Genomic DNA, 115,343 nt, shown 5'->3' with positions numbered 1-115,343 from the left:
CCGAAGGCGTCTGCACGATCACGAACATCGTGCCCTGGTCTTCATCGGGCAGGAACGACTTCGGCAGGCGCGCGAACAGCAGGCCAACCGCGACGATCAGCGCGAGATAGATGATGAGCCAGCGGCCCGAGCGCTTGATCACGTGGTGCACGCCGCTGTGATACTTGTCGCGGCTCGTCTCGAAGGTGCGGTTGAACCAGCCGAAGAAGCCCTTCTTCTCTTCGTGGTGGCCCTTCGGGATCGGCTTGAGGATGGTCGCGCACAGCGCCGGCGTGAGAATCAGCGCGACCATCACGGACAGCACCATCGCCGCCACGATCGTGAGCGAGAACTGCCGGTAGATGGCGCCGACCGAGCCGCCCGAGAACGCCACCGGCACGAACACCGCCGAGAGCACGAGCGCCACGCCCACGAGTGCGCCGGTGATCTGGCCCATCGCCTTGCGCGTGGCTTCCTTCGGCCCCAGCCCCTCTTCCACCATCACCCGCTCGACGTTTTCCACCACCACGATGGCGTCGTCCACGAGCAGGCCGATGGCGAGCACGAGACCGAACATCGAGAGCGTATTGATGGAGAAGCCCACCGCCGCCATGATCGCGAACGTACCGAGCAGCACCACCGGCACCGCGATAGTCGGAATCAACGTCGCGCGCAGGTTCTGCAGGAACAGGTACATCACGAGGAACACCAGCACGATGCCTTCGAGCAGCGTCTTGATCACTTCCTCGATCGACAGGCGCACGAACGGCGTGGTGTCGTATGGGTACTTCACGACGAGGCCGTGCGGGAAGTACTTCGAGAGGTCGTCGATCTTCTGGCGCACGAGCTTCGCGGTCTGCAGCGCGTTGGCACCCGTCGCGAGCTGGATGCCGAGGCCGGCCGTCGGCGCGCCGTTGTACTTCGTGTCGAAGTTGTAGTTCTCGCCGCCGAGGCTGATGCGCGCCACGTCCTTCAGGCGCACCTGCGAGCCGTCCTGGTTCACCTTCAGCAGAATGTTGCCGAACTCTTCAGGCGTGTGCAGCAGCGTCGATTCGGTGATGGTCGCCTGGAACGACTGCCCCGCCACCGATGGCGTGCCGCCTAGCTGACCGCCCGCGATCTGCACGTTCTGCGCGGAGATTGCGGTTGAGACGTCCGAAGGCGTGAGACTGTAGTTCGTGAGCTTGTTCGGATCGAGCCAGACGCGCATCGCATACTGCGAGCCGAACAGCGTGACCGTGCCCACGCCGTTGATACGGCTGATCGGGTCTTCCACGTTCGACGCCACGTAGTTCGCGAGGTCGTACTTGGTCATGCTGCCGTTTTCGGACACGAACGCGAGCACGAGCAGGAAGCTGCTGCTCGACTTCGTGACCTTGATGCCGAGCTGCTGCACCACCTGCGGCAGAACCGGCGTGGCGAGCTGCAGCTTGTTTTGCACCTGCACCTGAGCGATGTCAGGGTTGGTGCCCGCGGCGAAGGTCAGCGTGATGGTGGCCGTGCCCGAGTCATCGGAAGTCGACGAAAGATACAGCAGGTGGTCGAGACCGCTCATCTGCTGCTCGATCACCTGGGTGACCGTGTCTTCCACCGTCTTCGCCGATGCGCCCGGATAGTTCGCGCTGATCTGGATGGACGGCGGCGCGATGGTCGGATACTGCGCGACCGGCAGCGTGAACACCGACGCCACGCCCGCCAGCATCAGAATGATGGCGATCACCCATGCAAAGATCGGGCGATCGATAAAGAACTTTGCCATGAAGCAGGCTCCCTGTTATTGCGCAGCGGAGGCGGCGGGTGCGGAAGCGGCGTGGGCCGCGGATGCGCCTGGTGCGCCAGGTGCGCCGGATGCGCCAGACGCACCCGATGCACCGCTGGCGCCAGCGCTCCCATAGCCCGAAGCCGTCGCTTCGTCCGCCGAAGGCGCGCCCGGCGGGGGCGGCGGCGGCAGGTTGGCGCTCACCGCCTTCACGGTCGCGCCCGGGCGCACCTTCTCTGTGCCCTGCACGATCACGCGGTCGCCCGGTTGCAGGCCGCTTTCGACGACCCAGGCCTGGCCCTGCGTGCCCGACGTGGTGATCGGATGCGGCACGACCTTGTTGTCCTTGTCGACGAGGAGCACCGCGGCCTGACCCTTCTGGTCGTGCTGCACGCCCACCTGCGGCACGAGGTACGCGTTCTCGTTGGTGCCTTCGTCGATGCGTGCGCGCACGAACATGCCCGGCAGCAGCACGCGGTCGGGATTCGGGAACAGCGCGCGGATCGTGACCGAGCCGGTGGTCTGGTCGACCGTGACGTCGGTGAACTGGAGCTTGCCCTGCTGCGCGTAGGTGCGGCCGTCTTCGAGCACGAGCGTGACCTTGGCCGCGTCCGGGCCGTTGGTCTTCAGGCGCCCCGACTCGACGTCGCGGCGCAGCTTCAGGCCGTCGAGGCTCGACTGCGTGAGGTCCACGTACATCGGGTCCATCTGCTGCACGGTGGACATCAGCGTGGCCTGGCTCGCCTGCACGTAGGCGCCCGGCGTGACCTGCGAGATGCCGACCTTGCCGGTGATGGGCGAGACCACGTCGGTGTAGCCCAGGTTGATCTGCGCGGTGTCGACCGCGGCCTTGCCGGCATCGACGTCGGCCTGCGCCTGGCCTTGCGCGGCCACGGCGTTGTCGTAGTCCTGCTTGCTGACTGCGTTGGCCGCAACGAGCACCTTGTAGCGCGCGACGAGCGCGTTCTGCGTGACGAGATTCGCCTTCGCCTTCGCAAGCGTTGCCCTGGCGTTATTGAGCGTGGCGATGTACGGCGCCGGATCGATCTTGTACAGGCGCTGGCCCGCCTTCACGACCGCGCCTTCGGTGAATTCGCGGCGCAGCACGATGCCGTCGACCCGGGCGCGCACTTGCGCGACGAGGAAGGCATTGGTGCGGCCCGGCAGCTCGGTCGTGACCGGCACGGACGTGGGCTGGACGGCAACAACACCGACTTCGGGGGTTTGCGGCGGCGGCGCGGAGTGCTTTTGCCCGCACGCTGCGAGCACTACGGCAGCCGTCGCGAAGGTGATTAGGCGGAATGGAACCCGTTCGACGCGCATGGAGCGACCTCTGTCTATAACTGACAATAAAAGCGTGCGGCGTCCTTCCCTCCTGGGGAAGCACGGCGACGCACGCCAGCATCTGGCGATACCTGACGGATAACCCGGTACTTCAGGAATAGCGCGATACCGGTCAGCAACATCCGTCCGGGCGATTTCTCGGCGCGCGCCGTTAGCAGATGGCGCGCATTGGGGTTTCTACGACCACATGACCAGTGACGGATATTAACCGGACATCAACTCTTGAGGTATCCAGGTGGTGGGGTGGTATTATAGATACATTCGCGAATGAATGTATAAGAACGAATCATTCCGGCCGAAGGTTTGCATAAGAGCTTTCGACGCACGGCGTCCATATTACGAATTAATACATTACTGATTTGGCTCTTATATGCTTCCCTGTCATCCCAACCCACATATTGAGCAGTAACGCCCATGGCCCGACGCACGAAAGAGGAAGCGCAGGAGACGCGCAACCGCATTCTCGACGCCGCCGAACACGTCTTTTTCGAAAAAGGCGTGTCGCGCAGCTCGCTTGCCGATATTGCTCAGGCAGCCGGCGTCACGCGCGGGGCGATTTACTGGCATTTCGAGAACAAGGGCGATGTCTTTACGGCCATGTTCGACCGCGTGATCCTGCCGCTCGACGAAATGAAGGCGGCCACGGTCGACCCGGACGAGTCCGACCCGCTCGGGCGCATCAAGGATCTGTGCACGCTGTGCCTGCGCGACACCGCCACCGACGCACGGCGCCGGCGCGTGTTCGAGATCCTGTTTCTGAAGTGCGAGTTCGTGGAGGAAATGGGCCCGGTGATGGCGCGCCATCAGGGCAATATGCGCGAGGGCCTCATGCGCATCGAGGAAGGCTTGCGCAACGCGATGTCCAAGGGGCAACTGCCGGCCGATCTCGACGCCCCGCGCGCGGCGCGCGTGCTGCACTCGTTCATCACCGGCGCACTGCGCGACATGGCGATCCTGCCGGACATGTTCGACGTGGCGCACAACGCGGAGCAGCACGTCGAAGCCATGCTCGACGCGCTGCGCCACAGCCCGGCGCTGCGCGTCGTTCCGGCGGCGAAGGGATAAGCGGGCCGCCGCAAATGCCTGCGGCCCGCGCGGGCGGTCTGCCCCGCCCTGCCGGTATCAGCCGGTATCAAATGGGCATCAAGCCGTCACTTGACTGGCCCGCGCACGCTGATTCGACGCGTAGATGTTGTCGCGCTCCAGCGGCACGCCCGCTTCTAGCGCGGCAATCCACGCACTGGTGCTCGCGACCGCCGCGAAGCGCGAGTGCATCACCACGCTGAACACGCGATGGATCTCGGCGGCGCTCGCCGCGCCCGCCGCATTCTCATACGGGACCGAGCCGGTTGCGTCTTCGAGGAACTCGACGGCGAGGCCAGCGTGCGTTGCATCGAACACCGTCGACGCATCGCAGTTGTGCGTCATGTAGCCGGCGACGGCAAGCGTGTCGATGCCGCGCGCGGTGAGCCATGCGGCGAGATCGGTGCCCGCGAAGGCGCTCGGCAACGCCTTTTCCACGTAATGATCGTGTTCGCGCGAAGCCACCACGGGGTGCAGCTCGGCGCCAACGCTGCCGCGCGCAAACAGCGGCGACCCGGCGGGCGCGAAGTTCTGCACCACCACGACCGGCACGCCAGCGGCGCGCGCGGCATCCATCGCGCGGCCGATGTTGGCGAGCGAGGTCTGAACGTCCGGGTATTCGATTGGCAGATCGCCGGTGACGTATTCGTTCTGCACGTCGATGACGACCAGCGCACGGTGGGGGGTTGCGGACATGGCGGTACCTCCTTCTTCGATATGAGCCTGGCGGGAATCCGGGGGAAACCGGGGGGAATCCGGCTGGAGTCTGCGGCCGACCAGGCGATTCGGCTGCGATGGAGGCATTGTCGATCGACGCCCCGCACGCGCACAGTGGCCCAAATGACAACTTTCGATAGAATTGGGCCAAATGCGGGCAGCCGATGCGCGCCCACGCCCCTGTGTGCTCACGCCCCTTTTCGACTCGCGAGGCTATTGATGCCCACCGCTTCCCGTACCCCGACGCCGGTTTCCGCGCCCCGTGCCGCCGCGCTGCCCATCTCTGCCGCACCGACAGCACAGCCCGCACCAACGCCCCCGGCCGCGCGCCGCATCGCTGTGGTCGCGTTCGATCGGGTCATCCCGTTTCATCTCTCGGTGCCTTGCATCGTGTTCGGCGAGCCGCGCCCCGAGGGTGGCGTGCCGCCGTTCGAACTGCTCGTCTGCGCGGCCGAATCCGGGCCGCTCGCCACGACGGCAGGCTTTACGATTGGCGCGCCCTACGGCCTCGAAGCGCTCAAAGACGCCGATGTGGTCGTCGTGCCGAGCTGGCGCGACGCCGAAGAAGCGCCGCCCGAGGCGCTCTGCGATGCGCTGCGTGCGGCGCACGCGCGCGGCGCGGTGCTCGTGGGCCTGTGTTTCGGCGCGTTCGTGCTAGCGCACGCGGGCCTGCTCGACGGCCGCCCGGCCACCACGCACTGGGCCGCCGCCGACGCCTTTGCGCGCCAGTTCCCTAAAGTGCGATTCGATCCGGACGTCCTCTATGTCGACGACGGCGACATCCTCACTTCGGCAGGCACGGCGGCGGGCCTCGACTGCTGCCTGCATCTGCTGCGCCGTCTCGCCGGCACGCAGGCCGCGAACTACGTGGCGCGGCGGCTCGTGGTGCCGCCGCATCGTCAGGGCAGCCAGGCGCAATACGTGCAGCAGCCCGTGGCGGTGCGCGGGCGCGGCGACCGGCTCTCGAGCCTGCTCGACTGGATCCGCGCCCATCTCGACACGCCGCATACGCTCGACTCGCTGGCGCAGCGCGCGCTCATGAGCCGCCGCACCTTCACCCGCCAGTTCCGCCTGACGACGGGCGCCACGGTGAGCGCATGGCTTCTCGGCGAGCGGCTCGCCCGCGCGCAGCAGTTGCTCGAAACCACCGACCAGCCGATCGACGCCATCGCGCAGCACGCGGGATTCGGCTCGGCCGCGTCGTTGCGTCAGCATTTCGTGGAAGCGTTCAGGACCTCGCCGTCGGCGTGGCGACGGGAGTTTCGGGGGACGTGAGGCACCCGGCTCGCGGAATCAGCCTTCGGCAAAGCGCCGCGCCACGTAGAACAGCAGCGCGACGAAGAAGATCATCGCGGCCCAGGCCCAGCTCGGCATCGCGTGTGGCGTGGGCTCGTGATGCAGCGTGCTCGCGGCGCGGCCCGAAAGCGTGCCGCCCGATTGCGGAAGCAGATGTGCGCGCCGCGCGACCGCCGCCAGATTAATCGGCCGCAAAAACACGTGCTGCCGCCGCGGCGCCGCTCCGCGCACGCGGTTTGGCGCCTGCCCGTGCTTGGCCGCAACCACGGCGCAGAATTCGGTGAAAAATTCGTCCGCGAGCTCGTGCAGCGCATTTTCGATCTGGCGCGGCGGCAACTCGCCCAGCGGCCCGGTCAGCGTGGCCCACACCGAATAGTCGATGCGCGTACTCGCCCCCCCGCCCATCCCCGCGGGCTCCTCCTCGCGCAGCGCCACGTCGATCTGGCCGCGCAGCGAGCCAATGCCATCGGCGCGCGCGCGAAAGCTCAGCATCCGGCGCGGCGTGAGCGGCACCGTCGCCACATCGCTGGCAATGTGAGCACGCACTTCGTAGCGCGCGCGCAGCGGCCCGAGCGGCACGGTGAGCGTCAGCGCGTATTCGCCGGAGCCGAGCCGCCTGAACGACTCGCAGTGCTCCAGACTCGCCCGCACGAGCGTGGCCTCCTGCAGCGCCTCCCAGACGGCAGACGGCTCAATCGGAATCCTCAACGCGTCGTTCAGTTCCATGGCGGCTCCCCGGTGGCAGTTCGAGAAGTTCCTTCAGGTGGTTCGGGTCGCTTGGGTCGTTCGGGTCGTTCAGGAGGTCTGATCGATACGGTCCACACGCCCGGCGTGAAACGCCAGATACGCCTTGATGCTGCGCACGGCTTCGAGCGGCGCCTCGTAACTCCAGGCGGCGTCCTCGACGCGGCCATCCTCGGTGCGCAGGTGGTAGTACGACGCCTCGCCCTTGTACGGACACGGCGCGGTGCGCGTGGAGCGTTCGAGCCGCGCCATGTTCACGTCGGCGCGCGGGAAGTAGAAGACATCGGGATTGCCGGTTTCGACGAGCGTGAGCGCCGCGAGCGTGTCGGCAATCGTGATGCCGCCGTGGATCACGCGTACGCGGTGACGGTTCACGATGATGTCGATGCGATGGCCGGCATCCGGTTCGACCGTCATGGTCTGCTCCCTGATTGATGGGCGCCACTGAATTCTCGCGCAGCGCCTCGCCCGGCACGGCGTGCCGGTTCTCTTTGTGACGTGCCGCGCGCGGCGCGAGGCGTCGCGCGCGCTTTACGGTGCCTCGCCGGCACAGCCACGTCGGAGTACGAAGGTCTGGTCGCACTGCGGCGGTGCCCAAGAAGCCACGGCAAGCCCGTGGCTTCATTATCGGCGAAACTCCGGCGGCTTGCGCGAATTCGAGATGCCGCGCGCGCAGCCCCGGCTCACCAGACGAAGGAAGCGCGGGCGCTGCCGTTCGAGCCTACCGTCACGGCGCTGGTCTTGTTGACGCCGTCGTGGCTCACGTGCACGGTATAGCGCCCCGGGCGCACACGCACGAGCATGTACGGTCCGCGCGAAGTCGCATCGAGCACGCTCGCGCCGTGGGCGTCGACGACCTGCACGTGCACGTCGGCGACGAATTCGGCGTTGCGGTCGGTGAAGCGCAGAGAAAGCGGCCACTGCGAGCGTGCGGCTTGCAGCGCCTTCGACTCGTCAAGGCCGACACCGCCCGACACGTATTCGACGCCGCCTTGTTGCTGCACTTGCGGCATGCCGCCGCCGTTGGTATTGCCGGCGCTCGACGTATCGGTGCTCGAACCGCCCACCGTGCCGTTCCTGGGATTCATACCGTCCGTTGAGCCGTTGGTGCCGCCTTGCTGCATCGGCATGTGCTGCATCGTTGCGCCACCTTGTTGCGTCGGCGCTTGCTGCATCGGTGCGCCGCCTTGCGGCATCGGCACTTGTTGCACTGGCGCGCCACTTTGCGGCATCGGCGCTTGCTGCATCGGCTCGCCGCCTTGCGGCATCGGTACTTGCTGCACCGGCGCGCTTTGCTGCGCTGCCGCACCATCTGCGAAACCCAATGTCAGGGTCGCCGCGAGCGCGACGCTCGAAAGGACAGGACGCGTTTTACGGAACCTCTTCATCGTGACTGCTCCTTACAAGTTGCTTCGAAACAAAATCGCCGCAAAATGCATGCCCATTTAGGGGACAGGAGTCACACCCGAAGACCGGCGCACGCAACGCCCGATGGCGCGCGCCGCAGAAAAGAAAACTGCCGCCGGGGCACAAAGCCCACGGCGGCAGTGAAAAAGCGGCCCGGAAATCCCGGTATGCGTTATACGCCAGGCCGCTGGAGCGAATCGATACGTCGATCAGCCGAGATCGACCGGCACGAAGATCTGCGCGTCGTCGCGCTGGATCAGGAGTGCGATGCTGTTGCCCGCGTGCGCGATCATCTGCTTGAGCTGATCGGCGCTCGTCACCGCGCGGCCGTTCACGGCGAGGATCACGTCGCCGGGCTGGATACCCGCGTTTTCCGCCGCACCGGCCGACTGCTCGACGAGCAAGCCATGATCGATCGAGCCGTTGCCCCGCTCTTCGGGCGTGAGCGGACGCACCGCGACGCCCAGGCGTCCCTGCATCTGCGACTGCGGCGTGTCGTTCGACGCGACCTTGCTGTCGGAGAGCGCGCCGATCGTCGCCGAGACGTCCTTGGTCGACTTGTCGCGCCACACCTGAATGTCGGCCTTCGTGCCCGGCTTCATGCCCGCGATCAGCGCAGGCAGGTCGGACGAGTCGCCCACCGGCTCGCCGTTCACGGCGAGAATCACGTCGCCGGGCTTCAGGCCCGCCTTGGCGGCCGGACCGTTCGCATCCACCGAGCTCACCAGCGCGCCGCGCGGCTTGTCCATGCCGAACGAGTTGGCGAGCGTCTGGTTCATCGACTGCACCGCGACGCCGAGGCGCCCGCGATTCACATGACCGGTCTTGACGAGATCGTCCTTGACCTTGATCGCCTCGGTGATCGGGATAGCGAACGAAAGGCCCTGGAAGCCGCCCGTCTGCGAGTAGATCATCGAGTTGATGCCGATTACCTCGCCCTGCAGATTAAACAGCGGGCCACCCGAGTTGCCGGGGTTCACCGGCACGTCGGTCTGAATGAACGGCGTGTAGTTCTCGTCGGGCAGCGAGCGCGACTTCGCGCTGATGATGCCCGAGGTCACCGTGTTGTCGAAGCCATAGGGCGAGCCGATCGCCACCACCCACTGGCCGACCTTGCTCTGGCGCGGGTCGCCGATCTTCACGGTCGGCAGTTCCTTCGCGTCGATCTTGAGCACGGCGACGTCGGACTGCTTGTCGGCGCCCACGACTTTGGCCTTGAATTCGCGCTTGTCGGTGAGCTTCACGGTCACGACGTTCGCGCCGTCCACGACGTGCGCGTTGGTGAGGATGTAGCCGTCCGGGCTGATGATGAAGCCCGAGCCGAGACTCGTGCTCGGCGCGTCGGGCTGCATGCCGCCACCGCCGCCACCTTCGCCGCCCATGCCGGGCACGCCGCCGTAGAAGTGCTTGAAGAACTGGTAGAACGGATCGCTCGGATCGATCGGCAGTTGCTGCGATCCGCCGCCGCGCATGGACGTCTGCTTCACCACGTGCTTCGCACTGATGTTGACGACCGCCGGGCCGTAGGTTTCCACGAGGCCCGAGAAGTCAGGAATGCCGGTCTTGGCCGCGGCTTCGGCCGGCATCATCGCGGCCTGCGCCGGCGTGATGACCTGCGGCGGCGGCACGTCGCGGCGCCCGGCCACGTAGCCCGCCGACAACGCGACGGCAACGGCGATAGCCACGGCACTGCGGGTAATGACTTTGGTATTCATAGCGGACTCCTTGCGCGGGATACTGACACGACGTAACGAAGATTAAGCGGTATCGCTTAAAGGAGTCTTAAGCGGGGAACTTCAGCGCAAAAGCCCGTGCAGCGGGCGTTTGCGGGGCCTTCGAGACCAGCCGCGACCAGGGCGGCTCATTCTGCAAGCGCGAAAAAGCACACACGGCGCGCCTCGCTCAAAACCGCACGTCCACCTGCAACCCGCCCGCCGGCGAGTCGCCGAGCGTGATCGTGGCGTCGTGCTGGTCGGCAATGCGGCGCACGATCGCGAGACCGAGCCCCGTGCCCGATACATCCGTGCGCGCGCGGTTCGCACTCGCGCCCACGCGATAGAAGCGGTCGAACACGCGCTCGCGTTCGTCGACGGGAATGCCGGGCCCGCTATCCTCGATCCGCACGAGCGGATGCCCGTCGTTCACGATGAGGCTCACGTCCACGCAGCCGCCCGCAGGCGTGTATTTCGTTGCGTTGTCGAGCAGGTTGTTGAACATCACGCGCAAGGCGTCGGCGTCGCCGTGCACGTGCGCATCGCCGCTCTCCTCGATGCCGAGGTCCACGCCGCGCTGCTGCGCGAGCGGCGCATAGTTGAGCACACAATCGTCGAGCAGCGCATGCAGGTCGACGCTTTGCTCGCGTGCGTGGCCATCGGGTTCCGAGCGCGCGAGCGCGAGCAGTTGCTCCGCGAGGCGCGTGGCGCGCGTCACGCCCGCCTGCAGATCGCCGAGCGCTTCGCGGCGCGTTTCGTCATCCCTTGCGCGCGCAACGAGTTGCGCCTGAATCTGCACGGCCGCGAGCGGCGTGCGCAATTCGTGCGCGGCATCGGCCACGAAGGCCTTTTGCGTATCGAGCGCCTGAGCGAGACGCTCGAGCAGCGCGTTGAGCGCATGCACGAGCGGCGTCACCTCGCGCGGCAGGCGCTCTTCGGGCAGCGGCTCCAGCGCCTCGGGATGGCGCGTGTCGAGCGCGCGCGCCACGCGCGAGAGCGGCTTGAGGCCACGCCCCACCACCATCCACACGGCAAGCCCGAGGAACGGCAGCAGCACGATCAGCGGCCAGAGCGTGCGCAGCGCGACGTTCGCGGCGAGCCGGTTGCGCACGGTCATCGGCTGGGCGAGCTGCACGACGTTGTCGCCGACGATCGCGCCATAGACGCGCCAGTCGCCGCGGTCGGTGCGCTCGGTCGAAAAGCCGAGTTCCGCGCGCGGCGCGAGCGGCGCACGCGGATGCGAGTAGTACATCAGCTCGCCGTTGCGGTTCCAGATCTGCAGGACGATGCCTTCCGTGCCGGTGTCGCGCGAGCTGAGAATCTCGTTGAACGGCTCGGAAGGCAGCGCTGCGGCAATCTCCTGCAACTGGTAATCGAACAGCTCGTTGGCTTCGGCGAGCGCCTGACGATAGATCAGCCAGCCCGCCAGGCTCACGCCCGCGACCACGATCGCGAGGAGCCAGAACAGCAGTTGTCTTCGAATTGAACTCATGCAGAACTCATCGGGCGGCGCGCGTCTTCATGCATCCTCACGCGTCCTCATGCGTCTTTGGCGATCATGTAGCCGAGGCCGCGCACGTTGCGGATCAGATCGGCGCCGAGCTTCTTGCGCAGCGCGTGGATATAGACCTCGACCGTGTTGCTGCCGATCTCCTCGCCCCAGCCGTACATCTTCTCTTCGAGCTGGGTCTTGGAGAGCACCGCGCCGGGGCGCGCGAGCAGCGCCTCGAGCAAGGCGAACTCGCGCGCGGAGAGCGCAACGGGCGCGCCGTCCTGAGTGACCTGGTGGGAGGCGGGATCGAGCGTGATCGAGCCGTGGCGGATCGTGGAGTCGCTGCGGCCCGACTGGCGGCGGATCAGCGCGCGCATGCGCGCGCCCAGTTCGTCGAGATCGAAGGGCTTGATGAGGTAGTCGTCGGCGCCGGCATCGAGGCCCTTCACGCGGTCGGCAATGGCGTCGCGCGCGGTGAGGATCAGCACGGGCAGCGCCACATTGCGCGCGCGCAGCGTGCGCAGCACGTCGAGACCATCGCGCTTGGGCAGCCCGAGGTCGAGCAGCATCAGATCGTAGGCGTCCGCGCTCGCGGCCGAGAGCGCGGCGTCGCCGTCCTCGACCCAGTCGACCGCGAAGCCTTCGCCGCGCAGCGCCTTGCGCACACCCTCGGCGATCATGCGGTCATCTTCGACTAGCAGTATGCGCATCGTAATGAATGAATTGGCAAGGCGGCACGCGCGGCGCCGCGCCTGAAGTAAATGACGATGGGTGCATTCTAGCGCCTCGCCACTCGACTCACGCCACACGCCGCCTGCCTTCAACAGATGCTCCGGCAGCACGCGAAGCGCCGCGCTCCCGCCGGGCATGACGGCGCGCGCGGACGAAAACGCGAACGCATGCGGGCATCTGGTGCTGCCGTGCGGCTGCCCTGCGCTGCCGGACGCTGTGTTCGCGCGACTTTTCTCACATTTCTCGCTGACGATACGCGCACGCCACGCGAGGTCTTTACAATGGGCGCTTTTGCGGCGCGCGGCGCCGCGATGCGAACGCGCCCTTTCAGTTGCCTTCGCGTTGTCTTCGAGTTTTCCTCGGTCGGCACGCAAGGCAACGCAAGTCGACGCACGCATCGCGAAAGCCGCGCGCCTGCCGTTTCCGCGTCCGCGCACGATGTCGCGCAAAGCCCCCCGGGCCCGCCCGGGCCAACCCGGGCATAACGCGCCGCGCGCGGCCCCTGCATTGCCTGCCCTCGTCCAACGTTCTTCATGCCGCCCGTTTCGCTGTCCCGACTACGCACCCTGTTGCGCCTGAACACACCGCGCGCCCTTGTTCGTCCCCGCACTCGTCCCCTCGTTCGTCCCTTTGTTCGTCCCCTCGCGCTCGCCCTTGCCTGCGCAGCGCTCGCCGCGACCTTTGCCGGCACGCCGGCCGAGGCCCAGCCCGCGGGCGCTCGCGTGCCCACGATCAATGTCAGCACCGTCCTGCCGCCCAGCGTGATGGCGGGGCTCGAGCGCGCACACGTGCCGCTGTCGTCGGTGAGCGTCGTGATCGAGAAAGTGGGCGACCGCCAGCCGAGCGTCGCCGTCAACGCGGGCCAGCCGATGATGCCCGCCTCGACGATGAAGCTGGTCACCACGTGGAGCGGCCTCGCGATGCTCGGGCCCGACTACCGCTGGAAGACCAGCGCCTACACCGACGGCGACGTGGACGCGAGCGGTACCCTGCACGGCAACCTCTACATCAAGGGCACGGGCGACCCGAAGCTCGTCCCCGAGGAACTGATCGATCTCGTGCAGAAGATCCGCGCAACCGGCATCGTGCGCATCGAAGGCGCACTCGTGCTCGACAAGAGCGAGTTCGACGTGTCCACGCGCGACCTGCCCTCGTTCGACGGCGACGACAGCGCGCCGTACAACGTCGGCCCCGATCCGTTGATGTACGCGTTCAAGGCGGTCTCGTTCACGTTCTCGCCTTCGCGTGAAGGCGTCTCGATCAACGTGGTGCCGCCCGTTGCGCAATGGCAGATCGACAACCAGATCCGCGAGCGCGGCGGCAAGTGCGGCGGCCTGCTGCCGAGCCCGCAGGTCACGCCGGGCGCGAACGGCATCGTCACGGCAAGCTTCGCGGGCAACTACGCGATGCACTGCGGCGAGCGCACGCTCAACATGGCCGCGCCTGTCGATCACAGCACCTTCTTCGCCGACGGCTTTCTCGCGCTCTGGCAGCAAGCCGGCGGCAGCTTTTCGGGCACCACGCGCGAAGGCGTCGTGCCGCCGCGCGCGCGTCTGCTGGGCGTGCATCAGAGCCCGCCGCTCTCGGACGTCGTGCACGACATCAACAAGTTCAGCAACAACGTGATGGCGCGCAACCTGTTCCTCACGCTCGGCGCCGTCGAAGGCAAGCCGCCCGCGACCACGGCGAAGGCCGCCGCCGCCGTCTCCGCGTTCCTGCGCAAGAGCGGCCTCTCCATGTCGGATCTCGTGCTCGACAACGGCTGCGGCCTGTCGCGCGAGGAGCACATCAGCGCGCTCTCGCTCGCGAATCTGCTGCAAGCCGCCAATGCGAGCCCGGTGGCGCAGCCGTTCATCGACTCGCTGCCAATCGCGGGCGTGGACGGCACGATGCGCCACCGCCTGAACAATGCGGGCGTGGACGGCAATGCGCATATCAAGACCGGCACGCTGCGCGACGTGCGCGCGATCGCGGGCTATGTGGCCGCGCAAAACGGCGAGAGCTGGATCGTCGTGAGCCTTATCAACGATCCGCGTGCCGAAGCCGCGCGCGCTGCGCACGACGCGCTGCTCGAATGGGTCTACCAAGGCATGCCCGAGGAAAAGCCCGTGTATGTCGATCCGCATCCGAAGCGCGCGCCCAAGGCGGCGAGAGCCGGCCACGTGGCGAAAGCGGAAAAGACCAGCAAGGCTGCCGGGCATAAGGCCGTGAATCAGACCGTAAAGCGGACACGCGGCGCGCATTGATGGCATTGGCGCGCCAGCGCAATCCTGGCGCGCTCGAACGAGCGGTGCATCGGCATCGCGCTGCGCCGCTCGTTCGTAACGCACGCTTGCCTTGATGACTTCGTATGCCGACCAGGTCCATCGACTTGACCTGCGCGCGGCCCCTTCCCGCTCCCCACACCCTCTCCTGCCGGGCGCGCCGCTCGAAGATTTCCTCTAGCAAAGCCCCGAGCGCCGCACGCATCGGGCGTGTACTCTGACGGGCAAAGTCCGGTGGCGCCTCAGAATATGGCCAGGCGCGATCGACACAACACAACAACGCCGCGCTGACTCGCCAGCGCCGCACACGGGACAAGGAGGACCGACGTTCGTGCAGTTCGACGCTGAATGGCTGTTGCTCGCCCTCGCGCCCTTCGTGCACACCCAGGCCATCGCAAAACTGGGCTGGCTCGAATACGTGCTCAACACGCCGTCGATGCATCGCGTCTATCACGCACGCAATGCGCAATACATCGATCGCAATTACGCAGGCATGCTTGCGATCTGGGACCGCCTGTTCGGCAGCTATGTCGAGGAAGACGCGCACGAGCCGCCCGTCTACGGCATCGTCAAGCCGCTCGACACCTACAACCCGCTCAAGGCGAGCTTTCACGAGTGGCTTGCCATGGCGCGCGACTCCTCGCGCATGCCCGACTTGCGCTCGCGGCTTGCCGCGCTGTTCGCGCCGCCCGACTGGTGCGCGCGCCGGGACGCGGCGCAGATCGGGCCCGGCATGATCGCGACAGGAACATGCGTGTCGGAAAACAACACCGAGGGTGACTTCGAGTCGCACAAAATCTGACAGATTGCGTAGTCTGACGGCCAGAACATAACCTCGGCGCGAGAAGACAAGCGGCACAGGCAGCATCAGAAGCTGGCATCAGGCAGTGGCAACACAGGCCACACACAGAGGAGATGAAGTGAATATGAAGCAACAAGGACCGGAGCACCGTAAGCTCGTGCGCGCCACGCAGATCGCTCTCGCAAGCGCGGCTTTCGCCCTCCTCGCCGCGTGCGGCGGCGGTGGCGGCAGTAGCAGCAACGCGAGCACGCCGCCGCCGTCCGGCGTGAGCATGCAGGTGGTGGCATTCGGTACGAGCCTCACCGACGCCGGCACGTATTCGGAGCAGATTCTGCCAGGCTTCGGTGGCGGCCGCTTCACGACCAACCCGGGCGAAGTCTGGGCGCAGAAGGTCTCCGAGTATTTCGGCAATCCGCTCACGCCGGCCTTCGAAGGCGGCTTCGGCGTGCCGTTGACGGCAACGGGCGGCCTCGACTACGCACAGGGCGGCGCGATGGTCTCGACCGGCGGCGTGGCCAATATCAGCGCCGCGATTCCGGCCGCGAGCGAGCAGCCGCTGACCTGGCAGGTCAACCAGTATCTGGCGCAGCACGGCGGCTTCAATGCAAATCAGATCGTGCTCGTCGAAGGTGGCGCGAACGAAATCCTGGTGCTGCTCGATAACAAGGGCGCCGGGCTCACGGCGTTCGCCACCGCGCTCGCCAAAGCCAACTTCACGGCGGCCGCGAGCGACCCCGCGACCCAGCAAAAGGCGCTTCAGCAACTGGTGGCCGAGGGCTTTACGACGGCACAGGCCCAGGCGCTCGTGCCCGCTGCCATCGCGCTGAACATCGTCACGTCGGACCCGAACGCCAGCACCGACTTCGCGTCGGTCATGCCGATCCTAACCGCCGCCCAGACGCTGGCCACGCTCGTCAACACGCAGATTGCCGGCACGGCCAAGGTCGCGGTCGCGACGGCGCCCGACATCGGCAAGACGCCGGCAGCGCTGGCCGCCGATTCGAGCGCCGGCGCGACGCCCGGCTCCGCGAACGCGCCCGACCAGGCGCTCTCGCTCGTTTCGGCGATGTACAACCTCGCGTTGCTGCAGGGTCTTCAGCCTTCGCTCGCGGCAAAGAAGGTCATCCCGATCGATACGTTCTCGTGGATCGACCAGTCGGTCCAGAACGCGGCGAGCCTCGGCTTCACCGTGACGAACACGGATACCGCCTGCAACCTCACGCAGATGGTGACCAACGCTACCAACTATGCACTGGCCAATCCGCAAAGCACGCTGGGCCTGAACCCGGCCACGACGCCGCAGGCCACCATCAACGCCTACGCGCAGGCATACGGCCAGAACTTCGGCAGCTCGCTGTTCTGCTCGCCGCAGACGCTGAAGACGCCCAATGCACCCACGACCTACATGTTCGCGGATCTCGTGCACCCGAGCACCGCGTTGCACGCGCAGTTCGCCACCTACGTCGAAAAGCAGCTCGCAGCAGCTGGCATCGGCAAGGCTCCGCAGTAAGTCGCACAGTAAGCCGCGCAGTAAGCCGCGCAGAAAGCCCCACGCAGCCACACGTGCAGGCCCTCCCGGCACGCGAAAAAACACCCCACGGCCCGTCAGGGTCGTGGGGTGTTTTCATTGAGCGAGAGCGATCGCGCTTTAGTCCTGCTGCGCCTCGAACGCCGCGGCCGCGCGGCCGAGGCGGTCGTTCACGGCAATCCACTCGATGGTCTCGGGCAGCTTCTCGATGAGGATGCGCGAGACGTTCGCGCGATCGAGCGCGCGCAGCAGGCCATAGAGTTCGCGCGCGTAGGCCTGCGGCTCTTCCGGCGCGGCCACGAAATGCACGTTCGCGGCGCTCGCCCACGCGCCGGCGCGCGAGCCGCGCGCCACCAGCGCCACCGTTTCGCCCGCGTCGCGCGCGGCGGCTAGCAGCGGCTCCAGCGCCTCGAACGGCAGCAGCGCGAGCGGCGTGCGCGGCGCGTAATGCGCCTTGAGCGTGCCCGAAGCGCGCGGCGCCGTGGCGTCCGAGCCATCGGGCAGGCGCGGCGCCTCGCCCAGCACGCGCGCGATATCGTGCGGGCTCACATGACCCGGGCGCAGCAGCGCCGGGAAGCCGCGCGAGAGGTCGAGAATCGTCGACTCGATGCCGACGTCGCACGGGCCGCCGTCGAGCACGTGCACCGTCGCGCCGAACTCCTCGCGCACGTGCTGCGCCGTGGTCGGGCTCACGTGGCCGAAGCGGTTCGCCGAGGGCGCCGCGACGCCGCCATGGCCGCCGCGCCGCTTCGAGAACGCGGCCAGCAGTTGCTGCGCCACCGGATGCGAGGGGCAGCGCAAGCCCACGGAATCCTGGCCGCCGCTCACCGCATCGGGAATGCGCGCATGGCGTTTGACGATCAAGGTCAGCGGGCCGGGCCAGAAGGCATCGACGAGCTTCTGCGCGGCCTCGGGCCACTCGGCAGCCCAGTACCGAGGGTCGCCGCCCGGCGGCAGATGCACGATCACCGGATGATTCGCGGGCCGGCCCTTTGCGGCGTAGATGCGCGCGACGGCCTCGGGGCTCGCCGCGTCGCCGCCGAGCCCGTAGACCGTCTCGGTCGGAAACGCAACCAGCTCGCCCGCGTCGAGCAATGCGGCGGCCTGCTCGATGTCGGCGGCAGCCGGCTGAGGCCCGCTTAATTCAGGCGTGCCGACGTTCCGGCTTGGCTGCTTATCGGACATGATGCGGCCCGGCTCAGCGCGTGGCAATGTGCAACAGGCGCGCGCAATCGCGTGCGGCCGTGCGCGCTTCGTCGAGCGTCGGTGCGGTGAAGTTCACGTGGCCCATCTTGCGGCCTGGACGCGCCTCTTCCTTGCCGTACAGATGCAGGCGCGCGGAGGGCATCGCCGCGACCTGGTCCCATGGCGGGATAACGGGCGTGGCGCCCGAACGAGGACCTTGCGGCTTCGCATCGGCGGCGCCCGCGGAAAACCACACGTCGCCGAGAATGTTGAGCATCACGGCCGGCGAGTGCTGGCGCGGGTCGCCGAGCGGCATGCCGGTCATCGCGCGCACCTGCTGCTCGAACTGGCTCGTAGCGCACGCATCGACCGTATAGTGGCCGGAATTGTGCGGGCGCGGCGCCATTTCATTGGCAACGAGCGAGCCGTCTTCGAGGATGAAGAATTCCACGCACAGCACGCCCACATAGCCGAGCTTCGCCGCGATCTGGATCGCCGCCTGCTGCGCCTGCTGCACGAGCGCTGGGCTCGCGTCGGGCGCGGGCACGATGGTGTGCGAGAGCACGCCGTTGCGGTGCACGTTCTGCGCGAGCGGATAGACCACGCTCGCGCCGCTCACGCCGCGTGCGATGAGCGCGCTCACCTCGAACTTCAGCGGCAGGCGCTTTTCCAGCACGCAGGCCACGCCGCCGAGCGACGCATGCGCCTCGCGCACTTCCTCGGCGTTGGTCACGCGGATCTGGCCTTTGCCGTCGTAGCCCATGCGCGCGGTCTTGAGAATGCCCGGCAGCACGGCGACAAGCGCCTCGTCGCCGATCGCGGCGAGCGCCTGCGACGACTCGATCACCACATGCGGCGCGACCGGCACGCCCGCAGCCGCAATAAAGCGCTTCTCGGCGATGCGGTCCTGCGCGACGGCCACGCAGCGGCCGGCGGGGCTCACGAAGGTCGACTTCGCGAGCGCGTCGAGGCTCGCCGCGGGCACGTTCTCGAATTCGGTCGAGATGGCCGCGCACAGGCGCGCGAGCTCGGTCAGCGCGGCTTCGTCGTCGTAGGGTGCGCAGATATGGCGGTCGGCGACGGCGCCAGCGGGGCTCGTCGCATCGGGATCGAGCACGGCAACGCGATAGCCCATTGCCTGAGCGGCAAAGCAGAACATGCGGCCGAGCTGGCCGCCACCCACCATGCCCAGCCAGGCGCCGGGCAGGATCGGTGAAACCGGAGAGTTGTCAGAAGTCATCTTCGTGGTCGGTCGCGGCTGGCCGCGCCGCGCCGGGAGACGGCGCGCGGGCCAGACCGAGGTTTAACGTCGCAACGGCAAGAGGCGGGAGCGCACGGCCCCGCCTCTTTGCGTCTCGACGATGTCACTTCACAGCTTCACTGCGCGGTTTCACTGCGAGCGCCTTCGCGCGCCGCAGTCAAAGCGCCGGCAGCACCATCGCGTGTGCCGCTTCGTTCTGGCGCACGCGGAAGGCCGCGAGCTTGTTTGCATATTCGGGATCGGTCACGCTCAGCATCGAGACGGCGAAGAGTGCCGCATTGGCCGCGCCTGCCTCGCCGATGGCGAAGGTCGCGACCGGCACGCCCTTGGGCATCTGCACGATCGAGTGAAGCGAGTCCACGCCCTTCAGGTACTTGCTGACCGCCGGCACGCCGAGCACGGGCACCGTGGTCTTGGCCGCCAGCATGCCCGGCAGGTGCGCCGCGCCGCCCGCGCCCGCGATGATCGCGCGCAGGCCGCGCTCGCGCGCGCGCTCCGCGTACTCGAACATTTCGTCGGGCATGCGGTGCGCCGAGACCACCTTCGCCTCGTACGCGACGCCGAACTCCTGCAGGATCGCGACCGCGTGCTTCATCGTGTCCCAGTCGGAGCTGGAGCCCATCAACACGCCGACGAGCGGCGCCGCATGCTGGTGAGCCGTCTGAACTTCACTCATTGTGCTTCCTTCTTCCCTCTTTGCGCTGATTTATGCCAGCTTCTGACCGGTGAGGCGCTCGAGCGCCTCCTGATATTTCGCCGACGTCTTCGCCAGCACATCGTCGGGCAGCTTCGGCGCCGGCGGCTCCTTCTTCCAGTCCTGGGTTTCGAGCCAGTCGCGCACGAACTGCTTGTCGAACGACGGCGGGTTCGAGCCCACCTGATATTGGTCCGCCGGCCAGAAGCGCGACGAATCGGCGGTGAGCGCCTCGTCCATCAGATAGAGCTGGCCCTGGTTGTCCAGACCGAACTCGAACTTGGTGTCGGCGATGATGATGCCGCGCGTGGCCGCGTAATCGGCGGCTTCCTTGTACAGCTTGATCGAAATCTCTTTGATGGTGCGCGAGAGCTCGGTGCCGATGCGGCGCTCCATCTCTTCGTAGGTGATGTTCTCGTCGTGGTGGCCCATTTCGGCCTTGGCCGCCGGCGTGAAGATCGGCTCGGGCAGCTTCTGCGCGTTTTGCAGGCCCGGCGGCAGCTCGACGCCGCACACGGCGCCCGTCGCCTGATAATCCTTCCAGCCGCTGCCGGCCAGATAGCCGCGCACCACGGCCTCGACGAGGATCGGCTCCAGGCGCTTCACCACCACGGCGCGGCCCTTGACCTGATCGACTTCGTCGGCGGCCACGACGCTTTCCGGCGCGACGCCCGTGAGGTGGTTCGGCACGACATGCTTGAGCTTCTCGAACCAGAAGTCGGCCATCTGGTTGAGCACCTCGCCCTTGCGCGGAATCGGCTCGCCCATGATGACGTCGAACGCCGACAGGCGGTCGGTCGTGACGATCAGCAGCTTGTCGTCGCCCACGGCATAGTTGTCGCGGACCTTGCCGCGGCCGAGGAGCGGCAGCGAGCGGAGCGTGGATTCGTAGAGGGTAGACATCGTCGTGATTCGCTAAAAGGACAATCGAAAACGGGCAGATCCGGACAAAAAATGCGGTCCAGGATCGCGGAATCAGTCCGCGGCGGGGAGCCGGAATCTGAAAGTACTGCGAGGGTAAACCAAAACTAATCAGAAATCCCAGAAAAGCCCATCGCCGTTCCCCCAAAACAGGCGGAAACGGCGATGTTTTTTACCACTTCGGGCGGCCGGCGAGGTACTGCCGGTCAGGTACTGCCGGCAGGCACAGTGCGAACCCAGCCGGGGCAATCACCCGCCAGCCGGCGCAAACACCCGCTTTAGCGGACGATCTGCGCGAGTTCGCCCGACTTGTACTTCTCAGCAATCTTGTCGAGCGCGACCGGCTTGATCTTGCCAGCCTGGCCTTCGCAACCGAACGCGAGGAAGCGGTCCACGCAAACCTTCTTCGCCGCTTCGCGAGCCGGCTTCAGGTAGTCGCGCGGGTCGAACTTCGACGGGTTCTCGAACATATAGCGACGGATCGCGCCCGTGATCGCCAGACGCAGGTCCGTGTCGATGTTGATCTTGCGCACGCCGTGACGGATGCCTTCCTGGATCTCCTCCACCGGCACGCCGTAGGTTTCCTTCATGTCGCCGCCGAATTCGCGGATTTCCGCGAGCAGTTCCTGCGGCACCGAGGACGAGCCGTGCATCACGAGGTGCGTGTTCGGAATGCGTGCGTGGATTTCCTTGATGCGCTGGATCGACAGGATGTCGCCCGTGGGCTTCTTGGAGAACTTGTACGCGCCGTGCGAGGTGCCGATGGCAATGGCCAGCGCGTCGCACTGCGTGAGCTTCACGAAGTCGGCGGCCTGCTCCGGATCGGTCAGGAGCTGCTCGCGCGTCATGGTGCCTTCGGCGCCGTGACCATCTTCCTTGTCGCCCTTCATCGTTTCGAGCGAGCCGAGCACGCCCAGTTCCGCTTCCACGGTGATGCCAATCGAGTGCGCCATTTCGACGACCTTGCGCGAAACATCGACGTTGTACTCGTACGAAGCAACCGTCTTGCCGTCGGCTTCGAGCGAGCCGTCCATCATCACGCTGGTGAAACCGCTGCGGATGGCGGCCATGCAGACTGCCGGCGACTGGCCGTGGTCCTGGTGCATCACGACCGGAATATGCGGATACGACTCGACCGCGGCTTCGATCAGGTGGCGCAGGAACGGCTCGCCCGCATATTTGCGCGCGCCCGCCGAGGCTTGCATGATCACCGGCGAGCCAACCTGGTTCGCCGCTTCCATGATCGCCTGGACCTGCTCCAGGTTGTTCACGTTGAACGCCGGCAGGCCATAGCCGTGCTCAGCCGCGTGATCGAGCAGTTGACGCATTGAAACGAGAGGCATTGTTGCTACTCCTTTGATTTAAAACGAATTGCTTCGTGCCGCCGGCCGTCTTGCGCGACCGGTCGAGAGCAGCCTGGCGGCCACTGCCCGCGCGACCCGCTGCGGGCTCAATTGCGTGATTTTATCGCGAAGCCGCTACGTTCCCGCCACCAAAAAAACGAACTGGCATGAAATTAGCGTATCAGGACGTCAAATTGGCGAGAAGATGCAAAAAGAGTTGACAGCCCGCGCGCTGCGTCCGTCGCGCGCGGGCTGCATATGCAGCGAAAAGACATCTAACAGGCACTTATCCGGCGCCAATCAGATACCAATTTGATACCAGTCTCGGAAAGCAACAGCGACCAGCGAGGGGTGCGAGAGGTGCCGATCGCCTGCTTTCGCGCGCCGCGAAAATAAAGCAAAAAAATTCGCCGCGAATTTAGAGAACGTCACCCACGCGCACGATCTTCAGCGTGTTGGTGCCGCCCGGCTGGCCCATCGGCTCGCCCACGGTCAGCACGACCATGTCGCCGCGCGCCGCGTAGCCCTTGCTAACCACCACCTCGATGGCCTGCTGCAGCGCGGTGTCGCGGTCGCTGCTGGTGTCGAGATGCAGCGGCGTGACATTGCGATACAGCGACATCGCCCGCTCGCTGCCGGTACGCGGCGTGAGCGCGAAGATGGGCACGTGGGTCCAGTGGCGCGACATCCAGAGCGCGGTCGAGCCCGAGTCCGTGAGCGCCACGATGGCCTTCGCGCCCAGGTGGTAGGCCGTGAAGAGCGCGCCCATCGCGATCGACTGGTCGATACGCGTGAAGGTGCGGTCGAGGAAATCCTTGTCGAGCTCGCTCTGCTCCGACTTCTCCGCTTCCACACAGATCGCGGCCATGGCCTCGATGGTCTGCACCGGGTACTTGCCCGCCGCCGATTCGGCCGAGAGCATCACGGCGTCGGTGCCGTCGAGCACCGCGTTCGCGACGTCCGAGACTTCGGCGCGCGTGGGCACGGGCGCGTGGATCATCGACTCCATCATCTGCGTGGCGGTGATCACGAGCTTGTTCGAGTCGCGCGCCATGCGGATCATGCGCTTTTGCAGCGCCGGCACGGCCGCGTTGCCGACTTCCACGGCCAGGTCGCCGCGCGCGACCATGATGCCGTCCGACGAATCGAGAATCTCCTGCAGCGCCGGAATGGCCTCGGCGCGCTCGATCTTCGCGATCATCTTCGGCTTGACGCCGTAGGGCGCGCCCGCGATGTTCGCGAGCTGGCGCGCCATTTCCATGTCAGTGGCGTTCTTCGGGAACGACACGGCGACGAAGTCCACGCTCAGCGACATCGCGGTGCGGATGTCTTCCATGTCCTTCGCGGTGAGCGCGGGCGCCGTGAGGCCGCCGCCCTGGCGGTTGATGCCCTTGTTGTTCGACAGGTCGCCGCCCACACGCACGGTGGTGTGGATCTCGCTGCCGATCACGCGCACCACGTCGAGCACGATCAGGCCGTCGTTGAGCAGCAGCACGTCGGCGGGCTTCAGGTCGCGCGGCAGATCCTTGTAGTCGAGACCGACACGCTCGTCGTTGCCGAGTTCGCACTCGGCGTCGAGGATGAAGGACTGGCCCGGCTCGAGCGTCGTCTTGCCGTGCTCGAACTTGCCCACGCGAATCTTGGGGCCTTGCAGGTCGGCCATGATCGCGACTTCGCGGCCGGACTGGCGGGCGCACTCCCGCACCATTTCGGCGCGCTGACGGTGGTCGTCGGCGGTGCCGTGCGAGAAGTTGAGGCGCACCACGTCCAATCCTGCGCGGATCATTTTCAGCAGGATGTCCGGCGTGCTGGAAGCCGGACCGATGGTGGCGACAATCTTGGTGGCGCGATGCATGTGTCTCCTCGTCTGGAAAGGATCGCTGGAAAAACCGTTACTGCGAGATGTGCTGGCCGGCGCCAACGCCGATATGGCGGGGCCGGAACGCGCACCGGTCATACCCGGCGTCGCTTTCTTCGAGGTCGCCGCCTCGGCCGTGCGGGCCGATGCGGCGTTTTTTATGCTTGTGCCTGAGGTGACGGCGGGCGTCGCGTTCGCCTGCGCCGTACCTGTCCGGGGCGCGGTGCGCCCCTTGTCTTTCGCGGCCCCGGCTGCGCCGCGGGGCTTGGCCGCGCTGGCACGAGGAGACTTGGTGAGTGCCTTCCCGGCCGGGGCGCGCGGCGCCACTTAGCCTGCCGCCCGGGTTTCGAGCACTTCCACGGCCGGCAGCTTCTTGCCCTCGAGGAATTCCAGGAAAGCGCCGCCGCCGGTCGAGATATAGCTGATCTTGTCGGCGATGTCGTACTTCGCGATGGCCGCGAGCGTGTCGCCGCCGCCGGCGATCGAGAACGCACCCGAATTGGCGATGGCGCTCGCGAGCGTCTTCGTGCCGTTGCCGAACTGATCGAACTCGAACACGCCGACCGGGCCGTTCCACACGATCGTGCCGGCCTGCGCGAGTTGCGCGGCGAGCGCGTTGGCCGTGACCGGGCCGATGTCGAGGATCATGTCGTCGTCGGCCACATCGGCCACGTTCTTCGTCTCGGCCTTGGCCGTCGGCGAGAATTCCTTGGCGGTCACGACGTCGGTCGGGATCGGCACCGAGGCGCCGCGCGCACGCGCCGCTTCGATGATCGCCTTGGCGTCGTCGACGAGATCGACCTCGGCGAGCGACTTGCCGATCTTCAGGCCCGCGGCCAGCATGAACGTGTTGGCGATGCCGCCGCCGACGATCAGCTGGTCCACCTTCTCGGCCAGCGACTTGAGGATGGTGAGCTTGGTCGAGACCTTCGAGCCCGCGACGATCGCCACGAGCGGGCGCTTGGGCGCGCCGAGCGCCTTGCCGAGCGCGTCGAGCTCGGCCGCCAGCAGCGGACCCGCGCAGGCGATGCCCGCGTACTTCGCGATGCCGTAGGTGGTGGCTTCGGCGCGGTGCGCGGTGCCGAATGCGTCGTTGACGTAGATGTCGCAGAGCTTCGCCATCTTTTGCGAGAGCTCGTCCGAATTCTTCTTCTCGCCCTTGTTGACGCGGCAGTTTTCGAGCAGGACAACGTTGCCCGGCGCGACGTTCACGCCGTTTTCAACCCAGCTCGCGACCAGCGGCACGTCGCGGCCGAGCAGTTCGGAAAGGCGCTTCGCGACGGGTGCGAGCGAGTCTTCGGGCTTGAATTCGCCTTCGGTCGGGCGGCCCAGGTGCGAGGTGACCATAACGGCCGCGCCGGCGTCGAGCGCCGCCTTGATGGCCGGCACGGAAGCGCGCACGCGGGTGTCTTCGGTGATGTTGCCCTGGTCGTCCTGCGGCACGTTCAGGTCGGCGCGGATGAACACCCGCTTACCCTTGAGCTTGCCTTCGGAGATCAGGTCGGAGAGACGCAGAACCTTGTTCATGGACATGTCATCTTGATGGTGGGAAAGCGGTGGCAAGACGATGCGGGCGCCGAATACTACGCGTGGCAACGCGTGCACAACTCGTGCACAACTCGTGCACAACGCATGCAATCGGGGCGCGGGCGGCAAAGGCGCAAGGGGCGCGGCGCGGGATCCGCGCGGCTGCCCTCTGCTGGCCCTGTGCCGGGTCCTGGCGCCGCTGCGGGTCGCTGCTCGGCGCCGGGCGCGAGGCCAGCATCGAATTGCGAGATCGGTATTTTAGCCGATAGCCAGGACGATCTGAGCCGTGCCTCGGAGAATGTCACGTATTTGCACGAACGCGTGCGCGAACGCTGCGCGGACCTTACAGAGCCTTACAGGCCTGATGACCGCGTCGTGCCTCGGCGACGGGGCGATCCGCCCGGGGCGCTCCGAAAGTGCCCCCGAAACCCCACTGCGCGTGCCCGCGGGCGCGCTTGCAGCGCACAAATGACGTTAAAATGCCCCTCTTTGCCTGAAGCGCGCGCCAAGAGGTTCGCGCGTGGCCTTGGTGCCGCGCGACAGCCCTGACGACCCGCCAGCGCCCCATTGATACAAAGAGAATCATCCTCATGAGCGAACTCAAGGAAATGCCGCTGGTCGAGTTGAAGGCCAAGGACCTGCCTGCGTATTGCCCGAATCCGTCGATGCCGCGCTGGAGCAACCATCCGCGCGTCTTTCTCGACGTGACGCACGGCGAAGCGAAGTGCCCGTATTGCAGCACCCGCTACAAGCTGCGCGACGGCGAGGTCGTGCACGGCCACTGACGGCCGAAGCTGGCTACTGTCGGTCTCGACCGGCCACGGTCGCGCCGGCAACGTTTGGGATTCCTCGCGCTTCGCCGGTGCCCGACGGCACGCGGCGTGCTCCCTGCGCCTGCCGCGTGTCTGTCCAGCGTTTGCGTGCCGTTTGTGCGGGTTTGCGTGCCGTTTGTGTGCCGTTTTGTGTGCATGTGCGCCCGTGCCTGCGCTTGCCTCGCGCCAGCCCAGCCGCTAAAGCCGATAAAGCCACTAAAGCCGCCGAAGCCGAAGCCATGGCGTACGTCCGCTGCACCGGCCGCTTCGGGCGGCCCGCAGCTTGCCGGCGCGCTTGCCGCGCCGATCTCCTAACCGCGTTTCGCGCGCACGCTCTGGCCCGAAGTTGCCAGAGCGCGCACGAAATCCTTGCCCTTTTTCCGGACCCTGACTCCCGATGCGCCGCGCGCTGGTAATTGCACCGAATTGGATCGGTGACGCACTGATGGCGCAGCCGCTTTTTTCGCGGCTCGTGAAACTGCATCCGCGCATCGACATCGATGCGATTGCGCCCACCTGGGTTGCGCCCGTGCTCGAGCGCATGCCCGAGATACGCGACGTCTACGCCACCGACCTCGGCCACGGCAAGCTGCAACTGCTGCGCCGCTGGCAACTGGCCGGCGACCTGCGCGCCGAAGGCTACGACGCGGTCTACGTGCTGCCGAACTCGCTCAAGTCCGCGCTGATCCCGTGGCTCGCGAACATTCCGCTGCGCATCGGCTACACGGGCGAGAGCCGCTACGGCTTTCTGAACGTGCGCCACACGAATCCGCCCAAGGACGAGCGGCCGCCGATGGTCAGGCATTACGCCGCGCTGGCCTATGCGCCCGGCGCCACCGTGCCCGACGATCTGCCGATGCCGCGTCTCGAATCGGATCCGAACGAGGCCTCGCGCGTCTCGGCGCGCTTCAATCTCGACACGCGCGTGCCGCTGCTGGTGTTCTGCCCCGGCGCCGAATACGGCCCCGCCAAGCGCTGGCCGCCCGAGCACTTCGCGGCGCTCGCGCGCATGATCGCGCAGTCGTTCCCGTACACGCAGATCGTCGCGCTCGGTTCGCCCAAGGACGCACCGCTCGCCCAGGCCATCGCCGAAAAAGCCCCGAATGTGCGCAACCTGTGCGGCCAGACCGCGCTAGGCGAAGCCTGCGCGCTCATCTCGCGCGCGAGCGCCGTGGTGACCAACGATTCGGGCCTCATGCATGTGGCCGCGGCGCTGCGCCGGCCGCTGGTGGCGCTCTACGGATCGACGGATCCACGCCACACGCCGCCCTTGTCCGAGCTCGCAAAGGTACAATGGCTTCATCTCGATTGCAGCCCCTGCTTTGCGCGCGAGTGTCCGCTCGGGCATCTGAACTGCCTGCGCGAACTGAGCCCGGAACAGGTCTTCGACGATTTGCGCGGTATGCTGGTCGCCCAGCGCTAGCAGCGCTGAACCCGGCGGCAAGCGCTCCGCGCGTGCCCCGCCCGGTTTCCCTTCGGCCTGCGCGCGGGCTGTCGGCGCCCGGCACGCCTCACGCGCTTCGTGCCGCGGATGTGCGGCACGCCACCGACGCCGGGTCCCGAGCGCGCGCCCAATTCAGGTAACGCGCAACGAAGCGGGGCGTCACAGGCCTGTCTCGCGTCGGTCTCATGATGCGCGGCATACTCGCAGCGGCCAGCCGCTGCGGATGTCGCCGTATCGCGAACGAAGCAAACGCCAACCCGCGCAAGAAGCGCATCAGATCAACGAGCCATGCCACGTTTTGCCCACATCTTCGAAGCCGCCGCGGACACCCTCAACGCGTACTATCAGGCCATCGCGGAGGTCAACATCGACGCGTTGATGGGCCTGTGGATCGACGAGGAATTCGTGAGCTGCATTAGCGCCGAGGGCGCGCATCTGCACGGCCTGTCCGACATTCGCGCGGGCCTCGCCGCGCAGTTCGAAGCGGCGCCGGTGTCGATCGAGCCGCTCGACATCCGCGTCTACGACAGCCTTGGCACGGTGGTCTACGCAATCGTGGAGGCGCATCGCCCCGTGGATCCGAACGCGATTCCGACCATGGTCTTCACAACCTATGTGATGGTGCACGAGCGCGGCGAGTGGCGCATCGCGCACATTCACGCGAGCCGCATGCCCGACGACGCCGCGAGCCAGTTCTCCGCGAAGCTGCGCCACGGCCAGGGCGCGCTGCACTGATAGAAGCGGGCAAGCGCAGCACCAGCGGGACAGCGGCAAAAGAAGGTGCAAGCGCGGTAGAAAGGGGACGGCCATGAGCACGACAGGCGACGAAGCGGCGATCAGCCGCACTAGCGACGAAGCGGCAAGACACACCGCCGCGTCTTTCCTGAACGGCGCGAACGGCTACGCACAAGGCGGCTCGACCTATCGAGCGCCGTTCTGGCTGCCCGGCGCGCACATCCAGACCATCGTTCCCGCCCTGTTCTCCCGCCTGCCCCTGCCCGCCTACCGGCGCGAACGCTGGGACACCCCCGATGGCGACTTCATCGAGCTCGACTGGGTCGACGCCCCGGGTTGGGTTCCGGCTTGTCCACCGCGTCCGTCGTGTCCGCCGTGTCCGCCGGAAGGAGCCCGACGAGGCAGCGCGCCGAATGCCCCGCTCTTCGTGTTGTTCCACGGCCTCGAAGGCAGCTCCGGCTCGCACTACGCCCGCGCGTTCGCCGCGGCGGCGCATGCGCGCGGCTGGCACGCGGTCATCCCGCACTTTCGCAGTTGCAGCGGGCCGATGAACCTCATGCCGCGCTTCTACCATCTCGCCGACGCCGCCGAGGTCGACTGGGTCCTGCGCCGCCTCGCCGCGCGTCACGCGGGCCCGCTCGTGGCGGTGGGCGTTTCGCTCGGCGGCAACGTGCTGCTGCACTGGCTCGCGCAGCAGCGCGAGGACGCGCGGATCGTTTCCGCCGCGGTCGCGGTCTCGGCGCCGCTCGACGTCCACGCGGGCGGCAAGATGCTCGCGAACGGCTTCGGCATGGTCTACACGCGCAGTTTCCTGAAGACGCTCAAAGTGAAGGCACTGCAAAAGCTCGAACAATATCCGGGCTTGTTCGACGCGCAAGCGGTGCTGGCGACCCGCAACATGTACGAATTCGACGATGTCGTGACCGCGCCGCTCCACGGCTTCCAGAGCGCGCACGACTACTACACCCGCGCGACGGTACGCCCGAAGCTCGGCGAGATCGTCGTGCCCACGCTCCTCATCAACGCCCGCAACGACCCGTTCCTGCCCGGCGATGCGCTGCCCGCGCGCCACGAAGTGAGCGCCGCGGTCGAGCTCGAGCAGCCCGAAGACGGCGGCCACGTCGGCTTCATGACGGGGCCGTTCCCGGGCCGCAGCGACTGGCTCGCTCAGCGCGTGACCCGCTATCTCTCGCCTCACGTTTCATAGGTAAGTAGGCCCTGGACTCATGGATGACATCGTCAAACAGGCGCTCGCGCGCTGGCCCAACGTTCCTCATTGCACCGGCTGGCTGCTGCTCGACGCGCGCGGCCACTGGCGCCTGCGCGACGAAGCCGACCAGGCACAGGGCGCACCGGGCACGCCGATCCGGCATGAAGCGCTCATCGGCTTCATCAACCGCAATTACGATCGCGATGCCAATGGACAGTGGTTCTTCCAGAACGGGCCGCAACGCGTCTATGTCGAGCTCGAATACACGCCATGGGTCGTGCGCCTCGCAAGTGCGAACGGCGCTGCGCTGACGCTCGTCGATCAAACGGGCCACCCCTTCGAGCCGGTTGCCGTGTATGTGGACGAACACGGCAGCGTGCTGTTCGAACAAGCCGCGCCGGCGACGGCAGAAGGCAGCGCCGATGCAGCTGCGAACGCACTTGCTCGCGTGGCGCTGCTGCACGATCACGATCTCGACTGCTTCACGGAGCATGCGACGCTCGCCGAGGACGGCGAGAGCGGCACGTTTCACTGGCGCGCCGAAACCGCGCTGCCATTGCAATCCATCGCGCGCGCGGACGTGCCGGCGCGCTTCGCGTTCGTGCAGAGTCCGGAGCAAGCGGAAAAGGCCGCGGGCTAAGCTAAGCTGAGCCGCGAAAGCGCACCGCGCGGCGTCCGCCCTCGCCGTTCACCCCTGGTCTTTTTCCTCCGCGCGCTCTTCTTTGTAGCGCGCCTCGAAATCGTGCAGGCGCGCGTCGATCGTCGACAAATCGTAGAACCCCACCGACTTCATGTCGCGCGCTTCCTTGAGCTGCCGGATCGCCGACGGCCACGCGCCATCTAGCGCGAACTTCTCCGCGAGCGCGCGTCGCTGCGTGAGCAGGTCGCCCAGACCCGCGCTCGACTGCGCGAGATACTGCCACCACGCCCCCTGACGCGGCTCGGATTCGGTCTCGCTGCGTGCGAGCGTCTGCGCCTCCTTGAAGCGGCGCGCACCAATCAACGCCTGGAGCAGACCATCGGTGGCCGCGTGCGATGCAGGCCACGCCGCATGCGCGGCCTGCGCAAGCCGCACGGCTTCGTCAGTGCGGCCCGCGCGGCGGGCGATCTCGGCGGCCAGCACGTCGAGGCTTGGCGAACTATGCGGCCAACTACGCGGCAAACTATTTGGCGAACTACGCGGCGAACTACCCTGCGCACCACCGGGCGCACCACCGGCCGAACTACCGGCCGAACTACCGGGCAAACCACGCACCTTGCCGCCTTCCGCGGACTCGAACCGGGCGAACGCCGCGCGCGCGTTCGCGAGCGACGCCACGGCATCGTCGTAGCGTTCGACCTGCAGTTGCGCGAAGGCGATGCCGTACCAGTTCGCAGCCACGTTGAGCGCGACGCGCTCGTCGATCTCGGAGCGCAGACGCGAGATCTCGTCGATGTAGTCGCCGCGCGAGCGGTCCTGGAGCACGCGCACGCGAGCGCGCACGAAACCGTATTCGGGCGACTGGCGCGGCTGCCGGTAAGGCGCGCGGCGGGCGCGATCCTCCATGTCGGCGATGCGCGAGACGGTGAGCGGGTGCGTGCGCGCATAGGCCGGCACGCCGGCATCGCTCATCGACCCGCGTTCGAGCCGCTCGAAGAATGCCACCATGCCCCAAGGATCGTAGCCGGCACCCGCCAGCAGCTTGAAGCCGACGCGGTCCGCCTCATGCTCGGCGGCGCGCGAGAAGCGCAGTTGGCTGTCCACGGCATACGCCTGACTGCCGACGGCGATCGCGCTGCCGAGGTCGCCGCTCCTCGCCAGCACGCCCGCGAGAATGCCGAACAAAACGCCGGCGAGCGCAGCGTAGCCACTGTGCTCGTTCTGCACCAGCATGCGCGCGATATGCCGCTGGAGCACGTGGCCCATCTCGTGGCCGAGCACGGAGGCCAGCTCCGACTCGGTCTGCGTGGCGACAATCAGCCCCGTGTTCACGCCGATAAAGCCGCCCGGCAGCGAAAACGCGTTGATCTGGCTATCGCGCACGGCGAACAGGTCGAAGTCCGGCCGATACCCGCCGATGAACTGCGCAGCCGCCGAGGCCGAGAGGCGCGCCGCGACCGAATCGAGATAGTCGAGCACGAGCCAGTCGCCGATATAGTCGGGATCGCGCCGGATCTCGCGCATCACGCGCTCGCCGATGCGGCGCTCGGCCTGCGGCGTGAGCGTGCCGCCCGAGCCATCGCCGAGATCGGGCAGTTGCGGGACCCAGGCGGGCGCGCGCACACTGGCATTGCCGCGCATGCCGGAGGCGTTTGCGGATTGTCCCGATCCGGACGCGCCGAAACGGCTCTGCGCGCCGCCATACGTGCCGAACACGCCCTGCGCGATCGAGCCGGGAATGACGGAGCCGGCCTCGTCGTCGAGCGGGCCGCTCACGAGCGCGGGAGCGTCGGGGGCGAGCGTTGCGACGCCCGATGTGGCGACGCCCGGCGTAGTGATACCAGGCGTGACGATGCCCGATACTGCGGCGCCCGGCGTAGTAATACCAGGAGTCGTGATACCTCGCGTAACGGTGCCCGGCTTGCTCGCAGACGGCCCGCTGGCGCCATGCCCGGCGGTACCGGATGCGGGCGCACTCGGTGCACCGCGATCGAGCACGGCCGCACGCGCAACCGACACCCCCGCCCCGCCGCCCGGCGCCTGCGCGAACGCTTGCGGCGGAGCGGCAAGCGAAGCGCACAACCAGGCAGCAAGCAGCCGTTTCAGATGCATGGGTGACAGGATCGGGAAAAGCGGATTGCCGGCCCGGCGGCCAGCTACCGGGTCACATCGGGTCACATCGGGTCATTGTAGCCCGCGCGATTCGCCACTCCGCCCTCGAATGAACGCGGTCGAACAACCAGTGACAACCAGGGACAACCGGGGACATCCGAGGACAAACGAGCCCGAACCTCATGCGCCCGCCGCACTGTTAAGATAGGCGCCCTTCACGGAGAACCCACCATGCCCGAACTCACGCATTTCGACGCCGCAGGCGACGCGCACATGGTCGACGTCGGCGGCAAAGCCGAGACCAAACGCATCGCCGTGGCGAGCGGCACGATCCGCATGCTGCCCGCCACGTTCGCGCTGGTGCGCGACGGCAATGCGAAGAAAGGCGACGTGATCGGCGTCGCGCGCATCGCCGCGATCCAGGGCGCCAAGCGCACTTCCGATTTGATTCCGCTGTGCCACCCGCTCGCAATCACGCGCGTGAAGGTCGACTTCGCGCTCGACGAAGCGCTGCCGGGCGTGCATTGCACGGCGCAGGTGGAGACCCTCGGCCGCACGGGCGTGGAGATGGAAGCGCTGACCGCCGTGCAAGTGGGCCTCTTGACGGTCTACGACATGTGCAAGGCGGTGGACCGCGGCATGACGATCACCGATGTCCGCGTGCTGGAGAAGCACGGCGGCAAGTCGGGCGATTGGGTGGCGGCGGGTTAAATCGCGGGTTAAAAAGCGGGTTAAACAGAATCCAGGCAGCGCAAAGGCCGCGTCGAGCCACTGCGCCGCGCGCTAAGCGCTGTGCGCATTCATCGGCGCGGCGGCAAGCGAGGGCTCAGCCGCCGCCCGATCATCAATCGTCCGAATCGTCCTCTTCTTGCTGGACCTTCACCGCAGACGTACCGTACTTCTTCACCAGCGCGGCCTTGAAGCCCGCGAGCGCCGGCTCGCCGTCGCACAGGCTGTAGAGCGAGGCCAATTGCGTGGGCCAGTCATGCAGTTCCTGCGCGAAGATCTTCAGGCGCTCGACCGTGTCGAACGCACCATCGCTATTCCTGTCGAGCGCCTGCAGCACCGCATAGCGGCGCAGCACGGTCTCGCCCGGCAGCAGCGCAATCGCGCGCTCATGCGCGGCGAGCTTGGTCGCGAGGTCCGAAGCGTCGATCGGCATGAGCGTCGCCATGCCGTAGTCGCCCCACGCTCGAAACAGGAAAGACGGCGCCTGCGCATACTCTTCGGCGGGGTGCGAGCCGTAGTACAGCACCTCTGCGCGGTTGTAGTCGCGCACTACCGGCCACAGCGACGCGATGCCGCCAAACACGACCACTGCATAGACGGCACGCGTGAGGTTCGGCGGCACGAAACGCAATGGTTTCGTCTCGAGCAGACCGAACACGAACATCGCGGGCAGCAGGAAGAACATGTACTGCTGCGGATACTCGACGAGCGCATGCATGACCAGCGCGCCAATCAGCGCGAAGCCGAAAATGCGCTCAGCCGTGTGCGGCGCGCGCAGCGCGCGCACGAACCAGGCGAGAAGCCCGATCACGACGATCGCGCAGCCCAGCGCACCCGTCTTGGCGAGCAAGTCGATAAAGATGTCGTGCGAATTATTGGCAATCTCGACGCCGCCCAGCTTGCGCGCAAGTTCGAACTGATGGATCGGGAAGTCGCCCCAGCCCACACCCAGCAGCGGGTGCGTCTTGAACATCGTCCAGCCATAGCGCCATAGCGCGATACGCGGTGCGATCTGGCCCGCGTCCTTGAAGCGGTCGGCAGCCGACTGATCGAGCTGCAATTGATAGTGGACGTTGGCCCAGCGCACGAGCCCATTCACGGCGAAGAAAATCGCGAACAGCACAACGGGCACCACCCAGGCGCGCGCGTAGCCAGCCCGGGCGCCTGCGATGTTGCCTGCATCATCTTCGGCACGCACGCCGCGCGTCGCGCAAAGCGCCATCCAGAACCCCGCGACGACGATCACGCCCATCTGCAACCACGGGCCGCGCGACACGGTAAGCGCCAGGCCGCCCGAGTAGATGGCCGACAGCACGACCCATAGCAGGACGTTCAGACGACGCGTCTGCACGAGATACAGCGCCGCCGCCGTCGCAAAGGCAATGTAGGTCGCAAGGTGGTTGGCCTGCGCCATATTGCCGAACGGCCGCCGGTCAAACCGAACGTTATAGGCGACGACGAGCGGCGTGACCTTCGTTTCGAGATGCAGGAGCTGGATGACCTGACAGAACACCGCGAACAAACCACCGATCACGAGTGCCCACGCGCCCCACACCATCGCCGTGCGCGTGAGATTCACGCGCGCGATGCCGTAGCCCGCGTGAACGGCCATGAAGGCGGCCAGCAGATAGCCCGCGCCCAGCCAGTTCATTGAAGGTTGCTCGACCGGCAGCGCGAGAGTTTGCACGATGAGCAGCAAACCGAAGGCGAGCGGCACGAGGGCGATCGTGGGCGATCTGAAGTCGCGGGCGGGCTGCGCGGAACGCACCAGCAGCCAGACACCGGCGCCGACCATCAGATATAGCGCGAGCGCAGTGAATTCTGAGTAGAACGTCGGGATTGGGTAGGTATGTGCGACGACCGCATAAGGCAGGATCAACGCAACGGCCAGCAAAACGAACGTAAGGTAACGCGCAAAAGGAGAAGGCATGGGGATCGGGGGCGTCAGCAACCGGCGCACTATACAAAACTTTTCCCTCCCTGTGCGGAAGGCAGCCGGACGAAATCCACCCGAACGTGCCGCGCCCTGGCTCCACGCGCCGTGCATTGGGCCCATTCCCCTCGTTGGTGCAGCGTGCGCGGCGCATGGGGGCGCATGCGCGGTACGTGCGCGGCACATGTACGACACATGCGCGAGACATCGTGCGCCGGACGTCCACACGATGTCCGACGCACGAATTGCAGCCGCTTATGCACGCCTCATGCACGCCTCATGCGCGCCTTATGTGCACCTCACGCGTAGCTGATGCGCACCTTGGGCCCACCTCAGGCGCGGCACTCCGGCGGCGCGAGATTGGCTGGCAGCGTAGCTGCTTCCACAGGCATCGGACCCGCGCCCGGTGCCCCAAGCGACGAAACCGACTTGCCGCCCGCGAAGCATTCCCAGGTGAGCGTGCCGCCCTGCACGCTGCCTTGCGCGAGCGCCACGCGCGCCGTAGGCGAGTCGGCGTTGTCGGGCACCGACGGCACGAGCACGATCGTGTTGCTGCCATCGGGCGCGATGCGGTTGGTGAACGCCACGGTGATCTGCCCGGTGGTGTCGTCCACCTTCACCGAGGCGACGTTGCGCGTGGCCGGCGGCACCGTATAGCCCGCGCCGAACGCATTGCCGCTCGCGGCGTTCTCCGCCACTGCGAGCCGCGCCGCGGAAGCCAGCGAGAGGCCCTCGCCCACCCGGCTGCGAGCGAGGTAGTCCTGATACGCAGGAATGGCATACGCGGCGATCACGCCGACGATGGCGAGCACGATCATCAGTTCGATGAGTGTGAAACCAGGCGCGGCCCAACGCCTCGCGAGACGCACGAACTCCCGGCAGGACTGCACGAGCGAAGCCGTGGCATGCGTGGCAAACGAATGCGGAACGAGGGCGGGCGCGGCACATGGCCCGGCAGCGCGCAGTATGTGCGGTTTGCCCGGGCTGGAAGTGGATGGGAATACGGTCATCATCAGGGCTCCTGAAACGAGAAACGCCTGCTCACGAAAAGGTGAACAGGCGCTTCGATCGTATCGGCGGCCCTGTCTGTGCAGCAGTCGGCCGGATGGCTTAGGCGCGGCGCTGTCGGAGCATCGGGTTGCGCGATGGCCCACGCCACGGTCGGAACGACCGGCAAGCCCCCGTCATTGCGCTCAATGAGAGCCTTGCGCGCGTCGCCTGAGCAGTTGACCGAGCACGACCACGAAAATCGCGCACGCCGCACTCATGCCATATTCGGCCGCGGGCGTATCGAGCAGCGGCCAGCGGTCGCCGGCCGGGTCGTTGATGATCAGCCCACCCGCGATCCAGCCAAGCAGCGCGGCGCCCAGCGTCACCACCACGGGATAGCGGTCGAGCAGCCTGAGCACGAGCTGGCTGCCCCAGACGATCAGCGGGATGCTCACCATCAGGCCGAAGATCACGAGCGCGATGCGGTGGCTCGGATCAGCGGCTTCGGCCGCGCCCGCGATGGCCACGACGTTGTCGAGGCTCATCACCGCATCGGCGACGATGATGGTCTTGATCGCGCCGATCAGCTTGTCGGAGGGCTTCACATCGGCATGCTCGAGATGCGAAGGCGCAAGCAGCCGCACCCCGATCCACAGCAGCAGCAGGCCGCCCGTGAACTTCAGATACGGCACGTTGAGCAGCACGACCGCGAAAGCGATCAGCACGACGCGCAGCGCGATCGCGCCGACGGTGCCCCAGACGATGCCGCGCAAGCGCTGTTGCGCGGGCAGGTCGCGGCAGGCGAGCGCGATTACCACGGCGTTGTCGCCGCCGAGCAGGATGTCGATGACGATGATCTGAATGACAGCGCCCCAGTGGAGCGACGCAAAAAACTCGAGCATGAAGGCGGCGGAAGGACCGTGAGTACGACGACAAAGCGCGGCCGCTCAAAAAGACGGCCGCGCCATTAAAAAAGCGAGGCAGCCATGACTGGCTCCCTCGCTTTTATCCGGAAACCTCGTGAAAGGATCCCGCAAGCATATCAAAAAACGCTGGCCACCCGCGCGCTTTACACAATGCGCGAGCAGCAGCGAATCTTGAAATTACAGAATCGACTTCAGCAGACGACCCATTTCCGACGGGTTGCGCGTCACCTTGATGCCGCAGCCGTCCATGATTTCCAGCTTCGCGTCGGCCGTGTCCGCACCGCCCGAGATCAGCGCGCCGGCGTGGCCCATGCGCTTGCCCGGAGGCGCCGTGACGCCCGCGATGAAGCCAACCACCGGCTTCTTCATGTTGTCCTTGATCCAGTAAGCGGCGTTCGCTTCGTCCGGACCGCCGATCTCGCCGATCATGATCACGGCGTCCGTATCCGGATCGTCGTTGAACATCTTCATGACGTCGATGTGCTTCAGACCATTGATCGGGTCGCCGCCGATACCGACTGCCGACGACTGGCCGAGGCCGAGCGCCGTCAGCTGGCCCACCGCTTCATACGTCAGCGTGCCCGAACGCGACACGACGCCGATGCGGCCCTTCTTGTGGATGTGGCCCGGCATGATGCCGATCTTCAGCTCGTCCGGCGTGATCGTGCCGGGGCAGTTCGGGCCGAGGAGCAGCGTCTTGCGGCCTTCGCGGCGCATACGGTCCTTGACTTCGATCATGTCGCGGACGGGAATGCCTTCCGTGATGCAGATCGCGAGATCGAGATCGGCCTCGACGGCTTCCCAGATCGCAGCAGCTGCGCCTGCGGGCGGCACGTAGATGACCGAAACGGTCGCGCCGGTGGCTTCCTTCGCTTCACGCACGTTCGCGTAGATGGGAATGCCCTCGAAGTCCTCGCCGGCCTTCTTCGGGTTCACGCCCGCGACGAACGCTTCGCGGCCGTTGGCATATTCACGGCAGGCACGGGTGTGGAACTGACCGGTCTTGCCGGTGATGCCCTGCGTGATGACCTTGGTGTCTTTGTTGATCAGAATCGACATGTATTGACCTCTGTTCGCTTGGCGTCGCGCGTCGCGCAGGTTGCGGCAAGTGCCGCAGCCGCGCGCCCTCGCGGCGCCATTCGTATCCGCTGAAAATTACTTGCCTTCGGTAGCCGCGACGACCTTCTGCGCAGCCTCTTCCATGCTGTCCGCCGAGATGATCGGCAGGCCCGAGTCGGCCAGCATCTTCTTGCCGAGGTCTTCGTTCGTGCCCTTCATGCGCACGACGAGCGGCACATTCAGGTTCACGGCCTTCGAACCGGCGATCACGCCTTCCGCGATCACGTCGCAGCGCATGATGCCGCCGAAGATGTTCACGAGGATCGCCTTCAGGCCCGGGTTCTTGAGCATGAGCTTGAACGCTTCGGTGACCTTCTCGGTCGTGGCGCCGCCGCCCACGTCGAGGAAGTTCGCCGGCTCGCCGCCGAACAGCTTGATGGTGTCCATCGTGGCCATCGCGAGGCCCGCGCCGTTCACGAGACAGCCGATGTTGCCGTCGAGCGAGATGTACGCGAGGTCGAACTTCGAGGCTTCGATTTCAGCCGGATCTTCTTCGTCCAGGTCGCGGTAAGCGACGATTTCCGGGTGGCGGAACAGCGCGTTCGAGTCGAAGTTGAACTTCGCGTCGAGTGCGATGACCTTGCCGTCGCCGGTGACGTTCAGCGGGTTGATTTCGGCCAGCGACGCATCGGTTTCCCAGAATGCCTTGTACAGGCCTTGCAGGATTGCGCGCGCTTGCGGAATCGATGCGGCCGGCACGCCGATCTTCGCGGCGAGGTCGTCGGCCTGAGCGTCGAGCAGACCCGTCGACGGCTCGACGATGACCTTGTGGATCAGTTCCGGATGCTTTTCGGCCACTTCTTCGATGTCCATGCCGCCTTCGCTCGAACCCATCAGAACGATCTTTTGCGACACGCGATCAACGACGAGGCTGACATACAGTTCCTGCTTGATGTCAGCGCCTTCTTCGATCAGCAGACGGTTGACCTTCTGGCCTTCCGGACCGGTCTGGTGCGTGACGAGCTGCATGCCGAGAATCTGGCTCGCGTATTCGCGGACTTGATCCAGCGACTTCGCCACCTTCACGCCGCCGCCCTTACCGCGGCCACCCGCGTGAATCTGCGCCTTGACGACCCACACCGGACCGCCCAGCTCTTCAGCGGCCTTGACCGCGTCATCCACCGAAAACACCGGCTTGCCGCGCGGTACCGCGACTCCGAATTTCCGCAGGATTTCCTTACCCTGGTACTCGTGAATCTTCATGCGTGATTCCTTCAGTCTGAGAGTTGGAGTGAACTTCGTTTCCGCTGTTGTTATTCATGCGTGAGAACGTCGGCCTTGCCCTCTTGGCTCGGGCCTGAGTTGTCGCGCACGCTGGGGGCTTCCGCACCGCGCTCTATTGAGCGTGGCGCATGGCCGTACCAGCGCGGATAAAACTGCTTGACCGCCTCGCCGTCGAACCGCAGCGCGTGGCAGCGGCCGAGCTGGAAAGGCGGCTTTTCGCCGACGGCTTTGTCGTCGGCGGTCTTGCTGGGTTCCGATCCGGGCGCTTCGCCCGGCGCTCCACTGGATACGTTCCACACCGCTCCGACAAACGCCTGGACCGCAACAGTCGGCAACACGCCCAGCATTTCGGTGAGGTGCGTGCAGCCAACCGTGCCAGCGAGGAGCTGGCCCGCTTCGCGGCGAAAGTTCTGGAGAAGATTGAGCCCGATAAGGGCCCGATAGGCGGGATTGGCGTTCTGGCACTGACCGTCGTAAGGCACCCAGTCGGACGACGCTTCTGCGTCGACGACGTTGAGCTTGCGATCGATCGTGATGCGGAGCCAGAGTTCATGGATCGGCAAACCGTTGGGCCGGACACCGGCGGCGAGCGGCACGTCGCGTGGCTTGTGGTCGGTCAGACACGCGTCGATGTCCCATAGACCGTCCTCGCGCTCATAGGCGACCGCCCGGATAGCGCGCTGATGACGCAACTGGCGAGGCGCTGGCGGAGAAAGCGGCATGCTATAGGTAAGACCGGACAGGAAAACCTCGCGATTTTAGCATACCGAGTATTTGAGACAGCAGCGAACCCACAGTGCCCGGCGGGGCTTGGCCACAGCCGTTTTTTGAGCCTGCCGGCTCAATTTTCCGGTCAGCTTTCCTTCAGTTTTCCGTCACTCGCCCTCGAAGCAGTCTTCGATGCCCTTCAAGATCTTGCCGATGATTGACATCGAGAAACCACGCGCGGCCAGGAAACGCGCCTGACGCGCGCGCTCGGCGGGAGTCTCGGGCAACTGGCCGTACTTCTTCTGCCAGACGGCGCGAGCGCGGGCGAGCTCGGTTTCGCGCAATTGCGCGTTCACTTCTTCGATGAGCGTTTCGCCCACGGCATGACGCTTGAGTTCGCTGACGATGCGCCCTGCCCCCAGGCGCGCGGCGCGGCGGTACACGACGCTTTCCGCAAAGCGCGCGTCGGAAAGCCAGCCCTCGCGTTCGAGCGCGTCGAGCAGCGCTTCGAGTTCGTCGGCGTTTTCGGTGAAGGGCATAAGCTTGCGCGAGAGTTCCGCGCGGCTGTACTCGCGGCGCGAGAGATAGCCGAGTGCACGCCCCTTGAGCGAACGCTCGGGACGCTGCTTGCTAGACGTTTCGTCCTTGCGCGAGGTGCGCGGCATGCGCGAGGTGGAGGTGCGCTCGAAGCGGTCGGCTTGCGGCGCGGCCGCTACGTGCGCTGCTTCACGTGCTTCTTCGTATACTTCGTGCTGCGTTTCAAACCGCTCGCGTTGCGTAGCACGGCGGATTTCGCGCGGCGCTGCGGACGAAGCCTCGGTGGGTGCATTGGCGGGTGCATTGGAGGGTGCATTGAAGGGCGCATCGAAAAATGCCTCGAACGGCACTTCGAATACCGCCCCGCCCTCGCTATCCAGATCGTGAGAAGCGGCAAAGCCGCGAGCGCCCGAATGGGCGTCGCGGCTTTGTGTGCCGATGCGTTGCGCGGCAGTACGGCGCGTTGCGCGCCGTGCTTCATGCAGGTGTTCCGCCTCGTCCGAAGCCGCGGACCTGGCTTCCGTGGACGTTGCCACGGGAGTTGCCGCGGACGTTTCCGTCTCATGCGGCACCGAAGCGGACCCGTCCTTGCGCATCACGATAGTGCTGACTCTCTGGCGCCGACTTCGGGACTTATTCTTCGCCCGCGACTTCGACTTCGCCGGAACCGTTGGCGTCTGCCGGCATCGTGCTCACGCCCAGCGATTCACGGATGCGGTTTTCGATCTCGCGAGCGATGTCCGGATTCTCGCGCAGGAACTCGCGCGCGTTGTCCTTGCCCTGGCCGATGCGCTCGCCGTTATAGCTGTACCACGCACCCGCTTTATCCACGATCTTGGCCTGCACGCCGAGGTCGATGATTTCGCCCTGACGCGAGATGCCTTCGCCATAAAGAATGTCGAAGATGGCTTCGCGGAACGGCGGCGAGACCTTGTTCTTCACGACCTTCACGCGCGTTTCGCTGCCGATCACTTCGTCGTTCTTCTTGATCGAACCGATACGGCGAATGTCCAGACGCACCGACGCGTAGAACTTGAGCGCGTTGCCGCCCGTGGTGGTTTCCGGGTTGCCGAACATCACGCCGATCTTCATGCGAATCTGGTTAATGAAGATCACCATGCAGTTCGTCTTCTTGATCGTGCCGGTGAGCTTGCGCAGCGCCTGCGACATCAGACGCGCCTGCAGACCCGGCAGCGAGTCGCCCATTTCACCTTCAATTTCGGCCTTCGGCACGAGCGCCGCGACCGAGTCGATCACGATCATGTCGATCGAGCCCGAGCGCACGAGCGCGTCGGTGATTTCGAGCGCCTGCTCGCCCGTGTCCGGCTGCGAGATAAGCAGTTCCGGCACGTTCACGCCGAGCTTGGCGGCGTATTGCACGTCGAGCGCGTGTTCCGCGTCGATAAACGCGGCCGTGCCGCCGAGCTTCTGCAATTCGGCGATCACCTGGAGTGTGAGCGTGGTCTTGCCCGACGATTCCGGACCGTAGATCTCGACCACCCGGCCGCGCGGCAGACCGCCCACGCCGAGCGCGATGTCGAGGCCGAGCGAACCGGTGGAGACTACCTGGATGTCCTCGACCGCCTCGCCGTCGCCGAGCCGCATGATCGACCCTTTGCCGAACTGCTTTTCGATCTGCGCGAGCGCGGCGGCCAGCGCCTTGCTCTTTTCAGCAGTCAGCCCAGCCGAGCCTTTCTTGCTATCTTCCATGAATCGTCCTTTGCTATGATGAACGGCGTCTGGTGACGACGCGCACGTGCCGCTGGTGACAAACTCGGGCACATACGCTTGAACGCAGACACTGTATAAAAAAACAGTAGTTTTGGCAAGCCCGTTTTTAGCGGACGCGCGTGCCGAAACCGCGAATTTTCGGAGACCGCCGCCCGACGCTGCCCGGGCTCGCCCCCAGCCGGGAGCGCTGCGCGCACCGCGACGCACAAAACGGGCTTAAAAGCGCTTCGAGGGCGACGCTGGCGCACATGCGAATTCTCATTGCCGAAGACGACAGCATACTCGCGGACGGTCTCGTCCGATCACTCCGCCAGGCGGGCTATGCCGTTGATCACGTGCGTCATGGCGTGGACGCCGATACGGCCTTATCGATGCAGACGTTCGACCTCCTGATCCTCGATCTGGGCCTGCCGAAAATGCCGGGCCTCGAAGTGCTGCGCCGCTTGCGCGCGCGCAATTCCAATCTCCCCGTCCTGATCCTCACGGCCGCCGACAGCGTGGACGAGCGCGTGAAAGGCCTCGACCTCGGCGCCGACGATTACATGGCCAAGCCCTTCGCGCTCAACGAGCTGGAAGCGCGCGTGCGCGCGCTCACGCGGCGCGGCGCGGGCGGCGGCCCCACGGTCGTGCGCCATGGCGCGCTGGCGTTCGATCAGGTCGGGCGCGTGGCCCGCATCAACGACCAGGCGCTCGATCTGTCGGCGCGCGAGCTCGGCGTGCTCGAAGTGCTGCTGCAGCGGCTCGGGCGGCTCGTCTCGAAGGAGCAGCTCGTCGACCATCTGTGCGAATGGGGCGAGGAAGTAAGCAACAACGCGATCGAGGTCTACGTGCACCGGCTGCGTAAAAAGCTCGAAGCGGGCGGCGTGCGCATCGTGACCGTGCGCGGGCTCGGGTACTGCCTCGAGAAAGAAGCGAATCCGGCGAGTGCACCCGCAAGTGCACCCACAAGTGCACCCACAAGCGCCCCCGCATATCCCCCCTCAAGCGCCCCGGCCGCGGCGAATCCCGCGACCACCGCGCGCACCGAGGCGTCGGGCGTCGATACGCCGGGCGGCGATACGTCGGGCGTCGACACGCCGGGCGCCGCTGCGCCACCCGCCATGCCGGCCAGCCACTACTACAAATAGCCAGGCGCGACGATGGCCGAGCCCGCTCCCGCCGCACACCCCGCGCCGGCCTCGTCCGGCGCCTCGCCGATGCCCCCAGCCGAGGCCGGCGCGCTCGACGACGAAGCGCGCGACGCCCGCTACGCCAACCCCTTCGCCCCGCCCGACGAGGCCGAAGCCGCGGCGGCGCGTCCGCGCTCGCTGTTCGGCGAAATTCTCGACTGGATGCTCGCGCCGCTTTTGCTGCTCTGGCCGATGAGCATCGCGGTCACCTATCTCGTCGCCAAATCGATCGCCAACGGCCCGTTCGACCGCGCGCTCGAAACCGATGCCTACGTGCTCGCGCGCCAGATCCATCCGGTCAACGGCGTGGCTGAACTCTCGCTGCCCAACTCCACGCGCGACTTCCTGCGCGCCGACAACATCGACAATGTGTTCTACCAGGTGCTCGGCAGCCGTGGCGAGCTGGTGAGCGGCGACCGCGAGATGCCGCTGCCGCGCGACGAAGACCGCCCGCCCGCCGGCCTCGTGGAATTCCGCGACGACATGCTGCACGGCATCGACATCCGCGTGGCCTATACGACGGTCGAGCTGCCGAATCTGGCGGGCTCGCAGCCCGTGCTCGTGCAGGTGGCCGAGACGCTCGACAAGCGCCGCCAGCTCGCCAACGACATCATCAAGGGCGTGATCCTGCCGCAGTTCGTGATCTTGCCGCTCGCGATCCTGCTCGTCTGGTTCGGCCTCTCGCGCGGCCTCGCGCCGCTGCACGCGCTGCAGTCGAACATGCGCATGCGCCGCCCCGACGACCTCTCGCCGCTCGAAGCGCGGCGCGCCCCGCCCGAGATCGAGCCGCTCGTCACCTCGTTCAACGATCTGCTCACGCGCCTCGAGCAGAACATGCAGCTGCAAAAGCGCTTTATCGCCGATGCCGCGCACCAGATGAAGACGCCGCTCGCGGGCCTGCGCACCCAGGCCGAACTCGCGCTGCGCCAGGACGCGAGCGCCGAAGTACACCGCTCGCTCGAGCAGATCGCGACGAGCTCCGAGCACGCCGCACGGCTCGTCACGCAATTGCTCGCGCTCGCGCGCGCCGAGAACCGCATGTCGGGGCAAGTCTTCATGCCTGTCGATATCGCCGACGTGGCCCGTCACGCGGTGCGCGACTGGGTGCAGCCCGCGCTCGCCAAGCAGATGGATCTGGGCTACGAAGGCCCGGAACCCAACCTGTCCGACCGGCACGATAGGCACGATAGGCACGATAGACACGAAGGGCACGAGGGGCACGCCAGCCACGACGAAAACGGCGGACGCAGCACGCAAGGCCGCTCTGCGCCGGTGCAGGTCGACGGCAACCCCGTGATGCTGCGAGAGATGCTGTCGAACCTGATCGACAACGCGATCCGCTACACGCCCGCCGGCGGCCGCATCACGGTGCGCGTGCGGCCCGAACCCGCGGCGCACGCCGTGCATCTGGAAGTGGAGGACACCGGCATCGGCATTCCCGCCGCCGAGCGCGAGCGCGTGCTCGAGCGCTTTTATCGCATCCTCGGGCGCGACGGCGAAGGCAGCGGCCTCGGACTCGCGATCGTGCGCGAGATCGCGACGATGCACGGCGGCACGCTCGCCATCGACGACAACGTCTATCAACTCGAACCGCGTCTTGCCGGCACGCTCGTGCGCGTGACGCTGCGCCTGCGTGGCGCAAGCTGACAGCATTCGCTCGAAACTGACGGCAAAACGGCCTGAATCGGGGATGGGACTTACCCTTAGCGGGCACTAACCCAACCCGCACGAATCCGATCAATAGACGAAGTTGACCTGCAGTTACCTACTATTCGCGGCAAATTAACGGTGATTAGCCAATCACGGAAAGCCGGAAACGCCTCACGAAAAAGGCTCCCTGCCGTCAGAACCCCGTAAGTTTCCATTCCAATAATGCATCGCAGGACCGCACGAGCCCCGAGGTTCACCGCCCGGGCGGGCCATACCAACACGCGGCATATCAAAATTGGAGACACATATGGCAACCGTTGGCGGACAAGTCTCACACACGCCGATGACCAGCGATGAAAAACGCGTGATCTTCGCGTCGTCGCTCGGCACGGTGTTCGAGTGGTACGACTTCTACCTGGCCGGCTCGCTCGCGGCCTATATCAGCAAAAGCTTCTTCTCCGGCGTGAACCCCACCGCGGGCTTCATCTTCACGCTGCTCGGCTTTGCGGCGGGCTTCGCGGTGCGGCCGTTCGGCGCGATCGTGTTCGGCCGGCTCGGCGACCTCGTGGGTCGCAAGCACACCTTTCTCGTCACCATCGTCATCATGGGTCTCTCGACCTTCGTGGTGGGCTTCCTGCCGGGCTACGCGTCGATCGGCATTGCCGCGCCCGTGATCTTCATCGCCATGCGCCTCTTGCAGGGCCTCGCGCTCGGCGGCGAGTACGGCGGCGCGGCCACCTACGTGGCTGAACATGCACCGCCCGGACGCCGCGGCTTCTACACCGCGTGGATCCAGACCACGGCGACGCTCGGCCTCTTCCTCTCGCTGCTCGTGATCCTCGGCGTGCGCACGACGGTGGGTGAAGAGCAGTTCGCCTCGTGGGCGTGGCGCATCCCGTTCGTCGCGTCGATCCTGCTGCTCGCGGTTTCGGTGTGGATCCGCCTGCAACTCGACGAATCGCCGGCGTTCAAGCGCATCAAGGCCGAAGGCAAGATTTCGAAGGCGCCGCTCTCCGAAGCGTTCGGCCAATGGATGAACCTCAAGGTCGTGATCCTCGCGCTGATCGGCGTGACGGCGGGCCAGGCCGTGGTCTGGTACACGGGCCAGTTCTACGCGCTCTTCTTCCTCACGCAGACGCTCAAGGTGGACGGCGCGAGCGCCAATATCCTGATCGCGCTGGCGCTCCTGATCGGCACGCCGTTCTTTCTGTTCTTCGGCGCGCTCTCGGACAAGATCGGCCGCAAGCCGATCATCATGGCCGGCTGCCTGATCGCGGCGCTCACCTACTTCCCGCTCTTCAAGGCGCTCACGCACTTCGCGAACCCCGCGCTCGAAGCCGCAACGGCACGCGCGCCGATCGTGGTAATCGCGAACCCCGACGAATGCTCGTTCCAGTTCAACCCGGTAGGCACCTCGAAGTTCACGAGTTCGTGCGACATCGCCAAGAGCGCGCTCTCGAAGGCTGGCCTGAACTACTCGAACGTCGCCGCGCCGGCCGGCGCGCTCGCACAGATCAAGGTGGGCGACACGACGATCGACACCTTTGACGGCAAGGCGGCCGGCGCGAAGGAGGCCGGCGCAACGTTCGAGAAAACGCTCTCGGGCGCGCTGAAATCGGCGGGCTATCCAGCCAAGGCGGACCCGGCGCAGCTCAACTGGCCGATGACCGTGGCGATCCTGACCATCCTCGTGATATTCGTGACGATGGTGTACGGGCCGATCGCAGCGATGCTGGTGGAGATGTTCCCGACACGCATCCGGTATACGTCGATGTCGCTGCCCTATCACATCGGCAACGGCTGGTTCGGCGGCTTCCTGCCAGCGACGGCCTTCGCGATCGTGGCGGCCAAGGGCGATATCTACTCGGGGCTCTGGTATCCGATCATCATTGCGCTCGGGACGTTCGTGATCGGCATGCTGTTCGTGAAGGAGACCAAGGACTCGGATATCTACGCGCAGGATTGACGTTGCCAATCGCTGCGGCCCGGCGGCCCCGAAAAAATTGGGAGATAGTGCTTGACAGGTCGCCGGGGCGTCGCCATAATCTTCCTTCTACGGCGAATTAGCTCAGTCGGTTAGAGCGACGGAATCATAATCCGCAGGTCCGGGGTTCGAATCCCTGATTCGCCACCAAATGCGAAAGCCGCTGTTCCGCAAGGAACAGCGGCTTTTTCTATTTCGGCACCGCTGCAGTTCCCTCACCCTTCGATGCGCTCGCGCGTCACACGCAGCAACGCCGCCATTGCGGCGCTCGCCGCAGGCGCATCGCGCCGGCCAATCGCCTCGAACACCACCGTATGGTCGGGCAACGCGGCGTTGAACACGTCCGCGCGCTTCGCGTTCACGCGCAACTGGCCTTCGAGCGTGCGCTCGATCAGCGTGCCGAGCGGCACCAGCAGTTCGTTGCGGCACGCCGCGAGCACGGCCAGGTGAAAGCGCAAGTCGGCGCGCACCCATTCGTCGACGTTGCGCGCTTCGGCCATCGCGGTATGTGCGTGCGCGAGCCGCTCGAAGGCGTGCGCATCGTGCGCACTCGCGGCGAGTCCCGCCGCGAACGGCTCGATCATCTCGCGCATTTCCTGAAGCTTGAGCGCAAACGCGAGCGGCGGCGCGACGCGCGCGTACCAGTCGAGCACGTCGGCGTCGAGCAGGTTCCACGCCGTGCGCTCGCGCACCCGCGTGCCCACCTTCGGACGCGATTCCACGAGCCCCTTCGAGGTGAGCGTGCGCAACGCCTCGCGCAGCACTGTGCGGCTCACTTCGAAGGCCGCCATGAGTTCGGCCTCGCGGGGCAATATCTCGGCGGGCGCGTAGTCGCCGCGCAGGATCGCGCTGCCGAGTTCGAATGCCACCGTTCCGTGCAGATCGCGCTGAATGGTCGTTCTCCTGGGGGATGTCCACCGTAAATACCCAGATACTGGGAGCTTAAGAGAAATAATACTATTAATAGCACTTAAAAGCGATTTTTGCAGTAGCATGGTCTCCGCGATGTGACGATTCGTCGACAAGGAGACTCCGCATGAAAATTACCAGGCTCGAAACCTTCGTCGTGCCGCCCCGCTGGCTCTTTCTCAAGATTGAAACAGATCAGGGGATCGTCGGCTGGGGCGAGCCGGTGGTCGAAGGCCGGGCGCACACGGTTGCAGCCGCCGTCGACGAGCTCGCCGACTATCTGATCGGCAAAGATCCGCTGCTTATCGAAGACCATTGGCAAGTGATGTATCGCGCGGGCTTCTATCGCGGCGGTCCTGTCTCGATGAGCGCGATCGCAGGCGTGGACCAGGCGCTTTGGGACATTAAGGGCAAGCATCATGGCGTGCCGGTGCACGCGCTGCTCGGCGGCCAGGTGCGCGACAAGATCAAGGTCTATTCGTGGATCGGCGGCGACCGTCCGAGCGACGTCGCGAACAACGCCCGCGCCGTGGTCGAGCGCGGCTTCAAGGCCGTCAAGATGAACGGCTCGGAAGAGCTGCAGATCATCGACACGTTCGACAAGGTTCAAGGCGTGATCAACAACGTCGCGGCGGTGCGCGAGGCCGTGGGCCCGAACGTCGGCATCGGCGTGGACTTTCACGGCCGCGTGCACAAGCCGATGGCAAAGGTGCTGGCGAAGGAGCTCGATCCGTACAAGCTGATGTTCATCGAGGAGCCGGTGCTCTCGGAGAACGTCGAGGCGCTGCGCGACATCGTCAATCAGACGAGCACGCCCATCGCGCTGGGTGAGCGGCTCTACTCGCGCTGGGATTTCAAGCACATCCTCGCGGGCGGCTATGTGGACATCATCCAGCCCGATGCCTCGCACGCGGGCGGCATCACCGAGTGCCGCAAGATCGCCGCGATGGCCGAGGCCTATGATGTCGCGCTCGCGCTGCACTGCCCGCTCGGGCCCATCGCGCTCGCGACCTGTTTGCAGATCGACGCAGTGAGCTACAACGCGTTCATCCAGGAGCAAAGCCTCGGCATTCACTACAACAAGGGCAACGATCTGCTCGACTACATCAGGAATCCCGAGGTCTTCAAGTACGAGGACGGCTTCGTGTCGATTCCTCAGGGCCCGGGCCTCGGCATCGAGGTCAACGAGGAGAAGGTGCGCGAGATGGCGAAGACGGGGCATCGCTGGCGCAATCCGGTGTGGCGTCACGAGGATGGCAGCGTCGCCGAGTGGTGATGTAGTCGCGGCGTTACGTGACGCCCTGGCTGCTGGGCGTTTCAGCGCCGTAACGTTTGAGGCCCTTTTTCGGGCCAACCGCCGCATCCCGCCTTCGGGCGGGTGTTTCGAATGGCGCTTTCGCACACAGCGAAAGCGCCTGCAAAGGCCCGCCGCGCAAGACCCCGGCGCCCTTCGCATACCGTCCGCGCGCAACGCGCGGCGCGACCTGGCCCTCGCTGGCCTGCTCCTTGCTGAATTCCCTGCGAAGCCGAAACCCATTTTGGCTCGGTACCCAGCCGCAGGGATTCACATGGAAACGATGCTCCCCGACTATCTGATCCGCGAACAGGCCGCCGTCGGCGCTTTGGTCGTCTTTGGCCTGATGCGCGTGATCGTTGCCGCCGTCGCGCGCACGCGCGGCTGGCGCATCCTCGTCGTCGAGCAGAGCCTGATCGGCGTCGCGGTTCTGTGGTGCGCGCCGCAGCTCGTCGACCTGATCGCGCATCCTTCATCAGGGCTCGCACTCGCCGGGCTCGAGGGCAAGGCCATCGGCTGCGCCATCGCCCTCTTCTTCTCGCCCATTCTCAGTCACCGGCTCGGCTACGAATGAAGCGGCGGCAGCGCACGCATGGGTTCATCACTGGCCGCGCGTTTCAACCCTGCAACACATAGCCCGGCACGCTGTGCCCAAGCACGGCCGCGACGATGAGTACCGCCATCATCACCAGCGCTTCGAGGTGCAGCACGTTGACGAAGCGACGCGCCACAGCCGTCGACGCCGCGCGGCGCAACTCGGGCATCGCCACCATGCGGTTGAAGCCGCCCAGCAGCATGGCCAGCACCACGAGCGCGAGCTTGGCAATCAGCACGTGACCCCACGCGCTCGTTGCGAGCACGCCGAATGCGCCGCCGGTGCCGCGCAGGACATTGAACACACCCGTCGCGAGCACGAGTCCCACGGCGAAGAGCGCCACGTTGGACACTTGCCCCGCCGTGCGGATGAGCACGCCGCGCGCCGTCGAGGCGCCCAGCGCCGGCAGCACGGCCAGCCCGCCGGCCATCACGATGCCGCTCCATGCGCTCGCGCTCAGCACGTGCAGCGTCTGCACGCCGAGCGCCGCCGAGGCGAATCCCGCATCGGCGGCGTGGCCAAGGCCCGCGCGTCCCGCAGCCGTGGCGATGAGCGCAAGCCAGAGCACGCCGTCGCGCATCGGCGTGGCGGGCATCAGCGCCGTGCCGAGCACCACCAGCGCGCCCACGAACGCGACGCTCCACGCGTGGCCCACGTGCGTTTGCGCAAGCACCGTCGGCACGACGCCGAATGAGCCCGGCAGCGTCCCGCCGCTGATCGACGCGCTTTCGTAGAGCAGCCAGATTGCGAGCGCAATCGCGAGCACGAGCGAACCCGCCCGCAGCGATGTTTGCGCGCGCAGCCATGCGGGCCGTGCGGGCGCGACCGCGCTACGCGCGTCCTTCTCGAGCCACGCGCCATAGAGCGTCGAGCCCAGTGCAAACGCATAGGCGATGTTCACGAGGGCGGCCATCGCGACCTGCCCGATCCACAGCCAGTCAGCTTTCATCGAACCGCGACCTCCCGGCGTTCACGACAGATGGGGAGCGGGGCGAGGCCTGCGGCACGTGCCTGCAGCATCGAAGGGGGAAGTGCAATTGGAGTCATCGAGACGAGTGGCAAGGAAACAACAAGAAAACAAGGTGGAATCGACATCAAGGTTGGCGCAGCGACGCAACCGCATCGGTGGCACGCGTGTGCGCCGTTTCGAGATGTGCCTGCTTCGATAGCCGCCGCGCGGATCGGTTCAACCGCGGGTCAACCGTGGGGTCAACAGCGAGGTCAACGACAGGATCAGCCGTGGGGTCCAACCGTGCTTCGACCGTGAACGAATCGCGAACGAACCGCGCACGAAACGCGACCCCCGATGCGCACGGCATGCAGTGACGCGCAAGCAGGGTCAATCCCGAGTCGCGGATCGGCCAACAGGTGCAGAATCATAACCGGCGACGTTGCGACCCTCTGCCGCAATCGTGTTCGGGCAAGCCCGTGTAGGCGGCTCGATGGCACGTGTGGCAAATAGTCACTATCAGGCCGCGATGATAGAATCTGCCGCGTCGCCGCAGCGCGCACGGTGTTCTGTTTTTTCAGCGCGCGCAGCCTACAAGCCGGGTCGTTCGAAGCCTGGTCAGGTCCACGATAAAGAATGGAGTCACGCGTGTCCCCAAGACGTATCTCCAGACCGCTCATTGCGCTCGCCGCGCCGCTTCTGGCCGCATTGCTGTTCGGCACGACCGGAATCTTCAGCGCAGCGTCCGCCCAGACCCCACAGCCCAAAGCCCCCGACACGATCGCCTCGCGCGTGCAGGGCTGCACCGCGTGCCACGGCACGCACGGCCAGGGGACCGACAACGACTACTTCCCGCGCCTCGCCGGCAAGCCCACGGAGTATCTGTACAACCAGTTGATGAATTTTCGCGAGGGTCGCCGCAAGTACCCGCCGATGAATTACCTGGTCACCTATCTCTCCGACGACTACCTGCACGAGATCGCGACGTATTTTGCGCAGCAGCGGCCGCCCTATCCGCCGCCCTCGAAGCCGGCGGTCGGCGACAGCACGCTCGCGCACGGTCGCCAGATCGTGCTGCACGGCGACCCGGCGAGGCAAGTGCCCGCGTGCGCGGCCTGCCATGGCGCGAAGCTCACCGGCATGGAGCCCGCCGTTCCGGGTCTCGTCGGCCTGCATTCGGACTACATCAGCGCGCAGATCGGCGCCTGGCGCTCGGGATCGCGTCACGCCAAGGCACCCGACTGCATGCATGAGGTCGCCACGCGCCTCACGGATGACGACGTGAACGCGGTCGCGGCCTGGCTCTCGACGCAAAGCGCGCCGCAAAATCCCGTGCCGGCACCCGCTGGCTCGTTGAAGACGCCGCTTGCATGCGGCAGCGAACCGCAATAAGGCGCCGGGGGAGACAGCCATATGAACCGCAAGTCCCTGTTCGCACTGTCCGCAGTCGTCGTCACCGCCGCCGCCGCGCTCGTGCCGGTGCTGTGGACCGGCACCGACTATCTGCGCAACAACTCGGCGCAGGCGGCCACGCCCGTCGATCAGTCCGATCTCATCAAGAAGGGCGAGACGCTCGCCCGCGCCGGCGACTGCGTTGCCTGCCACACGGTGCGCGGCGGCAAGACCTTCGCGGGCGGCCTGCCGATGGCGACGCCGTTCGGCACGCTCTATACACCGAACATCACGCCCGACGACAAGTACGGCATCGGCAAATGGAGCTCCGACGACTTCTACCGCGCCATGCACACGGGCCGCTCGAAGGACGGCAGCCTGCTCTATCCGGCCTTCCCGTTCACGAGCTACACGAAGGTCTCGCGCGCCGACTCGGACGCGATCTACGCGTACCTGCGCTCGGTGGAGCCGGTGAGCGTGCCGAGCCGCCCGCACGAGCTCAAATTCCCGTTCAACAACCGCAATCTGCTGATCGGCTGGCGCACGCTGTTCTTCCGTGAAGGCGAGTACAAGCCCGACCCGACCAAGTCGGTCGAATGGAACCGCGGCGCGTATCTGGTCGAGGGCCTCGGCCACTGCGGCATGTGCCACACGTCCATCAACATGATGGGCGGGCCGGTCAACTCGTCCGCGTTCGCAGGCGGCCTGATCCCGTTGCAGAACTGGTACGCGCCCTCGCTGACCTCGAGCGAAGGCGGCCTCGGCGACTGGGACATCAAGGAGATCCAGAGCCTCCTGAAGACCGGCGTCTCGGAACGCGGCGCGGTGTTCGGCCCCATGGCGGACGTGATCCATAACAGTCTGCAATATCTCCCGGAAGACGATATCCAGGCGATGGCGACGTACCTCAAGACGATTCCGCAAAAGAAGGAAGCGCCTGAGACCATGCAAATGGAAACGTCCGAAGCGTTCGGAGGCGAACTCTTACAGCAAGGCCAGAAGATCTACCATGACCAGTGTGCAAAGTGTCACGCGGAGAACGGCCTCGGCATGCCGCCGAATTTCCCGCCGCTCGCGAACAATCAGTCGATCCAGATGCATTCGGCTGTGAATCCGATCCGCATGGTGCTCAACGGCGGCTATCCGCCCAGCACGCAGGGCAATCCGCGCCCGTACGGCATGCCGCCGTTCGCGCAATCGCTGTCCAACCAGGAAGTGGCGGCGGTCGTGACGTTCATCCGCATGTCGTGGGGCAACAAGGGCACGCCGGTGTCCCCACAACAGGTGGCCGATCTGCGCTCCGCGCCGCTCGACTGACGCCCGCCTGCTATAGTGGCGTCTGCCTGATGAGGGCGCAGCCGGCGAAACACCGCCGGCTGCGCCCTTCGCCATTGTGATGGGGCAAGAAGAACAAGGAGTGGTCGTCATGAACGCGGGTGAGCGTCTGAACAGCATTACGCACCTTGCGGGCGCGTTGCTGTCGGTCGCGGGACTGGTTTCGCTCGTGACGCTCGGCGCGCTCGATCATGATGCGTACAAGGTCGTGAGCTTCGCCGTCTACGGCGCCATGCTGTGCGCGCTGTACACGGTTTCCACGCTGTACCACAGCGTGCGTGCGCCGCGCATCAAGGCCGTGCTGCAGAAGTGCGATCATGCCGCAATCTATCTGCTGATCGCGGGCAGCTATACTCCGTTCTCGCTCGTCACGCTGCGCGGGCCGTGGGGCTGGTCGCTCTTCGGCGTGAGCTGGGGGCTTGCCGTGTTCGGCATCGTGCAGGAACTCACGCTCGGGCGCCGCACGCGCATGCTCTCAATGGTGCTTTACGTGGTCATGGGCTGGCTTGCGCTGGTTGCGGCCGGACCGCTTCTCGGCGCGCTGCCGACCGCCGGCACCGCGTGGTTGCTGGCAGGCGGCATCATCTATAGCGCCGGCATTTATTTTTTCGTCAACGACGAACGCATCCGGCACGGACATGGTATCTGGCATCTGTTCGTGCTCGCCGGGAGCGTCTGTCAATTCGTGAGCGTCGCGGCCTACGTCGCGTGATGCGCCCCGCCGGGACCTCCACCGGGCGGACAAGGCACACGAAGCAAATGCGAAGACCATCGCGCGGCGGCCGCAGTGTCCGCGGCCGCGCGATGCAACTTTACGCCAGCCGGCGGGTCTGCATAGACCGCCGACACGCGGCGCGCGCACTGGCGCGCCGTCCGAATGAACGCGAGCGGGCGCAACCGCATCTCGTGCGCCGCGCCGTGCTGTTGCCTCGGCCAGCAGCGCCTTGCCGCTCGCGCCACTGCAATACAACAGGTGTTTATGTCTTTCGATTCTCTCGGCTTGTCCGAACCGCTGGTCCGTGCCGTCAACGAACTGGGTTACACCACCCCCACGCCTATCCAGTCGCAAGCCATTCCTGCCGTGCTGAACGGCGGCGACCTGCTCGCCGGCGCCCAGACTGGCACCGGCAAGACCGCCGGCTTCACGCTGCCCATCCTGCAGCGTCTGTCCGACATGCCGCCGGCAGCAGGAGCCAGGCGTGTCGTGCGCGCGCTCATTCTCACGCCCACGCGCGAACTGGCCGCCCAGGTCGAGGAAAGCGTGCGCGCCTACGGCAAGTATCTGAAGCTCAAGTCGACGGTGATGTTCGGCGGCGTGGGCATCAACCCGCAGATCGACGCCCTCAAGCGCGGCGTGGACATCGTGGTCGCGACGCCGGGCCGTCTGCTCGACCATATGCAGCAAAAGACCATCGATCTCTCGCAGATCGAGATCCTCGTGCTCGACGAAGCCGACCGCATGCTCGACATGGGCTTCATCCACGACATCAAGCGTGTGCTCGCGAAACTGCCGCCGAAGCGCCAGAACCTGTTGTTCTCGGCCACCTTCGCCGACGAAATCAAGGCGCTCGCCGACAGCCTGCTCGACTCGCCCGCGCTCATCGAAGTCGCGCGCCGCAACACCACGGCGGAAACCGTCGCACAAAAGGTCTACCCCGTCGATCGCGACCGCAAGCGCGAGCTGCTCACGCACCTGATCCGCCAGCACAACTGGTTCCAGGTGCTCGTGTTCACGCGCACCAAGCACGGCGCGAACCGCCTCGCCGAGCAACTCACGAAGGACGGCATCAGCGCGCTCGCGATCCACGGCAACAAGAGCCAGTCGGCCCGCACGCGCGCTTTGAGCGAGTTCAAGGACGGCACGCTGCAGGTGCTCGTGGCCACGGACATCGCCGCGCGCGGCATCGACATCGACCAATTACCGCACGTGGTCAACTTCGACCTGCCCAACGTGCCCGAGGACTATGTGCACCGCATCGGCCGCACGGGCCGCGCGGGTGCGACCGGCGAAGCGGTCTCGCTCGTCTGCGTGGACGAGCATCAGCTTCTGAAAGACATCGAAAAACTCATCAAGCGCGCGGTGCCGCAAGAGGTCATTGCGGGCTTCGAGCCGGATCCGAACGCGAAACCCGAGCCGATCCTGCGCCGTGGCCAGCAGCAAGGCCGCGGGCAGCGTCAGGGACAAGGTCAGGGGCGCGGTGCCTCGGGCAATGCCGGCAATGCGGCGGCCAAGCCGGCGCCGGGACGCGAGGCTCGTGGCGGTGGGCGCGAGGGTGGCCGTGATGGCGGCCGAGACAGCGGCCGCGCGCAGGCGGCCAACGGTGGCGGCAATCGTCAGAACAACAGTGGCAACGCCGCTGGCAATAATATTGGCAACAGCGGTGGAAACAACGGCGGCCAGCGCCAGGCCAAGCCCGCCGCGCCGAACGGCGTGCGCACCGCCAAGCCAGTGAAGCAGCAAGGCGCGAATCACGGTGCGCAGGGCGGTCGTGGCGAGCATACGCACCGCGAAAGCCAGCGCGGCGTGTCGCACGAAAGCGCGCTGGGCCGTCCGCAGCGCAAGCCGCAATCGAATCCGGGTGCGCTGCTGGGTGGCCGCCCGGGCGGCTCGCGCCGCGACGGCAACGGCCAGCGCGACCGTTAATCGAGATTAGTGCAGCGCGCGAGCGACGCCTCGCGTCGCCCGAACGCACAAAGGCCCGCTTTTTAGCGGGCCTTTTGCATTTTCTGCCGGACCTCCTGCCGCCGCCCTGCCTGGCAAGCGCAAGGCGGCGCGTGCACAAGGCGGTGCTTCAGCGGAAGAACACGTGCTGCGTGATCTTCGCGAGCGGATAGTGCACGCCGGGCTGAATCTTCGCGGGAATGTCGAGCGGCTTGAGCAGCATCTTCACGCACATGTCGGCGGAAAGATTGTGGCGCACGAGCTTGTTCACGCGCGCCGTCAGCTCGCGATTGTAGGCGTGATCCTTCACGCGGTCGGGATAGCGAATTGCGAACACATGACGCAACGCGATCTCCGAGTCCTCGTTCTTGATCTCCATCACGCGACGCATGAGCGCGCCGAGCACGGCGAGGCGCCCGTGGCCTTCGACCTGGTTGTACTTCTTGAAGTAGCGGAAAAAGTGCTTGTAGTGGCGCACTTCGTCGCTGCGGATGTTATCGGTGATCTCCTTGAGCACCGGCTCGTTCGAGCATTCGCCGATGGCTCGATAGAGCGTGGCCGTGCCCGTCTCCACCACGCAGCGCGCGACCATCTCGAGCGCGCGCGTCCGCTCGAACTCCTCGAACGAACAGGTCTTCGAATACTCATCGAAGAAGTTGCGGAACGCCGTGTCCCAGTCGAACTCGGGCCACACGTGCTGGATATAGGTCTTCAGCGCACGGCCATGCTGAAGCTCCTCGTGCTCCCACTCGTTGTTGAGCCAGTCGGAGACTTCCGGGTCGCCGTTGAAGAATACGCTGAGGTTGCTCGTGTACAGGTCCGAGCCGCTTTCAATAAACGACGACGCACACAGCAGCAGCAGCAGGTCTTCGTTGGCGCGGGCACTCTGACGGTCGATCCGCGTGAGGTCGATATCTTCGATACGCCAGGGCATTACGTGGCGAGGCTCAATGTCGTTGCGCATTCTGTCTTGCTCCAAAGCGGCAGCTTTCCGCGCGGCCCGCCACCGGTTCGACGACCCGGTCCTGCGTTCCCGCCGCGTAGTGAAAGGCACCAGCCGTGATTACTTCATCTTAGATCTTGTTTCGCGAAGCTGCAGTCTGAGAGCACAGACCAATCCCGCTTGCAGCAGTTCCGGGAAGAGTCGACTTGTAAGGCGCCTGCGAGCGCATTGTCATGCTCTCATCCGACACTCATGCGCGTGAAGGCGGGTGGACCGGGCAGCCACGCGCCGGGCACAAACCATCGCGCCGGCTTGCATCCGATGCCCGCAAAGCCGCATACGGTGGGCCTGGCGCAGTCTGCGGCATATCGGAAGACTCGCTCTCGCGACCAATGCGCAGGCGACATCGCGCGCCTGCCCAAGCCAGCCGTGCCCTCGTGCCGAGGAATGCCTCCACGATGCCGACTTGACGGCGCGCAAATGCTTTGGCCATTGCGTGCGCGACGCACGCGTGGCAGCGGCATTGGGGGCGCGTCGGCGCGGTCAGGAGCGTCCCGCATGCAACGGCCAAGGTGTCGAATGGAATCGCCGCGCATTCCCGCACTGCGGCAAGAACCTCAAGTGAAATCAAGGTTCTGCGCGCGCGGCTCGACCGCCGCTGCGGGCACCGAATGTCAAACAGAATATTTTCGGGGTGTGATTTGTACAACGCAGGGCAGTTGACTACACTCCAGTTCCCCGGCGCAGATCCGGGCTGGATGCCGTTTGGGTTGTTTGCCGCCACCTGCTGGATCGGTGACGCACGACAGCAGACGGACCGCACATCCGGTACCCACGTCGCGCCGTTGCAGGCTTTCGCTCACGCCCACCGCATGACTGTCATCGCGCCGCCCCGTCGGCCACGATAGATGACCTCTGATGCGGCAACATGGAGAGAACGATGCTGAGTCCGCATGAATTCGCCACCCTGCTGCTAGTGAAGGACGCCCCCAACCAGATCGACATGGAACGCGAAGAACTCGACGCCCTCCTCGAACGACAGCTCGTCCAACTGGAGCGCCTCGCTTCCGGCCTCCAGCAATGGCGACTTACAGAAGTCGGCGACTCCGCGTTGCGCGCCATCAAACGATGTTCATAGCGGAGCGGGCACGCGGCGTTCGTGCTCCGGCCCGATCTCTCTACCGCTGATGTTTCGCTAATTTTTCTCGACCTGCGCGGACGCCGCAATCGTCCGCCAGTGCAGTTCGTCGAGACCTTCCCCGATGCAGGCGCACGGCTGTAGACGTACGCCTGCAGTGCATGGTCACGCGGACCCGCGCGCTTCATGCCCGCGTGACCATTTTTTTCGCGCCTGGCTACGTGGAAGGTGCGGGGCTTCTTATATCCCGCGGCTACCCGGCGCCTGTCCGGCGCGCGAGCGCTCAGGGTGCCGGCCGCCGCGCTCAGCCCCCGCGCAAAGTCGAGTCGGCCGATGCGCGCCAGGAGAGCGCCTGGGCGCGCTGCTCGTTGAGATACGCCACCCAGTCGTTGCGCGCCTGCGCGTTTGCGCCCGTGCCATGCGCGGCATATTGCTGCGCGAGACCGGCCTGGAAGTGGCAGAACTGCGTCTGCGGCAGCTTGCCGTGACGGCTCGCCACCCAGGCGTCGTAGACAGCCGAATAGACGGCCGGCGTGTCCACGCCGTAATCGACTGGCTGACCGCCGCACATCTGCTGCAACTCGGCGAACGGCGGCGCGCGCCAGCCCCCCAAGAGCCCCGGCGTGCCGGCGCATCCGGCACACCCGATGGCCAGCACCGCTGCGCCGATCATCGCAAGTCCACGCATAGCGTTCCCCCTGTTCTCATTCCTTTGGTGCTGCTGGTTTCTGCTGGTTTCGATCATGTTTCGATCATGTTTCGATCACACCGGCTATTGTCGCATCGCGCGACGCGCGCCACACCCTGGCCGTACTGCCAAGGCGCAATGGGCCGCCCCTGCCACACAAATCCGCATACGCACGTTCACCGGCAGCGCGCCGCAAGAGAAGGTCGCCACGGCCGCAAAAGCACGTATCATGATGTTTTCAACCTTCCCGCCTTGCCCGGCCACGCAGGCTCCGCATGGCCCGGCCGTCCCGCCTTCCGCACTTTCGTCTTGCGCATGATCGACCATCTCATCTGCGACTGCGACGGCGTACTCGTCGACAGCGAAGTCATTGCCGACCACGTCCTCTTCGATACGCTCAGCCGCACTTTTCCCGGCGTCGACTTCCGCGCCGCCGTGGCCACCGCGTTCGGCCAGCAGACTTCGCGCTTTCTCGACGATGTCGCGGCGCGCTTCAATCTCACCCTGCCCGACCATTTTCTCGAAACAATCGATCACAACTGCGAAGTCGCCATCGCCGAATCGGTGAGCCCGATCAACGGCGTGCGCGACGCGCTGCGCCAGGTCACGCTGCCGGCTGCTGTGGTGTCGAATAGCCGGCTCACACGGGTACACGCCTCGGTGCGGCGCGCCGGGCTCGATGCGATCTTCGGCGAGCGCATCTTCAGCGCCGAGCAGGTCGCGCGACCCAAGCCTTATCCGGATATCTATCTGCACGCAGCCTCGGTGCTCTGTGTGGCGCCGGCGCGCTGCCTCGTCGTCGAGGACAGCCTCTCGGGCCTGAACGCCGCGCGCGCGGCCGGCATGAAGACGATCGCGTTCGTTGGCGCGAGCCATATCCCGTCAGGCTATGCCGACGTGCTGCGCGAGATGGGCATCACGCGCATCATGAAGCACATGGATGAACTGCCTGCGCTCGTCGAGGCCGGCGTGCGCGGCGAATTCGGCGATCAACAGTCTTAACGCCGCCCGCCTCGCCGCTGCCCATTCCGCGCTCGCGAAACGACAAACGGCGCGTGAGCCGCGAGGCCACGCGCCGTTCTAGCGACTGAAATATCAACGTCTTCCGGCCAAGCGCACCCAGGCGCGTTCCGGCCCGGCTCCGAGTGCCTTACGCAGGCTCGGCGCAGCGCTCGCGCGCCTGCGCGAGCGACTCGCGAAACGCCACCAGCTCGGCGATCGTCAGCATCGGCAGGTCGTGCCGCTTCGCGAAATCGTCGACCTGCTGGCCGCGCGCCATCGTGCCGTCCGGGTTCATCAGTTCGCACAGCACGCCGGCGGGCGCGAGGCCCGCGAGCGCGGCCAGATCGACGGTGCCTTCGGTATGGCCGCGGCGCGCCAGCACGCCGCCCGGTTGCGCGCGCAGCGGAAACACGTGGCCGGGGCGCACGATGTCGGCGGGCTGTGCGTTCGGGGCAATGGCGGCGCGGATCGTCGTCACGCGGTCGGCGGCGGACACGCCCGTGCTCACGCCCTCGCGCGCCTCGATCGACACCGTGAACGCGGTGCGGTTGCGGCTCTCGTTGTGCGCGACCATGGGCGGCAGCTCGAGCGCGCGCACCTTCTCGTCGGAGAGGCACAGGCACACGATGCCGCTGCATTCGCGGATGAACAGCGCCATCGTCGCGGGCGTGAGGCGCTCGGCGGCCAGCACCAGATCGGCTTCGTCCTCGCGGTCGTGGTCGTCCTGAAGCACGACGGGACGGCCTTCGCGCATGGCTTGCAGCGCAGCGGCAATGCGGGGCGGCACCGGTTCGGTGTCGAGCAGGGGGAGATCGTCGATGGCGTCGAGCGGCGGCTCGACAGATACGGCATTGCGGGTAAAGGACATGTGAAACGCTCCTCGCAAGAGTTGGGGCGAAAAACGTTTCAGGGCATTGCAAACAGACAGGAATCCCCGGCGCGCGACATCGGGCGTGCGAGGCCGGAGCACGACGCCGGGACGTCGCACGCAGGCCGGCGCGGGCCGAAAAGCCGCGGCGGTTGGGCAAACATGACCATCTGCACATCTTCTTCCATCCGGACTATGACCGTCGGCTCTGGCATCGCACCAGATCTGCTGACCCTGCGAGAAAGACTTCGCGCAGGCGCTCGCGGGCTCGTCGGCGTTGCCTTGCGGCGCGGCCGGCATACCGCCGGTGGGGAATTTCACCCCGCCCTGAAGACGCACTGATTACCGGTTGAACCGGCGGGCAAAGAATACAACAGGGCGCGCCATCGTGCAGCGCGGAAAAAAACGGTAGACAAGCGTCGCGCGCCGCGTCTGGTGCAGGGCAGGATACCGGAGCGCACCGTCGACGGACGTGCATGACAGATCAGCGGCGTAAAACATGGCGCATGCCGCAGTGCGCGATCCCGCCCTTAGATCCCGCCCTTAGATACCGCCCTTAGATACCGCCCTTAGATACCGCCCTTATGCAGGCAGACCAGGCTGCGCCGGCCCAACCGCCCCGGCATCCCGAGTGTCGCCCGGCAGCGGCGCGCTCCAGCGCGGCGGCGATTCGGCGTTGAGCGTCATGCGAAAGACGCGCGTCTCCGTGTCGCCGGGATTGCGCAGGCTGTGCGGCTGGTCCGCGTCGAAGACGATCGCATCGCCCGTCGCGAGCAACTGGCGCCGGTCGTGCACGCTCACCTCGAGCGTGCCGTCACTCACCACGAGGTTCACCGTTGTCCCCGGCGCGCGGCGTGTGCCCGGCTCGGTATGCAGCGGCGCGATGCGCAGCTCGTGGAATTCGGCGACGGCGGGGCCGTCCTCGGGATAAAGCGCGCGCGCCGAGTAGCGGCCATCGGCGCTCACGCGGCGCGACGCGCGATCGGCGGGCAGATGCTCGAACCCGATCACCGCATGCCGCCGCAAGAACGCCGACACCGACACCTTGAGCGCCGCCGCCACCTTGCAGAGGACCTTGATCGACGGCACGCTGCGCGCGGATTCCACCTGCGCGAGCATCGCTCGCGAGACGCCCGAGGCACGGGCGAGCGCATCGAGCGAAAGCTGACGCTCGGCGCGCAGCCGCGCGAGGTTCACGCCGACGAGATGCTCGAGCGCATCGAAAGAAGCATCGGCGCGCGCAACGGTGCCCGATTGCGTGGATGCGGTTGAATGCGTGGCCAAAGCCTGCGTGTCCCGATTATCGGTTAGTCGGGCGGCGTAAGCGCTGGCGATTTGATCATCGCCAGCGAGATGATTCGCACTCCGATGCGTGACAGGACGATCGGCCTGTGCGTCCCTCACGAACGCGAGCGTTGAATGCATGGCATGCCTCCCAGGCGCGCCGCCAAACGGCGCAAGAGCTTGAATGGAGGCAAGACTAGCATCGCGTCCGGCCGCGCCCAACGAAGTTATCTTCACACTGATATCAGCATTGCAGAGCGCGGCCTCGGGAATGCTTTTACCCCACGGCGACATTTGCGCAGCAGCCGCGCCCTGCGCTCGCCCATCCGCGCCCCCACCCAGGCAAGCGCGCCGCCCCAATCGCGTCGGCGCATAAGGCTATAATGCTGGATTGCGCTGAACAACGATTTGCGCCGCAAAACTGGCGGCAAAAACCCATAAAAGCACCACGCAAAAGCACGCGAATCGTCCCGACTGTGGTGCGCCACGGCCCGTGCGGCCCGGCCACCTGTTTCAGCCCTCTTTATCACCGTAGTCCCGAAGTGCACCCGTGCATCAACCGGACGACGCCCCCAGGTAAACCACTGCGAACGGCGACCCCGATGACCAAGAAAGTTTATGTAAAGACCTTTGGCTGCCAGATGAATGAGTACGACTCCGACAAGATGGTCGACGTACTCGGCGCCGCCGAAGGCCTCGTGAAAACCGATACGCCCGAAGACGCGGACGTGATTCTCTTCAACACCTGCTCGGTGCGCGAAAAGGCTCAGGAGAAAGTGTTCTCCGACCTCGGCCGCGTGCGCGAGTTGAAGGAAGCGAATCCGAACCTGCTGATCGGCGTGGGCGGCTGCGTGGCGAGCCAGGAAGGCGCGGCCATCGTGCAGCGCGCGCCCTATGTGGACCTCGTGTTCGGCCCGCAAACGCTGCACCGTCTGCCGCAGATGATCGATGCGCGCCGCGCCTCCGGCCGCGCGCAGGTCGACATCACCTTCCCCGAAATCGAGAAGTTCGACCATCTGCCGCCCGCGCGCGTGGAAGGCCCGAGCGCATTCGTCTCGATCATGGAAGGCTGCTCGAAGTACTGCAGCTACTGCGTCGTGCCGTACACGCGCGGCGAGGAGGTCTCGCGCCCGCTCGATGACGTGCTCACCGAAATCGCCGGCCTCGCCGACCAGGGCGTGCGCGAAGTCACGCTGCTCGGCCAGAACGTCAATGCATATCGAGGCGCGCTCACGCAAGGCGCGCACGATATCGCCGATTTCGCCACGCTGATCGAATACGTCGCCGATATCCCCGGCATCGAGCGCATCCGCTACACCACCTCGCATCCGAAGGAATTCACGCAGCGCCTGATCGACGCCTACGCGAAGGTGCCCAAGCTCGTGAGCCATCTGCATCTGCCGGTGCAGCACGGCTCGGACCGCGTGCTCATGGCGATGAAGCGCGGCTACACCGTGCTCGAATACAAGTCGGTTATCCGCAAGCTGCGCGCGATTCGCCCGGACCTGTCGCTCTCCACGGACATCATCGTCGGCTTCCCCGGCGAGACGGAAGAGGACTTCGAGAAGACCATGGCGCTCGTCGAAGAGATGAAGTACGACACGAGCTTCTCGTTCATCTACAGCCCGCGTCCGGGCACGCCCGCTGCGAATCTGCACGACGACACGCCGCGCGAAGTCAAACTCAAGCGCCTCCAGCATCTGCAAGCCACGATCGAAGAGAACGTGCAGCGCATCAGCCAGTCGATGGTCGGCCGGGTCGAGCGCATTCTGGTGGAAGGCCCGTCGCGCAAGGACCCAAGCGAGCTTTCGGGCCGCACCGAGAACAACCGCGTCGTGAACTTCCCGGCGCCGCTCGCTTCGCACGCACGCCTGATCGGCCAGATGATCGACGTGAAGATCAACCACGCCTACCCGCACTCGCTGCGCGGCGAGCTCGTGCTCGCGCACGAGGACACTTCGGCGCTCCCGCACTAAGCCGGCGCCTGAACGGAGTTCACTGATACCTTGAAGCCCAATCAGCAGCATCTGGAATTCAACGCACCGCGCGACGACAACGCGCGGCTCGCAAATCTCTGCGGCCCGCTCGACGAAAACCTGCGGCAGATCGAGCAGGCGCTCGACGTGACGCTCGCGCGACGCGGCCATCGCATTGCGATTCGTGGTCGCGGCGCGAAACTCGCGCTCGCCGCGCTCGAAAACTTCTACAACCAGGCGCGCGATCCGCTTTCCGTCGACGACATTCAGCTTGCGCTGGTCGAAGCACGGCATCCCGGCAACCCGGCGAACGATCCGCGCGGCAATGGCAATGGCGGCGTGCGTGGAAACAGCGGTGGAAACAGCGGCGGCAACAATGGCGCCGACGCCACGGAAATCGATCCGCGCTTCCGGGGCGACCCGGATCACCCGTTCGATGAGCCCGCACGAGAAGGCGTCGACGTCGAGGAACTCGGTCCGAAGCTCTACACGCGCCGCGCCGACCTGCGCGGCCGCACACCGGCACAGCGCGAGTACCTCAAGCAGATCATCTCGCACGACGTGACCTTCGGCGTCGGGCCGGCGGGCACGGGCAAGACCTATCTCGCCGTGGCCTGCGCCGTGGACGCGCTCGAGCGCGACCAGGTCAAGCGCATCGTGCTCACGCGTCCGGCCGTGGAAGCGGGCGAACGTCTCGGCTTCCTGCCCGGCGATCTCGCGCAGAAGGTCGACCCGTATCTGCGTCCGCTGTACGACGCGCTCTACGATCTGCTCGGCTTCGACAAGACGGCGAAGATGTTCGAACGCCAGATGATCGAGATTGCGCCGCTCGCCTACATGCGCGGACGCACGCTCAATCACGCGTTCATCATCCTCGACGAGGCGCAGAACACCACGCCCGAGCAGATGAAGATGTTCTTGACGCGTATCGGCTTCGGCTCGAAAGCCGTCGTGACCGGCGACACCACCCAGGTGGACCTGCCGCGCGGCCACAAGAGCGGGCTGATCGAGGCGCAGCAGGTGCTCGCCAACGTGCGCGGCATCGCGCTCACGCGCTTCACGAGCGCGGACGTCGTGCGCCATCCGCTCGTCGCGCGTATCGTCGAGGCTTACGACGCGCACTCGAAGAAAGACGAAGGCAACGGCGACGCGCGCTAAAGGCGCAAGCTAGAGCTGAAACAACGACGCACCATGGCCCGCGCACCGAAACTCAAACTGAACGTGCAGTTCCCCGCCGCGAAGGCGTTTCCCGAGCACAAGGCCGCGCTGCCACGGGCAACCGTGGCGGCGTGGGTGAAGGCCGCCCTCTTCGCCGACGCCGAGCTGACCGTGCGCTTCGTCGACGCCGAGGAAGGCCGCACACTCAACCGCACCTATCGCGGCAAGGACTACGCGACCAACGTCCTCACATTCGCCTACGCCGAGAGCGAGGACGACCCCGTGACAGGCGACCTGATCCTCTGCTGCCCGGTGGTGGAGAAGGAAGCCGCCGAGCAGGGCAAACCGCTTTCGTCGCACTACGCGCACCTGCTCGTGCACGGCACGCTGCACGCACAAGGCTACGATCACGAGGACGACGCCGAAGCCGAAGAGATGGAAGGCATCGAAACCGAAGTCCTCAACTCGCTCGGCTTTCCCGCCCCGTACAAGTAAGGCCACGCCCCTTTCCGCCCGACCCGGTCAGATATGAACGACAAGCGCGCGAACGATTCCGGTGATGTTTCAGAACCGCTGGTGGAAAGCGGAGCGCCCTCTGGTGGAGCGCCCTCTGGCGGCGCGGGCGGAACGCCCTCTGGTGCCGCCGTGCTGCCTTGCCCTGGCTATCCGCCGTCGCTAGGCGAGTCGCGCCTGCTCACCGAAGACGAATTGCGCGCCTCGCTCGGCTGCACGCTCCAGCATTGGGACGGCACGAGCGACATCTGGCTGTTCGGCTATGGCTCGCTGATCTGGAACCCCGGCCTGCCAACCATCGAAAACGTGCGTTCGCGCGTGCACGGCTACCATCGCGGGTTGTATCTCTGGTCGCGCGTGAATCGCGGCACGCCCGAGCAGCCGGGCCTCGTGCTCGCGCTCGATCGTGGCGGCTCATGCGCCGGCGTGGCCTTTCGCCTGGCCGCCGATGGCGTGATGCCGCACCTTGAAGCGCTCTGGCGCCGCGAAATGCCGATGGGTTCGTACCGGCCCGCCTGGCTGCCCTGCTCGCTCGCCGATGGCCGGCGCGTCGCGGCGCTCGCCTTCGTGATGCGCCGCGACGTGCCGACCTACACCGGCAAGCTCGGCGAAGACACGGTGCGCCAGGTGTTCGGCTGCGCCACAGGCCGCTACGGCACGACGCTCGACTACGTGCGGCGCACCGTGGAAGCCCTGCGCGAAAGCGGCATGCCCGACCGGGCGCTGGAGAGGCTGCTCGCGCGCTGCGCGTGAGCGCGCGCCCGGTTCACAGCGACAGGTTCAATCGCTGCCGTACTTCGGCGAATGCGGGCCATAGAGCAGACCGTTCGGCTGCCCTGCGGACAAGAGCCTCTGGCTCGTCAGCCCCGCCACCTCCTGGCTTTTGTCGGCGAGCGAATGCGCCACCTGCTTGACCGCCGCCTGCACCATCATGCCGATGATGCTGCCGCTGCCGAAGTCCACGTTGCCGAGTTCCTTGCCGTTGGCGCTCGCGCCGCCTTGCCAAAGCACATCGCCCGTGCCGAGGCTGACGAGCTTCGCTGTCGCCGTGACGACCGTGCTGCTGTCAACCACCCGATAGACCGAGCCGTACTGCGTGACCTTCGTGTAGAGCACCGCATCCGCGCCGAAGATCTCACGCAGCTTCTTCGGCGATGTAGCCTGCATCTCCACGGGTAGCGATATGCCGTTCTGGCGGAACGTCTCCGCCACTTCGGCGACGGGCAGCACGTAATAGCCGGACTCCGCGAGCGGCATCGTCATCTGCGAGAGCATGCCGTTCGTGGCATTCACATCGACGGTCTCGTTCAGCGGCGGCAGCACGAGAATCGAGCGCGGCTTCGCGCTCTTGAACGCGGTGTAATCGTAGCCGGCGGTTTGTTTCTGCGGCCCCACGCACGCGGCGAGCAGCGCGCAAACCGCGAGCACCGGCAGGCATTTCAGTATCGAAAATTTGAGCATGATGGCGCGCCTACTTCGAGAGGTTCTTCAGCAAAAAGTCCATGTATGCGGACGACTCTGGGAAGGCTTCCTTTTCTGCAAGCAGTTCCTGCTGCGCCTGCTGGCCCTTGCCCGCGCTCGCATAGAGCGAGCCGAGGTGGGCATGGAAGCCGGGCGGAGGCCGGTTGCCCTTCGCGCGAATCTGTTGAAGGGCTTGCTCGAGCGCCCCGATCTGCTCATCGGGGCTCGTCTGCCCTTTCAAATACGCGTAGACCTGCGGCTGATAGGCGTCCCATTGATAGAGCGTGGGTTGCGAGCGCGTCGCGCAGCCGGCAAGCAGCGCGCCAACGACAGCCAATGCGACGCCGAGCGGCACGCCGGCGGGCCGCCGCGTGATGATGGTTTTTGTCATGAGTGTGTCTTCTGTTCTAACCGGATTGATTTCCGTTGGTTTCCGCCACCGTCACTTCACAGGGGCCGGCCCAACGGCGGCCAGCGCGCCCGCGTCGACGCGTTCGGCGAGGCGGTTGACGGCCTCCTGGATTGCAAGGTCGAGCACCTTGCCGTTGAGCGTCGAGTCGTAGCCCGAGGTGCCGCCAAAACCGATCACTTCGCGGCTCGACAGGCTGTATTCGCCCGCGCCTTGCGCCGAGGCCACGACCTCTGACGTGACCGTATCGACCACGTTGAGGCTCACCTTTGCGTACGCCACCTGACTCTTGCCGCGCCCGAGAATGCCGAACAGCTGCTGGTCGCCGACTTCCTTGCGGCCAAATTCGGTCACGTCGCCAGTGAGGATGTAGCGCGCGCCTTTCACTGCCTGCGCCTGCTTCGTGAAACCGGATTCCCGGTGGATTTCGTCGAGGTTGTCCCGGTCGAGCACATTGAAGCGCCCGCTTTGCTGGAGCGCCGTGATCAGAATGGTTTTGGCCTGGCCGCCCAGGCGGTCGATGCCGTCTGTGAAAATGCCGCGCATGTAGCTCGAGCGGTTGTCGAACTTGCCGACAGCGACCGGCACGGGTTTGCCCGCGTAGGGCGTGCGCGCGGCCGCCACTTCCGGCACGGGCAGCGTGCGCGACGCTTCGGTCGCACAGCCGGCCAAAATAACGAACACGGGCGGTACGAGCCATGCCGCGCATTGCTTCGCACGCTTCTTCGATAACACCTGCAAAATGAGTCTCCTTACGCACCTGATGCCGGACCGCTTTCCCGGCCAACGACGCGCAGAACGATGTTGGGTTCCGCGCAAAGATGCGAATTAGAGCCCTTTCGCTGAAAGGAAAATGTCAAACAGTCCGCTGCGGACGACGTCCATCAAACTCAACGCGGAAATCATCCAAATCTGAAACCCGAAAGTTGGCGATATATGGCAAGCCCATCGGCGGTCGTTACCGCATGCCAGCGCCGTCGCCACGGCCCGTTGCGCAAGAAGACCGCGCCGCTAACCCGTGCGCCCCCCGGCGCCCCGCATCTGCGTTAGGATGGGGCTGCGGGCATGCCCTACACGGGCGCGCCACACGCATGTTGTATCCTTTCCTATCCGCAACAGCGCGCCCAGCCATCAAGAGGCCCCGAGCGCACCACCATGAACGACTCTTATCCCAGTCGACGACAAACCGGCAAACCGCAGGAAAAGCGCTCTCTTCTCGAGCGGCTGACCGACTTCATCTCGCCCGAGCCCGACTCGCGCAGCGAGCTTCTCGAAATCCTCCAGGACGCGCACGCGCGCAATCTGATCGACGCCGATTCGCTTTCGATGATCGAAGGCGTATTCCAGGTGTCCGAACTCTGCGCCCGCGACATCATGGTGCCGCGCGCCCAGATGGATGCGATCAACATCGCCGAGACCCCCGACGAATTCATCCCCTTCGTGCTGGACAAGGCACACTCGCGCTATCCGGTCTACGAGGGCAACCGCGACAACGTGATCGGCGTGCTGCTGGCCAAGGACCTGCTGCGCTACTACGCCGAAGAGGAATTCGACGTGCGCGGCATGCTGCGCCCGGCCGTGTTCATCCCCGAGTCCAAGCGCCTGAACGTGCTGCTCCACGACTTTCGCCAGAACCGCAATCACATCGCCATCGTCGTGGACGAATACGGCGGCGTGGCCGGCCTCATCACGATCGAGGACGTGCTCGAGCAGATCGTCGGCGACATCGAGGACGAATACGACTTCGACGAGGAAAGCGGCAACATCATCGCCTCGCCCGACGGGCGTTTCCGCGTGCGCGCGCTCACGGAGATCGAGCAGTTCAACGAGGCGTTCGGCACCCATTTCCCGGACGAGGAAGTCGACACCATCGGCGGCTTCGTCACGCATCAATTCGGGCATGTACCGCATCGCAGCGAAAAGGTGCGCATCGACGACCTGATCTTCGAGGTGCTGCGCGCCGACGCGCGCCAGGTGCACATGCTGCTCGTGCGCCGCGACCCGCTTGCGGGACAGCGCGAAGCGGCGCTGCAACCGCCGGGAACCTGACGCCCCGCGCGCTACCATCATCGCGCGCATCGAACGACGCCGGCCTGCGGGCCGGCGTTTTGCTTGGTGGCATAAGTGCCATAGGCAACCTGAGGAAACCTGAGGCAACCTGAGCGACGCGGGATCGGGCCCCAAGCGCTTGCCCCGACGCCACACAATACCGACGCGCGAAAATGCTATCGTTGCGCTCGCTGCGCGCACGGCGTGCGCAGCGAACGTTTTACAACCCGCGCCCCGAGCGCCCCTGCAGTCGGACTGCAGCGCCCAAGCACATCCATGGCCGAACCGATCGATTCCCGCACGCGCGATGGCGCGCGCGCCGCAGACAGCGCAACTACCGTGACGACTGCGACTACCGCGACTACGGCAAGCAGCGCCGTGGCGCGTCGCGCCCTGCCCGTCTGGCACTACCTGGCTGCCGCCGCACTGGGCGCGCTCAACACGCTCTCGTTCGCGCCCACGCCGCACGGCGGCTGGCTCGAAATCGCGATCTTCGCGGGCTTTTACTTCTGGCTCACGCGCACCACAGGCTGGAAGAGCGCACTCTTCACCGGCTGGGCGTTCGGCTTCGGCAACTTCGTGAGCGGCGTCTGGTGGCTCTACGTGAGCATGCACGTCTATGGCGGCATGCCCGCCGTGCTCGCGGGCACGGCGCTCGTGCTCTTTTCGCTTTACCTCGGCCTCTATCCGGCGCTCGCCGCGCTCGTCTGGTCGTTCTGCGCGGGACATGCGAGCAACGGTCTTGATCGATCAAAGGCTGACCGCCTGCCGTTTTCGCCGACATGGCATGGCGTTTTCGCATTCGCGAGCGCGTGGGCCCTCGGCGAATGGGCGCGCGGCTACGTCTTCACGGGCTTTCCGTGGCTGTCCAGCGGCTACGCGCAGGTGGACGGGCCGCTCGCCGGATTTGCGCCGATCGTCGGCGTCTATGGCGTAGGCTGGATGCTCGCACTCGTTGCGGCGCTGATCGTGCAGGCGCTCGTGCACATGCGCAAGGCGCGCCCGGATGCGTCCACACCGCCCGTGTCGCCGGTGTCATCGGCCGGCCGCGCGCCGCGCGGCGGCATGGCCACGCCCGCTGTGGCCGCGGTAGCCGCCGTGGCCGCGATCGCCGCGGGCTTGCTGCTGCCGCTCGTCAACTGGACGCACCCCGAAAACGCGCCGCTGAACGTGCGCCTCCTGCAAGGCAACGTGAAGCAGGAGATGAAGTTCTCCGAATCCGGCTTCGTGGACTCGCTCGCCGAATTCCAGAAGCTCATCACCGAAAAGCCCGCCGACCTCGTCGTCACGCCCGAGACCGCGATTCCCGTACTGATGCAGGAAATACCCGAGAAGTTCGGCCGCGATATCCGCGCGTTCGCCGACGGCACCGGCACCGCGATCCTGTTCGGCGCCGTGGGCGGCACGATCACGCCGGACCGGCGCGTGGTCGACTACACCAACAGCCTGTTCGGCATCACGCCCGGCCAGAACGGCCTGTACCGCTACGACAAACACCACCTCGTGCCCTTCGGCGAATTCGTGCCGTGGGGCTTCCGCTGGTTCGTGAATCTCATGAGCATCCCGCTCGGCGACTTCGCGCGCGGCGCACCCGTGCAGCCGCCGTTCCTCGTGCATAACCAGCCGGTGGCCGTCGATATCTGCTACGAGGACATTTTCGGCGAAGAGATCGCGCGCACCGTGCGCGAGAACCCAACCTCGCCGGGCATCCTCATCAATTCGACGAACCTTGCCTGGTTCGGCGACACGATCGCGCTCGACCAGCATCTGCAAATCGCGCGCATGCGCTCGCTCGAAACGGGCCGGCCGATGCTGCGCGCAACCAACACGGGTGCGACCGCCGCCATCGACGCGCACGGCAACGTCATCGCGCGCCTGCCCGCCTTCACCGTTGGCTCGCTCGACGTGCGCGTGGAAGGCACACAGGGCTTCACGCCCTACGTGACGAGCGGCAACAACACGGTGATCGCCGTGTCGCTGCTGTTGCTGGCGTTCGGCTTCGCGTTCGGGCCGGGCCGGCCGGGGCGCAAGAAGGGTCGATGACGCGCGAAGCGGCAGCGCCGGGCGCGGCTGCTGCGTCTTCATCACAGCACCGCCAGGCGATGCCGCTGCGACACGTCGTCAACACCGAAATCCCCTCGGAACCCCGCACCGGTCTCAACGCCGCGCCAATCCGGTAAAATTCAACGTTTTAGCACCGGGCCGCCCCTCCTGACCGGGGGCCGGGACCGCGGCACGCAAGGAACGCCACCATGCGCACAATGCCATACCTGGCCGCGCGTGGCCGCCCTTGCCGCCGCAGCCCACGCCGTTCGCCCTAAAAGACACTGCAGGCACACATGCTCACGTTTCAGCAAATCATCCTGACGCTCCAGTCTTACTGGGACAAGCAGGGCTGCGCGCTGCTCCAGCCGATCGACATGGAAGTCGGCGCCGGCACCTCGCACGTCCATACCTTCCTGCGCGCGATCGGCCCCGAGCCGTGGCGCGCGGCCTACGTGCAGCCCTCGCGCCGCCCGAAGGACGGCCGCTACGGCGAAAACCCGAACCGCCTGCAGCACTACTACCAGTACCAGGTGGTGCTCAAGCCCGCGCCGGAAAACATCCTCGACCTGTACCTCGGCTCGCTCGAAGCACTCGGCTTCGACCTGAAGCAAAACGACGTGCGCTTCGTCGAGGACGACTGGGAGAACCCCACGCTCGGCGCCTGGGGCCTCGGCTGGGAAGTGTGGTTGAACGGCATGGAAGTCACGCAGTTCACGTACTTCCAGCAAGTGGGCGGGATCGACTGCAAGCCGGTGCTCGGCGAAATCACCTACGGCCTCGAGCGCCTCGCGATGTATCTGCAAAAGGTCGAGAACGTCTACGACCTCATCTGGACCGAATGGGAAGAGGAAGGCCCGAACGGCCCCGAGCTGCGCCGCCTCACTTACGGCGACGTCTATCACCAGAACGAAGTCGAGCAGTCCACGTACAACTTCGAGCACGCGAACGTCGACCTGCTGTTCACGTTCTTCAACGCGTACGAGAGCGAAGCGAAGCGCATGATCGATCTGCAGCTCGCGCTGCCCGCCTACGAGCTCGTGCTCAAGGCCGGCCACACGTTCAACCTGCTCGACGCGCGCGGCGCGATCTCCGTGACGGAGCGCGCGGCGTACATCGGCCGCATTCGCGCCCTTTCGCGCAGCGTCGCGCAGTCGTACTACGAGTCGCGCGAGAAGCTCGGCTTCCCGATGCTCGGCAATCCGGTGCACGGCGTGCCCGGCCTGACCACCGACGAACAGGACGCCGCGATGCCCGCCTGGGCGCCGCCGCTGAAGGTCGAACGCAAGTTCGACGAGGCATGACCGGATCTTCAGAACAATGACTCAAGCTCATCACGCCACTCTCCTCGTCGAACTGCTGACCGAGGAACTGCCGCCGAAAGCCCTCGCGCGCCTCGGCGACGCGTTCGCCGAAGGCATCGCACAGCGTCTCGCCGCGCGCGACCTGATCGAAGGCGATCTCTCGTTCGAACGCTACGCCACGCCGCGCCGTCTCGCCGTGACGATCAAGAACGTGCGCAACGTCGCGCCCGAAAAGCAGGTGCGCGAAAAAGTGCTGCCCGTTTCGGTCGCGCTCGACGCCAACGGCCAGCCCACCGCACCGCTCGCGAAGAAGCTCGCGGCACTCGGCTTCCCCGACTTCCCGGTTAGCGACCTCGAACGCGCGAGCGACGGCAAGAACGAAGCGTTCTTCCTGCGCTACTCGGCGCCGGGCGCGACGCTCGCCGACGGCCTGCAAGCCGTGCTCGACGAAGCGCTCGGCAAGCTGCCGATCCCGAAGGTCATGACGTACCAGCGCCCCGACGGCAGCAACGTGCAGTTCGTGCGCCCCGTGCACCGCCTCACGGTCCTGCACGGCGAGCGTGTCGTGCCGGTCACGGCATTCGGCATCGACGCCGGCGACACCACACGCGGCCACCGTTTCCTCTCGCACGGCAACGTCGCCATCACGCAAGCCGACGACTACGCGCACACGCTGCAGCACAAGGGCCACGTGATCGCAAGCTATGCGGACCGCCGCGAAGCGATCCGCGAACAGCTCATCGAGCAAGCCGGCGACGACCAGGTCGTCATGCCCGAAGCGCTGCTCGACGAAGTGAACTCGCTCGTCGAATGGCCGGTCGTGTACGCGTGCAAGTTCGAGGACGAATTCCTGCAAGTGCCGCAGGAATGCCTGATCCTCACGATGCAGACGAACCAGAAGTACTTCGCGCTCACCGACGCCGCAGGCCGCCTGCGCTCGCGTTTTCTGATCGTCTCGAACATCGAGACCGAAACGCCCGGCGAGATCGTGGAAGGCAACGAGCGCGTCGTGCGCCCGCGCCTCGCGGACGCCAAGTTCTTCTTCGAGCAGGACAAGAAGAAGCCGCTGGCCGCGCGCGTGCCGCTGCTCGCCAACGTGGTCTATCACAACAAGCTCGGCTCGCAGCTCGCGCGCGTGGAGCGCCTCGAAGCGCTCGCGGGCGCCATCGCGCAACTGGGCGGCGCCGACGTTGCGCTTGCAAAGCGCGGCGCGCGCCTCGCCAAGGCCGACCTGCTGACCGACATGGTGGGCGAGTTCCCCGAGCTGCAAGGCACGATGGGCACCTATTACGCGCGCCACGACGGTGAGCCCGAGGAAGTGGCCATCGCGTGCACCGAGCACTACCAGCCGCGCTTCTCCGGCGACACGCTGCCGGGCACGGCCACGGGCACGATCGTCGCGCTCGCGGACAAGCTCGAAACGCTCGTGGGCATCTGGGGCATCGGCCTCGCGCCGACCGGCGAGAAGGACCCGTTCGCGCTGCGCCGCCACGCACTGGGCGTGCTGCGCATCCTGGTCGAGAAGCAACTGCCGCTCGATCTGGTCGAACTGCTGCGCACGACTTACGCGCAATTCGCCGCGAATCCTGGCATAAGCGATGCCGTGACCGAATCGACGCAAGCGATCTACGAATTCTGCATGGACCGCCTGCGCGGCATGCTGCGCGAACGCGGCTACGCGGCGCAGGAAATCGACGCGGTGCTCGCGATGAACCCCACGCGCCTCGACGATATCGTCGCGCGTCTGGACGCCGTGCGCGAATTCGCGGCGCTCGAGGAAGCGGCTTCGCTCGCGGCGGCCAACAAGCGCATCTCGAACATCCTCAAGAAGTCCGATGGCATCGAGCATGCAGACGTGCAGAGCGCGCTCTTCGTGGAAGGCGCCGAAAAAGCGCTGTTCGCGCAGCTCGAACAGGTCGCGCCGCGCGTGCAGACGCAACTGGCCGCGCGCGAGTACACCGGCGCGCTCACGGCGCTCGCGGCACTGCGCGAAACCGTCGACACGTTCTTCAATGACGTGATGGTCAACGCGGAAGACCCGGCGCTGCGAGCGAACCGCCTCGCGCTGCTCAAGGCGCTGCATCGCCAGATGAACAGCGTGGCCGACATCTCGCGCCTCGCCGCGTGATGGCTGTCGCGACACTCTACTGAACGACGCCATGCCGACCATCCCCAGCCGAAAACTCGTGATCCTCGACCGCGACGGCGTGATCAACGCCGACTCCGACGCGTTCATCAAGTCGGTGGACGAATGGATCGCGATTCCGGGCAGCCTCGAAGCGATCGCTCGCCTGAACCAGGCGGGCTATCGCGTCGCCGTCGCGACGAACCAGTCCGGCATCGGCCGAGGGCTGTTCGATACGACGGCGCTCAACGAGATGCACGCGAAGATGCAACGCCAGGCCGCCGCCGTGGGCGGACGCATCGATGCGGTGTTCTTCTGCCCGCACACCGCGCAGGATCATTGCGACTGCCGCAAGCCCAAGCCCGGCATGCTCAAGATGATTGCCGACCGCTTCGAGATCGATCCCGCGGATACGCCCGTCGTGGGCGATTCGCTGCGCGACCTCCAGGCGGGCGCGGTGCTCGGCTTTCCCACGCACCTCGTGCGCACGGGCAAAGGCGAGAAGACACTCGCGGCGGGTGGCCTGCCCGAAGGCACGAAAGTGCACACCGACCTGCGCGCGTTCGTGCTCGATTTCCTCGCGAACGAGCAGGCCTGACGCGCCCCCTGCCCCACCGAACGGTCCTACCGATGCGCTTCATCCGCTCCCTGCTGCTGTTCATCTACCTGATCGTCTACACGATCCCCTACGCGACGGCGTGCTTCATCGCGTTCCCGTTCCTGAACGCCGAGCGGCGCTACTGGATGGCCGTGGGCTGGTGCCGCTCGACAGTGTTCGTCGCGCGCTGGCTCAACGGCATCCGCTACCGCATCGAAGGCATGGAGAACCTGCCCAACGGACCCGCCGTGCTGCTCTCGAAGCATCAATCGGCCTGGGAAACGGTGGCGCTTCCCGCGCTGATGCCGCGTCCGCTGTGCTTCGTGTTCAAGCGCGAACTGCTCTACGTGCCGTTCTTCGGCTGGGCGCTGGGCATGCTGAAGATGGTTCACATCGACCGCAAGGAAGGCAAGTATGCGTTCGCCTCCGTGACGCGCCAGGGTAAAGCGCGCATGGCAGAAGGCGCCTGGGTCATCATGTTCCCGGAAGGCACGCGCACGCCGGTGGGCAAGCAAGGCAAGTACAAAACCGGCGGCGCGCGCTTTGCGATCTCCACGGGCGCCCCCGTCGTGCCGATCGCGCACAACGCGGGACGTGTCTGGCCCCGCAACTCGTTCATCAAATATGCGGGTATAGTCACGGTGTCGATCGGCAAGCCGATCGAGACAACCGGGCTCACGCCCGACCAGGTGAATACGCGCGTGGAAAACTGGATCGAAGCCGAAATGCGACGTATCGATCCTGGCGCGTATCGCGAAACGGATGGCGCATCGGCAGACGCCGCGCGGATTTGACGCTCCAGCGCTCGCGTTGTAAGCCGGCCACACGCGCCACGCACGCAATCCCGCACCCAGCCTGACGATGCAGAAGTCACCTACGCCGCGTCCCTCCGCGGCGCTCGATAACGGGCAACTCGATTTGCCGCTCTTTGCCGAGCCGGCGCCAGTTGTTGCTCCCCCCGCCCCCTCCACGGCATCGCCCTTTTCTGCACCGCCTGTCACACCTGCCACGCAATCGCCTTTCAAGCCGTCCAAGGCGCCGCTTGCGCCCGATGGCACGCGGCTGCGCACGCTCGAAATGGGGGCGCGCACGCTGCAGTATCGGCTCAAGCGCTCGTCGCGCAAGTCGATTGGGTTTGCTATCGACGGAACCGGGCTCACGATCACCGCGCCCCGGTGGGTGACGATTGCCGACATTGAAACGGCGATCGCCGAAAAGCAGCGCTGGATCTTCGCGAAGCTGGTCGAGTGGCAAACGCGCGTGGAGCAACGTGCGCTGCCGCGCGTGGAGTGGAGCGACGGCGCCGAGCTGCCTTATCTCGGCAAGCCGTTGCGCGTGAGGCTTGGGGCTTCCTTACTGGCGTTCGACGAAGCGACGCGTGTGCTGGCGTTGCCACTACCGCTTCATGCGGATACGCAGCAGATCAAGGATCGGGTGACCGGGTGGCTACAGGGCGAGGCGACGCGCGTCTTTGGCGAACGGCTTGCGGTTTATGCGGCGAAGCTGGGCGTTTCCTTTCGGTCCTATGCGCTTTCTTCGGCAATGACGCGCTGGGGGAGCTGCTCGAGCGAAGGCAGGATCCGACTCAACTGGCGGTTGATTCATTTTCCGCTTTCGGTTGTTGATTACGTTGTCGCGCATGAACTCGCGCACCTCAGAGAGATGAATCATAGTCCGCGGTTCTGGCAGACTGTGGAGTCTATCTTTCCTGAGTTCAGGGAGGCCAGGAAGCAGCTCAAGCAGCATCCGCCGGAGATGGTGCCGGGGATGTGAAGGAAGGTCGCTCGGTTCTCGCCTACCTTGACCATTGACTTGCAGCAGGCTGGAAAATTAGGAAGAGTACTATTGAATCGTCACGACACCATGTGACATGTTAACCACTGTCCTCCACGTTAATTGGTGTCGTGATGATTTATATTTATCGGCTGGCAAACCTGTTGTTTCGCCTGCGGATTCCAACTTTACCCTGGATTCTAAAAATAATAAATCGGGTGCTCTTCTCCGTATCCCTCCCCCCTTCGGTGCAAGTGGGAAAGAATGTAACGTTTGGCTATCAGGGCCTCGGCATTGTCGTCCACAAAAACGCCCGACTCGGCTCCAACATCATAATCTCTCCAAACGTCGTAATTGGCGGCAAGGGCAAAGGACAACCGGGTGCGCCGGTCATAGAGGACGGCGTCGTAATCGGTGCAGGAGCGTGCGTCCTTGGCCCAATCCGAATCGGTCGAGGCGCCGTAATTGGCGCAAATTCGGTGGTTCTTACAAACGTGGCGCCGCACACAACTGTCGTCGGCATACCGGCGCGAGAGATCGGGCAGAAGGCGAACTGACCGGGGCACTCGGGGCCGGTACTTGAGAGTCACACTATTTCGACAAGAAGCGTTTGACGAGCACATTTCCGAAATAGAGCGTTCGCACGCTAACATCCGATGGCCTCGATTGCCACCACCATTTGTAGATCCCCATCTTCAAATACGCGCCCCTATCGTTGGCATAGGCATTCCCACATCCATGGCAGCGAACGACATTTACGCCATTCATGAACAAATCGCTTACAGCGTTGGTTCCAGCGTGGTCTGGCCGATAGCGCAATTTCCAGTGGACAACATTTCCCTCATCTGCCGCCGGATCACCGAACACGAATACATGTGGTGCGGCTTTAGCGGCACTTCGAATTTCGACTTGATAGCGTCCATCTACAAGCCGGATAGAGAATGGCGGGGGCCCAAGCCCGCCCTCCGGACCCTGCAGCACCTGGGTAAATAGTTCCGGCTGCAAAGAGTCGAATTTGTAGCCAGACGGTATCGACGTCGACCAACCGATTTCATATAACGTGTTCGGTTCGAATCGAAAAATTCGCGCAAATGCGATCTCCCCACGAGGCGTTCCGTTTGCGACATTGTGAAAGTCATCAGATCGATCGATAGATACCCGCAAAGCATGCCCATGAAACACCGGGCTACTCACGACGGAGACTGCGCTACGTGGCGCCTGAATAACGAGCCTGGGGTCAATACCTCGCCCCCATGCGCTGTTGTACAACTGCTCATACGTGCCGCCGTCGGCTGTTGTACAGTTTGAAAGACTCAAACTCAACACCTGTATAGCCGCGAGTACGCTAACCCGTAATAAGTTCTTGTTCATTGCCGTATCACGCAGTTCATCTGAGTGCCGCTGCAATCCGGGCTTTAACAAGCATTACGGCGAATTTGCTATTCGTAACCAGATATCGGCGCCACATCCTGCGCGGCTCCTGAATTACCCGGAACAACCACTCCAATCCAGCACTCTGCATCCATTCCGGTGCCCGGCGGACTGCTCCGGCGACAATATCGAATGTACCGCCAACACCCATCACAAAATCTACACCAAGCCGATCTCCCCAGCGCTCAATGAATATTTCTTTCTTTGGTGAAGTTATTGCAACAAATAGAAGGCGCGCGCCGGACGCTCGAATTTCTTCGACCATTTTTTGCTCGTCTTCCCAAAAGTAACCGTGATGAAAGCCCGCTACCTTCAGCCCCGGATAACGCCCGGTCAGTACCGCTGCTGTTCGTTCAACAACCGTTTCAGTGCCCCCAAGAAAGAAAACCGGGAAACCCATGTCCGCCGACACGCCAACGAGACGCTCAAATAGATCTGCTCCGGCGACACGTTCCTTAACTGGGTGCCCCAGGAGACGAGCGGCCCATACCACACCCATACCGTCGATATTTATCAAATCGCAACCACGAACCGATTCCGCAAGCTTGGCGTCGCTTCGCATATTCACCAATTTCGCCACATTGACTACGACATGTTGTGTGAATTGCCGTTTGCTCGCTCTATCAGCAATCCAGTCTACCGTCTCGTCCATCGTAGCAACGTCCATTGGACAGGAAAACAAGCTGATTCTTTCCATCGTTTCACCTATGACCCAGTATCCGAGGTAACTCCCTCACCCATTCCGCCTTTCCTTTTGATCAGCACCTCATAAATTCCGAATATTTTTTTTGCAACATCCGAGGAAAAATACTGCAAATCCTTTAGGCGCGCTCTTCCGTGCGAATGCCTTCCAGCAGAAATAAAACGTGCGACCTCACTGGCCAAGGTCGCCGGAACTCGGTCGCTAACAACTGCGGTACCTTCACAGTCGCCAAGCAAATAACGAACATCTCCGACATCGACCGAAACGATTGGCAAATTCATCGCCATTGATTCCTTAATCGATTGCGGCGACCCCTCACGGTGAGATGTCATCAACAAACAGTCAGCATTCTCGAGTAGTTGCCTGACCTCAGAGCGCCCAAGTCCGTCGATATGCTTCTCGATGACGTCCATCCGATAGTCACGGCGTAAAATTTCAAGCGTCTGCTCGAAAAGCGGGTAATTTTTCTCTGGCCGAAAAATCGACGATGGGAATACGATAATTTTCTGTTGCCGCTCGTTACGTGGAACAGCATCTGACTCTGAAAAAAGATTCTCATTTACTGCGCAAGGCACGACCCAGCAATGCCCAGATACTCGTAACACTTGCTCCTTGATCTCATCACTAACTGCCACGCACGCGTCAGAAAATTTCGCGAAAAACAGCGAAATCTCTCTCATTAACCGCCCGCCCATGATGTCGGAGCCGTGGAAAGTAATAACGATAGAAGCTCCCGTTAGAAGTCTCACCAACGGAGCTGAGCATGCTGAAATTCCAAAATGGTAATGCACGACATCGTATTTTTTTGCCAGCACTCTGCGCAAGACACGGAAAATACTTGACAAATAGGCCAACTTCCCACCAAACCCTTCAATAACGAAAACGTCAACTTGGCAGTTTTTTATCCTCCTGATTGATTCGACTTGCTCCTCTATGAATATTCCCTGTGTGAAATTTTTTCGATTTCTCCCAGGATACATATTTGTAACAACCAATATCTTTATCACGATACCGTCCGTCAAGCGAGCACCCATCCTTCTCCGTGGGCCTAGATTGGCTAATCACATACAAAACCAGAAATGCCGAAAAAACATACGATGGCGACAATATTGCCAACGAAAACAAATTATCAAACAAGAAAGCACAGGTAACGAAAATCCAGGCGCGGCTCATGACATCTCGTTGACCGTACATGATCACCAGATAAAGCCAAATTGCGCCACCCAATAAACCAAGCTCAACAAACAAATGTGGATAAAACGTATCAGTTGTTTTCAAAATTCCGCCCATCCCATACCAATCGAAATGATATTTAGAATACAGCGGAGAATTGAACTTTACAGATGCCGGCCCACCGAATGCACCCAAACCTTCACCCAGAAAATTTCCGCCACTCAACGACTCCCACATAACCCGATATGACTCGGCGCGCGCTGAATTCCCGGCGGTAATATAGAATGCTACTTTTGATGATGCCAAGCCAACAATATCATCTAGATACCCAGAAATAAAAACAGCCAAAACAATCACAGCAATCATCAGTGGAGCAACAGATGCTTTCCAGCCAGTTTTTCTGAATACAATCGGATAAAACAAAATAATCACAAAAAGCTTAAAAGAAAAACTTAACAGAGCAAAAATTAGAAAGAACGTCTTTCTTAATTTTCCTGCCGCATCACCGCCTTTAATCGCGCATATAACAAGCGCGCAAAAATTCATAAACCCAAATTCCGAAAAAAAACCTATCCAGCCTTGAGCTCGCAGATACAGCCCGGAGTCAATCCGAACTGGGACAATAAGTGGGAGTTTCGTTACATATGCCAGATAGAAATAGCACTGAAATATATCATTCGATATAACAACAATCAAAAATATCGACGCAAGTGAATTAATTCTATCCTTGTAAGCATAGATGGCCAACGTAATTGCAATCGGAAAGACAAATCTTTGAAGCTCGTCGACACCTGCTGCGACGTTGAAGGAGCGCCCGATTGCGATCAAAAACACGAACAATAGCAATCCCACAAGTAATATTCGCTTGTGGAATTTTGGACGCAACATCACAGCCAGCCCTAGTGCCATAAAAGCCACAATCTTGACCATCTGAGAGTTGTCATCTTGAATAGACAACATCATATCTGACACGCAAAATGCCAGATAGGAAAATACCAAAAGCCAAAAACCAGTACGTGGCAAGCTGACTCGCCTGTCTTTACGCATTGCACGAATTTGATAGCTTTTGGCAATCATGTTAAAAAACTGGAAATTATCATTGACATCCGACGTTGGAATCGTAAATTACATATTTTCCATCGTCAAAACAGCTATCAAAACGCAAAACGCGTCATTTGAATTTATAAAAACCATAAAGCATGTACTCCCGAAGCTCACGCCCGCGAATTATCAAAATGGCGTATAGGACGATGATGACTATCTCTGCAGCCAGTAGTGAAATCGCCGCACCTTGAGCGCCAAAATGGGGGGCGACAAGAAAGGCCACAACAACATTAATCAACCCGCCAAATAACATAATCATCGACCGTGTTTTTGCCTTGCCAAATGGAACCAAAACCTGCAGACCCACAAAATAAGAAAAATTCCCTGCAATCGCACAAAGGCTGAGCAGCTTTAAAACCGTGACCGACCCCGAGTAGGCTTCCCCCAAAACGAGAGCAGACACGCCACTGGCCGAAATACAGAAAAAGGCAGCAATACCTGTTGTTATGAGCTGAACAGCACATAGCCCCTTTACAGTCAATTTTGCTGACTCTTCGCGATTTTCCTTGAAAAGCGCAGTAATGCGAGGAAAGAAGACCTGATTAATCTGCGCCGGAATGATGTTGCCAACATTCCTGATTTTATCCGCCGCTGCGTAAATCCCAACCTGATATGCCCCTGCAGTTGCCCCAAGAATCATCGTATTCGCTGAACTGAACAAACTAACCGACGCCGCAGCAACGAACATGTCCGCTCCTTGCACGAGACGGTGCCATGTCGACATGACCGAAACGCTAGGCCGTTTGAGTACACCTGTCCGGTACGCCACCAAAACTGAGAATAAAGCTGCAACAAATGGGCCAGCGGCTTGAATCAGTGCGGCGGCGAGAACATCATTTGAATCTCGGACGAAAATAAATGTTAACGGCAACATCAAGACGCGCGCCAAAAGTACTACAGTGGCGAGGAGCCTGAAACGTTCTAGTCCTTGCATCAACCAATACATCGTAAAAACGTTTGCGACCACGGCAATCCACGAACAAAGGATCACCAAAAAAACGGCAGCGAACTGGTGATTAAACAGAACGACCACGCAGAGAATCCCCAGCGAAATCAAACAAAGGACCGCTTTGCCGGCGACAATCGACCAGATCAATTCATTCAATCGCGCGGGATCGTTTCGACATTCGACAACTGCACGTGGGCCACTGAGATTGAACCCCCATTCCGTAAATGTTGTGCCATAAGCGGCTATGGCCATCGAATAGCCAAATACGCCAAATTGATGTGGTCCAAGCACTCGAGCCAAGTATGGAAAAGTCGCGAACGACATCGCATACGCGCCAAGTTGAAGCGTCATCATGGCAATGAAATTGCGCCCCACTCCAGCAGACGCACTTTCACTGTTTCGTTTTTTTAGAAACTTAGCCATTTATTCTCAAGTGGCAATTTTTTTGATAGCGATGCATCGCCCCTCCAATTTCACCGCGCATTGGTCAAATCCCAACACCAGCCATTTACGGTGATCCAGTCGGCGTGATTTATGCTCGCGCCGTTGCCAACACCCCGCGCGTATCAATCACCACCTTCGCCTGCAAGCGAATCGGATCGACCTGCTTGAACTGCGAGTGATCGACCAGAATCACGATCACATCGGCTTCGGCCAGCGCCGTGCGCAGATCGCAAAGGTGCAGCGTACCGTCCAGTCCCACCGGCAGTTCACGGATATTCGGCTCAACAGCCACCACCTGCCCCGGAAAACGCTGGCCGAGCTCCTTCGCGATCTCCACCGCAGGGCTCTCGCGCAGGTCATCGATATTCGCCTTGAACGCGAGGCCAAGACACGCAATAACCGGCTCGCGGAAACGCTTCGCCGCATTCTCCACTCGCTCGATCACCCAGTGCGGCTTGTCGTCGTTCACGTCTCGGGCGGTGCGAATAAGGCGCGCCTGCTCCGGCGCCGAATCCACGATGAACCACGGATCGACTGCAATGCAATGACCGCCAACGCCCGGTCCCGGTTGCAGAATGTTCACGCGCGGGTGGCGATTCGCCAGCTTGATGAGTTCCCACACGTTGATGTCCAGCCGGTCGCAGATCAGCGAAAGCTCGTTCGCAAAGGCAATATTTACATCGCGAAACGAGTTCTCGGTGAGCTTGCACATCTCCGCCGTACGCGCATCGGTAACGATGCACTCGCCGCGCACGAACACTTGATACAACTCGCGCGCCGCTTCGCTGCAACGGTCTGTCATTCCGCCGATCACCCGGTCGTTCTCAACCAGTTCGCGAATCACGTGGCCCGGCAGCACGCGCTCGGGGCAATGCGCCACGCGCACGTCCGACGCGTCACCCATCTGTTGGGGAAACGTCAGGTCCGGGCGCATTTCGGCCATCCACTCGGCCATCTTTGCAGTCGCCCCCACCGGCGAGGTCGACTCGAGCACGACGAGGTCGCCCTTCTTCAGCACGGGCGCCACCGTGCGGCTCGCAGCCTCGATATAGGAAAGATCAGGCTTATGCCCATCCGAGAACGGTGTGGGAACCGCAATGAGGAATGCGTCCGCCGGCTCCGGCGTCGTGGTCGCGCGCAAGTATCCCTGCGTCACGGCGGCATGCACCAGCATGTCGAGCTCAGGCTCGACAATGTGAATTGCGCCGCGATTGATGGTGTCGACTGCATGTTGATTCACGTCGACGCCGATTACCTTCTTGCGCCGAGCAGCGAATGCCGCTGCCGTCGGCAACCCGATATAACCCAGCCCTACAACCGAAATCGTTTCGAAGTTCATGATGTTGGTGTGTTGATTAATCGTTGCGTTCATGCCGCGCGAGGCGCAGCGTTCCAACGGACCTTCAATGCATCCGCAATGCGGTCACACGCCTGTCCATCCCCGTATGGGTTGTCGCCTCGGCTCATCGCCGCATACGCCGCGCGGTCATCAAGCAGTTGCGAAACACCGTCGACAATCGCCCGTACTTCGGTGCCGACAAGCTCTACGACGCCTGCGTCGATCGCCTCCTGACGTTCGGTCGTGTCGCGCATCACGAGCACCGGCTTACCCAGCGAAGGGGCCTCTTCCTGGATGCCGCCCGAGTCGGTCAGGATCAGATATGAGCGGTCCATCAAGCTCACGAACGGCAGATAGTCGAGCGGTTCGATCAAGTGGACGTTGGAGATGGCCGTGAGCAGGCGATTCACGGGCTCACGCACACTCGGATTCAGATGCACGGGATAGACAATGTCGACGTCGGGATACGCGTGAGCCAACTTCGCAAGTGCGGTACAGATACGCTCGAAGCCATCACCAAAGCTCTCGCGACGGTGCCCCGTGACCAATACCAACCGTCGGCCCGCTTGTTGTAACGCGGGCAAGACCCGCTGGGCCTCAGCGCGCAAATCTGCATTGTTGGCGAGACGCCCACGCACATGCAGTAGTGCGTCGATCACCGTGTTGCCGGTCACGACGATCGAAGCGTCGCTCACGCCCTCTGCCAGAAGATTCTGGCGGGCCCGTGCCGTAGGTGCGAAATGGACCGTCGCAAGCGCGCCGGTCAACTTGCGGTTCGCTTCTTCAGGCCACGGCGAAAGCAAGTTGCCGGTACGCAGACCTGCCTCTACGTGCCCGACCGGAATGCGCCTGTAGAACGCCGCAAGTGTCGCCGCCATTGTCGTGGTCGTGTCGCCGTGCACGAGCACCATGTCCGGCCTGGCCTGCGCTAACACTCCGCTCATGCCGGAAAGAATCGACGTCGTCACACCATAGAGGTCCTGACCGCGCTTCATGACATTCAGGTCGAAGTCCGGTTCGATGTCGAAAAGCGCAAGCACCTGATCCAGCATTTCGCGATGCTGGCCGGTCACGCATACCTTGCAATCGACGTCCGAATCGCGCTGCAGGCGTTGCACGAGTGGCGCCATTTTTATGGCTTCCGGGCGCGTCCCAAACGTAAGCAGTACTTTTTGTTTCATTGTCGTAACCTCGCGTAAGCCGCTTCTCGAAAGAGCGGGCTCCCTGCGTTAATCGCCCTTCTTCCGATAATCCGAATACGCGCCGTAAGCCGCACCACGCTGCGGCACATCGGTCAGCAGCACGCCGTCCACCGCAACACCTGCGCTAGCCAGGTGACGCGTCGTCTCCCTGAGCTCGGCGGCGGAATGCCGGCCGTGGCGCACAACCATGAGCGTCGCGCCGGCCGCCTTGCCGATCAGCACGGGATCGGTCACCGCGAGCACGGGCGGCGAGTCCACGATCACCATGTCGTAGGTCGCGGCAAGCGATTTAAGTACCGTAGTAAAGCGTTCGCGCAGCAGGAGTTCCGAGGGACGATCAGGCGTCGTTCCGGCCATCAGGACGTCGAGGTTAGGCAGCACCTGGCGGTGAATGACCTCGGCGGGTTCACGCCCCGTCAGCACCTCTGCAAAACCCGGCTTGCTGTTGATCGAGAAGTAAGAATGCACGTCGCCGCGCCGCATATCGGCGTCGATCAGCAAGATGCGCTTGCCCGTCGAAGCGAGCACCGTCGCCAGATTCACGGAGACGAACGACTTGCCCACGCCGGGCCGCGGCCCGGTAATCATGACGATGTTGTTCTCGGGCTTGAGCACGCCAAACTGGAGCGCCGTGCGCAGGCTGCGAAGTCCTTCAACCGCGACGTCGTCGGGAAAGGCGGCCGCCAGCACGCCCGGCTTGGACGGATTGCGGCGCACCGACTGCTCGAGCGTGAGTTGCTTGTCGCTATGCGAGATGATCGCGTAGACGGGCACTTCCACGGCATGCTCGATTTCGGCCGGGCTTTCCAGGCCGCGATTGAGCATGCGGCGTCCCAACGCAATAACGCAGCCAAGCAGCAGCCCCAACGCGGCTGCGAGCGGAATCACAATGAGCTTCTTGGGACGCACCGGCTTTTCGGGCACGATGGCAAAGTCCACCGTGCGCACGTTACCGAGTTGCCCCGCCTTCAGCACCCGCAATTGCTGCGTGCTGTCGAGCAGCTTCATGTAGAGGTCGGTGTTCACCTTCACATCGCGCATGAGACGCAGCGCTTCTTGCTGCGTTTGCGGCAGGCCGCTCACCTGGCTCTCGTATTGAACTTGCTGGTGATCCAGTTCGGCGATGCGCGCGTCGATAGCGGCCACCGCAGGGTGCGAAGTCGTATAGCGCTGGACCAGCTCGGCGCGTTGTTGCTGCAGTTCAGTCAGACGGGACTTCGTATCCACGACGGCTTGCAACAGGAGCTTGCCCTGAGCGTCGAGGTCGATGGCGCCCGTCTTCGCGCGAAATGCGTTGTAGCGCGCCTCCGACTGATCGAGGTCGGCACGCAACTTTGGCAACTGGTCGCCAAGGAACGTGAGCATCTGCTGCGCCTGTGCCGATTTGCGATCGACGTTGCGCTGCACGTACAGGCTCGCGATCATGTTGATCGTTGCAGTGATGCGCTGTGCGTCCTCGCCATCGAGCTTGACGCCGATAATGCCTGATTGCTTCGTTTTTTCCGCAATATCGAGCTTCTTTTGCAGCTCCTCAACCGTCTGCTGGGTCGAATGGCGCTTGAGGTCGAAGCGCGTGCCGGGTCTTGCCACGAGCGATGCCACGGTCAGCCGCACGGGCCCCTCTGCAACCGCACCGCTCGCAGCTTCTCCCACGCGCGCGCGCAGCACCACGCTGCCATCCGGATCGGTGAGTTCGTAACGTTCGGCGTCGAGCGCGTGTAGCTTGAACGTCTTCTCGTGCAGCACTGTGGGGACTTCAAACTGCGACACGCTGATGCGCTCGCCGCCCCACGCGTAGCTCGCCAAACCGAGAACGGGCTTCACCGGGCCTGCGTCGTCCGCCCCCGACGCACGCCGGGCAATCACCGCGCCGATCAGCGGAAAGTAATGCGGCTTCGCGCGCACGTCGAGATGAAGGCCGCTCACCGTTTCGCCCACTACCATGCGCGAGCGGATCAATTCGATTTCCGCGTCCGCCGTTGCCTTGTTCTGGAACAGCGACGCGAGGTCGCCGAGCTTGTCGTTGATCGACCCGGTGCCCGAGTCGTCGTCCACCTGGATGATGGCGTCCGCGCGATAAACCGGCGCTGCGAGAAATGCGTATGTGGTGCCCAGAAGCAGCACGCAGACCGCGATGATTGCGATCTGCTGCCAACCTTCGCGAAGGACATTGAAGACTTCGGAAAGGTCGATTTCGTCGTCGTCCGCCTGCTCGGCAGAATGGGTTTGCTTAAGAAGGGTCATAATTCAGTGAGCCAGTCCAGCCAATACGTCGCTCCAATGCGCGACGCCGTGCTCGATTTGCGCGAATGCCAGTTCGAATGCCATGCGATGGCGCCGATACGGGTCGACGACATCGACGCCATCGTTCTCGTTGAGCCGGTAGACTTTGCCGCGCGCATACGGCCACGCGTGCTCGATCTGTTCGCGCTGCACCTTCGTCATCGTCAGAATGAGGTCGGCGGCACGCACCTGCTCGTCGGTGAGCGCCGTGGCGACGTGCTCTTCGAGCTGCACGCCGCGCTCACGCGCCATTTCGAGAACGAGCGGATCCGCACCCTCGCCCACCAATGCATGCGTACCCGCCGAGCTAAATCCGATATCGGGCAGCGCCTGCGCGAGCATGGCGCAGGCCAGTGGACTGCGGCAGATGTTGCCTTCGCAAACCACCAGAACGTGATCGATCATTTCGCCACCAACCCTGCGGTCAAGCCCGCGTTGATGGCCGGAATCAGCAGCGTCAGCACGCGGTTGAAGCGGACGAGGCCATTGCCATCCACGTACACGACGTCCTTGGGCTGCAGGTCGAATTCCTTGGCGACCAGCATGGCCACGGGCGAACGTCCGTCGAGGTGGAACACCTGAGGCGTACCGCTCAGCGAGCCGCGAATCACGAACATCTGCGCGGCATCGGCCGTTGACGAATTGACGCTGCCCGCCTGCGCAATGGCGTCCGCCAGCGTGATACGGCCCGTGCGGCGCGGAATGGCCGAGATCGGCTTGTTGACCTCGCCCATCACGTAGACGTCGTTCTCGTCGCGCGCGATCACGCGCAGCAGATCGCCGGGCTGGAGATAGAGCCTCGACGGACTTACACCGCTTGCCAACATTTGCGTCAGATTGATGCGGTGCGAAGTGCCACCGCGCACGAGCACGATATCGCTCTGATCGGCCGTTTCGGCAAAGCCGCCGGCGCGCGAGACGGCTTCGTACAGCGACATCGGTACATCATTCACCGCCACGACACCCGGACTGCGCACTTCGCCGTCGACGTACACTTCATGAGCGCGGTAGGACGCCATGCGCACGGTCACCTGCGGTTTGATGAAGTAGCGAGCGAGCGCGGCGGTCAGGCGGCGCTGCACTTCCTCGGTACGCAGTCCGGCAACGCGCATCGTTCCCGCATAGGGAAACGTCAGGTCGCCCGCCTGATCGACCACGAATCCCGAGGACGGATCGCCCGGGCGCGTGGATGCCTGCATCTGGCCCGACCCCATGGCGGCCGCAATCTCCGGGTGATCCCACACCACGATCTGGAGCACGTCGCCGGCACCAACGCTATAGGGCTGCGGCGCCGCGGAAAGCAGCTTGACCTGGGCCTGCTGCTTCTCGCGACGCTCATCCTGGATACGTCGCACGAGCGCCACGTCCAGCTCGGTAATGGCCACCTCCGGGGTGGAGGCGGTTGCGTCGGCAACTTGTATCGCCTTTGCGTCACCCGCTTCGGCAATGGATGAAGCGTCAGTCCGCATCGAGGCCGACGCCGGTGTGGCGCTGGTCGACATGCGCATGCCCGGTGCCACCCCGCACGCGGCCAGAACGGAACACATCGCGACAGCGACGCCCACACGGGAGATATGAAGAGCGCTTGCGCGGCACGTGCCGCGGTGCGCGGGAGCCAACGGGTTTTTCAATCGTTTCAGCACTTCAGCGTTCCAGCCAATCAATAAGCATTGCGATGAACCAGTCCCTTGAAAATCGTCGCAAGAACGATCTTCATATCGAGCCCGAAGGACCAGTTGCTGAGGTAATAAAGATCGTGTTCGACGCGGCCCTGCATCTTTTCGATGCGATCGGTTTCGCCGCGAAATCCGTTTACTTGCGCCCAGCCCGTGATACCAGGCTTGATGCGATAGCGATGGATATAGTTGTCCACGATGTCCTGGTAGAGCGTGTCGTGCTCGATGGCGTGGGGCCTCGGACCGACGACAGACATCTCGCCGCGCAGCACGTTGAAGAACTGCGGCAGTTCGTCGAGACTCGTGCGGCGCAGGAACGCGCCCACGCGCGTGATGCGCGGGTCGCCACGCGTCGCCTGCTCGACTACGCCGTGGGTCTGCGCGTGCGGCCGCATGCTGCGAAACTTGTAAATATTGAAGACCTTGCCATTGGCTCCCTTGCGCCTCTGCTTGAAAAGCACCGGGCCGCGCGAGGTGAGCTTCACGGCGATTGCAATGGCGAGCAGGAGCGGCGATATCACGAGCAATACGAGGCAAGCGAACATGCGGTCGAAAACGTCCTTCTGCGCGAGCGCATCCGCCGAGATCGGCGAGCCCACGAGATTGATCGCCGGCGTGCCGCCAAGATTCACCATTTCACCTTCGAAAAGCGCGAGGCCGCTGACGTCGGGGATAAAGCGAATGTTGACCAGATCGTTGCGGAAGAGCCCAGTGAATTCGAGGATGGTTCTTTCCTCGGAAAGCGGCAGCGCAAGCCAAAGCTCGTCGATACCGTAGCGGCGCACATAGGCCGCAAAACCCTCGCGGTCGCGAAACGCGGGCACGCTGCCAGGCGCCTCGCCAAGTTCCGGGCCGGAGTCGAATATCGTGGCGACGTGATAAACCGAATCCGTCGTTGTATCCACCTTGTGCAGCAACTGACGGCAGTGCATGCCGCTGCCGACGATCGCCACGCTTCGATAGCTCGCAGCCTGATCTGCCCGTCGCAAGCTGAGTGCGGAATCCAGCAACCGGCATGCTATGAGCCCAAGACCGGAGACAAGCGCCCACTCGGAGAACCACGCGAGTGCGGGATGGTATGGCCGATGCATTACACAAGCGACCAGCGTGGTGCCCGCGAGCGTCAGCAGCCAGACGATCGCAGGCACGCAAACACAGCGCCAGAACAGGTGCGTTCGAGCGGTGCGGTACAGTCCAAAGAGGGGAAACACAAGCAACACGGCCAGTAGCGTGAATGCGACGAGCGCGCTGTCATATCCGGCCTGCCCGGGCACACCTTCACCGGACATCGTGATCTGCGCTCCCGCAGCGATGACCAGCATGTCCAGCAGGCGAGCCAGAACGCTGCTGTTGGTGGAAGATGTTCCCGCCTCGGTTTGAATAGGCAAGTTCATGGCATTTCCTTCGGATGTTCGTGTTCCCGCGCCATAACGCGCGCGGCTGCTTGACGGACCAGGTGCTGCCAGGTGGCGGCCCGAAGCAGAGGGGATCATTCGATAAGATTCCAGCCAAACTGCGTACCCATACACGCAAGGAAGAAAGGACTGCCTGGTTGAAGGAAAACCTGCATTTCGTGCATCGCTCTCAGAACGTCCGGGGTACCCGCATGACGAAGGCAATCCGATTGCCACAAGCTGATGAAGGCGGCGCCCTCACCACCCTCATCACCCTCACACGCGAGACACTTTCGCCGAATCGCTTTGTAGTTAGTTAATATCCTGGGCACGAGTCTCGTCGTCCGGGCTATTCCCGTATATAGGAATGCTCCGAAATGGCTACGGGGAAGTAACGCCCAGATTCCGCGATGATGTCTCGAAATGCGCCGCGATTCGCGCCCGGCGGCCAACAGCATAAGATCCCGTCATCTTCAAATTAGGATGACGAAATATATGTATCGATTTGTATCCAACGACGGGAGCCGCGGAGAATATGCCAATGCTTTACCGGCATTGAACGACGCAATCGAATGCATTCACTGAATAGCATTCGATCGCTCATTAAATCTTCAAGGGGATTTTTAAAATTTGTTTAGATCGCGTCTTGTTTATATTTTTATTGTCGAGCGCTTCATGATTGACAATCAATCTGGACAAACACGGTAGCGGTATCAGAACCATCTGATATCGCTACACGGGAAATTCTTACTTCCTCTGAATAAACTCGATCTTATAGCCGTCAGGATCGGTCACGAACGCGATCACCGTCGTCCCATGCTTCATCGGCCCCGCCTCGCGCACCACCGTGCCGCCCTGCGCCTTGATCTTCTCGCAAGCGGCGTAGGCGTCGTCCACTTCCACCGCCAGATGGCCGAAGCCCGTGCCGAGGTCATAGGAAGGCGTATCCCAGTTGTGCGTCAACTCGATCACCGTGCCGTCACGCTCGTCGGTGTAACCGACAAACGCCAGCGTGAACTTGCCGTCGGGATAGTCGTCGCGGCGCAGCAGTTTCATGCCGAGCAATTCGGTATAGAACTTGATCGAGCGGTCCAGGTCGCCAACCCGGATCATCGTGTGCAGAAGGCGCATCGTGTACTCCGTTTTGCCATCGTCAAAAACGCGACTGTACCAAAATCCCGTTTGCTCTGCCGACACCAGCGGGCCAAGCTCTGCGTGCCAGGCAGACAGCGCCGATTTGCTCTAGCATGGACGCCATCCCGAAGCGGCCATGGTCCGATGCGAACGGGCCAGCGCTGCTGACAATGAGAGAAACCAAGGAGTCGAGATGCGGATTCTGGTGGTAGGTGCAGGCGCGACGGGCGGCTATTTCGGCGGACGGCTCGCCGCCGCGGGGCGCGATGTGACGTTTCTGGTGCGCGAGGCTCGCGCCGCGCAGTTGCACGAGGATGGCCTCGTGATCCGCAGTCCGCACGCTGGCGATCTCACGCTGCGCGATCCCAAAACCGTGACGCGTGAGGCGCTCGAATCGCAGGGCGCCCAGCCATTCGATGTCGTGCTGCTCAGCTGCAAGGCCTACGATCTCGAGAACGCCATCGACTCGTTCGCGGCGGCCGTCGGGCCACACACAGCCATCCTGCCGTTGCTCAACGGCATGCGACATCTGGACGTGTTGCAGGCGCGCTTCGGCACGCAGGCCGTACTCGGCGGCGTCTGCCTGATCGCCGCCACGCTCAACGACAAGCGCGAAATCGTGCATCTGAACGACGCACAGGCCATCACGTTCGGCGAACTCGGCAATGGCGTCTCGCCGCGCGTCGAGGCCATTGCCGGCGCTTTCGGCAACGCGGGCTTCAACGTGAAAGCCAGCGCTCACATCCTGCAGGAAATGTGGGAAAAGTGGGTGTTCCTCGCGACGCTCGCAGGCGGCACGTGCCTGTTTCGCGCGCCCGTGGGTGTCATCGTCGCGACGCCCGACGGCGCGGCAACGGTCGAGCGTCTTTTCGCGGAGTGCCGCACGGTGGCCGCCGAGCACGGCCACGCCGTGCGCGACAGCTTCCTCGAGCGCTCGCGCGCCCTGCTGTTCGCCACGGGCTCGACGTTCACGGCTTCGATGCTGCGCGACGTGCAGAACGGTTCGCGCATTGAAGCCGATCACATTCTTGGCGATCTGATCCGGCGCGGCGGCGCGGCGCAACGCGCATCGAGCGAGCTTTCGGTGCTGCGGATCGTCTACAGCCAGCTCAAGGCGTACGAGGCGCAACGCGCCGAAACAGCCGAAACAGCCTGAAGCCGCTCAACCGCGCGCACTTACGCCACTGACGCGTTGCCCAGCGCCTGGGCGACGCGCACATACTCCTCCACCGGTACGTCTTCGGCGCGGCGCGCGAGATCGAAGCCGAGCGCGTCGAAGTCCACCCGCTCGCGGTAGTCGCTGAGCGTGTTGCGCAGCATCTTGCGGCGCTGCGAGAACGCCGCCGTCACGAGCTCGCCGAGAATCGCCTCGTCCACCTGCGGCAGTTCGTGGGGCGCATACGGAATCATGCGCACGATCGCCGAATCCACCTTGGGCGGCGGCTGGAACGACTCGGGCGGCACGTCGAGCAGCTTGTCGATCACGTAGCGATACTGAAGCATCACCGTCAGGCGGCTGAACGCCTTGGTGCCGGGCTCCGCGACCATGCGCTCGACCACTTCGTTCTGCAGCATGAAGTGCTGGTCGATCACGCGGTCTGCGAAGCTCGCAAGGTGGAACAGCAACGGGCTCGAAATGTTGTACGGCAAATTACCGACGATGCGCAGCGTGGGCTTCTCGCCCAGCGCCGCAAGCGTGCCGAAGTCGAACGCCAGCGCGTCGCCCGCGTGCAACTCGAGCAGCGGTCCGAATTTTTTGGTGAGACGCGCGATGAGGTCGCGGTCGAGCTCGACCGCGTGCAGCGGCGCTTCGGGCGTGGCGAGGCGCTCGATCAGCGGTTCGGTGAGCGCGCCGAGGCCCGGCCCGATCTCGACCATGCGTTCGCCGCGCTGCGGGCGAATGACGTCGACGATCGAGTCGATCACGCCCGTGTCGACGAGGAAATTCTGGCCGAAGCGCTTGCGCGCGAAGTGGCCCTGGTGCTGTCTGCTGCTATTGGACATCTTGGTCAGATCAATCAGATGACGCGCCGGTGGCGCGCCATCGAAACGGCGGTGTCGATGGCGGCGATCAGGCTGCCCGCGTCGGCGCGGCCGGTGCCGGCGAGGTCGAGCGCAGTGCCATGATCGACGGAGGTGCGCACGATCGGCAGGCCCAGCGTCACATTGATGCCTTCGCCGAACGTCGCGTATTTCAGGACCGGCAGGCCCTGGTCGTGGAACATCGCCAGCACGCAGTCGGCCTCGTTGAGGTAGCGCGGCTGGAACAGGGTATCGGCGGGATATGGGCCGCGCGCGTCGATGCCTTCAGCCGTCGCTTGCGCGAGCGCCGGCTCGATGACGTCGATCTCCTCGCGCCCCAGGTAGCCGTTCTCGCCCGCGTGCGGATTCAGGCCCGTCACGAGAATGCGCGGCGTGGCCACGCCGAAGTGGTGGCGCAGGTCATGATTGACGATGCGCAGTGTCTCGAGCAGGCCTTCGATGCTGAGCGCCGCCGACACGTCCTTGAGCGGCAGGTGCGTGGTCGCGAGCGCGACGCGCAAGGGCCGCGCGCCGGTGCCGGCGAGCATCATGACCACGCGCGGCGTCTGCGTGCGTTCGGCGAGATATTCCGTATGGCCGGTAAACGGCACGCCGGCGTCGTTGATCGTGCTCTTTTGCAGCGGCGCGGTCACGATGGCGTCGAACTCTTGCGCCATGGCGCCGTCGATCGCGCGGTCGAGCAGCGCAAGCACATAGGGGCCGTTAGCGGCGTCGAGCTTGCCGGCCTTCGCCGGTACGGCGAGCGCAATGTGCTCGACGCTCACGTGCTGGCCCGCCAGCACGGCGGCCCAGTCGATGCCGCCCGCCGCCGCGCGCGTCTCCATGAGTGTCTGGTCGCCCAGCACGACGAATTGCGCGCCGGGCCAGTGCGCCGAAGCGCCCGCGAGCGCCGCGGCCGTGAGCTCGGGGCCCACGCCGGCCGGCTCGCCGGTGGTGATGGCGATACGAACCGGCCGCGGCCCCCGCGGCGCAGAAGACGATGAGGCGGGAGCATTCACGGCGCGGTTCCTTTCAGGGTGGGTCAGTGTTGCTGGGGCGGGGTCAGGCCGCTGATCTTGTAGTCGACATAGGCGCTGTCACGCAGTTGGCGCAGCCAGTCGGCGTAGGCCTGCTCCGCCTTGCGCTGGCCGATGGCCTGGCGCGCGAGGTCCATCTGCTGCGCGACCGAGCCTTCCGCTTCGCGGCGGCCCAGCACCTGGATCAGGTGATAGCCATATTCGGTGCGCACCGGGTCGCTGATCTGGCCGTCCTGCAGCGAGTTCATGGCGCGCTCGAATTCCGGCACGGTTTCGCCCGGGCTGATCCAGCCGAGGTCGCCGCCTTGCGAGGCCGAACCGTCTTGCGAGTACGTGTGTGCGAACTTGGCGAAGTCGCTGCCCGCCTGCACTTCCTTCTTGATCTCGAGCAGCTTCTGGCGCGCCTGCGGCTCGGACATGCCGTCGCCCACGCGCAGCAGAATGTGGCGCACGTGCGTTTGCACGAGTTGCGGTGCCGAGGCGCTCGTGCCCTGCCCCTGGCGGCGCTCGACGAGGCGGACGATCTCGAAGCCGTCGTTGGTGCGGATCACCGAGGGATTCACTTCGCCCGGGCGCAGCGTGGAAGCGGCCGTCACCCACTCGGGCGGGAGCTTCGCGGGCGGCTGGAAGCCCATGTCGCCACCCTTGCTGGCGTCAGCCGCCTGCGAGTTCGATTTCGCGAGACTCGAGAACTTGCTGCCCGACTGCGCCTGCTTGAGGAGGTCGTCGGCCTTCTTCTGCGCGGCTTCGATGTCGGTCTGCGACGCGTTCAGTGGCGCCTTGATGAAGATGTGCTCGAAGTGCAGATCGTTCTGCTGACCCGCGTTCGGCCCGCGCTGGCTCGCGATGTAGTTCGCGACTTCGGCGTCCGTGACCGAGATCTTGCTGTCCACTTCCTTCTCGCGCAGCTTCGAGAGCGTGAGCTCCGTGCGCGCGTCCTTCATGAACGTGTCCCACGGCACGCCGGCCGCTTCGATGCGCGAGCGGTAGGTGGCGAGGTCCATGCCGTTGGCCTGGGCGAGACGCGTGAGGGTGCGCTGCACGGCTGCGTCGTCGACGCTGATGCCGTCTTCCTTCGCCTTTTGCAGCTGAATGCGCTCGAGCACCATCTGGTTGAGCACCTGCGCCTGCAACTGGTTCATGGGCGGAATCGGCGCGTTCTGCTGGTTCAGGCGGCGCGTGATGAGTCCGACGCGGTTGTCGAGCTCGCGCTGCGTGATCACGCCGTCGTTGACGACCGCCGCGATCGTGTCGGCGGTCCGGCCACCGGCGGGCGCGAGCCCCTGCGCAAGCGCCGGCGCGGCCGGCAACAGTCCTGCGACGGCGAAGATACTCGCAGCGAACGCTGCCAGGCGAAGCTTTTTCATGATTCCCACAGATACTCCAAAGTTGGCGGGCAGCTTCGCCCGTCTCTATGCACCGACCTCGCGCTGCAGCCGTTCGCTTGGGCTCTGCTACCGCCCGCACCGGTTCACGCGTTATTGATAATCCGTGAAGCGCGACGGCAGCGGCACCTGCCCCGGCGGCTGCGTGTAGCCCGGCACGCCAGCCCTGAACGCCGCGACCAGGCCGTTATCCACGTTCGACAGCCCCTTGAGCGTAAGCTGCGCGAGAAAACGCGTGGCCGAATTATTGCCGCCCGTGGTGTTGATCCCGTTTGCATAGCGCTGCACACCCACGCCGAGCGCCCAGCAATCTGCGTCGTACTGCATGCCAATCAGGCCATCGACGATCTTGTGGCCGTTCAGATCGTAGTTGAAGCGGCCCACGGCGTACACCCGATGCGAAAACGGCCATTGAGCCGAAACCAGAATCTGGTTGATGGGCTGATTGTCGAGCGTGCTGCTGTTCTCGCGCGTGTAGCGATACGCAACGTTGAGCACGCGGCTCGGCCCCGGGCTGTAGCCGAAGCCGACGCTTGCCTTCGTCAACTGGCCCGCGTCCGCATTATATTGGAACGCCGTTTCCGAAGCGAAACCGCCCCCGATCTTTAGCGACATGCCTGCAATCAGGTCGGAATGCGCGGCGCCCGTGGTCGGCGCCGCGCCCGCGCTAGGCGGCAGGAGCGTGACGCGCTGGTCGGTGAAATAGTACTGCTGCGCGATCACGAAGCGCGCACGCTCGTCACCCGAGGCCGCGTCGATGAAGCGCGTGGTCAGCGCCGCCGTGAGGCGGTTCGCGTCGGCGATACGGTCGTTGCCGACGAAGGTGTTGGGCGTGAAGATCTCCGCGAGACCGAAGTCGGCTTCGGCGGTATCAAAAAGGGGCGCGAAGTCCTGGTTGCGGTACGGCGTGTAGACGTAATACAGGCGCGGTTCCAGGGTCTGGATATAGTCCTGGCCGAATAGTCGCACCGAGCGGTCGAACACGAGCCCCGTGTCGAAGCTGAAGGTCGGGATCGATTCGGTGAAGCTCTTGGGCGTGCCCGCGGGCGAGCCCGTGCCGATGTTGCTCAGGTTGTACGACGCGAAGTGCCATTGCACCTTCGGCGTGACGAAGTAACCCGGCCCCATCAGCGAATACGAGAGGTACGGATTGAAGACGACACGGTCGCCTTCGGTCGCATCCGCCGTCGTGATGCGAAAGCGCGAGTAGTCGGCTTCCGCACCGTAGTCGAAGCCGCCCACGTTGTACTTCGCGTACTTCACGTTGAGCTCGGGCTCGCGGCCATACGGCGCAATCGACGGCGAAAGCGTCTGCCAGTGCTGATAGCGGCCGAGCACGGACCACGGCCCGTTGTTGTACGTGACGCCCGCTTCCTGCTGATACAGCATCTGCGTGCCGTTCAGGAACTGGTTCGCCGCCGACGCCAGGTCTTCCGGATAGGTGTTGTCCGAGACCTTGTTGAAGTAGATATAACCGCCGAACCCGTTGCCGAAGTTCTGGTTGTGCTGGATGAACAACCCGTAGCGGTTGGTCTTCGTGATCGCGTCGTTGGGCAGGAACGTGCCAGTGATCGAGCCCGAGTAGTTGGTCGAGAGATACCGGTAGTTGCCCTGCAGGAACACGCCGCGCTTCGAGATTATTTCGGGCGTGAACGTGAAGTCGCGGTTCGGCGCGATGTTGAAGTAATACGGCATCGACAGTTCGAAGCCGTTCGTCGAGCTTACGGAGAACGTCGGCGGCAACAGGCCGCTGCGGCGCTCACCCGAGAGCGGGAACGAGAACCACGGGCTCGCGAAGATCGGCACGTTCTGGAAGAACAACACGCTGTTGTGCGCGACGCCTTCGTCGGCGCCCGTGTCGAAGTCGAACTCCGTGCCCTTGATGTACCACGCCGGATTCGACGAACACTGGCAGGCCGTGTAGGTGCCGTTGGTGAGCACCGAGCGCTCGCTGTCGAGCAGGTCCGCGCGTTCGGCACTGCCCGAGCCGCCGGTGACCGTGAAATGGTACTTCGGCGCGGGCATGAAGCCTTCGTTCGCCTCGACCTTCAGGTGTGCTTCCGGACCGGCGAAGCTGGTGCCGCTCTGCGCCACGACGACATTGCCGTAGGCGTCGGCCATGTCGGTGTCCTGGTCGTAGTGCAGCGCGTCGGCCTTGACGACATTCGTGCCCTCGCGCAGCTCGGCCGCGCCCTTGATGGCGAAGTCGGTGCCCGATGTGCCGTTGGTCGAGTCGCCGAGCACGAACGTGGCCGCACGCTGGCCAGGCACTTTCGGCTGGTCTTCGAGCTGCGGGGAAAGGCGCAGGCTCCACGCGTCGTCCAGCCGCTGGGGCTGCGCAGCGTCACCCGCAAGCTGGGCATGTGCGAGCGCGGGCACGAGACCCGGCATGGCCACGAGCGCCGCGATGAGCCGCCGCTTGCCCGGCACGCCGTCGTCACTTTTGGAGATCGTCTGGAAAAACTGTTTGGGCGGCATGTATGGTTTTGGCGTATCGGCCCGTCAGCCTGCCCGCCCATCACGGCCCTGGTGCCGGTGCATCGACGGATTGGCCCCGGCCCGGGCGAGAATCCGGTTCGGGGCGACGGTCGATACAGCGATCAAGGCAACTTCGCGCACAATTATTTCCAATTCATCGGACGATGGACTGGCGATAAATGCGGCGAGCGAACCGTCATGCGGGCTTTGGCGCGAGTCGCGTCAAAAAAGTCGTGGGGTATTATATGGCAAGACGTTGATCCACTGATTTTGCCTCCGGTTTTCATGACCCTCACTGCCCCGTTCTCCCCGGCCGACGCCCGCCGCGACCTGCTCGCCGCCTGGCTCGCCGGCCACGCAGAAAAATACGCTCTCGACCTCGCCACGCTCGCCCCGGCCTCCGCCGACGCGAGCTTTCGGCGCTACTTCCGCCTCGCGAGCGCGGGCAAGCACGGCGCCACGCTGATCGCCGTCGACGCACCGCCGCCCGAAAAATGCCGCGAGTTCGTACAGGTCGCGCAGTTGCTCCACGCGGCCGGCGTGCACGTGCCGCGCGTGCTGGAAGTCGATCTCGACGCCGGGCTCATGCTCGTGACCGACCTCGGCACGGCACCCTACCTCAAGGCGCTGACCGACGCGGGCCCCGGCCAGGCGGCGCGCGCACTGATGCGCGACGCCATCGACGCGCTGATCCGCTTTCAGCTCGCCTCGCGCGAGGACGTGCTCCCCGCCTTCGACGAGGCCTTCCTGCGCCGCGAGATGGAGCTCATGCCCGAGTGGTATCTGGAGCGCCACTTGGGCCGCAAGGTCGACGAAGCCACGCGCGGCGTGCTCGATCGCACCTTCGCGCTGCTGATCGCGAGCGCGCGCGCCCAGCCGCAAGTCTTCATGCTGCGCGATTTCATGCCGCGCAACCTCATGATCGCGACGCCCAACCCCGGCGTGCTGGACTTCCAGGACGCGGTCCAAGGCCCGATCACCTACGACATCGCCTCGCTGCTGCGCGACGCGTTCCTGAGCTGGGACGAGGAGTTCGAACTCGACTGCTTCGCGTACTACTGGGAGCGCGCGAAGAAGGCCGGGCTGCCGGTGGACCCGGACTTCGGCGAGTTCTACCGCCAGCTCGAATGGATGGGCCTGCAACGCCACATCAAGGTGCTGGGCCTCTTCTGCCGCATCAACTATCGGGACGCCAAGCCGCACTATATGGCCGACCTGCCGCGCTTTCTGAACTACGCGGGCAAGGTCGCGCACCGCTATCGCCCGCTGGTGCCGTTCGCGCGGCTCATCGACGAGTTGCAAGGCACGAGCGCCGACGTCGGCTACACCTTCTGATCGCGCAGGCTCTCTCCAACCCTTCATGACAAGATCGAATTCATGACGCGTGCCACTGCAACGGACACAGCGAACCGCACGGCGATGATCTTCGCCGCTGGGCGCGGCGAGCGCATGCGCCCGCTCACCGACACCTGCCCGAAGCCGCTGCTCGAAGCCGGCGGCAAGCCGCTCATCGTCTGGCAGGTCGAGCGGCTCGCCGCGGCGGGCTATACGCGCATCGTCATCAATCACGCGTGGCTCGGCGCGCGGATCGAAGCCGCGCTCGGCGACGGCGCGCGCTTTGGCGTGCAGCTGCACTACTCCGCCGAGACCGACGCGCTGGAAACCGCCGGCGGCATCGCCCAGGCGCTGCCCTTGCTGGAGCGCGCCGGCGAGCCGGCCGTGTTTCTCGCCGTGAGCGGCGACGTCCATAGCGAATACGACTTCGGCCTGCTGAATGCGCGCGCCGAGGCGCTCGCGGCGCAGCCCGAACCGGGCATGCATCTCGTGATGGTGCCCAATCCGCCCTTTCATCCGACCGGCGACTTCGCGCTCGGCGCCGACGGCCTGCTCGCGCTCGACGGCGCGCCGCGCTATACCTTCGGCAATATCGGCCTTTACGACACGCGCATGTTCCGCAGCCTGCCGCGCGGCGAGAAGTGCGCGCTCACGCCGTACTACCGCGAGGCTATTGCCGCGAAGCGCGCGAGCGGCGAACTCTTCGAGGGGCTCTGGGAGAACGTGGGTACGCCCGCGCAACTCGCGGCGCTCGACGCCGCGCTTAGTGCACGCGCCAGTGCCCGGGCTTAGCACTCGCGCTCAGTGCCTGCGCCTGGCGCCCGCGCCCGGTAGCTAGTACCTACGCTCAGTGCCCGCCGCCAGCCGGCTCGACCGCGGCCGGGTCGGCCCGGTCGGCCCGGTCGGCCTGACCTGCCTGACCCGCCTGACCCGCTTCACTCGCGCGCTGCTGCTGCAGCGCCCACATCTGCGCATAGTGGCCCTCGGCGCGCAAAAGCTCCGCATGCGTGCCGCGCTCGACGATGCGTCCGTGGTCCATCACGATAATTTGCTGTGCGTGCACGATCGTCGAGAGCCGGTGCGCGATCACGAGCGTCGTGCGCTCACGCGCGATCAAATCGAGCTCATGCTGGATCGCGCGCTCCGAGCGCGAATCGAGCGCCGAAGTCGCCTCGTCGAACAGCAAAATCGGCGGATTCTTGAGCAGCGTGCGCGCGATCGCCACGCGCTGCTTCTCGCCGCCCGAGAGCTTGAGCCCGCGCTCGCCCACCGGCGTGTCATAGCCCTTCGGCAGGCTCTCGATGAACGCGTGAATGTGCGCCGCGCGCGCCGCCGCGATCACTTCCTCGCGGCTCGCCTCGGGCCGGCCGTAGGCAATGTTGTAGTAGATCGAATCGTTGAAGAGCACCGTGTCCTGCGGCACGATGCCGATCGACGCGCGCAGCGAATCCTGTGTCACCTCGCGAATGTCCTGGCCGTCGATCGTGATCGCGCCGCCGCCGCTGGAATTCCCCTTGTCGCCCGGCGCTTTGTCGAGATCGTAGAAGCGGAACAAGAGGCGCGAGAGCGTGGACTTGCCCGAGCCGCTGTGGCCCACGACCGCCGTCGTCGTGCCCGCCGCAATGGTGAAGCTCACGTCGTGCAGGATCTGGCGCGCCGGCTCGTAGGCGAAATTCACGTGCGTGAAGCGCACCTCGCCGCCACGCACCGCGAGCGGCGGCGCGCCCGGCGCATCGGGCACCTCGTGCGCAACGGTCAGCAGGTTGAACATGCGGTCCATGTCGGTGAGGCTCTGCTTGAGCTCGCGATACACCACGCCGAGAAAATTCAGCGGAATGTAGAGCTGCAACATGAAGGTGTTGATGAGCACAAGGTCGCCCAGCGTGAGCTTGCCCGCCATCACGCCCTGGGTCGCGCGCCACAGAATGAACACGAGCCCCGTGCCGATGATCGCCTGCTGCCCGAAGTTCAGCGCCGAAAGCGACTGCTGCGACTTGATCGCCGCCTTGCGATAACGGCGCAGGTTCTCGTCGTAGCGCTGCGTCTCCCACGCTTCGTTGCCGAAGTACTTCACCGTCTCGTAGTTGATGAGCGAATCGATTGCCCGCGAGTTCGCGCGCGAATCGAGCTCGTTCATCGTGCGGCGAAAATGCGTGCGCCACTCGGTCACCTTCACAGTGAAGACGATGTACGCCGCCAGCGCCGTGAGCGTGACGAGCGCGTAGTACGCCTCGTATTTCACCGTGAAAAAGCCCAGCACGAGGCCCACTTCGACGAGCGTGGGCAAGATGCTGTAGAGCGAGTACGAGATGAGCTGCGTGATGCCGCGCGTGCCGCGCTCGATGTCGCGCGACATGCCGCCGGTCTGGCGCTCGAGATGAAAGCGCAACGAAAGCGAATGCAGATGGCGGAACACCTTGAGCGCGAGCTGGCGCACGGCGCTCTCCGTCACCTTCGAAAAGAGCATCTCGCGCAGCTCGGTGAACAGCGACGTCGAAAGACGCACCACCGCGTAGGCCACCACGAGGAGCCCCATGCCGCTCATCAGCACGATGCCGGGCGCGTGCTCGGCGCGTCCGAGCGCGGTGAGGTGCTGCACGGCCGCGAGATTGTCGACGATGTGCTTCATCACCACCGGCACGCCGAGATTGGCGACCTTCGCGCCGATCAGGCACGAGAGCGCGAACGCCACGCGCCACTTGTAGGCGGTGAGGTACGGCAGCAGCGAAACGATGGTCTGCCAGTCATTGCGCGGCCCGGTGGCGGGCGGCGCGGGTTCATTGGAAGCAGGAAAGCGGCGCATGGGCGAGCGGCTATGAACGTGCCGCTGTTGCGCGCCCTAAGAGTCGAGGGCGCGCGCGGGCAGCACGGCGTATTGTTGGGGGAGTGGAAGACGGGTTCCGGGCGCGCCGGAGCAAGACTGGGCGGCGTTCTGGCCGCCCCGCTGCGCCTGCTGCTTTCCCGTACAATTCCTGACACCGTATTGTCGCAGAAGGCAGCACGCGCCGCTGACGGCCGCCGGGCGCTGCCACTGGGCCATGCCCCCGCCATGCAACCCCGGCCCCGCAACCCCAGCCCTTTTCATGGACCCCCGATGACCGACTCCTTCCCGCTCCCCCAGAAGTCGCCCGCGCTGCGCGTCGTGCCGCAGCCCTCCGACGCCAACGTCCACGGCGACGTGTTCGGCGGCTGGATCATGTCGCAGGTCGACATCGCCGGCTCGATCCCGGCGAGCCGCCGCGCCAACGGCCGCGTCGCGACCGTCGCGGTGAACTCGTTCTTGTTCAAGCAGCCGGTGTTCGTCGGCGACCTGCTGAGCTTTTACGCCGATATCGTCAAGACCGGCACGACCTCGGTGACCGTCGAAGTCGAGGTTTACGCCCAGCGCATGCGTCTGGCCGATGAAGTCGTGAAGGTCACCGAAGCGACGCTCACCTACGTGGCCACCGGCTCGGACCGCCGCCCGCGACCGCTGCCAGCGGTCGAATAAGAACCGGGGCGCGCGGCCGGCCCCCGTTTCCCGCATCAGGCAGGCCACGCGAGGCCCGCGCCCTCCTCGTACGCCACGCTCGCGCTCAACAGTTCCGCGGCTTCCGACCCCGGCATCGGCGGCGCGAAGAAATACCCTTGCAATTCGTCGCACGCGCGCTCGCGCAGGAACGCGAACTGTTGCGACGTCTCCACCCCTTCGGCGATCACCTGCAACCGCAGCTCGTGCGCGAGCGCGATGATGGCGGCGGTGATGGTCTCGTCATCGCTGCTGTTGCCGATGTCCGCCACAAACGAGCGGTCGATCTTGAGCCGGTCCACCGGCAGCCGCTTCAGATAGCTCAGGCTCGAATAGCCGGTGCCGAAGTCGTCGATGGCAATGCCCACGCCCGCTTCGTGCAGCGCGTTGAGCATCGACACCGCCTCCTCCGTATTGCGCATCAGCGTGCTTTCGGTCAGCTCGACTTCGAGCCAGCACGGATCGAGCCCCGTCTCCTGAAGCACACCCTTGACCAGCTCGGTGATGTCGCGCTGGTGGAACGTCTTCGCCGAAAAATTCACCGAAACGCGCACGGGCGGCAGCCCGGCGTCCTGCCACGCGCGGTTCTGCCGGCACGCCTCGCGCAGCACCCAGTCGGAAAGCGGGCCGATCAGGCCGCTTTCCTCGGCAACGGGAATGAACTGCGCCGGCGACACGAGCCCCACCTCGGGATCGTTCCAGCGCACGAGCGCCTCCATGCCCACGACGCGCCCGCCCTCGATTTCCACCTGCGGCTGGTAGTGGAGCAGGAATTCGCCGTCGCGCAGCGCACGGCGCAAGCGCCGCTCGAGATTCATGCGCGCGCCCGCGCTCGCGTTCATCTCTGGCTGATAGAACTGGAACGTATTGCGGCCCAGCTCCTTCGCACGGTACATCGCGACATCGGCCTTCTTGAGCAGCGTCTCGGCGTCGTTGCCGTCCTGCGGGTAGACGCTCGCGCCCATGCTGCAACCGACGCAGAGCTCGGTGCCGTCGATCCATATCGGCTCCGAGATCATCGAGCGCGCGCGCTCCATCCAGCCGATCAGCACCTTTTCGTCGATGGTGTCGGTCAGCACGATCACGAACTCGTCGCCGCCGTGGCGCGCGACGGTGTCGCTCGTGCGCGTACAGCGCGTAAGCCGCTCGGCCACCACGCCCAGCAGGCGGTCGCCCACGCTATGGCCGAGGCTGTCGTTGACGTTCTTGAAGCCGTCGAGGTCGATGAACACCACGGCCACGCCGCGCTCGTGGCGCTGCGCCGAAACGAGCGCCTGCTGGAGGCGGTCGCGCAGCAGGTTGCGGTTGGGCAGTTGCGTGAGGCTGTCGTAATTGGCCTGGTATTCGAGCTGCTCCTGATAGCGGATCAGCTCGGTCACGTCGTTGATGATGCCGATGTGATGCGTAATGCGCCCGTCGAGATCGGGCACCGGCGCGATCAGCAACTGGTTCCAGAAGAGCGCGCCGTCCTTGCGGTAGTTGCGCAGCACGGCGCTCACTTCGCGGTTCGAGAGCAGCGCCTGGCGAATGGCGATGAGCCCTTCCTGGTCGCGGTCGTCGCGTTGCAGGAAGCGGCAGTCCCGACCGATCACCTCGGCCGGATCGTAGCCGGTGATGCGACGAAACGACGGATTCGCGTATTCAATCAGGTTGCTGCCGTCCGGCCCCGGCGCGGTGATCAGGATCGCGTTGACGCAGGCGTCGAGCGCCCGGCTCTGCAGGCGCAGCGCGAGGTCGGCGCGCTTGCTCTCGGTGGTGTCCGAGTAGCTGCCGAGCACGCCCATCACGCGGCCGTCGCCATCGAGCAGCGGCAGCTTGCTCGTGAGCGTGGTGCGGTGCAGGCCGTCGATCGTCAGCTCTTCTTCGAAATTGATGCGCGGCAGGCCCGACTCGATCACGTCGCGGTCCTGCGCATGCCAGGCGTCCGCATAGGCGCGCCACGGCAACTCGTCGTCGGTCTTGCCGACGATCTGCTCGGGGTAAGCGAGGCCCGCGTCGCGCGCAAACGTCATGTTGCAGCCGAGATAGCGCGATTGCGCGTCCTTCCAGAAGATCCGCTGCGGGATGTTGTCGATCACCGTCTCGAGCATCTGGTTGGAGCGCTGCGCCTCGACTTCGGCCTTGATCTGCTCGGTCACGTCGTCGGCGAGCACGAACACTGCCGCGCGGCCCTGGAACATGAGCGAATGGTGCGAAATGTCGGCGGTGATGAACGAGCCGTCACGCCGCACATGGCGCCAGATGCCGGCCATCGTGCGCACATTCTGCGTGAGCGTGTCCGAGCGCGCGAGATGCTGCTCGAGCCGCGCGATGTCGTCGGCCGGGCGGATATCGCGGATCGTCATCGCGAGAAATTGCTCCTCGCTGTAGCCGTATTGCTGGATCGCCGCCGCGTTGACGGCGAGAAAGCGCAGCGTTTCGCGGTCGAACACGTACATCGGCACCGGATGGGCGTCGAACAAGCCCTGGAAGCGGTCGTTGCGCGCACGCACGCCGGCGAGCGCACGCAGCTTTTTGCGCGCGGCGCTCTCGCGTGCGCCAAAGGTGTAGATGAGCAGCGCCGCGCCCGAGAGCATCGTCACGATCAGGAGAATCGACGCGCGGCGGCCCATGCTGGACGACTCGGCGAACGTGCCGGCGAGCGCGCGATCCTGCTCGTCCTGCAAGGCCGAGAGCATGGCGTCGACACGGTCGACGCGCGCATCGAAATGGATATATTCGCTGGCGATCCACGACGCCACGCCGGCCGGCGCGGCATTCGTGACGAGCGGTTGCGCGGGAACGCCCGATGCCGCCAAAGCTTGCTCTGCGCTAGCCTGCACACGGGCGTCGGCGACCCGCTCCTGTGCACGCGAGAGCGTTTCATCGATCTCGCCGGCAAGCCGCGTGGCTCGTGCCGCCACGTCGTCAAAGCGCTGCACCAGCGCGGGGTCGCCGGCCAGCTCGGCGTGCAATGTCTGTGCCGTATCGCCCAGCTCCGCAGCACGGGCCTCGCGCGCGCCGGGCGACTCCATTGCGCCGTCGGCCTCGACGCGGCCAAGCGCGGCAAGGCCGCTGCCCAGCGCACTGCGCAAGCGATCCAGATCCTGGCGCACGCGCGCGGCTTGCGCGGCCCGCAGGTCGATCTCGCGCTGCGCGCCAATCTGCGCCCAGGCCACGAAAGCATTTGCGCCCACGGCAGCCGCAACGACCAGCAGGTTGATGAGGTGCCGCTTCGAGTAATGAAGATTCATGAATGCCGAACGTCGTTCGTCCCCGTGCGGCGGGCACGGAAAGACTGCTTACGACCTGCGCGACAGGCTGGCGCGCAGACGCGCCGGCGCGAATGCGCCATTCCGTATAACGGCATGCAGCGGCAAGTCCTTTAGGAAAATGCGCGAGGACCCCGCGCGGCGCGGCTCGCGATGTGGCGCATGGTATGGCTCATGTTGCCGCTCGTGTTGTCGTGCCGCTCGGGGTGCCGCTCGGGGTGCCGCTCGGGGTGGCCGCTCATGGCGCCGCCTGACGCGGCCCGGCCAGCCCGAACTCCTGCATCGCCGGAACGAAGTCGTGATTCGCCTCGGGCTTGCGCGCGAGCTTGGTCAGCACGTAGCGCTGGAACGGCGCGAGCCGGGCCCAGTCCTCCACGCCCGGTGCACGCAGATTCGCGAGCGCCGCCTGATTCGCGATGCCGCCCGGCACGGTATTGGCGTCCCGCCACGCGGGCGCTTCCTCGGGGGCGAACCATTCGGGCTCGACGTTGGCATGCGTGCGCAGCATCTCGAAGAGCGCGTGATCGAAATTCGGCTCGATCTCGGTGTCCTCGTCGACGGGAAAACGTGCCAGCAGGCGGCGGTCTTCGTAGGGCAGGAGTTGCCACTGCGCGAGCGAGATGCGCAGCCCGAAGCGATCCAGATTGAAGCGCACGCACATGGGGATGAAGGTGAGGTCTTCCGACGATTCGACCTCGTAATGGAACAGCAGCGGAGCTTCGTTCAATGCCATGGCGTTATCCTCGCGATGCGGGTACCTCCGGGCGAAAAGCCGGATGAAAAGCTGGACGACAGCGAAAGGCGCCCGCTTGAGGTATTTTAGAACCTTCCGCGTCAAGAGCATCCCCATGCGGCCTGGGAAGATACCCCGGCAACCCGGCGTTGCGCGCCGCACAAGTACGCACAAGTACGCACCAGCGCGCACGACTACGCATTTGTGCGCACCAGCGCGCGCCAGGCTACCCCGGACCCACGGACCCACCGCTGCACGCCACGACGCACAAGGATTTGATGGAGCCCTCGCTTGAATTCCCGCCCGAACCCTGATTTGCCCACCACGCCAGCCGCCGCGCCGAATCCGCTGGAAACCGAAGGCCAGCCCGGCGCCGTCGAGCTGCGCGTGCACCGCCATCGCGGCGGCACGGTAGAAACGCTTGCCGATCACGTGGGCCAGGAATGGCCCGTCGCGCTCGTCTTCAACGGCATCTCGCACGCGGTCATGATGTGCACGCCGCGCGACCTCGAAGCGTTCGCCGTGGGCTTTGCCATCTCGGAAGGCATCGTCGGGCGCAACGCCGATATCCAGGACATCGAAGTCTTCTGGTACGCCAAGCCGGATTCGGCCGATCTGCCGCACGCCGAGGTCCATCTCACGGTCGTGCAGCAGGCGTTCGTCGAGTTGAAGGAAAAGCGCCGGGCCCTTGCCGGGCGCAGCGGCTGCGGGGTGTGCGGCATCGAGAGCATCGATTTGCTCGATCTCGAGCCGGAAACCGTGCCCGACACGGGCTTTCTCGGGCGCCTAGCGCCGGATGCCATCGCGCGCGCCGCCCGCGAGCTGCCGCAGCATCAGGCGCTCACGAAGCTCACGGGCGGCCTGCATGCGGCCGCCTGGTGCGATGCGAGCGGCGCGATCCTGCGCGCGTTCGAAGACGTGGGCCGCCACAACGCGCTCGACAAGCTCATCGGCCAACTGGTGATCGAGCGCGCCGACACGCAGCAGGGTTTCGTGTTCCTCTCGAGCCGTGCGAGCTACGAGCTGGTGCGCAAGGCCGCGCGGGTGGGCATCCCGATGGTGGCGACCATCTCGGCGCCCTCCACGCTGGCCATCGCCATCGCGAAGCGCGCTGGACTGCGGCTCGTGAGCTTCTGCCGCGAGTCCGGCTATGTCGATTACGACACGGCGTCAAATGCCGTGCCGGACGCCGGCCAAGCCACCTGAGCCACCTCCGCCACCTCCGCCACCTCCGCCACCTCCGAGCCACCCAGGCCGGCCAGGCCGGCTAAACCGCGCGCCGCAGCGCCTCGCCTCAGTCGAACTGGCGGAAGTCCGGCTTGCGCTTTTCCAGGAAGGCAGTGAACGCCTCGCGCGCTTCGGGCGCGAGCAGCCGCGTGCCGAAGTGCACCGACTCCTCGCTGATCTGCGTCTTGATCTCGTGCTCGCTCGCGCGCTTCATGAGCGCCTTGGTCACGCGCAGCGACGCAGCGGGCAGCGCGACGAGCTTCGCCAGTTGGGCGCTCACGAACGCATCGAGTTCGGCGGCGGGCAGCACGCGATTCACGAAGCCCATGCGATGCGCCTCTGCCGCGTCGAACGTTTCGCCCAGCAGCAGCTTTTCCGCCGCGCCCTGGTAGCCCGCCACGCGCGGCAGCAACAGCGACGAAGCCGCCTCCGGGCACAGCCCGAGCTGCGCAAACGGCATGGCGAAGCGGGCGGTATCGGCCACATAGACCATATCGCAATGCAGCAGCAAGGTCGTGCCCACGCCGATGGCAGCACCCGCCACCGCTGCGACGAGCGGCTTCTCGAAGGTCGAGATGGTGCGCAGAAAATGGATCACAGGCGAATCACCGCCGGTGGGCGGACTCTTCAGGAAGTCCTCGATATCGTTGCCCGCCGTGAAGATTTCGGCGTGGCCGCGCAGCAGCACGGCGCGCACGGCGGCGTCCTCTTGCGCCGAAGCGAGCGCCTCGGCCATCGCCTGGTACATCGCGGGTGTCAGCGCGTTCTTGCGCTCGGGCCGGTTGATGGTGATCGTCAGCACGCCGTTCTCGCGTGCGATCAGGATTTCGTTGCTCATGGGGTTGTCTCCAGTTTCAATCCGGGCTCGACGCCGTTGCTAACCTGATACGAAAAACGGCCCGCAGACCGCGAAGCCTGCGAACCGTGTCGATAACGCCTATGCACTAAAAGCACGAAGCACTTACAGCCGCTCGATGATGCCCGCCGCGCCCATGCCGGTGCCGACGCACATCGTCACCATGCCGTACTTGTAGTTGCGGCGGCGCAGCCCGTGCACGACCGTCGAAGCGCGGATCGCGCCCGTCGCGCCGAGCGGGTGGCCCAGCGCAATCGCGCCGCCGAGCGGGTTGATCTTCGAAGGATCGAGACCGAGGTCCTGGATCACCGCCAGCGACTGCGCGGCAAACGCCTCGTTGAGCTCGATCCAGTCGAGATCGTCCTGCTTCAGGCCCGCGGCCTTCAGCGCAGCCGGAATCGCTTCCTTCGGGCCGATGCCCATGATCTCCGGCGGCACGCCGCGCACCGCGAAGCTCACGAAGCGCGCGAGCGGCGTGAGGTTGAACTGCTTGAGCATCTTCTCGGAGACGACGATCAGTGCGCCCGCGCCATCCGAAGTCTGCGAGCTGTTGCCAGCCGTGACCGAGCCCTTGTTCGCGAAAACCGGGCGCAGCCTGGCGAGGCCTTCGAGCGAGGTCTCCGCACGCGGGCCTTCGTCGAGCTCGATCAGGCGCTCCTTCACCTTCACCTCGCCCGTGGCGAGATCCGGGAAACGCTCGATCAGGGTGTACGGCGCGATCTCGTCCTTGAACTCGCCCGCCTGTTGCGCGGCCAGCGCGCGGCGATGCGACTCCACCGAGAACGCGTCCTGCGCCTCGCGGCTCACCTTCCAGCGCTCCGCGACCTTCTCGGCCGTGAGGCCCATACCGTAAGCAATCCCAACGTCTTCGCTGCGATCGAAGATATGCGGCGAGAGCGACGGCTTGTTGCCCATCATCGGCACCATGCTCATCGACTCGCAGCCGCCCGCGATCATCGCATCGGCTTCGCCCACGCGGATGCGGTCCGCAGCCATGGCGAGCGCCGTGAGACCCGACGCGCAAAAACGATTGACGGTCACGCCGCCCACGCTCTGCGGCAATCCCGCGAGCAACGCGCCGATGCGCGCCACGTTCAGCCCCTGCTCCGCCTCGGGAATCGCGCAACCGACGATGGCGTCTTCGATCACTTTGGTGTCGAGACCCGGCACCTGCGCAACCGCCGACTTGATCGCGTGCACCAGCAGCTCGTCGGGGCGGGTGTTCCTGAACACGCCGCGCGGCGCCTTGCCGATGGGCGTGCGGCTCGCGGCGACGATGTATGCGTCCTGCAACTGTTTGCTCATCTGTAACTCCGATCCGTTTATCGTGCCGTGCCGCTTAGTTGCGCACCGGCTTGCCGGTCTGCAGCATGCCCATAATGCGTTCCTGTGTTTTCTGCGTGCCGAGCAGGTCGACGAAGGCGCGGCGCTCGAGCGTGAGCAGCCATTCCTCGTCGACGAGGCTGCCTGCCTCGACGTCGCCGCCGCACACCGCATGCGCGATGCGGCTCGCGATCAGGAAGTCGTGGTCGCTGATGAAGCGGCCATCGCGCATGTTCACGAGCGACGCCTTGATGGTCGAGATCGCCGAGCGGCCCGCGACCGGAATCCGCGTCGCGCGCAGCGGCGGACGGTAACCGGCCGCGCTCAGTGCGCGCGCTTCCTTCTTCGCCGTGTCGAGCAACTCGAACACGTTGAAAACGATGGTGTCCGAGGGCTTCAGATAACCCATCGCGCGCGCTTCGAGCGCCGATCCCGAGACCTTGGCCATCGCCGCGTTCTCGAACGACTTCTGGAGGAATTTGAGCAGGTCGCTCGGCGCCGCGCCAACCGCTTGCGCCGCGTCCGCCGCGCGCAGCGCCGCTTCCTTCAGGCCGCCGCCCGCGGGCACGAGACCCACGCCTACTTCCACGAGGCCGATATAGCTCTCGATGTGCGCAACGCGCTTGGCGCTATGCAGCATGATTTCGCAGCCGCCGCCGAGCGCGATGCCCGAGACCGCCGCCACCACCGGCACATTCGCGTACTTCACGCGCAGCATGGTGTCCTGGAACTTCTTCACGAACGGCTCGATGCCCTTGGCTCCCCCCATCATGAACGCGGGCATGGCTTCTTCGAGGTTCGCGCCTGCCGAGAACGGGCCACCTGGCGCCCCGAGCTTCAGCGACGTGGGTTGCCAGATCACGACGCCCTTGTAGCCGTCTTCAGCGATGTCGATGGCCTTCACGAGCGAGTCGAGCACGCCCGGGCCCATCGTGTTCATCTTGCTCTTGTACGAGACGATGACGACATCGTCCTCGCCTGCGCGATCGTCGACCCAGGCGCGCAGGTGCTCGTTCTCGAACAGCGTCTTGCCGAAGGTCTTCGGATCGCGAACCTGGTCCCCCGTTTCACCATGGAGTGCAGCGCGGAACACCTGACGCTCGTACACCGGCAGATTCAAGCGCGGCACGAAACGCGACTCAGCGGGCGACCACGAGCCTTCAGCGCCATGCACGCCGCCGTTCGCCGCGACCGCACCGTCGAACACCCATGCGGGCAGCGGTGCGTTCGAGAGCGCCTTGCCCGCGTCGATGTCTTCCTTCACCCACTCGGCCACCTGCTTCCAGCCCGCGGCCTGCCAGCCTTCGAACGGCCCTTCGTTCCAGCCGAAACCCCAGCGAATCGCGAGATCGACATCGCGCGCGTTGTCCGCAATCGACGCCAGATGCACGCCGATGTAATGGAACACGTCGCGGAAAATCGACCAGAGGAACTGCGCCTGCGGGTGCTGCGTCTCGCGCAGCAGCTTCAGGCGCTCGGCGGGCGGACGCTTGAGGATGCGGCCGACGATTTCATCGGCCTTCGCGCCGCCGTCCACGTACTCGCCCGTGTTGCCGTCGAGCACCTTGATCGCCTTGCCTTCCTTGCGATAGAAGCCGCCGCCCGTCTTCTGGCCGAGCGCGCCCTTCTGCACGAGTGCGGCGAGTACCGCCGGCGTCTCGTAGACCGGGAAGAACGGATCGTCCTTGAGGTTGTCCTGCATCGTCCTGATGACGTGCGCCATGGTGTCGAGACCGACAACATCAGCAGTCCGGAACGTCGCCGACTTCGCACGGCCCAGGCGGCTGCCCGTGAGGTCGTCGACTTCGTCGAAGCGCAGACCGAACTTCTTCGCCTCCGCGATCACCGCGAGGATCGAGAAAATACCCACGCGGTTCGCGATGAAGTTCGGCGTATCCTTCGCGCGCACCACGCCCTTGCCCACCACGCTCGTCAAGAACGATTCGAGCTGGTCGAGAATGGCGGGCTGCGTATGCGTCGTCGGGATCAGCTCGACGAGGTGCATGTAGCGCGGCGGATTGAAGAAGTGCACGCCGCAAAAGCGCGCCTTCAGCGCATCGTCGAAGCCGTGCGAGAGTTCGGTGATCGACAGACCCGAGGTGTTGGTCGCGAAGATCGCGTTCGGAGCGATATGCGGCGCGACCTTCTTGTAGAGATCGTGCTTCCAGTCCATGCGCTCGGCGATCGCTTCGATCACCACGTCGCATTGCGCGAGCCTGGCGATGTCGTCTTCGTAGTTCGCGGGCGTGATGTACTGCGCGTCGTCCTTCACACCGAACGGCGCGGGCGAGAGCTTCTTGAGGTTCTCGATCGCCTTGAGCGCGATGGCGTTTTTCGGGCCTTCCTTCGCGGGCAGATCGAACAGCAGCACGGGCACGCGCGCGTTGATCAGGTGCGCTGCGATCTGCGCGCCCATCACGCCGGCGCCGAGCACGGCCACCTTGCGAATATTCAGATTGCTCACGTTGTTCCTCCAGCGGATATGCAATGTCGAGCGGATTGAGGAGTCTGCGCGACGCCCGGCGTGGTTGTTCTTCTAGCCGTAAGCGCCGCGTCCGGGCGTTTGGTGATTCGATGTCGATGCGATGTCGATGTTGATGTCGGCGGCCATGGCACGCGCTCCGCGAAAGCGATGAGCGCGCACCGTGCGCCTCGCGCTTAGAACAGCGCTTCGTCGACTTCCATCAGCGTCTTCGAGCCCGCGCGCGCCTGGCGGATCGCGGTGGCCGTTTCGGGCAGGAGCTTCGCAAAGTAGAAGCGCGCCGTGGCCAGCTTCGACTTGTAGAACGGATCGCCCGAGCTTTCCTTGTCGAGCGCGATGCGCGCCATGCGCGCCCAGAAGTACGCGAACACGAGGTGGCCCGCCGTGCGCAGGTACGGCACCGCGGCCGCGCCCACTTCGTCGGGGTTCTGCATCGCCTTCATGCCGATTTCCATCGTGAGCTTCTGCATCTTGTCGCCAAGGTCGGCGAGCGGATTCACGAACTCCTGCATCTCCGGCTTGATGCCTTCGGCCTCGACGAAATCCGTCACGAGCTTGCCGAACTTCTTGAGCTTCGCGCCCATGTCGCCGAGCACCTTGCGGCCGAGCAGGTCGAGCGACTGGATCGTGTTGGTGCCTTCGTAGATCTGGTTGATGCGCGCGTCGCGCACGTACTGCTCCATGCCCCACTCGGCGATGAAGCCGTGACCGCCGAACACCTGCATGCCGAGGTTGGTGGACTCGAAGGCGTTATCGGTGAGGAAAGCCTTGATGATCGGCGTGAGCAGCGCCACGAGATCGGCCGCTTCCTTGCGCTCGCCTTCGTCGCCGTGCGAGAGCTCCTTGTCGATTTGCAGCGCGGACCAGTAGGTGAAGGCGCGCGCCCCCTCGGCCCAGGCCTTCTGCGTGAGCAGCATGCGGCGCACGTCCGGATGCACGATGATCGGGTCCGCAGCCTTTTCGGGCGCCTTCGGGCCGGTCAGCGAGCGCATCTGCAAGCGCTCCTTCGCATAGACGAGCGAGTTCTGGTAGGCAACTTCGGTGAGGCCGAGGCCTTGCATGCCGACGCCCAGACGTGCGGCGTTCATCATCACGAACATGGCGT

97 protein-coding genes, 1 tRNA gene, 1 pseudogene and 1 riboswitch (2 of these 100 cut by a window edge) are annotated in these 115,343 nt (G+C 64.8%); of the genes and pseudogenes, 41 read left to right on the top strand and 58 right to left on the bottom strand.

The genetic code is table 11. The features are described 5' to 3' along the window. Positions 1–1,738, bottom strand: partial view of an efflux RND transporter permease subunit gene (locus tag L5014_RS05905; RefSeq protein ID WP_238462646.1) — the 5' portion only. The gene continues 1,490 nt to the left of window position 1, outside the view; only the first 1,738 of its 3,228 coding nucleotides appear in the window; the start codon lies at positions 1,736–1,738; its stop codon lies beyond the left edge, outside the window. Positions 1,739–1,753: 15 nt separating this feature from the next. Further along, on the bottom strand, positions 1,754–3,061 hold the full coding sequence (locus L5014_RS05900) for an efflux RND transporter periplasmic adaptor subunit (protein WP_238462645.1): 1,308 nt from the start codon (positions 3,059–3,061) through the stop codon (positions 1,754–1,756). 435 nt (positions 3,062–3,496) lie between these two features. Here L5014_RS05900 and L5014_RS05895 point away from each other — a divergent pair, with 435 nt between their 5' ends. Further along, positions 3,497–4,147: a TetR family transcriptional regulator gene (locus tag L5014_RS05895; protein WP_238462644.1), complete on the top strand. Its 651-nt coding sequence runs from the start codon at positions 3,497–3,499 to the stop codon at positions 4,145–4,147. Positions 4,148–4,225: 78 nt separating this feature from the next. Here the strand turns inward: L5014_RS05895 and L5014_RS05890 are convergent, their stop codons facing one another. Continuing rightward, positions 4,226–4,861 carry a cysteine hydrolase family protein gene (locus L5014_RS05890; RefSeq protein ID WP_238462643.1) on the bottom strand — a complete coding sequence of 212 codons (636 nt, stop codon included), beginning with the start codon at positions 4,859–4,861 and terminating at the stop codon, positions 4,226–4,228. A gap of 240 nt (positions 4,862–5,101) precedes the next feature. On the opposite strand from L5014_RS05890, the gene L5014_RS05885 reads away from it, so the two are divergent. After that, positions 5,102–6,157, top strand: coding sequence for a helix-turn-helix domain-containing protein (locus tag L5014_RS05885; protein ID WP_238462642.1), 1,056 nt, complete (start codon positions 5,102–5,104; stop codon positions 6,155–6,157). 18 nt (positions 6,158–6,175) lie between these two features. On the opposite strand, the gene L5014_RS05880 is transcribed toward L5014_RS05885, so the two are convergent. The 6 genes from L5014_RS05880 to L5014_RS05855 form a co-directional block, all read right to left on the bottom strand. After that, positions 6,176–6,904 carry an SRPBCC family protein gene (locus tag L5014_RS05880; RefSeq protein ID WP_238462641.1) on the bottom strand — a complete coding sequence of 243 codons (729 nt, stop codon included), beginning with the start codon at positions 6,902–6,904 and terminating at the stop codon, positions 6,176–6,178. Between the two features lie 69 nt (positions 6,905–6,973). Beyond that, positions 6,974–7,339 carry a DUF427 domain-containing protein gene (locus tag L5014_RS05875; RefSeq protein ID WP_238462640.1) on the bottom strand — a complete coding sequence of 122 codons (366 nt, stop codon included), beginning with the start codon at positions 7,337–7,339 and terminating at the stop codon, positions 6,974–6,976. A 266-nt stretch (positions 7,340–7,605) separates the two neighbouring features. Continuing rightward, positions 7,606–8,046 (bottom strand): carboxypeptidase-like regulatory domain-containing protein, encoded by a 441-nt coding sequence (locus L5014_RS05870; protein WP_238462868.1) that lies wholly within the window; start codon positions 8,044–8,046, stop codon positions 7,606–7,608. A 492-nt stretch (positions 8,047–8,538) separates the two neighbouring features. Next, a complete protein-coding gene (locus tag L5014_RS05865; RefSeq protein WP_238462639.1) occupies positions 8,539–10,044 on the bottom strand; it encodes a DegQ family serine endoprotease in 1,506 nt (501 codons plus the stop codon). A 187-nt stretch (positions 10,045–10,231) separates the two neighbouring features. Beyond that, complete coding sequence (locus L5014_RS05860) at positions 10,232–11,533, bottom strand: ATP-binding protein (RefSeq protein ID WP_238462638.1); 1,302 nt, start codon at positions 11,531–11,533, stop codon at positions 10,232–10,234. Between the two features lie 47 nt (positions 11,534–11,580). After that, the gene (locus tag L5014_RS05855) at positions 11,581–12,243 is read right to left on the bottom strand and encodes a response regulator (RefSeq protein ID WP_238462637.1); all 663 of its coding nucleotides are present in this window, start codon (positions 12,241–12,243) and stop codon (positions 11,581–11,583) included. A 555-nt stretch (positions 12,244–12,798) separates the two neighbouring features. On the opposite strand from L5014_RS05855, the gene dacB reads away from it, so the two are divergent. The 3 genes and pseudogenes from dacB to L5014_RS05840 all read left to right on the top strand — a co-directional run bounded on the left by dacB (position 12,799) and on the right by L5014_RS05840 (position 16,841). Beyond that, on the top strand, positions 12,799–14,511 hold the full coding sequence (dacB, locus tag L5014_RS05850) for a D-alanyl-D-alanine carboxypeptidase/D-alanyl-D-alanine endopeptidase (protein ID WP_420800022.1): 1,713 nt from the start codon (positions 12,799–12,801) through the stop codon (positions 14,509–14,511). A 391-nt stretch (positions 14,512–14,902) separates the two neighbouring features. Further along, positions 14,903–15,331: pseudogene (locus tag L5014_RS05845) on the top strand (sterol desaturase family protein); the annotation flags it as partial. Positions 15,332–15,455: 124 nt separating this feature from the next. Further along, a complete protein-coding gene (locus L5014_RS05840) occupies positions 15,456–16,841 on the top strand; it encodes an SGNH/GDSL hydrolase family protein (RefSeq protein WP_238462636.1) in 1,386 nt (461 codons plus the stop codon). A 138-nt stretch (positions 16,842–16,979) separates the two neighbouring features. On the opposite strand, the gene L5014_RS05835 is transcribed toward L5014_RS05840, so the two are convergent. The 6 genes from L5014_RS05835 to pyk all read right to left on the bottom strand — a co-directional run bounded on the left by L5014_RS05835 (position 16,980) and on the right by pyk (position 24,118). Beyond that, on the bottom strand, positions 16,980–18,044 hold the full coding sequence (locus L5014_RS05835) for an L-threonylcarbamoyladenylate synthase (protein ID WP_238462635.1): 1,065 nt from the start codon (positions 18,042–18,044) through the stop codon (positions 16,980–16,982). A 13-nt stretch (positions 18,045–18,057) separates the two neighbouring features. Further along, positions 18,058–19,284 (bottom strand): 5-(carboxyamino)imidazole ribonucleotide synthase, encoded by a 1,227-nt coding sequence (locus L5014_RS05830; protein WP_238462634.1) that lies wholly within the window; start codon positions 19,282–19,284, stop codon positions 18,058–18,060. A 178-nt stretch (positions 19,285–19,462) separates the two neighbouring features. Next, entirely contained in the window at positions 19,463–19,981 is a 519-nt protein-coding gene (gene purE, locus L5014_RS05825) for a 5-(carboxyamino)imidazole ribonucleotide mutase (RefSeq protein ID WP_238462633.1), read from the bottom strand. Between the two features lie 30 nt (positions 19,982–20,011). Beyond that, on the bottom strand, positions 20,012–20,902 hold the full coding sequence (locus L5014_RS05820) for a phosphoribosylaminoimidazolesuccinocarboxamide synthase (protein ID WP_238462632.1): 891 nt from the start codon (positions 20,900–20,902) through the stop codon (positions 20,012–20,014). 296 nt (positions 20,903–21,198) lie between these two features. Beyond that, complete coding sequence (gene fba, locus L5014_RS05815; RefSeq protein ID WP_238462631.1) at positions 21,199–22,263, bottom strand: class II fructose-bisphosphate aldolase; 1,065 nt, start codon at positions 22,261–22,263, stop codon at positions 21,199–21,201. Between the two features lie 418 nt (positions 22,264–22,681). After that, positions 22,682–24,118 carry a pyruvate kinase gene (pyk, locus tag L5014_RS05810; protein ID WP_238462630.1) on the bottom strand — a complete coding sequence of 479 codons (1,437 nt, stop codon included), beginning with the start codon at positions 24,116–24,118 and terminating at the stop codon, positions 22,682–22,684. On the opposite strand from pyk, the gene L5014_RS05805 reads away from it, so the two are divergent. Next, positions 24,117–24,452, top strand: coding sequence for a hypothetical protein (locus L5014_RS05805; protein WP_238462629.1), 336 nt, complete (start codon positions 24,117–24,119; stop codon positions 24,450–24,452). The genes pyk and L5014_RS05805 overlap by 2 nt on opposite strands. On the opposite strand, the gene L5014_RS05800 is transcribed toward L5014_RS05805, so the two are convergent. Then, positions 24,449–25,648 carry a phosphoglycerate kinase gene (locus tag L5014_RS05800; RefSeq protein WP_238462628.1) on the bottom strand — a complete coding sequence of 400 codons (1,200 nt, stop codon included), beginning with the start codon at positions 25,646–25,648 and terminating at the stop codon, positions 24,449–24,451. The genes L5014_RS05805 and L5014_RS05800 overlap by 4 nt on opposite strands. A 590-nt stretch (positions 25,649–26,238) precedes the next feature. Here L5014_RS05800 and L5014_RS05795 point away from each other — a divergent pair. The 5 genes from L5014_RS05795 to L5014_RS05775 all read left to right on the top strand — a co-directional run bounded on the left by L5014_RS05795 (position 26,239) and on the right by L5014_RS05775 (position 30,489). Beyond that, positions 26,239–26,433: a zinc-finger domain-containing protein gene (locus L5014_RS05795; protein WP_213299692.1), complete on the top strand. Its 195-nt coding sequence runs from the start codon at positions 26,239–26,241 to the stop codon at positions 26,431–26,433. Positions 26,434–26,857: 424 nt separating this feature from the next. Next, positions 26,858–27,883 (top strand): lipopolysaccharide heptosyltransferase II, encoded by a 1,026-nt coding sequence (gene waaF / locus L5014_RS05790; protein WP_238462627.1) that lies wholly within the window; start codon positions 26,858–26,860, stop codon positions 27,881–27,883. Positions 27,884–28,192: 309 nt separating this feature from the next. Continuing rightward, the gene (locus L5014_RS05785) at positions 28,193–28,639 is read left to right on the top strand and encodes a nuclear transport factor 2 family protein (protein WP_238462626.1); all 447 of its coding nucleotides are present in this window, start codon (positions 28,193–28,195) and stop codon (positions 28,637–28,639) included. Positions 28,640–28,712: 73 nt separating this feature from the next. Then, positions 28,713–29,846, top strand: coding sequence for a YheT family hydrolase (locus tag L5014_RS05780; protein ID WP_238462625.1), 1,134 nt, complete (start codon positions 28,713–28,715; stop codon positions 29,844–29,846). 19 nt (positions 29,847–29,865) lie between these two features. Continuing rightward, the gene (locus tag L5014_RS05775) at positions 29,866–30,489 is read left to right on the top strand and encodes a DUF2946 family protein (RefSeq protein WP_238462624.1); all 624 of its coding nucleotides are present in this window, start codon (positions 29,866–29,868) and stop codon (positions 30,487–30,489) included. Positions 30,490–30,537: 48 nt separating this feature from the next. Here the strand turns inward: L5014_RS05775 and L5014_RS05770 are convergent, their stop codons facing one another. Further along, the gene (locus tag L5014_RS05770; protein WP_238462623.1) at positions 30,538–32,601 is read right to left on the bottom strand and encodes a M48 family metalloprotease; all 2,064 of its coding nucleotides are present in this window, start codon (positions 32,599–32,601) and stop codon (positions 30,538–30,540) included. Between the two features lie 231 nt (positions 32,602–32,832). Here L5014_RS05770 and moaC point away from each other — a divergent pair, with 231 nt between their 5' ends. After that, entirely contained in the window at positions 32,833–33,312 is a 480-nt protein-coding gene (gene moaC, locus L5014_RS05765) for a cyclic pyranopterin monophosphate synthase MoaC (RefSeq protein ID WP_238462622.1), read from the top strand. A gap of 133 nt (positions 33,313–33,445) precedes the next feature. Here the strand turns inward: moaC and L5014_RS05760 are convergent, their stop codons facing one another. From L5014_RS05760 to recA, 8 genes are all read right to left on the bottom strand, one after another. Beyond that, entirely contained in the window at positions 33,446–35,260 is a 1,815-nt protein-coding gene (locus L5014_RS05760) for a PglL family O-oligosaccharyltransferase (RefSeq protein WP_238462621.1), read from the bottom strand. 335 nt (positions 35,261–35,595) lie between these two features. Beyond that, positions 35,596–36,273: a pilin gene (locus L5014_RS05755; RefSeq protein WP_420800025.1), complete on the bottom strand. Its 678-nt coding sequence runs from the start codon at positions 36,271–36,273 to the stop codon at positions 35,596–35,598. A 183-nt stretch (positions 36,274–36,456) separates the two neighbouring features. Beyond that, a complete protein-coding gene (locus tag L5014_RS05750; protein WP_238462620.1) occupies positions 36,457–37,155 on the bottom strand; it encodes a TerC family protein in 699 nt (232 codons plus the stop codon). A 201-nt stretch (positions 37,156–37,356) separates the two neighbouring features. Further along, complete coding sequence (gene sucD / locus L5014_RS05745) at positions 37,357–38,238, bottom strand: succinate--CoA ligase subunit alpha (RefSeq protein ID WP_035532387.1); 882 nt, start codon at positions 38,236–38,238, stop codon at positions 37,357–37,359. A gap of 96 nt (positions 38,239–38,334) precedes the next feature. Continuing rightward, positions 38,335–39,501 carry an ADP-forming succinate--CoA ligase subunit beta gene (gene sucC / locus L5014_RS05740; protein WP_238462619.1) on the bottom strand — a complete coding sequence of 389 codons (1,167 nt, stop codon included), beginning with the start codon at positions 39,499–39,501 and terminating at the stop codon, positions 38,335–38,337. Positions 39,502–39,551: 50 nt separating this feature from the next. Further along, entirely contained in the window at positions 39,552–40,244 is a 693-nt protein-coding gene (locus L5014_RS05735) for a DUF2889 domain-containing protein (RefSeq protein ID WP_238462618.1), read from the bottom strand. A 153-nt stretch (positions 40,245–40,397) separates the two neighbouring features. Continuing rightward, the gene (gene recX / locus L5014_RS05730; protein WP_238462617.1) at positions 40,398–41,303 is read right to left on the bottom strand and encodes a recombination regulator RecX; all 906 of its coding nucleotides are present in this window, start codon (positions 41,301–41,303) and stop codon (positions 40,398–40,400) included. A gap of 97 nt (positions 41,304–41,400) precedes the next feature. Further along, positions 41,401–42,477, bottom strand: coding sequence for a recombinase RecA (gene recA, locus L5014_RS05725; protein ID WP_238462616.1), 1,077 nt, complete (start codon positions 42,475–42,477; stop codon positions 41,401–41,403). A 269-nt stretch (positions 42,478–42,746) separates the two neighbouring features. On the opposite strand from recA, the gene L5014_RS05720 reads away from it, so the two are divergent. From L5014_RS05720 to L5014_RS05705, 4 genes are all read left to right on the top strand, one after another. Next, positions 42,747–43,625, top strand: a complete 879-nt coding sequence (locus L5014_RS05720; RefSeq protein ID WP_238462615.1) for a response regulator transcription factor — start codon at positions 42,747–42,749, stop codon at positions 43,623–43,625. A 12-nt stretch (positions 43,626–43,637) separates the two neighbouring features. Then, the gene (locus tag L5014_RS05715) at positions 43,638–45,314 is read left to right on the top strand and encodes a sensor histidine kinase (RefSeq protein ID WP_420800021.1); all 1,677 of its coding nucleotides are present in this window, start codon (positions 43,638–43,640) and stop codon (positions 45,312–45,314) included. Positions 45,315–45,624: 310 nt separating this feature from the next. Then, on the top strand, positions 45,625–47,283 hold the full coding sequence (locus tag L5014_RS05710) for an MFS transporter (RefSeq protein ID WP_238462614.1): 1,659 nt from the start codon (positions 45,625–45,627) through the stop codon (positions 47,281–47,283). 91 nt (positions 47,284–47,374) lie between these two features. Continuing rightward, positions 47,375–47,451 (top strand) — tRNA-Met (locus L5014_RS05705). A gap of 65 nt (positions 47,452–47,516) precedes the next feature. Here L5014_RS05705 and L5014_RS05700 read toward each other — a convergent pair. Continuing rightward, on the bottom strand, positions 47,517–48,254 hold the full coding sequence (locus tag L5014_RS05700; protein WP_238462864.1) for a FadR/GntR family transcriptional regulator: 738 nt from the start codon (positions 48,252–48,254) through the stop codon (positions 47,517–47,519). Positions 48,255–48,337: 83 nt separating this feature from the next. On the opposite strand from L5014_RS05700, the gene dgoD reads away from it, so the two are divergent. Together dgoD and L5014_RS05690 are read left to right on the top strand one after the other, a co-directional pair. Next, the gene (gene dgoD, locus L5014_RS05695; protein WP_238462613.1) at positions 48,338–49,486 is read left to right on the top strand and encodes a galactonate dehydratase; all 1,149 of its coding nucleotides are present in this window, start codon (positions 48,338–48,340) and stop codon (positions 49,484–49,486) included. Positions 49,487–49,778: 292 nt separating this feature from the next. Further along, positions 49,779–50,078, top strand: a complete 300-nt coding sequence (locus L5014_RS05690) for a hypothetical protein (protein WP_238462612.1) — start codon at positions 49,779–49,781, stop codon at positions 50,076–50,078. Between the two features lie 43 nt (positions 50,079–50,121). Here L5014_RS05690 and L5014_RS05685 read toward each other — a convergent pair whose 3' ends face one another. Beyond that, complete coding sequence (locus L5014_RS05685; protein WP_238462611.1) at positions 50,122–51,048, bottom strand: CopD family protein; 927 nt, start codon at positions 51,046–51,048, stop codon at positions 50,122–50,124. Between the two features lie 636 nt (positions 51,049–51,684). Between L5014_RS05685 and L5014_RS05680 the strand changes: the two genes are divergently transcribed. The 4 genes from L5014_RS05680 to L5014_RS05665 all read left to right on the top strand — a co-directional run bounded on the left by L5014_RS05680 (position 51,685) and on the right by L5014_RS05665 (position 56,419). Continuing rightward, a complete protein-coding gene (locus tag L5014_RS05680) occupies positions 51,685–52,440 on the top strand; it encodes a c-type cytochrome (RefSeq protein WP_238462610.1) in 756 nt (251 codons plus the stop codon). Positions 52,441–52,461: 21 nt separating this feature from the next. Then, a complete protein-coding gene (locus L5014_RS05675; RefSeq protein ID WP_238462609.1) occupies positions 52,462–53,757 on the top strand; it encodes a c-type cytochrome in 1,296 nt (431 codons plus the stop codon). A 109-nt stretch (positions 53,758–53,866) separates the two neighbouring features. Further along, entirely contained in the window at positions 53,867–54,487 is a 621-nt protein-coding gene (gene trhA, locus L5014_RS05670) for a PAQR family membrane homeostasis protein TrhA (RefSeq protein ID WP_238462608.1), read from the top strand. A 267-nt stretch (positions 54,488–54,754) separates the two neighbouring features. Then, positions 54,755–56,419, top strand: a complete 1,665-nt coding sequence (locus L5014_RS05665; RefSeq protein WP_238462607.1) for a DEAD/DEAH box helicase — start codon at positions 54,755–54,757, stop codon at positions 56,417–56,419. A gap of 148 nt (positions 56,420–56,567) precedes the next feature. On the opposite strand, the gene L5014_RS05660 is transcribed toward L5014_RS05665, so the two are convergent. After that, positions 56,568–57,401 carry a ferritin-like domain-containing protein gene (locus L5014_RS05660; protein WP_238462606.1) on the bottom strand — a complete coding sequence of 278 codons (834 nt, stop codon included), beginning with the start codon at positions 57,399–57,401 and terminating at the stop codon, positions 56,568–56,570. A gap of 919 nt (positions 57,402–58,320) precedes the next feature. Between L5014_RS05660 and L5014_RS05655 the strand changes: the two genes are divergently transcribed. Continuing rightward, the gene (locus L5014_RS05655) at positions 58,321–58,518 is read left to right on the top strand and encodes a hypothetical protein (RefSeq protein WP_238462605.1); all 198 of its coding nucleotides are present in this window, start codon (positions 58,321–58,323) and stop codon (positions 58,516–58,518) included. A gap of 304 nt (positions 58,519–58,822) precedes the next feature. Here L5014_RS05655 and L5014_RS05650 read toward each other — a convergent pair whose 3' ends face one another. Next, complete coding sequence (locus L5014_RS05650) at positions 58,823–59,206, bottom strand: hypothetical protein (RefSeq protein ID WP_238462604.1); 384 nt, start codon at positions 59,204–59,206, stop codon at positions 58,823–58,825. Between the two features lie 315 nt (positions 59,207–59,521). Between L5014_RS05650 and L5014_RS05645 the strand changes: the two genes are divergently transcribed. Continuing rightward, positions 59,522–60,208, top strand: a complete 687-nt coding sequence (locus L5014_RS05645; protein ID WP_238462603.1) for an HAD family hydrolase — start codon at positions 59,522–59,524, stop codon at positions 60,206–60,208. A gap of 148 nt (positions 60,209–60,356) precedes the next feature. Here the strand turns inward: L5014_RS05645 and ribB are convergent, their stop codons facing one another. Then, complete coding sequence (ribB, locus tag L5014_RS05640; protein WP_238462602.1) at positions 60,357–61,076, bottom strand: 3,4-dihydroxy-2-butanone-4-phosphate synthase; 720 nt, start codon at positions 61,074–61,076, stop codon at positions 60,357–60,359. Positions 61,077–61,248: 172 nt separating this feature from the next. Further along, positions 61,249–61,415: riboswitch (FMN riboswitch) on the bottom strand. A gap of 243 nt (positions 61,416–61,658) precedes the next feature. After that, positions 61,659–62,360: a helix-turn-helix domain-containing protein gene (locus L5014_RS05635; RefSeq protein WP_238462601.1), complete on the bottom strand. Its 702-nt coding sequence runs from the start codon at positions 62,358–62,360 to the stop codon at positions 61,659–61,661. 602 nt (positions 62,361–62,962) lie between these two features. Here L5014_RS05635 and miaB point away from each other — a divergent pair. Genes miaB through L5014_RS05615 form a run of 4 tightly spaced genes read left to right on the top strand, consistent with a single transcriptional unit; the run spans position 62,963 to position 66,760 of the window. Further along, a complete protein-coding gene (miaB, locus tag L5014_RS05630) occupies positions 62,963–64,336 on the top strand; it encodes a tRNA (N6-isopentenyl adenosine(37)-C2)-methylthiotransferase MiaB (protein WP_238462600.1) in 1,374 nt (457 codons plus the stop codon). 30 nt (positions 64,337–64,366) lie between these two features. Further along, positions 64,367–65,494 carry a PhoH family protein gene (locus L5014_RS05625; RefSeq protein WP_238462599.1) on the top strand — a complete coding sequence of 376 codons (1,128 nt, stop codon included), beginning with the start codon at positions 64,367–64,369 and terminating at the stop codon, positions 65,492–65,494. 33 nt (positions 65,495–65,527) lie between these two features. Further along, positions 65,528–65,989 carry an rRNA maturation RNase YbeY gene (gene ybeY / locus L5014_RS05620; RefSeq protein WP_238462598.1) on the top strand — a complete coding sequence of 154 codons (462 nt, stop codon included), beginning with the start codon at positions 65,528–65,530 and terminating at the stop codon, positions 65,987–65,989. A 33-nt stretch (positions 65,990–66,022) separates the two neighbouring features. Continuing rightward, a complete protein-coding gene (locus tag L5014_RS05615; RefSeq protein WP_238462597.1) occupies positions 66,023–66,760 on the top strand; it encodes a gamma-glutamylcyclotransferase in 738 nt (245 codons plus the stop codon). A 27-nt stretch (positions 66,761–66,787) separates the two neighbouring features. Here the strand turns inward: L5014_RS05615 and L5014_RS05610 are convergent, their stop codons facing one another. Genes L5014_RS05610 through L5014_RS05600 form a run of 3 tightly spaced genes read right to left on the bottom strand, consistent with a single transcriptional unit; the run spans position 66,788 to position 68,561 of the window. Further along, positions 66,788–67,468 carry a DUF799 domain-containing protein gene (locus L5014_RS05610; protein WP_238462596.1) on the bottom strand — a complete coding sequence of 227 codons (681 nt, stop codon included), beginning with the start codon at positions 67,466–67,468 and terminating at the stop codon, positions 66,788–66,790. Between the two features lie 10 nt (positions 67,469–67,478). Next, positions 67,479–67,859, bottom strand: coding sequence for a DUF4810 domain-containing protein (locus tag L5014_RS05605; protein ID WP_238462595.1), 381 nt, complete (start codon positions 67,857–67,859; stop codon positions 67,479–67,481). 51 nt (positions 67,860–67,910) lie between these two features. Next, positions 67,911–68,561 carry a CsgG/HfaB family protein gene (locus tag L5014_RS05600; RefSeq protein WP_238462863.1) on the bottom strand — a complete coding sequence of 217 codons (651 nt, stop codon included), beginning with the start codon at positions 68,559–68,561 and terminating at the stop codon, positions 67,911–67,913. Positions 68,562–69,032: 471 nt separating this feature from the next. Here L5014_RS05600 and L5014_RS05595 point away from each other — a divergent pair, with 471 nt between their 5' ends. The 8 genes from L5014_RS05595 (at position 69,033) to L5014_RS05560 (ending at position 78,326) form a co-directional block, all read left to right on the top strand. Next, entirely contained in the window at positions 69,033–69,926 is an 894-nt protein-coding gene (locus tag L5014_RS05595; RefSeq protein ID WP_238462594.1) for an HlyC/CorC family transporter, read from the top strand. Between the two features lie 276 nt (positions 69,927–70,202). Continuing rightward, positions 70,203–71,969, top strand: coding sequence for an apolipoprotein N-acyltransferase (gene lnt / locus L5014_RS05590; protein WP_238462593.1), 1,767 nt, complete (start codon positions 70,203–70,205; stop codon positions 71,967–71,969). A 296-nt stretch (positions 71,970–72,265) separates the two neighbouring features. Next, positions 72,266–73,273, top strand: a complete 1,008-nt coding sequence (gene glyQ, locus L5014_RS05585; protein ID WP_238462592.1) for a glycine--tRNA ligase subunit alpha — start codon at positions 72,266–72,268, stop codon at positions 73,271–73,273. Between the two features lie 16 nt (positions 73,274–73,289). After that, complete coding sequence (gene glyS, locus L5014_RS05580; RefSeq protein ID WP_238462591.1) at positions 73,290–75,401, top strand: glycine--tRNA ligase subunit beta; 2,112 nt, start codon at positions 73,290–73,292, stop codon at positions 75,399–75,401. A gap of 31 nt (positions 75,402–75,432) precedes the next feature. Beyond that, entirely contained in the window at positions 75,433–75,996 is a 564-nt protein-coding gene (gmhB, locus tag L5014_RS05575) for a D-glycero-beta-D-manno-heptose 1,7-bisphosphate 7-phosphatase (protein WP_238462590.1), read from the top strand. Between the two features lie 32 nt (positions 75,997–76,028). Continuing rightward, positions 76,029–76,790, top strand: a complete 762-nt coding sequence (locus L5014_RS05570) for a lysophospholipid acyltransferase family protein (RefSeq protein ID WP_238462589.1) — start codon at positions 76,029–76,031, stop codon at positions 76,788–76,790. A gap of 67 nt (positions 76,791–76,857) precedes the next feature. Beyond that, positions 76,858–77,769 carry a M48 family metallopeptidase gene (locus L5014_RS05565; protein WP_238462588.1) on the top strand — a complete coding sequence of 304 codons (912 nt, stop codon included), beginning with the start codon at positions 76,858–76,860 and terminating at the stop codon, positions 77,767–77,769. A gap of 134 nt (positions 77,770–77,903) precedes the next feature. Continuing rightward, positions 77,904–78,326 (top strand): serine O-acetyltransferase, encoded by a 423-nt coding sequence (locus tag L5014_RS05560; RefSeq protein ID WP_238462587.1) that lies wholly within the window; start codon positions 77,904–77,906, stop codon positions 78,324–78,326. A 34-nt stretch (positions 78,327–78,360) separates the two neighbouring features. Here the strand turns inward: L5014_RS05560 and L5014_RS05555 are convergent, their stop codons facing one another. The 12 genes from L5014_RS05555 to gloA all read right to left on the bottom strand — a co-directional run bounded on the left by L5014_RS05555 (position 78,361) and on the right by gloA (position 92,598). Beyond that, positions 78,361–79,140: a heparin lyase I family protein gene (locus tag L5014_RS05555; RefSeq protein ID WP_238462586.1), complete on the bottom strand. Its 780-nt coding sequence runs from the start codon at positions 79,138–79,140 to the stop codon at positions 78,361–78,363. A gap of 16 nt (positions 79,141–79,156) precedes the next feature. Then, complete coding sequence (locus L5014_RS05550; RefSeq protein ID WP_238462585.1) at positions 79,157–79,897, bottom strand: WecB/TagA/CpsF family glycosyltransferase; 741 nt, start codon at positions 79,895–79,897, stop codon at positions 79,157–79,159. Positions 79,898–79,905: 8 nt separating this feature from the next. Then, positions 79,906–80,883 (bottom strand): glycosyltransferase family 4 protein, encoded by a 978-nt coding sequence (locus L5014_RS05545; RefSeq protein ID WP_238462862.1) that lies wholly within the window; start codon positions 80,881–80,883, stop codon positions 79,906–79,908. Continuing rightward, positions 80,789–82,153 (bottom strand): hypothetical protein, encoded by a 1,365-nt coding sequence (locus L5014_RS05540; RefSeq protein WP_238462584.1) that lies wholly within the window; start codon positions 82,151–82,153, stop codon positions 80,789–80,791. The genes L5014_RS05545 and L5014_RS05540 overlap by 95 nt, the downstream gene beginning before the upstream one ends. A 94-nt stretch (positions 82,154–82,247) precedes the next feature. After that, entirely contained in the window at positions 82,248–83,552 is a 1,305-nt protein-coding gene (locus L5014_RS05535; protein WP_238462583.1) for a flippase, read from the bottom strand. 109 nt (positions 83,553–83,661) lie between these two features. Further along, positions 83,662–84,912 carry a UDP-N-acetyl-D-mannosamine dehydrogenase gene (gene wecC / locus L5014_RS05530; protein ID WP_238462861.1) on the bottom strand — a complete coding sequence of 417 codons (1,251 nt, stop codon included), beginning with the start codon at positions 84,910–84,912 and terminating at the stop codon, positions 83,662–83,664. Between the two features lie 29 nt (positions 84,913–84,941). Further along, positions 84,942–86,093, bottom strand: coding sequence for a non-hydrolyzing UDP-N-acetylglucosamine 2-epimerase (gene wecB, locus L5014_RS05525; protein ID WP_238462582.1), 1,152 nt, complete (start codon positions 86,091–86,093; stop codon positions 84,942–84,944). 48 nt (positions 86,094–86,141) lie between these two features. Then, entirely contained in the window at positions 86,142–88,358 is a 2,217-nt protein-coding gene (locus tag L5014_RS05520) for a polysaccharide biosynthesis tyrosine autokinase (RefSeq protein WP_238462581.1), read from the bottom strand. Positions 88,359–88,361: 3 nt separating this feature from the next. After that, positions 88,362–88,802 carry a low molecular weight protein-tyrosine-phosphatase gene (locus L5014_RS05515; RefSeq protein ID WP_238462580.1) on the bottom strand — a complete coding sequence of 147 codons (441 nt, stop codon included), beginning with the start codon at positions 88,800–88,802 and terminating at the stop codon, positions 88,362–88,364. After that, positions 88,799–89,899, bottom strand: coding sequence for a polysaccharide biosynthesis/export family protein (locus tag L5014_RS05510; protein ID WP_238462579.1), 1,101 nt, complete (start codon positions 89,897–89,899; stop codon positions 88,799–88,801). The genes L5014_RS05515 and L5014_RS05510 overlap by 4 nt, the downstream gene beginning before the upstream one ends. Positions 89,900–90,057: 158 nt before the next feature. Next, positions 90,058–91,467: an undecaprenyl-phosphate glucose phosphotransferase gene (locus L5014_RS05505; protein ID WP_238462578.1), complete on the bottom strand. Its 1,410-nt coding sequence runs from the start codon at positions 91,465–91,467 to the stop codon at positions 90,058–90,060. Between the two features lie 747 nt (positions 91,468–92,214). Further along, positions 92,215–92,598: a lactoylglutathione lyase gene (gene gloA / locus L5014_RS05500; RefSeq protein ID WP_238462577.1), complete on the bottom strand. Its 384-nt coding sequence runs from the start codon at positions 92,596–92,598 to the stop codon at positions 92,215–92,217. 196 nt (positions 92,599–92,794) lie between these two features. Between gloA and panE the strand changes: the two genes are divergently transcribed. Further along, positions 92,795–93,757 (top strand): 2-dehydropantoate 2-reductase, encoded by a 963-nt coding sequence (gene panE, locus L5014_RS05495; RefSeq protein WP_238462576.1) that lies wholly within the window; start codon positions 92,795–92,797, stop codon positions 93,755–93,757. 20 nt (positions 93,758–93,777) lie between these two features. On the opposite strand, the gene rsmA is transcribed toward panE, so the two are convergent. The 4 genes from rsmA to L5014_RS05475 all read right to left on the bottom strand — a co-directional run bounded on the left by rsmA (position 93,778) and on the right by L5014_RS05475 (position 99,523). Then, the gene (rsmA, locus tag L5014_RS05490) at positions 93,778–94,605 is read right to left on the bottom strand and encodes a 16S rRNA (adenine(1518)-N(6)/adenine(1519)-N(6))-dimethyltransferase RsmA (RefSeq protein ID WP_238462575.1); all 828 of its coding nucleotides are present in this window, start codon (positions 94,603–94,605) and stop codon (positions 93,778–93,780) included. A 14-nt stretch (positions 94,606–94,619) separates the two neighbouring features. Beyond that, positions 94,620–95,642 (bottom strand): 4-hydroxythreonine-4-phosphate dehydrogenase PdxA, encoded by a 1,023-nt coding sequence (pdxA, locus tag L5014_RS05485; RefSeq protein ID WP_238462574.1) that lies wholly within the window; start codon positions 95,640–95,642, stop codon positions 94,620–94,622. A 23-nt stretch (positions 95,643–95,665) separates the two neighbouring features. Further along, complete coding sequence (locus L5014_RS05480) at positions 95,666–97,036, bottom strand: peptidylprolyl isomerase (protein WP_238462573.1); 1,371 nt, start codon at positions 97,034–97,036, stop codon at positions 95,666–95,668. A 102-nt stretch (positions 97,037–97,138) separates the two neighbouring features. After that, positions 97,139–99,523, bottom strand: coding sequence for an LPS-assembly protein LptD (locus L5014_RS05475; RefSeq protein WP_238462572.1), 2,385 nt, complete (start codon positions 99,521–99,523; stop codon positions 97,139–97,141). A 285-nt stretch (positions 99,524–99,808) separates the two neighbouring features. Between L5014_RS05475 and L5014_RS05470 the strand changes: the two genes are divergently transcribed. Then, a complete protein-coding gene (locus L5014_RS05470; protein WP_238462571.1) occupies positions 99,809–100,858 on the top strand; it encodes an aminoglycoside phosphotransferase family protein in 1,050 nt (349 codons plus the stop codon). Between the two features lie 84 nt (positions 100,859–100,942). Then, positions 100,943–101,650 carry an N-acetylmuramate alpha-1-phosphate uridylyltransferase MurU gene (gene murU / locus L5014_RS05465; protein WP_238462860.1) on the top strand — a complete coding sequence of 236 codons (708 nt, stop codon included), beginning with the start codon at positions 100,943–100,945 and terminating at the stop codon, positions 101,648–101,650. A gap of 55 nt (positions 101,651–101,705) precedes the next feature. Here murU and L5014_RS05460 read toward each other — a convergent pair whose 3' ends face one another. Next, entirely contained in the window at positions 101,706–103,661 is a 1,956-nt protein-coding gene (locus tag L5014_RS05460; RefSeq protein WP_238462570.1) for an ABCB family ABC transporter ATP-binding protein/permease, read from the bottom strand. Positions 103,662–103,952: 291 nt separating this feature from the next. Here L5014_RS05460 and L5014_RS05455 point away from each other — a divergent pair, with 291 nt between their 5' ends. After that, on the top strand, positions 103,953–104,348 hold the full coding sequence (locus L5014_RS05455) for an acyl-CoA thioesterase (RefSeq protein WP_238462859.1): 396 nt from the start codon (positions 103,953–103,955) through the stop codon (positions 104,346–104,348). A gap of 35 nt (positions 104,349–104,383) precedes the next feature. On the opposite strand, the gene L5014_RS05450 is transcribed toward L5014_RS05455, so the two are convergent. From L5014_RS05450 to L5014_RS05445, 3 genes are all read right to left on the bottom strand, one after another. After that, complete coding sequence (locus tag L5014_RS05450; RefSeq protein ID WP_238462569.1) at positions 104,384–107,599, bottom strand: sensor domain-containing protein; 3,216 nt, start codon at positions 107,597–107,599, stop codon at positions 104,384–104,386. A gap of 131 nt (positions 107,600–107,730) precedes the next feature. Further along, positions 107,731–107,859: a hypothetical protein gene (locus tag L5014_RS38575; protein WP_274389255.1), complete on the bottom strand. Its 129-nt coding sequence runs from the start codon at positions 107,857–107,859 to the stop codon at positions 107,731–107,733. Continuing rightward, on the bottom strand, positions 107,856–108,350 hold the full coding sequence (locus L5014_RS05445) for a nitrate reductase associated protein (RefSeq protein ID WP_238462568.1): 495 nt from the start codon (positions 108,348–108,350) through the stop codon (positions 107,856–107,858). The genes L5014_RS38575 and L5014_RS05445 overlap by 4 nt, the downstream gene beginning before the upstream one ends. 315 nt (positions 108,351–108,665) lie before the next feature. On the opposite strand from L5014_RS05445, the gene fdhD reads away from it, so the two are divergent. Continuing rightward, positions 108,666–109,556: a formate dehydrogenase accessory sulfurtransferase FdhD gene (gene fdhD, locus L5014_RS05440; RefSeq protein ID WP_420800024.1), complete on the top strand. Its 891-nt coding sequence runs from the start codon at positions 108,666–108,668 to the stop codon at positions 109,554–109,556. Positions 109,557–109,644: 88 nt separating this feature from the next. On the opposite strand, the gene L5014_RS05435 is transcribed toward fdhD, so the two are convergent. From L5014_RS05435 to L5014_RS05420, 4 genes are all read right to left on the bottom strand, one after another. Further along, positions 109,645–110,415: an enoyl-CoA hydratase gene (locus tag L5014_RS05435; RefSeq protein WP_238462566.1), complete on the bottom strand. Its 771-nt coding sequence runs from the start codon at positions 110,413–110,415 to the stop codon at positions 109,645–109,647. Between the two features lie 123 nt (positions 110,416–110,538). Beyond that, on the bottom strand, positions 110,539–111,738 hold the full coding sequence (locus L5014_RS05430; protein WP_238462565.1) for an acetyl-CoA C-acyltransferase: 1,200 nt from the start codon (positions 111,736–111,738) through the stop codon (positions 110,539–110,541). Positions 111,739–111,772: 34 nt separating this feature from the next. Continuing rightward, complete coding sequence (locus L5014_RS05425; RefSeq protein WP_238462564.1) at positions 111,773–114,220, bottom strand: 3-hydroxyacyl-CoA dehydrogenase/enoyl-CoA hydratase family protein; 2,448 nt, start codon at positions 114,218–114,220, stop codon at positions 111,773–111,775. Between the two features lie 194 nt (positions 114,221–114,414). Next, positions 114,415–115,343, bottom strand: partial view of an acyl-CoA dehydrogenase C-terminal domain-containing protein gene (locus L5014_RS05420; RefSeq protein WP_238462563.1) — the 3' portion only. 859 nt of this gene lie beyond the right edge of the window; the window shows 929 of its 1,788 coding nt (coding positions 860–1,788); its start codon lies off the right edge, out of view; the stop codon is at positions 114,415–114,417.

This window comes from Paraburkholderia tagetis (assembly GCF_022213065.1).
In the GTDB taxonomy this organism is placed as follows: Bacteria; Pseudomonadota; Gammaproteobacteria; order Burkholderiales; family Burkholderiaceae; genus Paraburkholderia; species Paraburkholderia tagetis.
The sequence above is the reverse complement of the archived record's forward strand: the minus strand, read 5'-3'. Positions and strand labels throughout refer to the sequence as shown.

What these genes read in the sequence shown, in the direction of transcription:
- L5014_RS05720 (WP_238462615.1), top strand. Translation starts at nt 42,747, where the DNA reads ATGCGAATTCTCATTGCCGAAGACGACAGCATACTCGCGGACGGTCTC.
- L5014_RS05650 (WP_238462604.1), bottom strand. Translation starts at nt 59,206, where the DNA reads ATGCGTGGACTTGCGATGATCGGCGCAGCGGTGCTGGCCATCGGGTGT.
- moaC (WP_238462622.1), top strand. Translation starts at nt 32,833, where the DNA reads ATGCCCGAACTCACGCATTTCGACGCCGCAGGCGACGCGCACATGGTC.
- L5014_RS05680 (WP_238462610.1), top strand. Translation starts at nt 51,685, where the DNA reads ATGGAGTCACGCGTGTCCCCAAGACGTATCTCCAGACCGCTCATTGCG.
- L5014_RS05455 (WP_238462859.1), top strand. Translation starts at nt 103,953, where the DNA reads ATGACCGACTCCTTCCCGCTCCCCCAGAAGTCGCCCGCGCTGCGCGTC.
- wecB (WP_238462582.1), bottom strand. Translation starts at nt 86,093, where the DNA reads ATGAAACAAAAAGTACTGCTTACGTTTGGGACGCGCCCGGAAGCCATA.
- L5014_RS05435 (WP_238462566.1), bottom strand. Translation starts at nt 110,415, where the DNA reads ATGAGCAACGAAATCCTGATCGCACGCGAGAACGGCGTGCTGACGATC.
- lnt (WP_238462593.1), top strand. Translation starts at nt 70,203, where the DNA reads ATGGCCGAACCGATCGATTCCCGCACGCGCGATGGCGCGCGCGCCGCA.
- murU (WP_238462860.1), top strand. Translation starts at nt 100,943, where the DNA reads ATGATCTTCGCCGCTGGGCGCGGCGAGCGCATGCGCCCGCTCACCGAC.
- L5014_RS05880 (WP_238462641.1), bottom strand. Translation starts at nt 6,904, where the DNA reads ATGGAACTGAACGACGCGTTGAGGATTCCGATTGAGCCGTCTGCCGTC.
- L5014_RS05655 (WP_238462605.1), top strand. Translation starts at nt 58,321, where the DNA reads ATGCTGAGTCCGCATGAATTCGCCACCCTGCTGCTAGTGAAGGACGCC.
- gmhB (WP_238462590.1), top strand. Translation starts at nt 75,433, where the DNA reads ATGCCGACCATCCCCAGCCGAAAACTCGTGATCCTCGACCGCGACGGC.
- L5014_RS05470 (WP_238462571.1), top strand. Translation starts at nt 99,809, where the DNA reads ATGACCCTCACTGCCCCGTTCTCCCCGGCCGACGCCCGCCGCGACCTG.
- L5014_RS05710 (WP_238462614.1), top strand. Translation starts at nt 45,625, where the DNA reads ATGGCAACCGTTGGCGGACAAGTCTCACACACGCCGATGACCAGCGAT.
- panE (WP_238462576.1), top strand. Translation starts at nt 92,795, where the DNA reads ATGCGGATTCTGGTGGTAGGTGCAGGCGCGACGGGCGGCTATTTCGGC.
- L5014_RS05795 (WP_213299692.1), top strand. Translation starts at nt 26,239, where the DNA reads ATGAGCGAACTCAAGGAAATGCCGCTGGTCGAGTTGAAGGCCAAGGAC.
- trhA (WP_238462608.1), top strand. Translation starts at nt 53,867, where the DNA reads ATGAACGCGGGTGAGCGTCTGAACAGCATTACGCACCTTGCGGGCGCG.
- L5014_RS05800 (WP_238462628.1), bottom strand. Translation starts at nt 25,648, where the DNA reads ATGAACAAGGTTCTGCGTCTCTCCGACCTGATCTCCGAAGGCAAGCTC.
- L5014_RS05475 (WP_238462572.1), bottom strand. Translation starts at nt 99,523, where the DNA reads ATGCCGCCCAAACAGTTTTTCCAGACGATCTCCAAAAGTGACGACGGC.
- L5014_RS05610 (WP_238462596.1), bottom strand. Translation starts at nt 67,468, where the DNA reads ATGCTCAAATTTTCGATACTGAAATGCCTGCCGGTGCTCGCGGTTTGC.
- L5014_RS05895 (WP_238462644.1), top strand. Translation starts at nt 3,497, where the DNA reads ATGGCCCGACGCACGAAAGAGGAAGCGCAGGAGACGCGCAACCGCATT.
- L5014_RS05840 (WP_238462636.1), top strand. Translation starts at nt 15,456, where the DNA reads ATGAAGCAACAAGGACCGGAGCACCGTAAGCTCGTGCGCGCCACGCAG.
- recA (WP_238462616.1), bottom strand. Translation starts at nt 42,477, where the DNA reads ATGGAAGATAGCAAGAAAGGCTCGGCTGGGCTGACTGCTGAAAAGAGC.
- L5014_RS05445 (WP_238462568.1), bottom strand. Translation starts at nt 108,350, where the DNA reads ATGGCATTGAACGAAGCTCCGCTGCTGTTCCATTACGAGGTCGAATCG.
- L5014_RS05780 (WP_238462625.1), top strand. Translation starts at nt 28,713, where the DNA reads ATGAGCACGACAGGCGACGAAGCGGCGATCAGCCGCACTAGCGACGAA.
- L5014_RS05690 (WP_238462612.1), top strand. Translation starts at nt 49,779, where the DNA reads ATGGAAACGATGCTCCCCGACTATCTGATCCGCGAACAGGCCGCCGTC.
- L5014_RS05785 (WP_238462626.1), top strand. Translation starts at nt 28,193, where the DNA reads ATGCCACGTTTTGCCCACATCTTCGAAGCCGCCGCGGACACCCTCAAC.
- L5014_RS05560 (WP_238462587.1), top strand. Translation starts at nt 77,904, where the DNA reads ATGATTTATATTTATCGGCTGGCAAACCTGTTGTTTCGCCTGCGGATT.
- fba (WP_238462631.1), bottom strand. Translation starts at nt 22,263, where the DNA reads ATGCCTCTCGTTTCAATGCGTCAACTGCTCGATCACGCGGCTGAGCAC.
- wecC (WP_238462861.1), bottom strand. Translation starts at nt 84,912, where the DNA reads ATGAACTTCGAAACGATTTCGGTTGTAGGGCTGGGTTATATCGGGTTG.
- L5014_RS05775 (WP_238462624.1), top strand. Translation starts at nt 29,866, where the DNA reads ATGGATGACATCGTCAAACAGGCGCTCGCGCGCTGGCCCAACGTTCCT.
- L5014_RS05860 (WP_238462638.1), bottom strand. Translation starts at nt 11,533, where the DNA reads ATGAGTTCAATTCGAAGACAACTGCTGTTCTGGCTCCTCGCGATCGTG.
- sucC (WP_238462619.1), bottom strand. Translation starts at nt 39,501, where the DNA reads ATGAAGATTCACGAGTACCAGGGTAAGGAAATCCTGCGGAAATTCGGA.
- L5014_RS05820 (WP_238462632.1), bottom strand. Translation starts at nt 20,902, where the DNA reads ATGTCTACCCTCTACGAATCCACGCTCCGCTCGCTGCCGCTCCTCGGC.
- L5014_RS05645 (WP_238462603.1), top strand. Translation starts at nt 59,522, where the DNA reads ATGATCGACCATCTCATCTGCGACTGCGACGGCGTACTCGTCGACAGC.
- L5014_RS05835 (WP_238462635.1), bottom strand. Translation starts at nt 18,044, where the DNA reads ATGTCCGATAAGCAGCCAAGCCGGAACGTCGGCACGCCTGAATTAAGC.
- L5014_RS05735 (WP_238462618.1), bottom strand. Translation starts at nt 40,244, where the DNA reads ATGCCGCTTTCTCCGCCAGCGCCTCGCCAGTTGCGTCATCAGCGCGCT.
- glyS (WP_238462591.1), top strand. Translation starts at nt 73,290, where the DNA reads ATGACTCAAGCTCATCACGCCACTCTCCTCGTCGAACTGCTGACCGAG.
- L5014_RS05805 (WP_238462629.1), top strand. Translation starts at nt 24,117, where the DNA reads ATGTGTCTCCTCGTCTGGAAAGGATCGCTGGAAAAACCGTTACTGCGA.
- glyQ (WP_238462592.1), top strand. Translation starts at nt 72,266, where the DNA reads ATGCTCACGTTTCAGCAAATCATCCTGACGCTCCAGTCTTACTGGGAC.
- purE (WP_238462633.1), bottom strand. Translation starts at nt 19,981, where the DNA reads ATGAGTGAAGTTCAGACGGCTCACCAGCATGCGGCGCCGCTCGTCGGC.
- ybeY (WP_238462598.1), top strand. Translation starts at nt 65,528, where the DNA reads ATGGCCCGCGCACCGAAACTCAAACTGAACGTGCAGTTCCCCGCCGCG.
- L5014_RS05865 (WP_238462639.1), bottom strand. Translation starts at nt 10,044, where the DNA reads ATGAATACCAAAGTCATTACCCGCAGTGCCGTGGCTATCGCCGTTGCC.
- L5014_RS05555 (WP_238462586.1), bottom strand. Translation starts at nt 79,140, where the DNA reads ATGAACAAGAACTTATTACGGGTTAGCGTACTCGCGGCTATACAGGTG.
- sucD (WP_035532387.1), bottom strand. Translation starts at nt 38,238, where the DNA reads ATGTCGATTCTGATCAACAAAGACACCAAGGTCATCACGCAGGGCATC.
- rsmA (WP_238462575.1), bottom strand. Translation starts at nt 94,605, where the DNA reads ATGTCCAATAGCAGCAGACAGCACCAGGGCCACTTCGCGCGCAAGCGC.
- L5014_RS05715 (WP_420800021.1), top strand. Translation starts at nt 43,638, where the DNA reads ATGGCCGAGCCCGCTCCCGCCGCACACCCCGCGCCGGCCTCGTCCGGC.
- L5014_RS05595 (WP_238462594.1), top strand. Translation starts at nt 69,033, where the DNA reads ATGAACGACTCTTATCCCAGTCGACGACAAACCGGCAAACCGCAGGAA.
- L5014_RS05535 (WP_238462583.1), bottom strand. Translation starts at nt 83,552, where the DNA reads ATGGCTAAGTTTCTAAAAAAACGAAACAGTGAAAGTGCGTCTGCTGGA.
- L5014_RS05830 (WP_238462634.1), bottom strand. Translation starts at nt 19,284, where the DNA reads ATGACTTCTGACAACTCTCCGGTTTCACCGATCCTGCCCGGCGCCTGG.
- L5014_RS05665 (WP_238462607.1), top strand. Translation starts at nt 54,755, where the DNA reads ATGTCTTTCGATTCTCTCGGCTTGTCCGAACCGCTGGTCCGTGCCGTC.
- L5014_RS05615 (WP_238462597.1), top strand. Translation starts at nt 66,023, where the DNA reads ATGAACGACAAGCGCGCGAACGATTCCGGTGATGTTTCAGAACCGCTG.
- L5014_RS05605 (WP_238462595.1), bottom strand. Translation starts at nt 67,859, where the DNA reads ATGACAAAAACCATCATCACGCGGCGGCCCGCCGGCGTGCCGCTCGGC.
- ribB (WP_238462602.1), bottom strand. Translation starts at nt 61,076, where the DNA reads ATGTCCTTTACCCGCAATGCCGTATCTGTCGAGCCGCCGCTCGACGCC.
- L5014_RS05460 (WP_238462570.1), bottom strand. Translation starts at nt 103,661, where the DNA reads ATGCGCCGCTTTCCTGCTTCCAATGAACCCGCGCCGCCCGCCACCGGG.
- L5014_RS05540 (WP_238462584.1), bottom strand. Translation starts at nt 82,153, where the DNA reads ATGATTGCCAAAAGCTATCAAATTCGTGCAATGCGTAAAGACAGGCGA.
- L5014_RS05870 (WP_238462868.1), bottom strand. Translation starts at nt 8,046, where the DNA reads ATGCAGCAAGGCGGCACCAACGGCTCAACGGACGGTATGAATCCCAGG.
- pyk (WP_238462630.1), bottom strand. Translation starts at nt 24,118, where the DNA reads ATGCATCGCGCCACCAAGATTGTCGCCACCATCGGTCCGGCTTCCAGC.
- L5014_RS05755 (WP_420800025.1), bottom strand. Translation starts at nt 36,273, where the DNA reads ATGACCGTATTCCCATCCACTTCCAGCCCGGGCAAACCGCACATACTG.
- waaF (WP_238462627.1), top strand. Translation starts at nt 26,858, where the DNA reads ATGCGCCGCGCGCTGGTAATTGCACCGAATTGGATCGGTGACGCACTG.
- L5014_RS05675 (WP_238462609.1), top strand. Translation starts at nt 52,462, where the DNA reads ATGAACCGCAAGTCCCTGTTCGCACTGTCCGCAGTCGTCGTCACCGCC.
- L5014_RS05885 (WP_238462642.1), top strand. Translation starts at nt 5,102, where the DNA reads ATGCCCACCGCTTCCCGTACCCCGACGCCGGTTTCCGCGCCCCGTGCC.
- gloA (WP_238462577.1), bottom strand. Translation starts at nt 92,598, where the DNA reads ATGCGCCTTCTGCACACGATGATCCGGGTTGGCGACCTGGACCGCTCG.
- L5014_RS05760 (WP_238462621.1), bottom strand. Translation starts at nt 35,260, where the DNA reads ATGCCTTCTCCTTTTGCGCGTTACCTTACGTTCGTTTTGCTGGCCGTT.
- L5014_RS05890 (WP_238462643.1), bottom strand. Translation starts at nt 4,861, where the DNA reads ATGTCCGCAACCCCCCACCGTGCGCTGGTCGTCATCGACGTGCAGAAC.
- L5014_RS05900 (WP_238462645.1), bottom strand. Translation starts at nt 3,061, where the DNA reads ATGCGCGTCGAACGGGTTCCATTCCGCCTAATCACCTTCGCGACGGCT.
- L5014_RS05450 (WP_238462569.1), bottom strand. Translation starts at nt 107,599, where the DNA reads ATGAATCTTCATTACTCGAAGCGGCACCTCATCAACCTGCTGGTCGTT.
- L5014_RS05430 (WP_238462565.1), bottom strand. Translation starts at nt 111,738, where the DNA reads ATGAGCAAACAGTTGCAGGACGCATACATCGTCGCCGCGAGCCGCACG.
- L5014_RS05750 (WP_238462620.1), bottom strand. Translation starts at nt 37,155, where the DNA reads ATGCTCGAGTTTTTTGCGTCGCTCCACTGGGGCGCTGTCATTCAGATC.
- L5014_RS05875 (WP_238462640.1), bottom strand. Translation starts at nt 7,339, where the DNA reads ATGACGGTCGAACCGGATGCCGGCCATCGCATCGACATCATCGTGAAC.
- L5014_RS05770 (WP_238462623.1), bottom strand. Translation starts at nt 32,601, where the DNA reads ATGCATCTGAAACGGCTGCTTGCTGCCTGGTTGTGCGCTTCGCTTGCC.
- L5014_RS05545 (WP_238462862.1), bottom strand. Translation starts at nt 80,883, where the DNA reads ATGTATCCTGGGAGAAATCGAAAAAATTTCACACAGGGAATATTCATA.
- dacB (WP_420800022.1), top strand. Translation starts at nt 12,799, where the DNA reads ATGCCGCCCGTTTCGCTGTCCCGACTACGCACCCTGTTGCGCCTGAAC.
- L5014_RS05550 (WP_238462585.1), bottom strand. Translation starts at nt 79,897, where the DNA reads ATGGAAAGAATCAGCTTGTTTTCCTGTCCAATGGACGTTGCTACGATG.
- L5014_RS05570 (WP_238462589.1), top strand. Translation starts at nt 76,029, where the DNA reads ATGCGCTTCATCCGCTCCCTGCTGCTGTTCATCTACCTGATCGTCTAC.
- L5014_RS05510 (WP_238462579.1), bottom strand. Translation starts at nt 89,899, where the DNA reads ATGTCGACCAGCGCCACACCGGCGTCGGCCTCGATGCGGACTGACGCT.
- L5014_RS38575 (WP_274389255.1), bottom strand. Translation starts at nt 107,859, where the DNA reads ATGAGCGGCCACCCCGAGCGGCACCCCGAGCGGCACCCCGAGCGGCAC.
- L5014_RS05505 (WP_238462578.1), bottom strand. Translation starts at nt 91,467, where the DNA reads ATGAACTTGCCTATTCAAACCGAGGCGGGAACATCTTCCACCAACAGC.
- L5014_RS05565 (WP_238462588.1), top strand. Translation starts at nt 76,858, where the DNA reads ATGCAGAAGTCACCTACGCCGCGTCCCTCCGCGGCGCTCGATAACGGG.
- L5014_RS05660 (WP_238462606.1), bottom strand. Translation starts at nt 57,401, where the DNA reads ATGCGCAACGACATTGAGCCTCGCCACGTAATGCCCTGGCGTATCGAA.
- L5014_RS05855 (WP_238462637.1), bottom strand. Translation starts at nt 12,243, where the DNA reads ATGCGCATACTGCTAGTCGAAGATGACCGCATGATCGCCGAGGGTGTG.
- miaB (WP_238462600.1), top strand. Translation starts at nt 62,963, where the DNA reads ATGACCAAGAAAGTTTATGTAAAGACCTTTGGCTGCCAGATGAATGAG.
- L5014_RS05515 (WP_238462580.1), bottom strand. Translation starts at nt 88,802, where the DNA reads ATGATCGATCACGTTCTGGTGGTTTGCGAAGGCAACATCTGCCGCAGT.
- L5014_RS05520 (WP_238462581.1), bottom strand. Translation starts at nt 88,358, where the DNA reads ATGACCCTTCTTAAGCAAACCCATTCTGCCGAGCAGGCGGACGACGAC.
- dgoD (WP_238462613.1), top strand. Translation starts at nt 48,338, where the DNA reads ATGAAAATTACCAGGCTCGAAACCTTCGTCGTGCCGCCCCGCTGGCTC.
- L5014_RS05685 (WP_238462611.1), bottom strand. Translation starts at nt 51,048, where the DNA reads ATGAAAGCTGACTGGCTGTGGATCGGGCAGGTCGCGATGGCCGCCCTC.